At 54.4% G+C, this 115,343-nt stretch carries 92 protein-coding genes, 1 riboswitch and 1 other annotated feature (1 of these 94 cut by a window edge); of the genes, 29 read left to right on the top strand and 63 right to left on the bottom strand.

Annotated features, from left to right (window positions below):
• The 3 genes in view from PAE68_RS18125 to PAE68_RS18135 are tightly spaced (at most 28 nt apart) and all read right to left on the bottom strand, a layout consistent with a single transcriptional unit that may run on beyond the window.
• Positions 1–5,552, bottom strand: partial view of a non-ribosomal peptide synthetase gene (locus PAE68_RS18125; protein ID WP_281889305.1) — the 5' portion only. 2,047 nt of this gene lie to the left of the window's left edge; 5,552 of the gene's 7,599 nt are visible here — the first part of the coding sequence; the start codon lies at positions 5,550–5,552; the stop codon falls past the left edge of the window.
• A gap of 28 nt (positions 5,553–5,580) precedes the next feature.
• A complete protein-coding gene (locus PAE68_RS18130) occupies positions 5,581–15,627 on the bottom strand; it encodes a non-ribosomal peptide synthetase (protein ID WP_281889307.1) in 10,047 nt (3,348 codons plus the stop codon).
• 24 nt (positions 15,628–15,651) lie between these two features.
• Positions 15,652–22,602, bottom strand: a complete 6,951-nt coding sequence (locus PAE68_RS18135) for a non-ribosomal peptide synthetase (RefSeq protein WP_281889309.1) — start codon at positions 22,600–22,602, stop codon at positions 15,652–15,654.
• A gap of 353 nt (positions 22,603–22,955) precedes the next feature.
• Here PAE68_RS18135 and PAE68_RS18140 point away from each other — a divergent pair, with 353 nt between their 5' ends.
• Positions 22,956–24,158, top strand: coding sequence for an MFS transporter (locus PAE68_RS18140; protein WP_281891131.1), 1,203 nt, complete (start codon positions 22,956–22,958; stop codon positions 24,156–24,158).
• Positions 24,159–24,398: 240 nt separating this feature from the next.
• On the opposite strand, the gene PAE68_RS18145 is transcribed toward PAE68_RS18140, so the two are convergent.
• From PAE68_RS18145 to PAE68_RS18165, 5 genes are all read right to left on the bottom strand, one after another.
• Complete coding sequence (locus PAE68_RS18145) at positions 24,399–24,713, bottom strand: hypothetical protein (protein ID WP_281889311.1); 315 nt, start codon at positions 24,711–24,713, stop codon at positions 24,399–24,401.
• A 259-nt stretch (positions 24,714–24,972) separates the two neighbouring features.
• Positions 24,973–26,313, bottom strand: coding sequence for a PI-PLC domain-containing protein (locus PAE68_RS18150; RefSeq protein WP_281889313.1), 1,341 nt, complete (start codon positions 26,311–26,313; stop codon positions 24,973–24,975).
• Between the two features lie 138 nt (positions 26,314–26,451).
• Positions 26,452–27,351 (bottom strand): diguanylate cyclase, encoded by a 900-nt coding sequence (locus PAE68_RS18155; RefSeq protein ID WP_281889315.1) that lies wholly within the window; start codon positions 27,349–27,351, stop codon positions 26,452–26,454.
• A complete protein-coding gene (locus tag PAE68_RS18160; RefSeq protein WP_281889317.1) occupies positions 27,341–27,664 on the bottom strand; it encodes an Hpt domain-containing protein in 324 nt (107 codons plus the stop codon). Before PAE68_RS18160 ends, PAE68_RS18155 begins: the two co-directional genes overlap by 11 nt.
• A 49-nt stretch (positions 27,665–27,713) precedes the next feature.
• Positions 27,714–30,530 (bottom strand): response regulator, encoded by a 2,817-nt coding sequence (locus PAE68_RS18165; RefSeq protein ID WP_281889319.1) that lies wholly within the window; start codon positions 30,528–30,530, stop codon positions 27,714–27,716.
• 465 nt (positions 30,531–30,995) lie between these two features.
• Here PAE68_RS18165 and PAE68_RS18170 point away from each other — a divergent pair, with 465 nt between their 5' ends.
• Positions 30,996–31,976, top strand: a complete 981-nt coding sequence (locus tag PAE68_RS18170; protein WP_281889321.1) for a cation diffusion facilitator family transporter — start codon at positions 30,996–30,998, stop codon at positions 31,974–31,976.
• Positions 31,977–32,081: 105 nt separating this feature from the next.
• Here the strand turns inward: PAE68_RS18170 and PAE68_RS18175 are convergent, their stop codons facing one another.
• From PAE68_RS18175 to PAE68_RS18185, 3 genes are all read right to left on the bottom strand, one after another.
• A complete protein-coding gene (locus PAE68_RS18175) occupies positions 32,082–33,155 on the bottom strand; it encodes a LacI family DNA-binding transcriptional regulator (RefSeq protein WP_281889322.1) in 1,074 nt (357 codons plus the stop codon).
• A 263-nt stretch (positions 33,156–33,418) separates the two neighbouring features.
• Positions 33,419–36,667 (bottom strand): cadherin-like beta sandwich domain-containing protein, encoded by a 3,249-nt coding sequence (locus PAE68_RS18180; protein ID WP_397379034.1) that lies wholly within the window; start codon positions 36,665–36,667, stop codon positions 33,419–33,421.
• Between the two features lie 1,422 nt (positions 36,668–38,089).
• Positions 38,090–38,224 (bottom strand): hypothetical protein, encoded by a 135-nt coding sequence (locus tag PAE68_RS18185; protein ID WP_281889323.1) that lies wholly within the window; start codon positions 38,222–38,224, stop codon positions 38,090–38,092.
• Between the two features lie 188 nt (positions 38,225–38,412).
• On the opposite strand from PAE68_RS18185, the gene PAE68_RS18190 reads away from it, so the two are divergent.
• Complete coding sequence (locus tag PAE68_RS18190) at positions 38,413–38,931, top strand: DUF3231 family protein (RefSeq protein WP_281889324.1); 519 nt, start codon at positions 38,413–38,415, stop codon at positions 38,929–38,931.
• A 137-nt stretch (positions 38,932–39,068) separates the two neighbouring features.
• Here the strand turns inward: PAE68_RS18190 and sdhB are convergent, their stop codons facing one another.
• Genes sdhB through PAE68_RS18205 form a run of 3 tightly spaced genes read right to left on the bottom strand, consistent with a single transcriptional unit; the run spans position 39,069 to position 42,277 of the window.
• The gene (sdhB, locus tag PAE68_RS18195) at positions 39,069–39,839 is read right to left on the bottom strand and encodes a succinate dehydrogenase iron-sulfur subunit (protein WP_281889325.1); all 771 of its coding nucleotides are present in this window, start codon (positions 39,837–39,839) and stop codon (positions 39,069–39,071) included.
• A gap of 2 nt (positions 39,840–39,841) precedes the next feature.
• Positions 39,842–41,602 carry a succinate dehydrogenase flavoprotein subunit gene (sdhA, locus tag PAE68_RS18200; protein ID WP_281889326.1) on the bottom strand — a complete coding sequence of 587 codons (1,761 nt, stop codon included), beginning with the start codon at positions 41,600–41,602 and terminating at the stop codon, positions 39,842–39,844.
• Positions 41,603–41,620: 18 nt separating this feature from the next.
• Positions 41,621–42,277 (bottom strand): succinate dehydrogenase cytochrome b558 subunit, encoded by a 657-nt coding sequence (locus PAE68_RS18205; RefSeq protein ID WP_281889327.1) that lies wholly within the window; start codon positions 42,275–42,277, stop codon positions 41,621–41,623.
• 272 nt (positions 42,278–42,549) lie between these two features.
• Between PAE68_RS18205 and PAE68_RS18210 the strand changes: the two genes are divergently transcribed.
• A complete protein-coding gene (locus PAE68_RS18210) occupies positions 42,550–43,440 on the top strand; it encodes a LysR family transcriptional regulator (RefSeq protein ID WP_281889328.1) in 891 nt (296 codons plus the stop codon).
• 26 nt (positions 43,441–43,466) lie between these two features.
• Here the strand turns inward: PAE68_RS18210 and PAE68_RS18215 are convergent, their stop codons facing one another.
• Both PAE68_RS18215 and PAE68_RS18220 read right to left on the bottom strand, forming a co-directional pair.
• Positions 43,467–44,129: a potassium channel family protein gene (locus PAE68_RS18215; RefSeq protein WP_281889329.1), complete on the bottom strand. Its 663-nt coding sequence runs from the start codon at positions 44,127–44,129 to the stop codon at positions 43,467–43,469.
• Positions 44,130–44,141: 12 nt separating this feature from the next.
• Positions 44,142–45,494: a TrkH family potassium uptake protein gene (locus PAE68_RS18220; protein ID WP_281889330.1), complete on the bottom strand. Its 1,353-nt coding sequence runs from the start codon at positions 45,492–45,494 to the stop codon at positions 44,142–44,144.
• Between the two features lie 73 nt (positions 45,495–45,567).
• A riboswitch (cyclic di-AMP (ydaO/yuaA leader) is annotated at positions 45,568–45,714 on the bottom strand.
• A 256-nt stretch (positions 45,715–45,970) separates the two neighbouring features.
• On the opposite strand from PAE68_RS18220, the gene PAE68_RS18225 reads away from it, so the two are divergent.
• Positions 45,971–47,638, top strand: a complete 1,668-nt coding sequence (locus PAE68_RS18225) for a CPBP family intramembrane glutamic endopeptidase (protein WP_281889331.1) — start codon at positions 45,971–45,973, stop codon at positions 47,636–47,638.
• Here the strand turns inward: PAE68_RS18225 and uvrC are convergent.
• Positions 47,568–49,637, bottom strand: coding sequence for an excinuclease ABC subunit UvrC (gene uvrC, locus PAE68_RS18230; RefSeq protein WP_281889332.1), 2,070 nt, complete (start codon positions 49,635–49,637; stop codon positions 47,568–47,570). The genes PAE68_RS18225 and uvrC overlap by 71 nt on opposite strands.
• 90 nt (positions 49,638–49,727) lie before the next feature.
• Complete coding sequence (trxA, locus tag PAE68_RS18235) at positions 49,728–50,045, bottom strand: thioredoxin (RefSeq protein ID WP_281889333.1); 318 nt, start codon at positions 50,043–50,045, stop codon at positions 49,728–49,730.
• A 234-nt stretch (positions 50,046–50,279) separates the two neighbouring features.
• Between trxA and PAE68_RS18240 the strand changes: the two genes are divergently transcribed.
• Positions 50,280–50,429 carry a YqzM family protein gene (locus PAE68_RS18240; RefSeq protein ID WP_281889334.1) on the top strand — a complete coding sequence of 50 codons (150 nt, stop codon included), beginning with the start codon at positions 50,280–50,282 and terminating at the stop codon, positions 50,427–50,429.
• A 184-nt stretch (positions 50,430–50,613) separates the two neighbouring features.
• Here PAE68_RS18240 and dnaI read toward each other — a convergent pair whose 3' ends face one another.
• The 3 genes from dnaI to PAE68_RS18255 all read right to left on the bottom strand — a co-directional run bounded on the left by dnaI (position 50,614) and on the right by PAE68_RS18255 (position 53,940).
• The gene (gene dnaI / locus PAE68_RS18245; protein ID WP_281891135.1) at positions 50,614–51,570 is read right to left on the bottom strand and encodes a primosomal protein DnaI; all 957 of its coding nucleotides are present in this window, start codon (positions 51,568–51,570) and stop codon (positions 50,614–50,616) included.
• Between the two features lie 189 nt (positions 51,571–51,759).
• Complete coding sequence (locus tag PAE68_RS18250) at positions 51,760–53,469, bottom strand: DnaD domain protein (protein ID WP_281891137.1); 1,710 nt, start codon at positions 53,467–53,469, stop codon at positions 51,760–51,762.
• A gap of 186 nt (positions 53,470–53,655) precedes the next feature.
• Positions 53,656–53,940, bottom strand: coding sequence for a YuiB family protein (locus PAE68_RS18255; RefSeq protein ID WP_281891138.1), 285 nt, complete (start codon positions 53,938–53,940; stop codon positions 53,656–53,658).
• A gap of 230 nt (positions 53,941–54,170) precedes the next feature.
• Here PAE68_RS18255 and hemQ point away from each other — a divergent pair, with 230 nt between their 5' ends.
• The gene (gene hemQ, locus PAE68_RS18260) at positions 54,171–54,917 is read left to right on the top strand and encodes a hydrogen peroxide-dependent heme synthase (RefSeq protein WP_281889335.1); all 747 of its coding nucleotides are present in this window, start codon (positions 54,171–54,173) and stop codon (positions 54,915–54,917) included.
• 195 nt (positions 54,918–55,112) lie between these two features.
• On the opposite strand, the gene PAE68_RS18265 is transcribed toward hemQ, so the two are convergent.
• The 3 genes from PAE68_RS18265 to sda all read right to left on the bottom strand — a co-directional run bounded on the left by PAE68_RS18265 (position 55,113) and on the right by sda (position 56,962).
• Positions 55,113–55,388 carry a hypothetical protein gene (locus PAE68_RS18265; RefSeq protein ID WP_281889336.1) on the bottom strand — a complete coding sequence of 92 codons (276 nt, stop codon included), beginning with the start codon at positions 55,386–55,388 and terminating at the stop codon, positions 55,113–55,115.
• 3 nt (positions 55,389–55,391) lie between these two features.
• Entirely contained in the window at positions 55,392–56,582 is a 1,191-nt protein-coding gene (locus PAE68_RS18270) for an NAD(P)/FAD-dependent oxidoreductase (protein WP_281889338.1), read from the bottom strand.
• A 221-nt stretch (positions 56,583–56,803) separates the two neighbouring features.
• The gene (sda, locus tag PAE68_RS18275) at positions 56,804–56,962 is read right to left on the bottom strand and encodes a sporulation histidine kinase inhibitor Sda (RefSeq protein ID WP_397379040.1); all 159 of its coding nucleotides are present in this window, start codon (positions 56,960–56,962) and stop codon (positions 56,804–56,806) included.
• Between the two features lie 223 nt (positions 56,963–57,185).
• On the opposite strand from sda, the gene PAE68_RS18280 reads away from it, so the two are divergent.
• Both PAE68_RS18280 and PAE68_RS18285 read left to right on the top strand, forming a co-directional pair.
• Entirely contained in the window at positions 57,186–57,359 is a 174-nt protein-coding gene (locus tag PAE68_RS18280) for a DUF1427 family protein (RefSeq protein WP_281889340.1), read from the top strand.
• An 88-nt stretch (positions 57,360–57,447) separates the two neighbouring features.
• Positions 57,448–57,750 (top strand): magnetosome magnetite crystal formation protein family, encoded by a 303-nt coding sequence (locus PAE68_RS18285; protein WP_281889342.1) that lies wholly within the window; start codon positions 57,448–57,450, stop codon positions 57,748–57,750.
• 383 nt (positions 57,751–58,133) lie between these two features.
• On the opposite strand, the gene erpA is transcribed toward PAE68_RS18285, so the two are convergent.
• Both erpA and PAE68_RS18295 read right to left on the bottom strand, forming a co-directional pair.
• Positions 58,134–58,496, bottom strand: a complete 363-nt coding sequence (erpA, locus tag PAE68_RS18290; RefSeq protein WP_281889344.1) for an iron-sulfur cluster insertion protein ErpA — start codon at positions 58,494–58,496, stop codon at positions 58,134–58,136.
• 34 nt (positions 58,497–58,530) lie between these two features.
• The gene (locus tag PAE68_RS18295) at positions 58,531–58,773 is read right to left on the bottom strand and encodes an aspartyl-phosphate phosphatase Spo0E family protein (RefSeq protein ID WP_281889346.1); all 243 of its coding nucleotides are present in this window, start codon (positions 58,771–58,773) and stop codon (positions 58,531–58,533) included.
• A 237-nt stretch (positions 58,774–59,010) separates the two neighbouring features.
• Between PAE68_RS18295 and mqnE the strand changes: the two genes are divergently transcribed.
• Together mqnE and PAE68_RS18305 are read left to right on the top strand one after the other, a co-directional pair.
• Positions 59,011–60,117, top strand: coding sequence for an aminofutalosine synthase MqnE (mqnE, locus tag PAE68_RS18300; RefSeq protein WP_281889348.1), 1,107 nt, complete (start codon positions 59,011–59,013; stop codon positions 60,115–60,117).
• A gap of 28 nt (positions 60,118–60,145) precedes the next feature.
• On the top strand, positions 60,146–61,210 hold the full coding sequence (locus PAE68_RS18305; protein WP_281889350.1) for an NAD(P)/FAD-dependent oxidoreductase: 1,065 nt from the start codon (positions 60,146–60,148) through the stop codon (positions 61,208–61,210).
• A 55-nt stretch (positions 61,211–61,265) separates the two neighbouring features.
• Here the strand turns inward: PAE68_RS18305 and PAE68_RS18310 are convergent, their stop codons facing one another.
• Positions 61,266–61,520, bottom strand: a complete 255-nt coding sequence (locus PAE68_RS18310; protein ID WP_281889352.1) for a YuzB family protein — start codon at positions 61,518–61,520, stop codon at positions 61,266–61,268.
• A gap of 79 nt (positions 61,521–61,599) precedes the next feature.
• On the opposite strand from PAE68_RS18310, the gene PAE68_RS18315 reads away from it, so the two are divergent.
• A complete protein-coding gene (locus PAE68_RS18315; RefSeq protein ID WP_281889353.1) occupies positions 61,600–61,848 on the top strand; it encodes a NifU family protein in 249 nt (82 codons plus the stop codon).
• A 120-nt stretch (positions 61,849–61,968) separates the two neighbouring features.
• Here PAE68_RS18315 and PAE68_RS18320 read toward each other — a convergent pair whose 3' ends face one another.
• The 5 genes from PAE68_RS18320 to PAE68_RS18340 all read right to left on the bottom strand — a co-directional run bounded on the left by PAE68_RS18320 (position 61,969) and on the right by PAE68_RS18340 (position 67,051).
• On the bottom strand, positions 61,969–62,769 hold the full coding sequence (locus PAE68_RS18320) for an SDR family oxidoreductase (RefSeq protein ID WP_281889355.1): 801 nt from the start codon (positions 62,767–62,769) through the stop codon (positions 61,969–61,971).
• A gap of 60 nt (positions 62,770–62,829) precedes the next feature.
• On the bottom strand, positions 62,830–63,579 hold the full coding sequence (locus tag PAE68_RS18325; protein ID WP_281889357.1) for a Cthe_2314 family HEPN domain-containing protein: 750 nt from the start codon (positions 63,577–63,579) through the stop codon (positions 62,830–62,832).
• 155 nt (positions 63,580–63,734) lie between these two features.
• Positions 63,735–65,495 (bottom strand): UbiD family decarboxylase, encoded by a 1,761-nt coding sequence (locus PAE68_RS18330; protein ID WP_281889359.1) that lies wholly within the window; start codon positions 65,493–65,495, stop codon positions 63,735–63,737.
• 72 nt (positions 65,496–65,567) lie between these two features.
• Positions 65,568–66,512: a COX15/CtaA family protein gene (locus PAE68_RS18335; RefSeq protein WP_281889361.1), complete on the bottom strand. Its 945-nt coding sequence runs from the start codon at positions 66,510–66,512 to the stop codon at positions 65,568–65,570.
• Positions 66,513–66,706: 194 nt separating this feature from the next.
• Positions 66,707–67,051, bottom strand: a complete 345-nt coding sequence (locus PAE68_RS18340) for a thioredoxin family protein (RefSeq protein ID WP_281889363.1) — start codon at positions 67,049–67,051, stop codon at positions 66,707–66,709.
• Between the two features lie 203 nt (positions 67,052–67,254).
• Here PAE68_RS18340 and PAE68_RS18345 point away from each other — a divergent pair, with 203 nt between their 5' ends.
• Together PAE68_RS18345 and PAE68_RS18350 are read left to right on the top strand one after the other, a co-directional pair.
• Positions 67,255–68,100, top strand: coding sequence for an SPFH domain-containing protein (locus PAE68_RS18345; RefSeq protein WP_281889365.1), 846 nt, complete (start codon positions 67,255–67,257; stop codon positions 68,098–68,100).
• Positions 68,101–68,112: 12 nt separating this feature from the next.
• On the top strand, positions 68,113–68,358 hold the full coding sequence (locus PAE68_RS18350) for a type II toxin-antitoxin system antitoxin (protein WP_281889367.1): 246 nt from the start codon (positions 68,113–68,115) through the stop codon (positions 68,356–68,358).
• A gap of 139 nt (positions 68,359–68,497) precedes the next feature.
• Here PAE68_RS18350 and PAE68_RS18355 read toward each other — a convergent pair whose 3' ends face one another.
• Positions 68,498–70,093: a copper amine oxidase N-terminal domain-containing protein gene (locus PAE68_RS18355; protein ID WP_281889369.1), complete on the bottom strand. Its 1,596-nt coding sequence runs from the start codon at positions 70,091–70,093 to the stop codon at positions 68,498–68,500.
• Positions 70,094–70,237: 144 nt separating this feature from the next.
• On the opposite strand from PAE68_RS18355, the gene PAE68_RS18360 reads away from it, so the two are divergent.
• On the top strand, positions 70,238–71,578 hold the full coding sequence (locus PAE68_RS18360; RefSeq protein WP_281889371.1) for a DUF2515 domain-containing protein: 1,341 nt from the start codon (positions 70,238–70,240) through the stop codon (positions 71,576–71,578).
• A 41-nt stretch (positions 71,579–71,619) separates the two neighbouring features.
• On the opposite strand, the gene PAE68_RS18365 is transcribed toward PAE68_RS18360, so the two are convergent.
• The 4 genes from PAE68_RS18365 to asnB all read right to left on the bottom strand — a co-directional run bounded on the left by PAE68_RS18365 (position 71,620) and on the right by asnB (position 76,722).
• A complete protein-coding gene (locus tag PAE68_RS18365) occupies positions 71,620–73,404 on the bottom strand; it encodes a putative polysaccharide biosynthesis protein (protein ID WP_281889373.1) in 1,785 nt (594 codons plus the stop codon).
• 66 nt (positions 73,405–73,470) lie between these two features.
• Positions 73,471–73,950, bottom strand: a complete 480-nt coding sequence (locus tag PAE68_RS18370; protein WP_281889375.1) for a DUF456 domain-containing protein — start codon at positions 73,948–73,950, stop codon at positions 73,471–73,473.
• A gap of 82 nt (positions 73,951–74,032) precedes the next feature.
• A complete protein-coding gene (locus tag PAE68_RS18375) occupies positions 74,033–74,776 on the bottom strand; it encodes a Cof-type HAD-IIB family hydrolase (RefSeq protein WP_281889377.1) in 744 nt (247 codons plus the stop codon).
• A 71-nt stretch (positions 74,777–74,847) separates the two neighbouring features.
• Complete coding sequence (gene asnB, locus PAE68_RS18380) at positions 74,848–76,722, bottom strand: asparagine synthase (glutamine-hydrolyzing) (protein WP_281889379.1); 1,875 nt, start codon at positions 76,720–76,722, stop codon at positions 74,848–74,850.
• Positions 76,723–76,990: 268 nt separating this feature from the next.
• On the opposite strand from asnB, the gene PAE68_RS18385 reads away from it, so the two are divergent.
• Complete coding sequence (locus PAE68_RS18385) at positions 76,991–77,425, top strand: hypothetical protein (RefSeq protein WP_281889381.1); 435 nt, start codon at positions 76,991–76,993, stop codon at positions 77,423–77,425.
• A gap of 125 nt (positions 77,426–77,550) precedes the next feature.
• Here the strand turns inward: PAE68_RS18385 and PAE68_RS18390 are convergent, their stop codons facing one another.
• The 11 genes from PAE68_RS18390 to PAE68_RS18440 all read right to left on the bottom strand — a co-directional run bounded on the left by PAE68_RS18390 (position 77,551) and on the right by PAE68_RS18440 (position 89,622).
• Complete coding sequence (locus tag PAE68_RS18390) at positions 77,551–77,793, bottom strand: hypothetical protein (protein ID WP_281889382.1); 243 nt, start codon at positions 77,791–77,793, stop codon at positions 77,551–77,553.
• Between the two features lie 38 nt (positions 77,794–77,831).
• On the bottom strand, positions 77,832–78,467 hold the full coding sequence (locus PAE68_RS18395) for an HNH endonuclease family protein (RefSeq protein WP_281889383.1): 636 nt from the start codon (positions 78,465–78,467) through the stop codon (positions 77,832–77,834).
• 221 nt (positions 78,468–78,688) lie between these two features.
• Positions 78,689–79,573: a metal ABC transporter permease gene (locus PAE68_RS18400; RefSeq protein ID WP_281889385.1), complete on the bottom strand. Its 885-nt coding sequence runs from the start codon at positions 79,571–79,573 to the stop codon at positions 78,689–78,691.
• Entirely contained in the window at positions 79,570–80,538 is a 969-nt protein-coding gene (locus PAE68_RS18405; protein WP_281889387.1) for a metal ABC transporter permease, read from the bottom strand. Before PAE68_RS18405 ends, PAE68_RS18400 begins: the two co-directional genes overlap by 4 nt.
• Positions 80,539–80,543: 5 nt before the next feature.
• Positions 80,544–81,323: a metal ABC transporter ATP-binding protein gene (locus PAE68_RS18410; protein ID WP_281889389.1), complete on the bottom strand. Its 780-nt coding sequence runs from the start codon at positions 81,321–81,323 to the stop codon at positions 80,544–80,546.
• A 373-nt stretch (positions 81,324–81,696) separates the two neighbouring features.
• Positions 81,697–83,073, bottom strand: coding sequence for an aldehyde dehydrogenase (locus PAE68_RS18415; RefSeq protein ID WP_281889391.1), 1,377 nt, complete (start codon positions 83,071–83,073; stop codon positions 81,697–81,699).
• 75 nt (positions 83,074–83,148) lie between these two features.
• Positions 83,149–84,732 carry a histidine kinase N-terminal 7TM domain-containing diguanylate cyclase gene (locus tag PAE68_RS18420; RefSeq protein WP_281889392.1) on the bottom strand — a complete coding sequence of 528 codons (1,584 nt, stop codon included), beginning with the start codon at positions 84,730–84,732 and terminating at the stop codon, positions 83,149–83,151.
• A gap of 197 nt (positions 84,733–84,929) precedes the next feature.
• A complete protein-coding gene (locus PAE68_RS18425; RefSeq protein WP_281889394.1) occupies positions 84,930–87,047 on the bottom strand; it encodes a peptidoglycan D,D-transpeptidase FtsI family protein in 2,118 nt (705 codons plus the stop codon).
• Positions 87,048–87,102: 55 nt separating this feature from the next.
• Complete coding sequence (locus tag PAE68_RS18430; RefSeq protein WP_281889396.1) at positions 87,103–87,828, bottom strand: HAD-IA family hydrolase; 726 nt, start codon at positions 87,826–87,828, stop codon at positions 87,103–87,105.
• A gap of 133 nt (positions 87,829–87,961) precedes the next feature.
• A complete protein-coding gene (locus PAE68_RS18435) occupies positions 87,962–89,140 on the bottom strand; it encodes a transglutaminase domain-containing protein (RefSeq protein ID WP_281889398.1) in 1,179 nt (392 codons plus the stop codon).
• 47 nt (positions 89,141–89,187) lie between these two features.
• Complete coding sequence (locus PAE68_RS18440) at positions 89,188–89,622, bottom strand: hypothetical protein (RefSeq protein WP_281889400.1); 435 nt, start codon at positions 89,620–89,622, stop codon at positions 89,188–89,190.
• A 296-nt stretch (positions 89,623–89,918) separates the two neighbouring features.
• On the opposite strand from PAE68_RS18440, the gene PAE68_RS18445 reads away from it, so the two are divergent.
• The 3 genes from PAE68_RS18445 (at position 89,919) to PAE68_RS18455 (ending at position 93,633) form a co-directional block, all read left to right on the top strand.
• Positions 89,919–91,109, top strand: a complete 1,191-nt coding sequence (locus PAE68_RS18445; RefSeq protein WP_281889403.1) for an MFS transporter — start codon at positions 89,919–89,921, stop codon at positions 91,107–91,109.
• Between the two features lie 382 nt (positions 91,110–91,491).
• Positions 91,492–93,078, top strand: a complete 1,587-nt coding sequence (locus PAE68_RS18450) for an S-layer homology domain-containing protein (RefSeq protein WP_281889405.1) — start codon at positions 91,492–91,494, stop codon at positions 93,076–93,078.
• A 204-nt stretch (positions 93,079–93,282) separates the two neighbouring features.
• Entirely contained in the window at positions 93,283–93,633 is a 351-nt protein-coding gene (locus tag PAE68_RS18455; RefSeq protein ID WP_281889406.1) for a ribonuclease M5, read from the top strand.
• Between the two features lie 6 nt (positions 93,634–93,639).
• Here the strand turns inward: PAE68_RS18455 and PAE68_RS18460 are convergent, their stop codons facing one another.
• The 6 genes from PAE68_RS18460 to PAE68_RS18485 all read right to left on the bottom strand — a co-directional run bounded on the left by PAE68_RS18460 (position 93,640) and on the right by PAE68_RS18485 (position 98,225).
• Positions 93,640–94,566, bottom strand: a complete 927-nt coding sequence (locus PAE68_RS18460) for an AEC family transporter (protein WP_281889408.1) — start codon at positions 94,564–94,566, stop codon at positions 93,640–93,642.
• A gap of 24 nt (positions 94,567–94,590) precedes the next feature.
• Entirely contained in the window at positions 94,591–95,199 is a 609-nt protein-coding gene (locus PAE68_RS18465) for an SCO family protein (RefSeq protein WP_281889410.1), read from the bottom strand.
• 100 nt (positions 95,200–95,299) lie between these two features.
• Positions 95,300–96,238: a heme o synthase gene (cyoE, locus tag PAE68_RS18470; RefSeq protein ID WP_281891141.1), complete on the bottom strand. Its 939-nt coding sequence runs from the start codon at positions 96,236–96,238 to the stop codon at positions 95,300–95,302.
• Between the two features lie 310 nt (positions 96,239–96,548).
• Complete coding sequence (locus PAE68_RS18475) at positions 96,549–96,932, bottom strand: transposase (protein WP_281884708.1); 384 nt, start codon at positions 96,930–96,932, stop codon at positions 96,549–96,551.
• The gene (locus tag PAE68_RS18480) at positions 96,929–97,705 is read right to left on the bottom strand and encodes an IS4 family transposase (protein WP_281886576.1); all 777 of its coding nucleotides are present in this window, start codon (positions 97,703–97,705) and stop codon (positions 96,929–96,931) included. Before PAE68_RS18480 ends, PAE68_RS18475 begins: the two co-directional genes overlap by 4 nt.
• A gap of 262 nt (positions 97,706–97,967) precedes the next feature.
• Positions 97,968–98,225, bottom strand: a complete 258-nt coding sequence (locus PAE68_RS18485; protein ID WP_281889412.1) for a hypothetical protein — start codon at positions 98,223–98,225, stop codon at positions 97,968–97,970.
• Between the two features lie 286 nt (positions 98,226–98,511).
• Between PAE68_RS18485 and PAE68_RS18490 the strand changes: the two genes are divergently transcribed.
• Both PAE68_RS18490 and gerQ read left to right on the top strand, forming a co-directional pair.
• Entirely contained in the window at positions 98,512–98,943 is a 432-nt protein-coding gene (locus PAE68_RS18490; protein WP_281889413.1) for a cell wall hydrolase, read from the top strand.
• 43 nt (positions 98,944–98,986) lie between these two features.
• Positions 98,987–99,451, top strand: a complete 465-nt coding sequence (gerQ, locus tag PAE68_RS18495) for a spore coat protein GerQ (protein ID WP_281889415.1) — start codon at positions 98,987–98,989, stop codon at positions 99,449–99,451.
• A gap of 57 nt (positions 99,452–99,508) precedes the next feature.
• Here the strand turns inward: gerQ and PAE68_RS18500 are convergent, their stop codons facing one another.
• The 3 genes from PAE68_RS18500 to PAE68_RS18510 all read right to left on the bottom strand — a co-directional run bounded on the left by PAE68_RS18500 (position 99,509) and on the right by PAE68_RS18510 (position 103,455).
• Complete coding sequence (locus tag PAE68_RS18500) at positions 99,509–100,798, bottom strand: molybdopterin molybdotransferase MoeA (RefSeq protein WP_281889417.1); 1,290 nt, start codon at positions 100,796–100,798, stop codon at positions 99,509–99,511.
• A gap of 60 nt (positions 100,799–100,858) precedes the next feature.
• Complete coding sequence (locus tag PAE68_RS18505) at positions 100,859–103,003, bottom strand: molybdopterin oxidoreductase family protein (protein ID WP_281889419.1); 2,145 nt, start codon at positions 103,001–103,003, stop codon at positions 100,859–100,861.
• Between the two features lie 146 nt (positions 103,004–103,149).
• Complete coding sequence (locus tag PAE68_RS18510; protein ID WP_281889420.1) at positions 103,150–103,455, bottom strand: hypothetical protein; 306 nt, start codon at positions 103,453–103,455, stop codon at positions 103,150–103,152.
• A gap of 123 nt (positions 103,456–103,578) precedes the next feature.
• On the opposite strand from PAE68_RS18510, the gene PAE68_RS18515 reads away from it, so the two are divergent.
• Positions 103,579–104,562: a metal-dependent hydrolase gene (locus PAE68_RS18515; RefSeq protein ID WP_281889422.1), complete on the top strand. Its 984-nt coding sequence runs from the start codon at positions 103,579–103,581 to the stop codon at positions 104,560–104,562.
• Between the two features lie 141 nt (positions 104,563–104,703).
• Here the strand turns inward: PAE68_RS18515 and PAE68_RS18520 are convergent, their stop codons facing one another.
• Entirely contained in the window at positions 104,704–104,928 is a 225-nt protein-coding gene (locus PAE68_RS18520; protein ID WP_281889424.1) for an alpha/beta-type small acid-soluble spore protein, read from the bottom strand.
• Positions 104,929–105,085: 157 nt separating this feature from the next.
• Between PAE68_RS18520 and PAE68_RS18525 the strand changes: the two genes are divergently transcribed.
• Positions 105,086–105,262 (top strand): hypothetical protein, encoded by a 177-nt coding sequence (locus PAE68_RS18525; protein ID WP_281889426.1) that lies wholly within the window; start codon positions 105,086–105,088, stop codon positions 105,260–105,262.
• A gap of 114 nt (positions 105,263–105,376) precedes the next feature.
• On the opposite strand, the gene trpS is transcribed toward PAE68_RS18525, so the two are convergent.
• Positions 105,377–106,366, bottom strand: coding sequence for a tryptophan--tRNA ligase (trpS, locus tag PAE68_RS18530; RefSeq protein ID WP_281889428.1), 990 nt, complete (start codon positions 106,364–106,366; stop codon positions 105,377–105,379).
• 52 nt (positions 106,367–106,418) lie between these two features.
• Positions 106,419–106,699: a binding site (T-box leader), on the bottom strand.
• Positions 106,700–106,825: 126 nt separating this feature from the next.
• Here trpS and PAE68_RS18535 point away from each other — a divergent pair.
• Both PAE68_RS18535 and PAE68_RS18540 read left to right on the top strand, forming a co-directional pair.
• Complete coding sequence (locus tag PAE68_RS18535; protein WP_281889430.1) at positions 106,826–107,881, top strand: permease; 1,056 nt, start codon at positions 106,826–106,828, stop codon at positions 107,879–107,881.
• A gap of 22 nt (positions 107,882–107,903) precedes the next feature.
• Positions 107,904–108,836, top strand: coding sequence for a TIGR03943 family putative permease subunit (locus PAE68_RS18540; protein ID WP_281889432.1), 933 nt, complete (start codon positions 107,904–107,906; stop codon positions 108,834–108,836).
• Here the strand turns inward: PAE68_RS18540 and PAE68_RS18545 are convergent.
• The gene (locus PAE68_RS18545) at positions 108,833–109,351 is read right to left on the bottom strand and encodes a hypothetical protein (RefSeq protein ID WP_281889434.1); all 519 of its coding nucleotides are present in this window, start codon (positions 109,349–109,351) and stop codon (positions 108,833–108,835) included. The two genes, PAE68_RS18540 and PAE68_RS18545, sit on opposite strands and share 4 nt — an antisense overlap.
• 108 nt (positions 109,352–109,459) lie before the next feature.
• Between PAE68_RS18545 and PAE68_RS18550 the strand changes: the two genes are divergently transcribed.
• On the top strand, positions 109,460–109,687 hold the full coding sequence (locus PAE68_RS18550) for an alpha/beta-type small acid-soluble spore protein (RefSeq protein WP_054796343.1): 228 nt from the start codon (positions 109,460–109,462) through the stop codon (positions 109,685–109,687).
• Between the two features lie 220 nt (positions 109,688–109,907).
• Here PAE68_RS18550 and PAE68_RS18555 read toward each other — a convergent pair whose 3' ends face one another.
• Positions 109,908–110,288 (bottom strand): O-methyltransferase, encoded by a 381-nt coding sequence (locus PAE68_RS18555; protein ID WP_281889437.1) that lies wholly within the window; start codon positions 110,286–110,288, stop codon positions 109,908–109,910.
• A gap of 386 nt (positions 110,289–110,674) precedes the next feature.
• Between PAE68_RS18555 and PAE68_RS18560 the strand changes: the two genes are divergently transcribed.
• Complete coding sequence (locus PAE68_RS18560; RefSeq protein WP_281889439.1) at positions 110,675–111,934, top strand: methyl-accepting chemotaxis protein; 1,260 nt, start codon at positions 110,675–110,677, stop codon at positions 111,932–111,934.
• Positions 111,935–112,064: 130 nt separating this feature from the next.
• Here the strand turns inward: PAE68_RS18560 and PAE68_RS18565 are convergent, their stop codons facing one another.
• Positions 112,065–113,855 carry a M3 family oligoendopeptidase gene (locus tag PAE68_RS18565; RefSeq protein ID WP_281889441.1) on the bottom strand — a complete coding sequence of 597 codons (1,791 nt, stop codon included), beginning with the start codon at positions 113,853–113,855 and terminating at the stop codon, positions 112,065–112,067.
• Between the two features lie 154 nt (positions 113,856–114,009).
• On the opposite strand from PAE68_RS18565, the gene PAE68_RS18570 reads away from it, so the two are divergent.
• Both PAE68_RS18570 and PAE68_RS18575 read left to right on the top strand, forming a co-directional pair.
• Positions 114,010–114,192, top strand: coding sequence for a YycC family protein (locus PAE68_RS18570; protein WP_281889442.1), 183 nt, complete (start codon positions 114,010–114,012; stop codon positions 114,190–114,192).
• 4 nt (positions 114,193–114,196) lie between these two features.
• Positions 114,197–114,442, top strand: a complete 246-nt coding sequence (locus tag PAE68_RS18575; RefSeq protein ID WP_281889444.1) for a hypothetical protein — start codon at positions 114,197–114,199, stop codon at positions 114,440–114,442.
• A 175-nt stretch (positions 114,443–114,617) separates the two neighbouring features.
• On the opposite strand, the gene PAE68_RS18580 is transcribed toward PAE68_RS18575, so the two are convergent.
• Complete coding sequence (locus tag PAE68_RS18580; RefSeq protein ID WP_281889446.1) at positions 114,618–115,328, bottom strand: DUF2225 domain-containing protein; 711 nt, start codon at positions 115,326–115,328, stop codon at positions 114,618–114,620.
• Between the last annotated feature and the right edge of the window lie 15 nt (positions 115,329–115,343).

A 115,343-nucleotide genomic window follows, 5' to 3' on the forward strand; every position in this document is an offset into this window, starting at 1 on the left:
CGGGCGACCCCCTCGCCACCGATGCACAGCTCGCCCGGAACGCCGACAGGCTGCAGCTGACTCGACTCATTCAAGATGTAGACTTCCGTATTCATAATCGGTCTTCCGATCGTAACCTGCTCCGAAGCTGCATGAAGCACCGACCATGTCGCGCAAACTGTCGCTTCGGTTGGCCCGTAGGCGTTGATCAGCTTACGCCCTTCGCCCCACTTGGCCACGAGCTCCAACGTACACGCTTCGCCAGCCGTCACAATGGTCTGTAGCGCCTCAAGCGGCTCGTACTCCATCGTTCGAAGCAAGGAAGGCGGCAAGGTTGCGACTTGAATGCCGTTCATACTCAGCCATTCCGCGATTCCCCGCTCCATCAGAATGTGCTTGTCCTCCATATACAGCGTCGCTCCAGCTATAAGGGTCGGGAATATTTCCCACACCGAAGCATCAAAGCTGCTGGACGCGAACTGGATGACCCGGGTACCCTCTTGGATGCCCAGCTCGCCCGCGACTAGCGTCAAGTTACATAGGCTGCGATGCTCGATCATGACACCCTTGGGCTTACCCGTTGAACCTGAGGTATAGATCACATAAGCGAGGTCCTCGGGCTGCACATCAGAACGCGGATTGCATTCTACCATCTCAGACCAATCAGAGGGCCGATCAATGGGCAGCAACTCTCCGTCGTAATCCTCGTCATCGAGCACCCCTGTCACAGCATACTCAGTAACCACGATCCGCGCCTTGCTGTCCTCCAGAAAATAACGGATGCGTTCAGCCGGATACGATGGATCGATCGGTAAATAGGCGGCTCCAGCCTTCAGCACTCCAAGGACACCGACCAATAAGTCCAGCGATGGCCTCAGCATGACACCGACGATATCACCACTACCAACCCCCTTCCTCTGCAGAAGAAGCGCGACCTGATTCGCCCGCATATTCAGCTCGGAATAGGTCATGCTCCTCCCTCTCCAGACGGCTGCCGGCAGTTCTGGCGACATGTCGACACGGGCTTCGAATAGCTCGATGATAGTCGAATTGCGGAAGGGCGCCTCGTAAGGAGGATTGAACTCACTGCATATGCGCTTCACCTCGTCATCTGTCACCATGCGAATCGTGCCAAGCTTGGACTGCGGCTTACGGACAATTTCAGCCACGACCTGCTTGTAATGACTTGCCAGCCTCTCCATTGTAGCGGGACCGAACAGACGACGGTTATATGTAAGCCGTACCTCGAGCTTGTCCGAAGCCGTAATCTCCCACGTTAGATCGAGCTTCGCCGCCTCTTCACTGAAGGCAGCCTCCGTTATCTCAAGACCCGGCACTGTGAGTTGAACTGGCTCCCATGTCTGCAGCATGAACATCGTGTCGAACAACGGGTTGCGGCTTGAGTCCCGCTGCAGCTGGACGCATCTGATCAGCTCCTCCAGCGGATAATCACCATGCTCATAAGCCGCAAGCAGCTCCTGCTTGACCGCTTGCAAATGGTCTATGAACGTTCGTTCATCCTCCAGCTGAATTCGCAGCGGGATCACATTGGCAAACATCCCTACCGTTTGCTCCAGCTGCGCGGTATGACGGCCAGACAACGGTGTGCCCACCACAAGATCTCGCTGACCTGAATATTTAGCCAGCACGATCATGTATACGGCCATCAGCGTCATGAACAGCGTCACGTGCTCCCGGACCGCCAGCTCCTTCAAGCTCGAGGTCATTTCATGATCCAGCTCAAAAAGCAGCGTGCTCCCTTCAAACGTCTGCACCGGCGGTCTCACCTCATCTGTCGGGAGGCTCAAAATCGGGAGCTCTCCTGAAAAACGACTGACCCAGTATTGCTCCTGGCACTTGAATTCGTCGCTCTTCACCCACCGCTTCTGCCAAGCGGCGTAGTCTGAATACTCGAACGTAAGAAGCGGCAGCGCCTTGCCTTGATACAACTGAAGCAGATCATGAACAACAATATGGACGGACAGCCCATCGCACACAATATGGTGGACGTCCATGAGCAGCACATATCGATCCTCATCATTCACATGCAACAGAGCGGCACGGAACAACGGCGCTCGCTCCAGTTGGAACGGTTGAACGAAGGCCCGCATCTCTAGCTCCAGCTCCATTTGTGCAACATTTCGATACGTCAAGCTCAGCTCGACTTGGTCATGTACCCGGAAGACGAGCTCCTCGTTCTCCATATGAAATGAGGTGCGCAACGCTTCATGACGTACTGTCAACTGCTGCACAGCACGCTCCAGCTGCGCTTCATCCAGCTTGCCTCGAATATCTAGAGCGAACGGTACGTTATAGCCGACCTCGGTATCGTCGAATTGCTGAATGGAATACAATCTCAACTGCTGAGACGTTGCCGAATAGAACGTTGCCTGTTCCGCCTTCTCCAGCGGGACCGTCCCCCGCTCGCTGCGCATGGCAGCCACATAATTTGCCATCTGCCGAATGGAAGGATGGAGGAGGACGGCTGAGATCGGAATATCGATACGAAGCGCCTTCTGCAGCCTGGATACGATCATCGCCGCTTTCAGAGAGTGACCGCCAAGTTGAAGAAAATGCTCGTTCATACCGATGCTCTCGTGGCCGAGCACCTGCTGATAAATACGCAGCAAGGTGAACTCCAGCTCATTGCGCGGCTCTGCGTAATCGGTATGCAGTCTTGCAGCCTTCGGCTCCGGAAGCGCATCCCGCTTGATCTTGCCGTTAGAGGTCACTGGCATCGCCTCCAGCCGAAGGAAGAAGGAAGGCACCATATACTCCGGCAAGCTCGCAGCCATATGCTCTCGCAACCCCTCCAAGTCTCCATCCCCGTCAGCCACGTAATAGGCGCACAGACAATCGGCTCCTGTGTGGTCCGGTCTGGCCAGCACAATACCTTCTCTTATGCCCTCATAGCGGAGCAGCTGGGTGTTGACTTCTCCAAGTTCAATTCGATGACCTCTGATCTTCACCTGATGATCGATACGCCCCACATATTCCAGCTCTCCGTTAGGCAGGGCTCTAACCAGATCTCCTGAGCGGTACATGCGCTCGCCGGGCACGAACGGGTTCTCCATGAATCGATTCCGAGTTAACTCCGGACGGTTCAGGTAGCCTCGCGCCACCCCTTCACCACTCACGTACAGCTCCCCTGGAATGCCAGGCGGCAGGAGCCGCATCCGATCATCCATCACATACGTGCGAAGCGTCGGGATCGGATGGCCAATATTACTGACGTTGCTCTCCATTTCGGCACGGGTGATTCGTTTGTACGTCACATGCACCGTTGTCTCGGTAATTCCATACATATTGATAAGCTCGGTCACCGGGTATTTATGATGCCAAGCTCTCAACTGAATAGGTGCTAACGCTTCACCGCCAAAAACAACTTTGCGAATGTGCAGGTGATCTTCGTGATCGGCCTCCTCCTGTATGAGCATATTGAATGAGGATGGTGTTTGATTCAGGATGGTTACCTTCTGCTCCAGCAGCAGCTCACGGAATTTACGGGCATCCCGCGCCGTAGACGCAGGCACAATGACGAGCCTGCCTCCGTACAGGAGCGCACCGTACATCTCCCAGACGGAGAAATCGAAGCACATGGAATGAAACAACGTCCATACGTCATGCTCATGGAAATCGAACAAGTTACAGCTATTAAACAACAGCCTTACGACATTCCGATGCTCGACAAGTACGCCCTTCGGCTTCCCGGTGGAGCCCGATGTATAGATGATGTAAGCAGCTGAATTCGACGGCACGTCCAGCCCAAGATTCACGCCCTGCTGCGCTTCTTGCAGCTTCTCCCCATACGACTCCGCCAAGGTCACAACGGTTCCTTCATAGGTAATCAGAGCATCCAAGCTGTGATCGGTAACCAGCAACGGCGCCTTGCTGTCCTCCAGCGTATATTGGATGCGCTCAGCCGGATATTCAGGATCGATGGGCAAGTAGGCAGCTCCCGCCTTCATAATTGCCAGTATGCTGATGATCATAGATAAGGAGCGCTGAACCGACAGCGCCACGATCGTCTCCTGCCCCGCCCCGGCATCACGAAGCACACGGGCGAATCGGTTCGAAGCCTCGTTCAATTGCTGGTACGTCATCGTCTTGTCGAGATGAACGACCGCAATATGGTCCGGATAGCGAGCCGCCTGTTCTTCAAAGAGCCCGTGTATCGTTTTATCCACTGGGTAGGTGGCAGAGGCAGTCATCTGCTGCGCAGCATGCATCGCCTGCTTCTCTGCACTCAATAGAAGCTCCAGCTCATTGAGACAGCGATCAGGGTTATCGAGAACGAACATCAAGATCGTATTCATATGAGTTGACATGCGTTGCATAAAATCTGATGTGTAGGCCTGCTCGTTGTAGCCGAAACAGATGTCAAGCTCATCCCCAGGTTGAATGATGACCGTCAAATCATAATTTGTATACTCCAGCGAGCTGCCCTCGGTGAAGGTGAAGCCCAGACGCTCGCTGCATTCCTTAAGCGTGTCCAGCGAGGAAGCATAGTTCTCAAACACGACAAGATGCTGGACAAGCTGACCGCCGCAAGCCGAGACGCTCTGAATGTCCGCGAGCGAGCTGTATTCATAGCTTTTGGACTCCAACACCTCCCCATGAAGTCTACGAACGAGGCTTGTGAACGAATCCTCCTGCTCCGTTCTCACCCGGACAGGAACCGTGTTGATAAGTAATCCGACCATCCGTTCCACGTCTAATAGCTGTGGTGGGCGTCCGGATACGACCGAGCCGAATACGACATCATCTTGCCGACTATATAGCTGAAGCAGAACGCCCCATACGGACAGCATTACATGATTTAACGTCGTCTGGAGCTTCCTCGACAGCTCCGCCAGACGCTGTGTCGTCGCCCTGTCCAGTCGAAGCGATTGTTCACCGTGCTTATAGCCGAGGCCGCTTCCATTCAGCTGTCGCGGAATCGTAACCGACTCCTCGTACCCGTCCAGATACGTCCGCCAGTAGCTTAACGCTTGCTCGGAAGGCTGCAGCCTCAGCCACTTGATATACTGACTGTATGACGGAGCAGCACCTAGCCGAAGATCATGGCCTTCGTTGAGCTGCTCGTATCCGGTCCACAGGTCCTCCAGCACGAGCCCCCAGCACCAGCCGTCCATAATAATATGGTGAAAGTTCCAGATCAGCTCATATTGCATGCTTGAACGCTTCAGCAGATGAAGGCGCAGCAGCATATCCTTCGATAAGCAGAACGTGCGGCTGCGATCCTGCTCCTTATACGCCTTCACGTAATCATCCTGCTCCGTCTCGGACAGGTGAGAGAGATCTATATACGTAAGCTTAGCTTCCCGGTGTCTGTACACGACCTGAATCGGCTTGCTCACCTTCTCATACACGAACACGGTACGAAGTACATCATACTTGTCCACCACTGCCTGATAGCTCTGCTCCAGCATGGACACCTTAACGCTACCTTCCAGTATTGCTGAGCCTTGAACAAAATATTGCGGCTCGCTGGCAGCCTTCATCGCATGAAACAGCATTCCTGTCTGCAGAGGCGTCAGCTCATACATATCGAGAATATTACTCTTATCCAAGATAAGGTCCACCTTTCGAATCGATTCATTATGGCTGTAGCGCCTCCAATATATCGTCCAGCTCCTCCACAGTCAGCTTGGCGGCAGTGAAATCGCTCGGTGTCAGCTTCGATGAGGCCTGCTGCATACAATGCTCGGCTATTCGCTGAAGATTCTCGCCATATCGCAGGCTCAGCCTCTCGACCGTGCGCCGAGTCAAGTGATGCTCGGAATACCCGAGCTTGAACAATAATCCGTCCTTCGTCAGCATACCGGTAAGCTCCAGCTTGTATGGAGCCGTGACGTAGGCACTGCCCAGCGCACCCGTCTCCTGCTGTATCAAGGTGGCACCCCCCTCTGATGCATCTCCGATCTCACCGAGGTAATTGAATAATATGTCCGGCTTCAGGGAGAACGTGCCATGATCCTTCATGTCAGCAGGCGTTAAATACTTCAATATTCCGTAGCCGATGCCTCTTGACGGTATGGCGCTTAGTACCTCCTTCACCTGTCTCCATACATGAGCCGGAGATCGTTCCTGAACCGGGAATACAACCGGATAGAGCGAGGTGAACCAGCCGATTGTTCGCGTCAGGTCGATCCCATCCTCGAGGACCTCCCTGCCGTGTCCCTCCAGATCAATGGCTACCTTGGAGCTGCCTGTCCATTCGGCAATCGTGATGACGAGAGCTGCAAGCAGCAGCTCCTGCATATCCGTACGGTTCATGCTCGCACTTGTCCGAAGCTGCTGTGCTGCCACCCGATCCACAAGCAACGTCACGTCCTCATGAAGCTCCGTATCGCCATAAGGCACCTCCTCTGTCGGCAGTGAATCAATCGTCGACGCTGCTAGGCTATGCCAATAGCGTAGCTCCTGCATAAGCTGATCGCTCACCGCGTACCGCTCAAGGCATGCACACCATTCCATATAAGATGTCGTCTTGTCTTGCAAATGTACGCGCTCCTGTCGCTGCAGCTGTTCGTACGCCGCTTGGAAGTCATCGAGCAGGATACTCCAGGACACTCCGTCGATAACCAGATGATGAATAGACAGAAGCAAGTAGTCGCCTTCTCCCTCGGTCTTGAACAGTGCCCCTGCTGTCAACGGACCCGTTGCTAGCTGCAATGATCGATGCACCTGCTCTCCCTGCCGCTCGATGCAAGTCTGGGCACCCTCTTCCTCCTCAAGCCACACCACTCGCAGTTCCAGCTGCGCTTCAGACTCCGGCCTGAAGTACGGGAGGAAGCTGCCGTCAGGCTGTGGGACGAACACCGTTCGCAGCGCATCATGATGGCGAATGATCGCATTCATCGCCTCGACGACGATTGCTTGCTCCCAGCCCTGCTTCCGGTGCAAGAGCACCGCCTGGTTCCAGTGATGGTGATTCTCCAGCTCCAGCTCGAAGAACCAGCGCTGAATCGGTGACAGTAACCCTTCCCCTATGATCGGTGCTTGACTCACCCTGCGGACGTTCTCTCGCATGCACGGTGCCAGCTCCCGGATGGTAGGTCGCTTGAAGAAATCCGACATGTCCACGCGCAGTCCGCGCTTGTTCAATTGAGCTGCCACATGTATGGCCTTGATCGAGTCGCCGCCCAGCTCGAAGAAGTTATCGGTCACCCCAACCTGCTCGACCTTCAATACATCCTGCCACACCTCTGCCAGCCATTGCTCCCGCTCATCTGCAGGTGCGCTGTACTCGCCTGCTGCTGCTCGCTCAGGCTCAGGCAGTGCCTTGCGGTCCAGCTTGCCATTATGAGTTAGAGGCAACCGGTCCATGTGTACGAAGCAAGACGGTATCATATATTCCGGCAGCTTAGCCGCCAGCTGTCGTCTTAGCTCTGAGGCATCCAGCCCAGCATGGGCTGTATAATACGCACACAGATACAGATCACCTGCTGAGTCACTCCTTGCCACGACTACGGCTTCCCGAGCGATCCCACTGTCCATAAGACAACCAGCGACTTCATCCAGCTCGATTCGGTAGCCTCTGATCTTCACCTGATTATCGATGCGGCCCAAATATTCAATCTGACCGTCAGGCAGCCAGCGTGCCAGATCGCCTGTCCGATAGAGGCGGCCTCCCTGTACCATAGGATGCTGCACGAATCGCTCCTGTGTCAGCTCGTCGCGATTCATATATCCGCGTGCCAAACAATTGCCGGAAATACATAGCTCACCTGGGACCCCGATTGGCTGTAGCTGCATCCGATCGTTCATAATCCACAGCTGTACATTATGTATCGGTCTGCCAATCGGAACGATTCGTGGCTCCTCCTGCTCCGGACAATTGTAATACGATACATCAATGGTCGCCTCTGTCGGGCCATACAGATTGTACAGACGAGCCGGATGCCCGGTCCGCTGGAATCGGGCTACGTGACTTGGCAGCAGCGCTTCACCGCTCGTAAACACGCGGGTCAAGCTTCCCAGCTGCTCGATCGTGCCAGGCAGCTCCATGTAGGTCAAGAACGTGTTCAACATGGAAGGTACAAAATGGATGCTCGTTACCCCGTGCTTGGCGATAGCTTGAATCATCGTCTCCGGCGACTTCTCCGCCTCCGGCTCCAGTACACTCAATGAAGCCCCGACAAAAAACCACATAAACAGCTCCCAGACCGAGACGTCAAATACAATGGGCGTCTTCTGCAGCAGCACATCGCAAGGTGCGATGCCATATTCACGAACCATCCAGCTGAGCCGATTATATACGGTACCATGCTCGATCATCACACCCTTCGGAAGCCCCGTGGAGCCTGACGTATACAGCACATACGCTAGATCATGAGCATCATTCACTGGTAGTGGGTTGGCAGACTCGCCATTATACAGCTCTAGCTCATCTGCATAGATGCACTCCACCTGAAGACCATCGGCTAGAGGTGGAAGCGAATGCTCCGTCAGAAGCAGCCGAGCATGGCTGTTACCTAGCATATAAGCGGCTCGATCCTGCGGAAATTGGGGCGCTATCGGCATATAGGCTCCGCCTGCCTTCAATATCGCCAGGATCGCCATCATCATCTCCAGGGAGCGGTTCATCCGAACCCCGACGACGATGTTCCTTCCAACACCCTTGGCGCGAAGAATGTGCGCAAGGCTGTTGACCCGCCTGTTCAGCTCACCATAGGTAAGCCTCTGATCGGCATAGCGCAAGGCCACAGCGTCCGGAGAACGACTGGACTGCTCCTGGAAGATGAGCGGCAGCGAACGGAACGGCGGATACGTGACGGCCGTCGCATTGAACTGATTCAGAATGATCGCCTTCTCCTCCGCCGTCATTAGCTCTACCTCGTTCAAGGATCGCTCCGGTGCTGCGGTGCAAGCTTCCAGCACATGAATGAAGTGATTCGCCATACGCTGGATCGTCCTCTCCCTGAACAACGCCGTGCTGTACTCCACCACCAGCTGTACACCATCCCCGCACTCCTGCACGTACCAGGTCAAGTCCAGCTTCGCGTTCGTCCATTCGGCATTGTGCATGGTCAAGTGAAGTCCGGGCGGCGCTGCCATACGTGGAGCCTGTGGCTCCATCACCAGCATCGTATCAAACAGCGGATGACGACTCACATCCCGCTGCAGCTTCAGCTTCCCGATGAGTTGCTCAAGCGGATAGTCGGCATGCTCCAGCGCATCAAAAATAGCAGACTGGATCTGCCTCACGTGCTCAGCGAACGTCCGATGCCCCGCCGCATCGCAGCGAATCGGCAGCGTGCTTGCAAACATGCCGACCAGCGGCTCCAGGTCCGGATGAGATCGTCCCGTGCTCGTAGTGCCGACAACGAAGTCCTCCGTTCCTGTATATTTGGCAAGCAGCACACTATAGACGGCGAACAGCAGCACGTACAGAGACACCTGTTGCTCCTTCATATATCTTCTTGCAGCCGCAAGCGTCTGATCGCTGAGCTTGAAGGTAACGGTGCTGCCCTCGAAGGACTGCACAGAAGGTCTCGGATCATCCGCAGGCAGCTCCAGTACAGGAAGCTCGCCGCCGAATCGATCGAGCCAGTACCGCTCCTGACGCTGCATCAGCTCTGTATGTATCGATTGCTGCTGCCACACAGCATAGTCCTTGTATTGGAGCTCAAGCTCAGGTAGTGACTCTCCCTGATACAGTCGTAGTAGCTCCTCTACAACCATATCGCCGGATAGTCCATCGTAAATAATATGATTGGCATCTATTAGCACGTAATGGTGGTCAGCCTCCAGGCGAATTATGGCACAGCGCAGTAATGGGGCCTGATCCAAGGCGAACGGACGCACGAGCGAGCGAAGCATCGATGGCAGCTCCTCTAGCGACGAGAAGAGAAGAGGAATTGATAGCTCAGCCCGTTCATGAACCTTCTGAAGTAATGCACCATTCATATAATGAAAGGAGGTGCGCAGCGATTCGTGTCGATCGACAATCTGGCGCATCGCGTCCATCATGGCATCTGTATCGAGCACACCAGACACTTCGATCAGCGTCGGAACGTTGTAGCTCGTTCCGACTCCTTCGAATTGCTGGACCGCGTACAGACGCTTCTGCACGAAGGACACCGGATAGTACGCCTGCTTGTCCGCTGGCTGAATGGCACAATAAGCTTCTGCCTTTGCACGCACCACATATTCAGCTTGCTCACGAATCGTAAGATGCTCCATCATCGTCTTCAAGGACAGGTTCACTTGGAATTTCTTTTGAATACGGGACAAGAGAAGCATGAGCTTCAATGAATGTCCGCCGACCGTGTAGAAATGCTCGTTGCAGTCGAGCTTATCGTTACCGAGCACCTCCCGCCATATAGAGAGAAGCTGCTGCTCTGTTGCATTGCGAGGAGCCTGCCAGCCCGACGGTTCACTCGGCAGCGGCAGCCGCTTCAGATCAGCGCTCTCATCCCGCGCGGCGTATATTTCCGGGACATCGATGAACATGGAGGGCAGCCATTCGGAGGGCACTCGGGACTGCAGGAACCGGGCCAATTGCTGATGCAATCCCTTCTCTTTGCCCTGCACCTTGCCCTGCTCCACGACGATGAACGCGCAAAGCTCCCGCCTCTCCCCGACACACACGACGACGGCATCCCGCACGAGGGAATGCTCCTGAAGTGCGTGCTCCACCATTCTTCGCTCGAGAGCTCTCTCCTGTAGCGGCGAATATTCCTTCGCTCGACCTAACCGTAGGATCGTCCCGGCCTCCAGCAGCTTGGCGTATTCACCGGTACGATACAGGCGCTCACCCGCCCTGAACGGATTGTCGATGAAGACGTATCGCCCAGACCCAGCCTCAGTCCACGAAGCGTCAGCAATCCATTCGCCTCCGACGTACAGCTCACCAGGAAGGCCCACGGGCTGAAGCTGCAGCTGACCGTTCAGAACATGAACCTGTACGCCCGGCTCCGGCCTAGCCGCATGCGGCTGCAACGCATCCCCACGGTAAACGGTGTGCATACATGCCCAGCCTGTCTCCGCGGAACCGTATACGTGAACCAGGGATCTTCCGGTTCCCCACTCTTGAATAAGACGCCTTGTAATCGCTTCCCCTCGGATCACAATTAGCTTCAGATCTGGACAAGGCTCGCAGGGCAGCGACTTCAGCAAGGAAGGCGCTGTCTGAAGCACATGTATCGATTGTTGCTGCAGTGTGCGCAGTAGACCTGACTGCTGCTCCTCCACCCCGTAGTTCAGGCTCGGGACTTGCACAACCGTAGCTCCGCGCAGCAGCGGCAGCAGCAGCTCCAGCTCCCACACTGGATGCCCGTTGAATACGCTCAGACACCGCGATCCAGGTCCGAGCAGCCTGTAATCGTCATGTCTTGCCAGTCGATGCACCGCACGATGTGTGACAGGCACAATCCGCATCGGCGACTCATCATCGAGTAGCGGATCGCAGGCTTCATCAGCGAGGGCCGGATTAGGCAGCGCCTTGCGGTCCAGCTTTCCATTCGGTGTAATAGGCAGACGCTCCAGCTGCAGGAGGTACGAAGGAATCATATAACTTGGCAGCAGCTGGCTGAGGGAATCCCTCACCTCCAACATATTAAGCTGGCATGAAGCCGTCATGAAGGCACATAGCACCTTCTCGCCGCTCGCGTTGTCCCGTACGACCGCCACGGCTTCCCGAACACCGGGCACCTGAAGCAGACGAGCTTCAACCTCACCCGTCTCAATCCGGTAGCCTCTTATTTTGGCCTGATGATCGATACGTCCAACGAAATCAACGTTCCCGTCCTCCATCCAGCGCGCTAGATCTCCGGTGCGATACAGCCGTTGCTCAGGATGAAAGGGACTGGCTACAAATTTCTCACTGGTCAGCTCTGGACGATTCCAGTAGCCACGAGCTACTCCGATACCGCCGATGCACAGCTCACCCAGCACACCGACGGGCACCGGATTCATCGTTGAATCAACGATGTAGAATGTAGCATTCAGCATTGGCTTGCCGATCGGAACATTCCCTGCTTCTGGCAGCTTGGCAAGCGGCTCATCATAAAAGCCTGAATCAATAGCGGCCTCCGTGACGCCATAGCTGTTCATAATCCGAAGCTTGCTGCCATACCGCTCCTGCATCGTCCGATAATCGTTCACCCTGCAGCTGTCGGAGCTCGTAATAAGTAAGCGCATGGAAGACAGCTCCCAGCCTTGCTCATACACATACTCCAGGAAAGGAACCACGAGCGCTGGGGTTGATTCGAATACCGTAATGTGTTGATCGGTGATCCAGCTGTATAGCCTTCTGGGATCAAGCCGGTCTTCCTGCGGACAGATCACCATCGCACCGCCGTTGTACAGGGCTCTCGCGATGTCTCCAACAAAGACATCGAAGGAGAAGCTGGCCAGCTGCAGAAGACGCACGGGAAACTGCTCCAGTCGATACTCTCGTCGATACGCATCCGCTGTATTCACAAGACTAACATGCTCTATCATCACCCCTTTGGGTCTTCCGGTTGTACCCGAGGTATAGATGACGTAAGCCAGATCATTCGGTGCGTTAACCGGATCAGGATTAGTATCGGCAACATCGTAGGCTTCGTCATCATCCAGACATAATATGGACTCAGGACCGCTCCATTCCTGCAGCCATGCCTCCGCCCCTTGAAGCAAGTGCCTCAGCGTCAGCACTACGGCGGCCGAGCTGTCCTCGAGCATATAGCGAATTCGCTCGGACGGATACTCGGGATCGATTGGCACATAAGCTCCGCCCGCCTTCCACACAGCGAGCACCGCCGTGAGCAAGTGTGTCGAGCGGTCCGCCCATATTCCCACCAGTTGATTCGGCAGAACACCTTGGCTACGCAAAGTATGTGCAAGTCGATTGGCCCGCGTATTCAGCTCCATATACGTCAGCTGTTCTTCCGTATCGATGACCGCAACAGCATGAGGAGTGCGTTCTGTCTGCTGCTCGAATAGCTGATGGAACGTTACCCTCGGAGCTGGCTGGAGTCCAATCGGGTTAAAATCATGCAGCAGCCGTTCACGCTCTTCGCCGGACAGCATGCACAGCTGTCCAAGATGCATCGACGGCTCCGTGAACAGCTGCTTCAGCAGCTCCAAGTAATGAGCAGCCATGCGGTCGACGGTGCCCTTATTGAATAGCCCAGCGGCGAAGTGAAAGGAGAACGTGACGTTCTGTTCGTCCTGATGCGCAACGAGCCGCAGGTCCAGGTGCTTCACGGTGACCGCCTCTTGCTCTGTCAGACAGCTATCCACAGACTCCTGACCGGACTCCCGAAGCTCGAACATCGTATCGAATAACGGGAGCGAGTTGCCGCTGCCGCTCTCTTGCAGCTGACGGACAAGCTGATCCAGCGGGTAGTCTCGATGCTGGAACGCCGCATGAACCAAATCCCGTGTATACTGAAGATGAGCATTGATCGTCGCAGCTTCCGGGCAATGATAGCGAAGCGCTAATAATCGGCATCGTTGATCGTGCTGGAGCTCACTGCTTCCATGCTGGGAGCAGGATAGAACGGCTACATTCATCGTCTCCTGCCCTGTGTACTTATGCAGCCATATCATGTATGAGGTAAGAAGCAGCATATGCAGCGTAACTCCGTTGCGTTCCGCCGTCATATGAAGCGTCCGAGACCATTCAGCTTCAAGCTGAATCGTGCTCACTCCAACAGATCCACGCTGGGTAGTTGTTCTTACGTAATCTGTTGGCAGGCAGAGAGTAGGCCGCTCACCGCAATGCATATGGAGCCAGAATGCGGCGTGCGGATGTTCCGGTGGAAGCGCCTGTTTACTGGCCTCGTTCTTGACAGATGGCGGTAGCATGCAGCTTATGCACAGGAGATCATCCGGCTCATGGACTACAGTACCCGCCTGCACCACTTCTTCAGAAGCGAACAGCTCCGCATGTGTCATGACGATGCCCTCGAACCTCAAGTTATGGCTCTGCCGCCAAGAGGCCGGGACAAGTAGGAATGCGGCGCCGCTTGCATTCAATGCCTGCTCGATGACTGCTTCCGAGCTTGCTGCATCAATGGCTGCATAGACAGCTCCCGCCTTGATCACGGCGACCATCGCCACAGCCGCCTCCATCGTCTGTTCCATGAGAACTACGGCACGATCGTTGCCACCCAGCCCCCGGCTTCTCAGCATACTCGCTGCAGCGCTAGCCCGTTCGTTCAATGCGGCATAGGTCATACTGAGCGCCCCCAGCTCAATCGCGACAGCATCAGGCTGCAATTGAGCTTGCTGCTCAAGCAAGGACGGCACTGTTCGCAGAGCCGTCCTTGCTTCGTCCACTTCCTTGGACGTCCATGCGGCAATCTGCTCCCGCTCCTGTTCCGTGAGCAGTTGTATCTCAGAGACCGGCATATCGGGACGCTCCAGAAGCTGCTCTATGATCCGACTCAAGTGTCCCCCGATCCTGTGAATGAAAGGCTCCGTATACAAGCTCTTGTTATAGGTACATACCAGAGCCATAGACGCTCCGGGGTATACCGTCAGATCGATATTATAGTTTGTCTGTTCGAAGGCTTCGATGGCGGTCACACGCATCGTCTGCCCCAATTGTTCATTCAGCTTATCCAGGTCCAGTGGATAATTCTCGAACGTCACCACATGGTTGATCGACTGGCTATGATGCAGGGTACTCGCCGTCATATCCGACAACGACAAGTAGCTGCAGCGCTCGGCCTCCAGCATATGCTTCTGGACACTCTTCATTAGCTCAGCAATGGTGCCGCGCTCCTCGCTGCTGACCCGAACCGGTATTGTATTGATGAACAAGCCGACGATACGCTCAATATGAGGAACGGGAGCGCTTCTACCAGAGACCACTGTGCCGAAGACAACATCTCGAGTCTGATTATATTTTTGTAACAGAACCCCCCACACCGCCTGGAACGCCGAGCTAAGCGTCACCTGATTGTGCCTTGCAAGCTCTATTAAGCCAGACGTCAGCCGCTCCTCAAGACGAAAGCTATACGTCCCGTGCTGATACGGGTCAGAGGGCGCCATCTGCTGAATCGGTATACCGGTACAGCCGTCATACCCACGTAAATAGGTGTCCCAATATAGCTGTGCGCCTGATGTTGGCTGAGCTTGCAGCCATTTGACATAGCTGCTGAATGGGGGAGCAGCACTGACAGATTCAACTCGTACGCCTTGCAAGCTCGCCTGATACAAGGTGAACAGATCGTTCAGAATAATCTCCAGGCACCAGCCGTCTAGTAATATATGATGGTGGCTCCATACAAGCTTCCAAGAGTCGTCCTTCAGCTTAAACAAGGCGAATCGGATCAACACATCAGCCGACAAGGTGAAGCCCTTGCTGCGATCAAGCACACGGTAAGCATCGACAGCGCTGGCTTGCTCCTCCTCCGAGAACCCGGTCAAATCCTCGACATGTATACAAGTCGTGCGATGCTTCAACACGATCTGGACTGGCTGCTTGAAGGACGTATGATCGAACACGGTACGCAGCACATCATGCTTCTCAATGAGTCCCTGTAACGCTTGCTCCAGCGCCTGTGGATGTACGTCTCCGTCCAGCGACAACGTCATTTGCTCAAAGTAAGCGTGACGGGTCGGGTCCTCTACATAGTGGAATAATACGCCCTTCTGCAATGGAGTCAATTCATAAATATCCTTGATATTGCTTCTTTCAACCATCGTATGCCCCCCGTCCCGAATCCATTATTCTAATGTGTTCAAAAACAGCTCAAGCTCATCCTGATCCAAGCCAGTAGCGCTAAAATCGCTGGAGGTCAACACCTGCTCCCGCTGCTCCAGACAATGTGAACGAATTCGATCCAAGCAGCGATGAAACACGCTGACGAATTCACTCATCTGACCAACCGTGTACTGACTTGGGTCATAGGTAAACACAATATGCAGCTGCTCCTCGACAACTGCCGCCACGATGTCAATACCAGCGAGCATTGGAGTTGCCGGGTCTATGGAATCACCGGTTGACGGGTACGAGGCTCCGATCCCATTCAAGGCTGCGCCGTTATCGAAACGGCCTAAATAATTGAAGGTCAACGCAGGAGTCACAGCTCGCAGCAACGCTTCACCTGACTGCTGCGAAATCATCATGTTGTAGCCCATTCCTTTATTTGGTATCTCTCGCAGCGAGTTTTTGACGTTCACAATCGTCTCCGCAATGCGGTCTGACGGCAATTCGATAATGACCGGATATAACGATGTGAACCAGCCGACGGTTCGTGTCACATTAAGCTCCTGATGCAGCGCTTCACGACCGTGTCCCTCCATATGAATAACGATCGTAGAATGTCCAAGACAGGCTTGAACCGTCAAGGCGAGCGCACTGAGCCATATATCATTCGCCTCTGTACCAAATGCCCGGTGTACCGGACCCAGCAGCTCTGCAGCGGCATGCTCACCTAGAGTCAACGCCGTCCTTCGGCTCTCACGCACAGTACATCGAGCAGTTGGCTGTAGCATGTTCGCTCCTTGCAGCCGTTCCTCGACACGCTGCCAATACCGTCGTTCTGACTCAAAGAACGGGGTCTGCCTATATTCCATGATCGCGTGGCTCCACGTTACATAAGAATCCGTCTTAAGCGGAAGCAACAGCGGTTGTTCTGCTTGTAGCTGACCGACCAGCGTGTGGAAGTCCTCCAGCAATATACGCCAGGACACCGCATCAATAACCAGATGATGAATGGCAAGCAGCAAATAATGACAGCGGTTCGTCTGAAAAATACAGGCCTGCAGCAGCGGTCCCTCTTCCAGGTTCATGCCTCTCTGCAGCTTGTTGGCCTCACGCTCGATGGTCAGCCCTATATCCGTAGCTACATCCAGCGCATACACTCGAAGCGCGAATGCGTCATGCTCCAGTCCTTGGTTATAGGGCTCGATCCGTGTACCTTCCAGCCGAAATGTCATCCTGAGAGCATCGTGATGCTCGGTGAGCTTCCGCAATACCGTTCTAACCTCGACTTCTTCCCAGCCCTGCTCAGAAGGGAGAATCATCGATTGATTCCAATGGCTCTTGTTCGGGATGTCGAGGCCGAAGAACCACCTCTGGATTGGCGTCAGCTCGACAGCGCCGATGACAGGCTCCTGGCTGATGCTGTGAGTCAGCAGCTTTACATGTGGGGCAAGCTCGGCTATCGTCGAATATTGGAAGAGCTGCTGAATGTCAAGCTTATAGCCCAGATGGTTAAGTCTTGCTGCCATCTGAATACCTTTAATCGAATCACCGCCCAGCTCTAAATAGTGATCATCGATCCCGACCCTTGGTATGTTCAGCACCTCCTCCCATATTGCAGCAAGCATGGACTCAAGCTCATTCTGCGGGACACGATAACGTGTTTCCTGCTGAGCGTAGAGCCTTGGCTCCGGGAGCAATGTGCGGTCCACCTTCAGGTTCGGCGTGAGTGGGAGATACGGCAGAACGATGAAGGACGCCGGAATCATGTACGCCGGCAGCGCTTGACGCAAGTACGCCCGGATCTCCCTCTCCTCCAACCGATCGTACACGGTGATGTACGCTGCCAGCTCGACCTGATTCCCCCGCTTCCAATCGATGACGATCGCATCGGATATGCCAGGATGCCTCAACAATGCCTCAACAATCTCGTCCAGCTCGATCCGATACCCGTTAATCTTCACTTGATGGTCGATGCGTCCTAGAAATTCCAGCGTCCCGTCCGGCAGCCATCGCACCATATCTCCGGTGCGGTAGATGCGGCCTTCTCCGAACGGATTAGTTATGAATCGCTCTGCTGTTAATTCCGGCTTGTTCCAATAGCCTCTAGCAATCCCTGCTCCGCCGATCCATAGCTCACCTGGCACCCCAATCGGCTGAAGTTGGTAGTCCGCATTGACAACGTACAGCTTCTTATTCGGTATCGGCTTGCCGATCACCGCCGTCCGCATCCCGCTGACCAGTACGCCATACGTAGAGCCGATGGTCGCTTCCGTCGGTCCGTACGCGTTAATAAACGTGCGACCTTCCCCCCATCGTTCGACAAGCTCCATACTGCAAGCTTCCCCGGCTGTGACGATCGTCTTCAGCTCCGGCAATGCCCGGACGTCCACTGCCTTCAGCAAGCTTGGCGGCAAAGTAACCGAGGTCACCTGTCGCTCCTGAAGGAACGAAACGAGATTGGACAAGAACACCTCCTTCTTCTCAACGATCAGTGTCGCTCCCGACAGCAGCGTATGAATCAGCTCTGCAGCAGAAGCATCAAAGCTGAATGGCGCAAACTGGAGCACACGCCCCTTGCTCTGGATTCCGTATGCTTCGGACAAGAGCGCAAAGTTGCATAACCCTTGATGCTCGATCATGACTCCCTTGGGTTGTCCAGTCGAGCCTGATGTATAAATCATATAGGCAAGGTCAGAAGCAGCATTCACCGACTCAAGATTGGAGCAATCCTCCTCTAGCCACCCTTCCATTCGCTTCACCTCGAGCACGCTGCCGGCATAGCTGGAAGGAGGCCTCCCACCTTCGTCCACGAGCAGCAGCTCTGCCCCGCTGTCCGTCAGCATGTATTGAATGCGCTCCTCGGGATATGTCGGATCAATCGGAATATAGGCCGCCCCAGCCTTCAGCACCGCTAGCACCGCTGCCACCATCTCCACCGATTTGTCCAGCAGCATGCCGACGAACTGGTCACGCTTCACCCCATGCTTCTCGCGCAGCCTGCGGGCCAAGGTGTTGGCCAGCTGGTTCAACTGACGATACGTCACCGTCCTCCCTTCAGACAAGACCGCCGTCTCATCCGGTGTTCGAGCTGCCTGCTGCTCGAACAGCTGGTGCACAGTCGTCTGGCTCGGATAAGCTTGATCCGTGTCGTTGAACTGAACAAGCAGCTGCTCCCGCTGGGTATCATTGACGAGCTCTAGCTCACCAAGCTTCATATCCGGACACTCGATTACTTGATCGATCACATGCAGAAGGTGCTCTGACATTCGTGTAATCGTTGACTCCTCGAACAGCACCGTGCTGTATTCGATATATAGCTCTAGCTCCACGCCCTCGTAGAACTCCCAGGTCAAGTCGAATCGGGTCTCATTCCCGCTTACGAAGATCCGCTCAACGCGCGTATCCGCCAGCTCGAGAGCGACGCTATCCATATTTTGCAATACAAGCATGGCATCGAACACCGGGTGACGGCTCGGATCTCGCCTACAGCCCAGCTTCTCCTGCACCTTGTCGAATGGATAATCCGCATGCTCGAACGCTTGCAGCACAATATCCTTCACATTACTGACGATCTCCATGAACGTCTGATTCCGTCGAACGGACAGCCTCAGTGCAATCGTGTTGACAAACATACCGATTAGCGAATCGATGGCAGAATGGAGTCGACCTGCAACCGGCGTTCCGATAACGACCTCCGACTGGTCTCCATATTTAGATAGAATTACCTGATACAACGACAGCAAGGTCATGAACAACGTGGACTGGCATTGTCTAGACAATTGCCTAAGTCCCTCGGTCCTGCGAGCTCCCAGCTTGACACGGTATCGGCTGCCTGCGGACTGCCTGACAGTAGGACGCGGTCGATCAGTCGGCATATTCAATAGCGGCAGCTCGCCGCCCAGATGCCCCTGCCAGAACACTTGCTTGGCCTCATACATAGGCGTCATCAGCAGCTTCTGCTGCCACACCGCATAATCCTTAACCTGGATATCCAGCTCTGGCAATGCAAGTCCCTTGTACAGCTCCGACAATTCCCGATGCACTATATTCAGGGAAATGCCGTCACATATAATGTGGTGAAAATCGAGCACAACGATATATTCATCCGACGAGCCTAGCTGAATGCAGCCTGCACGGAATAAGGGAGTCTTCGACAAATCGAACGGACGTATAAATTGCTGAACAAGAGCTGCTGCCTCCTCCTCGTGTCCAGCCTCATAACGCTCAAGCTGAAAGGAGAGCTCATCATGAATGATCTGCACAGGCTCACCTTGCATGTACTGGAATGACGTACGCAAGCTCTCATGGCGCCGGGCGAGCGCTTGCAAGACGCGCTCCAGCTGATCTGGATGAAAACGGCCGATGATCCGATACGCGGACGTAATGTTGTAGCTACAGCTTGCAGGAGCAAGCTGTTGGAGGGCGAACATCGCCTTTTGTGCGGATGTAGCGGGATAGAAGGATCGGTATTCTGCCCGATCAAGAGGCATAAGAACTGTTCCGTCAGAGATCGTTTCGATGGTAGCGGCCAGCTCCAAAAGCACAGGCTTGTCAAATATCTCAGCTACGGGAAGTGTTACTTGAAATTGCTCTCGAACCTGGGCCAGCAGCATCATCGCCTTCAACGATTGTCCGCCCAGCTCAAAGAAGTGGGCGTATCGGCTCACTTGCCCAACAGCCAGCACAGACTGCCACAGCTCAGCTAGTGCGGCTTCTGTCTCTGTCGCTGGAGCCTCATAGGGACGTATATCTATTCGTACGGGTGCCGGAAGAGCACGCTTGTTTATTTTACCATTCGGGGTTAGCGGGAATTTCTCCATCGCCATGAAGCAGTCCGGTACCATGTAAGCCGGAAGGACCGCGCTCAGACGACTCTTGAGCTCTGACACACTGATATTCGCATTCGGAATATAGTACGCACATAAATAAGCGTGACCGCTGTCGTCTTTACCTGCAGTAACGATCGCTTCTTTGACAAGCTCAAGCCGCTGCAGCTGCTTCTCTACTTCCCCCATCTCGATACGGTAACCCCGAATTTTCACCTGTTGGTCCATCCGCTCGATAAATTCGAGCTGGCCCTCGTTGGTCCAACGAACCCGGTCGCCAGTCTTATAGAGGCGTTCTCCAGTTATGAATGGACTGTCTACAAATTTGGAGCTGGTCAGATCATCCCTGTTCACATATCCAATCGCTGTCCCATCGCCTCCAATCCATAGCTCACCGGGCACACCTACAGGCTGGAGCTGGCCCAGCTTGTTCACCACGTATACCGTAGTATTATGAATCGGCCTGCCAATTGGCACATAGTCCATATCGTAAATACGATGATCGACCGGGTAGAACGTGGCAAACACCGTAGTCTCCGTAGGACCATAAACATGGATAAGCCGGTGGTCCCCCATATAATCGAGACACCTCCGCACATGCTTGACTGAAGCCGTCTCGCCGCCAAATAACAGCTTGCGAAGCGGCTCGAAGCAGGCTACATCCATATCAGTCAACACATTGAACAACGCTGTCGTCATGAAGGCCACTGTAATCCGCTCCGTGCGAATCAGCTCAGCCAGCAACGAAGCGTCCAATAGGACAGACTTAGGTGTAAGTACAAGCTGTGCCCCATTCAACAGAGCACCAAATATATCGAAGGTCGAGCCATCGAACGCATAATTGGACAGCTGCAGCAGCTTATCCTGAGCATGCAGCTCGATATAGCCGCAATTCCGCACCGTCCTCACAATGTTGCAATGCGTGGTCAGTATACCCTTCGGCTGACCAGTAGAGCCCGACGTGTACATCATATAAGCTGGTGCGGCCGGACTGACGAACGGCTTATCCAGCTCTTCTTCGTTGGTATACTGCAACATATGCTCGATCTGCAGCACTTCCCGGCCAAGCTGCTGAGCCGCAACACTACAAACCTCATCAGCCACAATATAGGCGCAGCTGCTATCGTTCAGCATGAATTCAATTCGTTCTCCTGGATACTGCGGATCGATCGGGACATATGTCATGCCTGCCTTCAACATACCGATGATCGCAACGAGCATAGAGGGTGTCCTTTCCGCGATCAAGCCTACGCGCATCCCTTGTACAAGTCCTCTGCTTAGCAGATAAGCGGCGATCCGATCCGAGCTTTCGTCCAACTGCTGATACGACAGCAGCTGCTCTCCATATACGACAGCAGTCTGCAGGGGTGATTGCTGCACCTGCGCTCTGAACAGATCGCCAATCGATTGCAGCGGATAGTCCATCGCAGTGTCGTTGACACGCAGCAGCATTTCTCCCTCCTCCCAACTTAATAGCTCGAAGGACTGAATGCTTCGCTCAGGATGCTGCAGAGCCTGTAGCCCGAGCTTCTCATAATGGCACGCGATTCCCCGAACGTACGCTTCAGTGTACAGTCGTGCATCATAGCGCATATGCAGACACAGGCCGATTCCTGCTTCCGTACAGACGATGAGCTCACCATAATGGTCGTAGCACTCCAGCGTCGCTGTAGACTGTGATGACTCGCACACAAATAGTAACGGCTGCATTGCACCCACTTGCTCTGGGTATGCTTGCCCAACACGCTCCAGCCCTAGTGTCACCTGCTCCTCTTGAGTGATCCAAGATAGTATCTGGATGAAGGAGGTGTCGGGATGAAGATCAGGTACTCGCAGTGGAACACAGCAAGGTGCGCTTGCCGCATCATTACCAGTCCCCCCCAATGTATAGAGCAGCACTTCCTCGGCATCCGTGTAACGATGCAGCAGTCCCCCCCACAACGCAAGCAAGACCGACGACGACGTCACGCCACATCGCTCACTAATCTCCTGCACTGCCGAAGCAAGTTCAGTGGCAAGCTCCATTCGAAGCGACCCCATCTGCTTACTCATCACGACCTGATTACTGCGTGCCAGCGGAATGGATACGAGGGACTCATCATCACGTAAGCGGGGAGGGCCATGAGACTGTCTTTCAATCATACCTTGCCTCTCTCCTTGTTCTCCAAATTATCGATTCCTATGTCATCAGGTAAAATGCACACCAATGCTGTACATAAAATTGAACTCAGCTTTACTCTATCAAGCTCCCAATTATAGTGAAATCAAACGGAGAGTAAATTCTTATTCCAACCTAAACCAAATGCTATATTTTGTCAAATATTAATAAAATTTAAATTTAGTGCAATATACTAGCATTAACTGGGTTTATTTGATATATTTTATCGGAAGATTCCTAATATTTGATAGAGGATAAAAAGCTAGGAGGGAAAATCATGCAGACGCAATCGGCTATTTCTCCCGATCAAGAGTCGTTGAGGCAATCGCTGCCTTTAATGCAAAGCAAAGCTTTTCTATTGGCCATGCTTTCTCTCGTCTTTAACAGCGTTGGTTCGTCTGTATTTCAATTAGCTGAGGCTTGGTATATTGTTAATTATTTGGGACTCGGTCAATCGCTAGGAATCGTTCTTATGATGACAGCGATACCTCGACTTGTACTCATGCCTTTAGGCGGAGTGCTCGCCGATCGGATCCCGAAACCGCAGCTGATGTTTATGTCAGATATCCTTCGCGCACTTCTGCTGCTTGTTATGCTCATCTGCTTGATCTCTGATGTGCTCAGCTTTTCGTGGATGCTCGTATTTGCACTGCTGTTCGGTACGCTGGATGCCTTCTACTGGCCTGCTGCTTCATCACTCATTCCTGCCATCGTACCGGAGCATCAGCTGGCTCAAGCGAACTCTTATTTCCAGATCATTCAACAAGGCTTCTATTTGATCGGCCCGTTAATCGGCGGTCTGATGCTGACGTGGGGCTCCTATTCCTCGTTATTCAGCACCATCTCCATCATCCTCATCATCGGCGCATTCCTCTCATTACTCGTCGGAAAGTTCATGCCCCGCATATCCGAGGATGAAGCTGGCAGCAGAGAATCTCTGTTGAAGGAATGGCAGGGAGGCTTTACCTACATTCGAACAGAGCCTTACATTAAAGTATTGATGCTAACCTTGATGATGGCCGGCTTCTTCCTCTCAGGCCCCCTCGCAGTCGCAATCCCGTTACTCGTAGACTCTGTACTGAAGGGCAATGCGCTGACGCTCAGCTATCTGGAAATTTCGATATCAGTCGGCATGATCGCAGGCGGCGCTATCATTGCATTCACTCGAATACGACAAAGGCGGATGCTCATCTCCTTATCCTGTCTAGCCGCTTGCGGTCTGTGCGTGCTAGGCCTGGGCATCACGAGTCAGTTCTTCTCAATCCTGTCGTTGCTGCTCATTTGCGGACTTGTACTGTCCTTCAGCAACACGTACTTCATTACTCTGCTTCAGGAACGTACACCACCGGATAAGCTGGGACGGGTGATGAGCTTGGTCACGACGGCTACAACAGGCCTGCTCCCGCTATCCCACGCTACCATTTCCTTATTAATGAATGGAGGAGCCTCTATAGCTACGATTCTGGTTGTATTCGGCGGTATGATCGCGATATTTTGTACCGTGCTGATTGCGGCATCCAGAGCGGTCCGCACGCTGTAGGAATCAGGCTGGAACGGACAGCAAGCAGCCCTCGCGCACCGTACAGGACATGTACGGTGACGAGGGCTGCTTGCTCCTGTCTCTAACGATTTCATTGACTGTGTTGCTAGCTCCGATGAATACGAAGTACGAATTGAATGTATTGTACCGCTCTCCGGTCAACACCACATTCAGCTTCGCGAGGTGCAGCTATAATCCCCGCTTCCTCGGCCACGAGAACAGTCATGAACACCGATTCCTTCACCCCTCCGCCACATCCGCAACGAGCTCGCTCGCGACCTCTAGCATCATCGGTACGACAGCCTCATTCGCACCGGACACATAGATATCGCCTTCATAATGGCGGAATGGAATCCTAACTTCGCCGTAGCTCCATAAGAAGAAGTCACCCTCGATCGCCATCGTCGTACCGTCCGCGCCCCTGACCTTGTACACAGCTGTGTACTCGAAGTCAGGCTTCGCCGCGAAATATTGCTTGCACTCCTCCAAGCTGATGACCGATTGCGGGCCTTCACTATGCTGGAATGCTCTTGTAATCCGATACCTTCTGCTCATATTCGGTCGTCCTCCATCCTGTGTCATCTCGATAAGCTTCCCAAGCCTGCTCCGACGGATGCTCTTGCTTCGACAAGCCCATTCTCCCATTATACGCATGTATACCCGCTTCGCCTAACGTCCTCTGCCTTATATATGCGTGAATGAAATGGACTTCTTCACCGCTAAGTTACCGCCCATGCCAAGCGCACAACAAATCGGCTGTAAGAGTTCTCTCTCACAGCCGATTCATTGAACGATCACCCTATGATGCAATCGATTAATGCTTCGCCTTCCAATTGACCGCCATAGCGAACGATGCGATCGTAGAAATAGTGACGTTGTCGATATATAGAATATTCGGATAGCACTTATTGGTATATTGAGTTAGCGTCGTGTATAGCTGAGGATTCGCCTCATTGGCCAAATCCAGAATACTTTTGATACCCGGCAAGTAGCATGACGTTGCCTGAGATACGCCCTGCGTCAGTGTCCATGACAGTAAGAAGTAGCATGCGTCTGGTGTCGGCTTCTGCACACGCAGCTTTTCCAGCTGATCCGACATCATATCGTTTAAAATGTTCGTTTCGGAGTAGGAGTCAAATACTTTAAAACAGTTTTTAAGATACAACCCACGTTGACTATAGTTACCCAAGTGTGTCGATGGAACACCAGGGTCCACAATCACGGCTACGGCTGCACGCTCACCGCCGATGTAGTCATTCAACTTAAGCATCGTTAAGTCTGGCTCAGGGCTTGCTGCCGTATACAGATTATTCAATGCCATCAGCTCTTCGAACAGTCCGTCCCATTCCTCTTGGGTGAAATGTCTGTAGCTCATATTGCCGACATCCGTGTTATAGTCATGGGATAAGTACAGAATGACAAGCTCTTTATTCGTAGCTGTAAAGCGATTCACGTCTTCAATGATCGATGCAATGGACTGCCCATTCCCACCTTGCCAAGACATGTCTACAATTAAGCTATAGTGACCTGTATAATATTGTCCTGCGCTAATGACTGGCCGAATGTCGAAGTATCGGGCACCCGCCACAAGCTGATCATACACACTCTTCGTCTGCGTAAGCGTATTGCATTCGTAGCTGAACGCAGTTCCTGACGTATACGTGCTCATACCAGCATCGTGAGAGCCTGGGATGCACAGCTCACGCAAGGTTTTATCGCCTAGTACATTCACATTCGATTGCATCCAGGCTGTCGGCATGTTGTTCGAGATGAAATTCCCTTCTTCGCCAGCCAGTATGAAGTCGACGTAGCCGTCATGCTTCCACCCGAGCGGGATGACCGAGCCTTGCGCATGCCCCATCGTCGAGATGGAGGTCAGCTCAACCTGAAGATTGAATCCATGCTGTGCTCTAGCTTGAATCTGAAAGCTGTGACCCGTTCCGCTAAGACTATACGTGGCCTCTCCCGCATCATCGCTTGTCGTGTGAATCCAACTATCATTCCATTCCACATACACGGTCACACTCGTTCCCGCAGCTACGGTGCTCGGGAATTCCCATCGATCCATCTGATAAGAATGCTCCTTGGTCAGTACCCAGTTGCAATTGGTACCATTCACTAATGTGATATAGCCGCCCTGTCCCATCTCATTCATACCTCCTAATATTGAATAGTATAGTAACATAAACCATTTTATATTATCGAAATGAGATTGTATGTAAGAAAAAGTGCCGAATCATGCGAGATTCCCTCCGCAAAATTCGACACTGTGTATCTGATCGCCATATGCATGTTAGCACGACTCGCTTTCTATCCGATTCCGTCCGTTCTGCTTCGCCTTATACAATAGCTGATCGGTATAGTTCAGCCATTCCCGTCCTTCGCGTCCGCTCCGCCAGCCGGACACGCCTGCCGAGAACGTAATCCGGATTCGTTCCCCTTGCGCGGTCGCCATCACCCGCTCCTGGACAGACAGCCGCATCGATTCGAGGATCGCCATGGCCTGCTCCACCTCCGTATTGACGAACAGGATGACGAATTCCTCGCCGCCGAAGCGGGCGAGAAGGTCTGTCTTCCTGAGACGTTCCCGGAGCGCATCGCTCATCTGCATGAGCACCTGATCACCGATCGGATGACCGTATCGATCATTGATCATCTTGAACCGATCAATGTCAATCAACGCCAACGCCAGCGGCTGCTCGTACCGCTCCATCCGATTCAACTCCATCGTATATTGCATCTCGAAGTAACGACGATTGAATATACCGGTCAAGCTGTCGCGGAAGGCCAGACTCTCATAATCTCGCGTCCGGTGAATCAGTCGATTCACGCGCGCCTTCAGCTCGCGCAGCTCGAACGGCTTCGTCACGTAATCGTCGGCTCCTAGCTCCAGACAGCGTACCTTATCGTCCAGGTCGTCCTTGCCCGACAGCACGATCAGAGGCACCCACATGAACTTCGGCTCCTGCTTGAGAAACTCGAACATTACATATCCCGACTCTGGCGCCATCATCAGATCGAGAATGATGAGGTCGTAGTCGGCTTCATACAGCTTCTGCTTAGCTGTCTTCACATCGCCCGCTTCATGCAGCTCCAGATGGTCATGACGCAAGCGGTGGGCAAGTAGCGCTCTTAGCTCAGGATCATCGTCCACGAGCAGAATGAGCGGCCTCGCATGCTCGTCATGCTTCATAGCGGACCACGACCTTTGCCAAATAGTCTTGCAGTCTATGGAGCGTCGCTGCAATCCCATTGTAGTCCGCGGCTATAGCATGCTGCTCGAGCAAGCTGCCGATCTCCGTCAGCTCGTCGAACCCGTAGCCGCCGCCGCTCCCCTTCATGCTATGACTAATGGCGCGAATGTGGTCATAGTCGGCCTGCTTCAGTGCGCTCGTCATATTCCTATAATCTGCCGCCCGATTGGTCAAGTAACCAGGCACCAGCTCCTCCAGATCCGCATCTATCGTAACCATATATCGATTGACGTTCTCCAAGCTCTCGTTCATCCTGAATTCCCCGCTCTCTTGTTGACTCGTCTTGTGGAACATATTTAGGTTACGCCAGCTTCCTATACTTCTCTATCATATCCAAAAGCTGTCGCTTCTTCATCGGCTTCGTCAATACTTCCTCACAGCCAGCCTGTATACATTTGTCCAGCTCCTGCTGAACCGCATGAGCCGTTAGCGCGACGATCGGAACTGTACGGCTGCCAGACGCAGCCTCCCAAGCCCGAATGTGCCGTGTCGCCTCATAGCCGTCCATCACCGGCATCTGAATATCCATGAACACGAGATCGTACTGGCCGTTCATTCTCAGCTCCAGCGCCGTCTTCCCGTTCGAAGCATGACTGATGCGAACCGGTGTGCTCTTCACGAAGGAACGGAACAAGAGCTCATTATCTTCATTGTCCTCCGCGAGTAAAATGTGCAGCTCACGCTCAGAGGACGTCTGCTCCTCAATCGTCACGCTTGCCACTTGGAGAGCCGCGCTGCGCTTCGTGAACAGCTCCATGATCATATCATTCAGCTTCTGCCGCTTAATCGGCTTCATCACGTAGGAATCGATCCCCAGCTCCCTGCAGCGCTGCTGTCCGCCCGGCTGGTCATCCGAGCTCAGCATCATGACCGCCGCCTGCCCGAGCAACGATTGCCCGTTCAGCGCATGAATCGTATCGAAGCCGCTCTGTCCCGGCATCTTACTGTCCATCAGGACGAGCGCGTAAGAGGAGCCTGTCTCGGCTGCTCTGCGCATCGTTGCGATCGCTTCTTCGCCGCTGGCCGCCTCGTCGATGACCATGCCGCTCTGCTCCAGCATCATGCGCAGCACGACTCGGTGCATCGCATTGTCGTCGACAATCAGTACAGACAATCCGGGCAGCTTAGGTGACACTGTCCGCTTCCAGCCCTTGCCCCCTCTTCCCTTCTGAAGAGGCACTGTGAAGAAGAACGTGCTGCCTAGCCCCTCCATGCTATCGACACAGATGGTGCCTCCCATTTGCTCGATGATTTTCTGGGAGATCGCAAGACCAAGACCTGTTCCTCCATACCTACGGGTCGTCGACGTATTCGCTTGCGCGAAGCGGCCGAAGATCGCCTCCAGCTTATCCGCCGCAATACCGATACCGGTATCACGAACAGCGAACAGCAGCATATCGGGCGCCGACTGCTTGCAGGAGATGACGACCTCCCCATGATCGGTGAACTTAATCGCATTGCCGACGAGATTGAACAGCACCTGCTGCAGCCGTCCAGGGTCTCCGATTAATGAGGTGAGCTCAGCATCGATCGGCTCGAAGATGAGATCAAGACCCTTGGCATGCGCGCGTACCGCCAGCACATCGGTCGTCTTCTCCAGCAGCTCCTCCAGGTCGAATTCGATCTGCTCCAGATGCATATAACCCGCTTCAATTTTCGAAAAGTCGAGAATATCGTTAATGACGGTCAGCAGCGTATCACCGGCGCGGCGGAACGTGTCTACATACATGCGCTGCTCCTCGTTAAGCGGTGTCTCACTGAGCAGCTCCGACATCCCGATAATGGCATTCATCGGCGTTCGAATCTCATGACTCATGCTGGCGAGAAACTCGCTCTTCGACTGACTGGCCTCCTCGGCCTTCCGCTTCGCCTCCAGCAGCTCCTCCGACGCCTGCTTCAATGCTGTAATGTCTCGCGCCAATCCGAATATACCGGTCACTTGTCCAGCGATGATAATTGGAATACTTCTAAGATCAAGCATGATACGTGCCCCGCTCTTATGGTAGATAACCAGCTCGTAATGGTCAGGCTTACCGTGCAGCGAGGTCATGAACGATTGCTGTGCCTTCGGCAGATCGTCTATACATACAAGTAATGAGAACGGCTTGCCGAGCAGCTCGTTCTCCGCATAGCCGGAGATCTGCTCCCCCTTCGGGCTGACGCTCGTGAAGCAGCCCGCAAGGTTCAGCGAGAACACGCCGTCATAGTTATGGGTGAACAACGACTTATAGCGCTGCTCGTGCTCGATTGATTTCTCATACAGCGTCGCATTCCGGTTGAACATCCGCGTGAACTCATAGATGAGTGCGCCGAGCACGATGTTGGAGCAGATGAAGCTGTTCCACTTCGCCGCATACCAGCCAAGTGAGTAGCGCGACGCAGACGCCAGCGTCACAATGACGTCGAGCAGCCCCGCCAGCAGCGCCACCGCGAGCCACAGCTGGATCGTCTTGTCCTTCATCCCGCTGCGCCAGAAGGCAATCAGCCCTAGCGCATGAATGGCAATCAGCACGGGCTCAGCCAAGTCCATTAGGAACGGTGTGAATTGACCATTGATCAGTAGCGGTGGCAGCGAATCGTGGTAGCGCGTCACCATCAGCGTGAACAGACTAGCGAGAGCGACAGTACCGAGCAGACCTGTCCACCCCCACCTGACCGTCGCTGCCTTCGACAGCACGAGCTCCGGCCGATTCATATGGAAGATGAAGTAGCCGAGCAGTCCTAACGGGAACATCCCGTGCGATACGACCCACAGCCACACCGACGACTGCCCGCCTGGATGCAGCAGCCCGGAGTCGGACACTACATTCGGGAAGCCCGCCAGGAACGGGATGTTGATGATTCCCGCGAACAAGTAAGTCAGCGTCAGCACCAGCAGCGCCGGCTTGCGTACGAGCGTATAGTGTCTATGAAAAATAAACGCCGTCAACAAATCGAAGCAAATGACCGGCGCGATGACGAGCGGCATAAAGCCGTTCACCTGCGGCAACGGCACATCGGCAAATACAAAGGCCACTGCCGAGATCAGGGTCAGCAGCAAGGAGACGATGACGACGACCCTCCGCTGCCCGGACGTGCTGCTCAAGTCGAGCAGATCATATTTTATATATTTTTCCATTGGGATCACGCTACTTTCTGCCGTTGCACACACGTTCCTTAGTAAAGCAATCGTATCAAGACGATTTTAGGAAAGTGTTAGCTCTACTCTATATTTCGACAGAAATCTACAAGTATTTTAGTGGTTTTTAATGTGGGGCACAAAAAAGAGACCCGCCAACGGGGCGGGTCTTAAGGTGTATATATTAAAAAGGGGGTCTTGCTAATTAATATACACCGGAAACATGTTAGAACCGTAACAGAAATATTTCAATTGTGTAACAAATAAGAAAGCGTTGTCGCAGTAATGATTATCACTTTCACTTAGAATGGGCGATAACCCAAGCTACAGCGAGTATTTCATCGCAATAATACTGATAATCATCATCAAATAGGTGAAAATCGGTATCAATTAAAGTATTTGCCAATATTTAAGGTTTGACATATACTTTCCGTAAGAGACCTCTCTTGGAAAGGGTGTATCGAGATGTACGATTATCATCATCTGCGACATCAGAAGCAGCAGACTCGCTCGAAGAAGACGTTATGGGTAACGCTGGCCCTTACTTTGTTTTTCACCATTGTCGAGGTGATCGGGGGATTGCTCTCGAATTCACTTGCCCTGCTCTCCGACTCCGCGCACATGATCTCCGACGTCTTCGCCCTCGGACTGAGCATGCTTGCGATCTACCTCGCGTCGCGGCCGCCGAATGCCCGCTTCACGTTCGGCTACTTGCGCTTCGAGATCATCGCCTCGCTGCTGAACGGACTCGCGCTCGCCATCATCGCCATCGGCATCTGCATCGAGGGCATTCGCCGCTTCCTGCAGCCGGAGCCGATCGACCTGCAGCTCATGCTCGTCATCGCCTCCATCGGCCTCGTCGTTAACATCGTGCTGACACTTGTGCTCAGCCGCAGCATGAAGGAAGAGGATAACTTGAATGTGAAGAGTGCGCTGTGGCATTTTATCGGAGATCTGCTCAGCTCGATCGGTGTTATTGTGTCTGCCATCATCATCTATTATTCTGGTCTGCAGTGGTTCGATCCGTTCATCAGCATCGTCATCGGGGCGATCATCTTCACCGGCGGAGCCAAAATCATCAAGGAAGCGTACCTCATCCTGATGGAATCGGTGCCGGAATGCTTCGACCTGGATGAGATTCGCCGAACCATCGGCATGGTCGAGGGCGTCGAGGACGTGCATGACATGCACCTGTGGGCAGTATCGACCGATCACTATTCGTTAACGGCGCACGTCTTCATGAATGAGAACGCCGATGCGCTGCGCATCATCTACGACATTAACGAGACGCTGAAGGCACGCTTCGGCATCGTCCATGCGGCCGTTCAGCTCGAGCATGCACGCATTCATCCGCATGGAGAGTACGGCGAGCAGTTTCTGGACCGGGTAGAGACTGACGGCAGCTCTCAGCACGCGCACACGCAAGCACACACCTTCCACAGCTGACCTAAGCGCAACTAGTACACGGCCCCCTAATATCATACCCGTCGATAAATAACGAAAAGAGCCTTCCTCCTTCAGCTGTCAGCAGCTATGGAGATAGGCTCTTCGTTATGTGCCAGTTGAAGCACGGGCAATCAGCTTCAGCGGTATTTGCACCTCATAGCCATCCCGTGCCAGCTTCGCCTCATACTCGGCTGGGAACCGGTTCAGGTGTGTCGTATCACCCAGCGCCTTCAACATAAGCAGCATCGTCAGCTCTGCCTGCAGCGTGTACGGAATGTCAAGCGTTGACAGCGTCGGATGACCGAGGAGTGAGACTGGATCATTGTTAATGCCGATCACGCAGTAATCGCCAGGCACCTTCCGTCCTCGCCGCAGCAGCGCCGACATGAAGGACATCGTGATGAAGTCATCGAAGCCGAGCACCCCTACAGGGCCGCCTACGTGGCTCTCACTGACAAGCGCCTCCACATCATCGACCGTCTGCTCCATCGAAGGGTACAAGTGCGTATCGAAGATTCCGGTCAAGAGCGGCTCCTCTAGCTTGCTTAAGCCATTGTTGAAGCCGATTCTTCGCTGCTGATCGGTAGCATACAAGGCAGAATTCCCTAAATACATGATCCTCCGACAGCCGCGCTCATACAAGCACCGCACCGCCTCCTCGCAACCGACGACGAAGTCCAGATTGACCGCACCTTCGGCAAAATCTGTCGGCCATCCCCATGCGTTAAACAGCACAAGCGGCGTCCCCTCGCCAACGAGATGACGAGTCGCCTCCTGCGACATCGCAAGACCGTGACTGATCAAGCCGTCCACCCGTCGCTGCAGCAGCACATCCAGATGCCGCTTCTCGATCTCAGGATCAAAGCCAGCCGCTGAGAACACAGACAGATGGTAGCCGTAAGTGTGAGCCGTGCGCTGCATCTCCTCAGCGAATCGCCCGTGATAGCCGCCGAAGCTTGGCACGAGCATGCCGAGCTCGTACGACTTCTGCCTGCTCAAGTTGGCCGCCATCACATTGCGGCGATAGCCTAGCTCCTCCGCCGCCTGCTCGACCTTGCGGATCGTCTCCTGTGACATCGGCACGTTACGACGATTTAACACATTAGATACTGTTGCTATAGAAACGCCGGCCGCCGCGGCGAGATCAACGATCGTAACTTGCCGTTTTTTTCGCATCATCATTGTGACTTCCTCTCCAATACCCACTATGCTAAATTACGTCTAATCGATTTATTCTAACCGTATACGTTTATCACCGTCAATGCTTAGCACAAGCGAGCGCTGCTATCGCGTGATGACATTCTTCAGATGGAACACTGACCTCTTTGCGGAGCCCGCATTCTGAGACAATCATAGCGCCAAAAAACGGCAGTTTCGCAACAGAGATAATTCTGTTCCGAACTGCCGCTTATCTGTCATCCAACCGGACTTACTGGCTCATACTAAATGAGCCCGGACCGTACCAACAGCTTCTGGATAATTGTCGCCATCTCTGCTCGAGTCATATAAGCTCCTGGAGCAAGCATTTGGTCACTGCGCCCATTAATAAGTGCTGCAAGAAGATTCTGTTCTACACTGCGCTTGGCCCAGTCTGAAACCTCTGCCGAATCCACATAAGATTGCAATAAGTCGTTCGTCGGCGGTTTCGCCGACAACCGGGTAAGCTTCATCGCTTCTGCTACGATAACCATCGCTTGTTCCCTCGTTATTTTGTCATTAGGGCGGAACGTTCCATCTTCATATCCGCTAATTAACGAGTACTCAGCTGCCGTGCTAACAGTGTTGTAGTACCAATCTGTTATGTTGACATCTTTATATGAGATATTTCCCTTAGTCACTCTTAGACCCAAGCCACGAACAACGATGGAAATAAATTCAGCTCTGGTAATTTCCCGATCAGGAGTGAACAAGCTATCCCCTGTCCCTTCAACCACCATACGCGAGGCCATATTGTTAATCGCCTTCTCAGCCCAATGATTCGAGGCATCTTTGAATTGCAGTGGCTTCCATATGACGGAGTAAGTACTGTTAGTCAAGCTGTTGATTTGAGCGTACCATTTACCGTCCACCTGAACAATTTTGGTTGGCACATGGCGAACAGTTCCATCCGGTTCAACGACAACGCCTGTTGTGATCTTATCCGCTCCTACTCCTTCTGGAATAGCAATCGTCCTTTCAACGTAGGCATTGAATGTAGATACCTCCACTGTCGTCCCCTCGCTGACAGCTTTCACCTTGAAACTGATCGGAGGCGCAACCAAAGTAAAGGATTCCTTGGCGGCCGCGTTCTCGACCAATCTCTGCACAGCCGGGGTTGGTGCTGCTACTTCAATCTGCACTCTAATGTTCTGAAGAGCTATCAATCTGCCAAGCTGTCTGGAGATCGAGTCGATATTAACTTGCTCAGCTGGTAAGGTGTAGGTAGCTCTGTCCGTCTTGATTTCAAGAACCGCTTCTTTAGATTCCATGATTTTAACCATTTGACCGGAAAGTTCACCTACAACAACGTCTGCCTTTCCACTCACTGGAATCGTTACGACTGTCCGCTGGCCTTCAGCTGCGAGCTTACTTTCCAGCTTGCCCTGATCAACCCGTATGGTAGTAACGACCTGGTCGTTCACAACACTCGTCGTTAATGTTCCCGCCTCTTCGAGCTTGCCATTAACTATCACTTGGACTGCTGTCTCCCTATTCTCAGGAGCCGCAGGCGAACTGTCGCTCTCCGGAGCCATTGGAATCACAGCATTGGATTCAGCGGAAGGGGCACTCTTCCCTGCTTGGTTAACCGCTCTAACAGTAAACGTATATCTAGTTCCGTAAGCTAAGTCTTTAATCTTGATCGGGCTTGACGTGTCCGTTACTGCAACACCGCCTTCCGAAGAGGTCACTTCGTACGACGTAATCGAGCTTCCTCCATCATTCACAGGTGCTGTGAATGTTATCGTCGCCACTCTGTCCGAGAGAGCTGCGGATATATTCGTCGGCTGCCCTGGTACGGTTATGGGCATTGCACTCACTTCATTAGATACGGCACTGTCTCCTCCAGCATTGACCGCTCTAATTACGAAGTAATACGTTACTCCATTTTGCAGTCCAGATGACTCATAGCTGTAGACGGATTCGTTAACGGTGGACAGCTCTGATCCGTACGTACCGGACGTTTCACTCCTGAATATTTTGTAGCCCGTCGAGCTTGCTACTGGCTCCCAGCTCAACGTCACTTTACCGTCCCCAACTGACTCCAGCTTAGCAAGTGGGGCTCCAGGGTTCGGAATTTGATCCCGGGTCACCGTCACGGTATACGTCTTCGTCGCTCCGTTCTCCGCGGTCACTACCGTGCTGATGGTATTGCTGCCCACGCTCAGCGCGACAGCTCCGCTCGCTTGGCCGCTCGTCACAGTCGTACCGTTCACCGTCACCGTCGCTGTGCTATCGCTCACTGTCGGCGTTACCGTGAGGCTGTATACATTGTTTGACACATTGGCTGTATAACTCGTGGTGCCGCTCACGAACGTCGGGCTCAATGTTCCGGCGGACAGCGTCATGCCGCTCAAGTCTGCGTTGCTTGCTGCTTCTCTCGTCACCGTCACGGTATACGTCTTCGTCGCTCCGCTCTGCGCGGTCACTACCGTGCTGATGGTATTGCTGCCCACGCTCAGCGCGACAGCTCCGCTCGCTTGGCCGCTCGTCACAGTCGTACCGTTCACCGTCACCGTCGCTGTGCTATCGCTCACTGTCGGCGTTACCGTGAGGCTGTATACATTGTTTGACACATTGGCTGTGTAACTCGTGGTGCCGCTCGCGAACGTCGGGCTCAGTGCTCCGGCGGACAGCGTCATGCCGCTCAAGTCTGCGTTGCTTGCTGCTTCTCTCGTCACCGTCACGGTATACGTCTTCGTCGCTCCGCTCTGCGCGGTCACTACCGTGCTGATCGTGTTGCTGCCTACGCTCAGCGCGATAGCTCCGCTCGCTTGGCCGCTCGTCACAGTCGCACCGTTCACCTTCACCGTTGCTATGCTGTCGCTCGCCGTCGGCGTTACCGTGAGGCTCGTTACGTTATTCGCCACGCTAGCTGTGTAACTCGTGGTGCCGCTCGCGAACGTCGGGCTCAGTGCTCCGGCGGACAGCGTCATGCCGCTCAAGTCTGCGTTGCTTGCTGCTTCTCTCGTCACCTGCACGGTATACGTCTTCGTCGCTCCGCTCTGCGCGGTCACTACCGTGCTGATCGTGTTGCTGCCTACGCTCAGCGCGATAGCTCCGCTCGCTTGGCCGCTCGTCACAGTCGCACCGTTCACCGCCACCGTTGCTGTGCTGTCGCTCGCCGTCGGCGTTACCGTGAGGCTCGTTACGTTATTCGCCACGCTAGCTGTGTAACTCGTGGTGCCGCTCGCGAACGTCGGGCTCAGTGCTCCGGCGGACAGCGTCATGCCGCTCAAGTCTGCGTTGCTTGCTGCTTCTCTCGTCACCTGCACGGTATAAGTCTTCGTCGCTCCGTTCTCCGCAGTCACTACTGTACTGATCGTGTTGCTGCCTACGCTCAGCTCGATAGCTCCGCTCGCTTGGCCGCTCGTCACAGTCGTACCGTTCACCTTCACCGTGGACTTGCAATCACTCGCCGTAGGAATAATCGAGATGCTATTAGTACTGTTAGGCACATTGGCCGTGTAATCAGTCGTACTGCTCGCAAACACCGAGTTTAATACACCACTCGACAATGCCAATATGCTTAAATTATTATTGGAGGAAACAGAACTAGCGCCTAACTTCATGAGTTGGTTGCTATTCGACGGAACCATCCAAATATTAGCCCCGTCATAGACGCCTCCTATGAAAGCTGCTGTACCTTTAGAGAAATTAGATGGCCAATCCATGTAGGATGTCATCTCGAACGTATCTTTGTTTACTCTAACAGCTCGATCGGCATTTGAAGGAATCAACCATATGTATTGCCCATCATATACCCCGCCGAAGAAAGCACTTCCATTTTTGATAAATCCTGTAGGCCAGTTGTTATGCCCTGTCATCGCCCCGGTATTTTTATTCACTCTAATGAGACGGTCGGCAGTACTCGGAATAAGCCATATATGATCTCCCTCCAGCACTCCGCCGATAAAAGCACTACTTGGTTTAGTAAAACCCGTAGGCCAACTATTATATCCGGTCATTACACCCGTAGTCGTATTGAACTTGATTACACGGTCGGCGTTGTATGGAATTAACCAAATATTTTCCCCATCATAAACGCCGCCTGCGAAAGCGCCAGAACCTTTTGTAAAGCCTGCTGGCCAACTATTATATCCGGTCATTACGCCCGTGTCTTTGTCTATTTTAATGACACGATCAGCGGTTTGTGGAATCAGCCATATATTTTGCCCATCAAAAACCGTGCCTACAAAAGCAGAGTTTCCTTTAGTAAATCCGGAGGGCCACTCGTTATATCCTGTCATCTCCCCTGTGTTCTTGTTTACTTTAATCACGCGGTCCGCGTTGAAGGGAATCAACCACACATGCGTTCCATCAAACAAACTACTATAAAAGGCGGTAGTTGACTTGGTGAAGCCTGCAGGCCAATTGTTATAACCGGTCATCTCCCCTGTGTCTTTATTGACCTTCATGACCCGATCCGCATTGAGCGGCGCTAACCAAATACTCTCACCATCGAATACTCCGCTAGAAAAAGCGGTTAAACCTTTCGTAAAGCCTTGGGGCCAACAGTAATACCCCGTATACGAAGCATTATTAGGTACAGGAGAGCCGGTAATGTTAGGGCTGAAGGATAATCCAGATTGATTAGGGAACGTACTGCTGGCTGTGACCTGCACTGCCATAGAACTAATGCCGATCTGACATATTAAACAAGCAATAAGTACTTTTGACATATAGCTTGCTGCCATGCTCTTGATACTTCCAGTAAAATATGACCATTGCTTCATCTGCTAATCCCCTTATCTTATGTAGAAATACCTGTAATCGATTGTCTCATAATTCCTCTATTAATTCTAGACCTGAAAGCATATAATTGTCACCGGCGAGAAGATTTAGGCTTAGCTAGGCACACCGCAGAACACAAAAAGCCAAGCCACACGAAGCAGCTTGGCATCCTATGAGTTCCCTTACACCGATGGACGATTCGGCTCGTGACGATCCTTGTGATACGTCGGCATCAGGTTCGCCTTGCTGTCCGTTGCTTGACTGGAGTTATCGGCCATGGACTGATTTTTTTGCTTCATGCCTTTGTTTTTACCCATTGCTATCCACTCCTCGCATCGAATGTCGGACTTCCTTCGCGAAGCCGCCCTATAGTTGTATCTCCACCGCAAGCTCTGTATTCAGCATTCCAATCGCCAATAATTCCTTCAGCCCATAAGCTATAGTTCGCAATGCCAAGTGCCATAATAGCGGAGTACTCATCCACATCACAAAGGAGCGTGCAGCAATGGGAATTCTCGACGGTAACTCCAAGAACGAACCGATGCATTACGGTGAAATTCATTCCATCTGGTCGTACAGCGCGAAGGCGAAGCTGGCCGTCACCTGCTACCAAACGATGATCAACCATGCAGGTGACCAGGATCTGAAGGAAGTGATCCGAGACATTATTGAGATGGGCCGCAAGGAAATTGAGGAATGCGACGCGATTCTCGTCAAAAACGGTATCGTGCCGCCGCCAACATTCCCGGAGAAGCCGCGTGCCAGCTACGAGGAAATTCCAGTCGGAGCCCGCTTCACCGATATGGAGATTGCGGCAACGCTGATGCAGGATGTAGCCGAAGGTCTTGCCACGTGCAGCCAAGCGATGGGCCAATGTACACGAGAGGATCTCGGTACGATGTTCATGAAATACCACGGCACAAAGGCGGTGCTAAGCGCACGCGTACTACGCATGAACAAGGCGAAGGGCTGGCTCGTGCCGCCGCCACTCCAGCTGCAAGTGCCTGAGCTCGTCCATAGCTGATACAGGATGTGCGAGCAAGAGCAGTAGCTACGAACACAACCTTAACAACGCACAGCATCGCAGCTGCTAGTAACGCACAAGAAGGCTCCCAACTGGCATCAAGCCAATCGGGAGCCTTCTTGTTCATTTGTCGTATTCTACGACTCAATACCGAGCCAGTTCTTGAACAGCTGCTTCGTCGTATCGAGGTTCATTGCTGCGATCGACGTCGTCAGCGGAATACCTTTCGGGCACGAACGCACGCAGTTCTGCGAGTTACCGCAGCCCTCGATGCCGCCGTCCGTCATCAGCGCCTCGAGACGCTCATGCTTGTTCATCTCACCTGTCGGGTGAGCGTTGAACAGACGAACCTGCGAGATCGCTGCAGGACCGATGAAGTCTGTCTTGTCGTTAACATTCGGACAGGATTCCAGACATACGCCGCACGTCATACACTTGGACAGCTCATACGCCCATTGACGCTTCGACTCGGCCATCCGTGGTCCAGGACCGAGGTCGTAAGTTCCGTCGATCGGAATCCACGCCTTGACCTTCTTCAGAGCGGCGAACATACGCTCGCGGTCAATGACAAGGTCACGCACGACAGGGAACGTATTCATTGGCGCGATGCGAATCGGCTGCTCCAGCTTATCGACGAGCGCGCTGCACGCCTGACGAGGCTTGCCGTTGATAACCATCGAGCAAGCGCCGCACACTTCCTCCAAGCAGTTCGACTCCCAGCATACAGGTGTCGTCTTCCCGCCATCAGCCTTAACCGGATTACGTTGAACCTCCATCAGCGCGCTGATAACGTTCATGTTCGGGCGGTACGGAATTTCGAACTCCTCCGTATACGGCTTGCTCTCCGGTGCATCTTGACGAGTGACGATGAATTTAACCTTCTTGCTCGCTGCTGTTGCCTCGGCCATGATTAGTTGCCTCCCTTCTTCTTGTCAGTTGTATAGTCACGCTTACGCGGCTGGATCAAGGAGACGTCGATCTCTTCCCAGCTGATCTTCGGTCCATCCGGCGTCCAAGTCGCCTTCGTCGTCTTCATGAACTCGTCATCGTTACGCTCCGGGAACTCCGGCTTGTAGTGCGCGCCGCGGCTCTCGTTACGGAGCAATCCGCCCAGCGTCATCGCATGCGCAAGCTCAAGCATGTTCCACAGCTGACGCGTGTACGCAACGCCAGGGTTGTTGTAGCGTGCAGAGTCATTTATGTTGATCTTCTTGTAGCGCTGCTTCAGCTCGTTGATCTTATCAATCGTCTGCTCCAGGTTCTTGTTGTAGCGAACGACGGTCATGTTGTTCGTCATCCACTCGCCAAGCTCCTTACCGAGCACATACGCGTTCTCGTTGCCGTCCAGCTTCAAGATGCTCTCGTACTTGTTCGCATGCTCCTTCGTCGCACGATCGAACACTGTCGAAGAGATGTCTGCGCTGTGCTTATCCAGACCCTTAATATATTCGATCGCCTTCGGTCCAGCTACCATACCGCCGTAGATCGCAGACAGCAGCGAGTTCGCACCGAGACGGTTCGCGCCGTGGTACTGGTACTCACACTCGCCTGCCGCGAACAGACCCGGAATGTTCGTCATCTGGTTGTAGTCTACCCACATGCCGCCCATCGAGTAGTGAACCGCAGGGAATATTTTCATCGGAATCTTACGCGGGTCGTCGCCCATGAACTTCTCGTAGATCTCGATAATACCGCCGAGCTTCACGTCCAGCTCCTTCGGGTCCTTATGGGACAGGTCGAGATAAACCATGTTCTCGCCGTTAACGCCGAGCTTCATATCAACGCACACCGCGAAGATCTCACGTGTCGCGATGTCACGCGGAACAAGGTTACCGTACGCTGGATATTTCTCCTCGAGGAAGTACCAAGGCTTACCGTCCTTGTACGTCCATACGCGTCCGCCCTCGCCGCGAGCGGATTCGCTCATGAGGCGCAGCTTGTCGTCGCCCGGAATGGCCGTCGGGTGAATCTGAATGAACTCACCGTTCGCATAATGCACGCCCTGCTGGTACACCGCACTTGCAGCCGTACCTGTGTTGATAACCGAGTTCGTCGTTTTACCGAAAATAATACCAGGACCGCCAGTCGCCAAAATAACCGCATCGGCAGGGAACGTCTTCACTTCCATGCTGCGCAGATCTTGTGCGGCTACACCGCGGCATACGCCGTCATCGTCGAGCACCGCGCCAAGGAACTCCCAGTGCTCGTACTTCTGTACAAGACCTGCAGTCTCCCAGCGGCGCACCTGCTCATCGAGTGCGTACAGCAGCTGCTGACCAGTCGTCGCACCTGCGAACGCTGTACGGTGGTGCTTCGTACCGCCGAAGCGGCGGAAGTCCAGCAAGCCCTCTGGCGTACGGTTGAACATAACGCCCATCCGGTCCATCAGGTGAATAATGCCCGGCGCTGCATCACACATCGCCTTAACCGGCGGCTGGTTAGCTAAGAAGTCGCCGCCATATACCGTATCGTCAAAGTGCTCCCAGGGAGAATCGCCTTCGCCTTTCGTATTAACGGCGCCGTTGATGCCCCCTTGCGCACAGACGGAGTGGGAACGTTTTACCGGAACTAGTGAGAACAAGTCTACATGTGTACCAGCTTCTGCTGCTTTAATAGTGGCCATCAAGCCTGCAAGGCCGCCACCGACTACGATAACTTTCGTTTTAGCCATGATCTGTGTACTCCCCCCTTAACCTTTGGTCGCTGTCGGCACGCTCTGGAAATCAGGACCCGCGAATGCCGTCAAGGACATGATGAACATAACCGTCATGACAACGAACACGCCCATCCATACGTATGTCGAAATACGCTGAGCCTTCGCTCCCACGGTAATGCCCCAGCTAACGAGGAACGACCACATTCCGTTGCTGAAATGGAATACGGAAGCGACGATACCGATGACATACAGCACGAAGAAGAACTGATTCGACGCGATATGGTGCATCTCCGTACCAATCGCATGCTGGTCTACAGCACCGATGGCAATCTGCAAGCGAGTCTGGAAGAAGTGCCACGCGACGAACAAGAACGTAATGACGCCAGTTACGCGCTGCAGGAAAAACATCTGGTTGCGGAAATAGCCGTAATTGTTGACGTTGTTACGCGCAGTGTACACCACATACAGACCATAGATCGCATGGTACGCCAGCGGAATCCAGATCATGAAGATTTCGAGCGCCAGCACGAGCGGCAAGCTGTGCAGGAAGTCGATGGCGTCGAGAAAGCCCTGATGACCACCCTTGACCGCCGTGTAGTTCGTCAGCAGGTGCTCAATCAGGAAAAACCCGACTGGAATGACACCGAGCAAGGAATGGAGCTTTCGTGAAAAATACGAGTTCTTAAACATTACCCTTCGTTCCCCCCTAAAATTAAGCATGCAACGGCATTCTTATAAAAACCATCTACCATTGTACCCCCGTCGATAGGGAGCGTCAACAACATTCGCTACGCCTATTTTCCATGAATCGACAACGTTTTATACTGCGGGCATGGTTTTGTGAATAAAACGTTACAACTATCATACTACTCCTGTTTCGCTTATAATGGAAGTGCCGATTTTTTATAATCGATTATGCACCATGCGCATAAGCATATCTATCAAGGGAGCACACGCCAACTATGAACCATTGGGAAATCTTAATTACAGTCGTCCAGCAGCAGAGCTTGAATAAAGCTTCCTCCATACTCAACCTGTCCCAGCCCGCGCTGTCGCGCAAAATGATGAAGCTCGAGGAGGAGCTCGGTGTCGAGCTGTTCCGGCGCAAGGGCAAGCGGCTCGAGCTGACGCGCGCCGGGGAGCTGTGCTACGAGCACGCCCTCGAGCAGCAGCGGCTGCAGCGCAAGCTCGACGATACGCTTCGCCTGTACCGCACCGAGACGAAGCCCGCGAGCATCATCATCGGCGCCAGCCTGACGACGCTGCAGTCGACGCTGCCTGACCTTGTGACCATCTATATTCGGGAGCACCCGCTCACAGATATTAAAGCGATTACAGGCAAGACGCACGAGGTCGTGCCGCTCGTCAAGGAGAAGAAGGTCGACATCGGCCTCGTCGCCTCGCGCATCGACGATCCGCAGCTGAGCTCCGTACCGCTGTTCGACGACTCGCTGTGCCTCGTGCTGCCGTCCGGTCATCCGTATGCGGACCGCGAGGAGCTGACGATCGGCGACCTGCATGAGCTGCCGATGATTCTGTTCTCACGCGGGACATGGTACAGAGTGCTCATGGATGAGATGTTCATGCGCTACAGCGTACACCCCGACGTGAAGATGGAGATCGACTCCTTCGAGGCGATCGTACGTCTTGTCTCAACGTGCCAGACCGCTACACTGCTGCCCGAGTCATACGTGCGGCACCCGCTCGTCGACAACAACGAGCTGACCGTACGCTTCATCCCCGAGCTCGAGCAGACGAAGAGAACGACCTCCCTCTTATTCAAGAAGGAGGCCGCGATGGAGCCTGCGATTCAGCTATTTATCGATCTGGCAGTCAAGTATTACCGAGCTTAATGTCACCTATATGAATCGAATGAATGTTAACGAATAACCTCGTTCTCGAACAGCTCGATCTCATCGTTCGTGCCGATAATGACCATAATATCGCCTTCCTCGACCATGTCAGTAGCGGTCGGGGCGATGATGACGCCCTTCTTCTTGTTAATCGCCACGACGCTGCAGCCGTAGAGCGCTCGCGTATCGAGATCCTTAAGCGAGCGTCCATCAAGACAGCTCGGCACCGTCAGCTCGGCGATCGTATAATCCTTCGACAGCTCGATATAGTCGAGCAGGTTCGGGGAGACGAGCTGGTGAGCGACGCGGATGCCCATATCCCGCTCCGGGAAGATGACGCGGTCGGCGCCGATCTTCTGCAGCACCTTGCCGTGCAGCTCGGAGAGCGCCTTGCCGACGACATTTTTCACCCCGACATCCTTCAATAATATAGTAGTTAGAATGCTGGCCTGTATATCGTCGCCGATCGCCACGACCACACTGTCGAAGTTACGCAGGCCTAGCGATCGAATCACATCCTCATCTGTGGAATCAGCCGCGACGACGTGAGTGAGCACACTGCTCATCTCCTCGACGGCCTCCTCGTCCTTATCGATGCCGAGCACCTGGTAGCCTAGCTTGATGAGCTCCTTGGCAAGACTGGAGCCGAAGCGCCCCAGTCCGATGACGGCGTATTGACTGCGTTTCATCGCTGATATCCCCTATCCGATCGTTATTTTCCCTTCCGGGTATCGATACAATTCCTTCTCCGCCTTCGGTCCGAGCGCATAGGCGAGCGTCAAGGGACCAAGACGGCCGATGAACATCGTGAGTGCGATCATCACCTTGCCGACATCGCTCAGCATAGGCGTCAGCCCCATCGATAAGCCGACTGTGCCGAATGCGGACGTCACCTCGAACAGGATCATCAGGAAGTGACGATCCTCAGTCGTCGACAGCACCATCGTCACGAAGATGACGACGAACAAGGCAATCATCGTGATCGTAATCGCCTTCAGCAATCGATCCTTGCCGAGACGGTTATGGAAGAAGACGATGTCCTCCTTGCCTCGCACCATCGCAATAATCGCCCCGACCAACGTTGTGAACGTCGTCGTCTTAATGCCACCACCCGTCGAGCCGGGTGAAGCTCCGATGAACATGAGGAATATGATGAAAAATTGGGTCGCCTGACGCATCGCCGCAATGTCTAATGTATTGGCGCCTGCGGTGCGGGGGGTAACGGATTGGAAGATCGACGCTAATAGCTTACCATCCCAATCGAGCGCACCGAGCGTCCTCGCATTCGTGAACTCGAAGATGAAGATGACGACAGCTCCCACCGCGATCAGCACGCCGCTTGCCGTTAGCACGACCTTGGAATGCAGCGACAATCTGCGCAGCCGTCGGTAATCGAGCAGATCGGATAAGACGACGAAGCCGAGTCCGCCAAGTATGATGAGACAGATGGAGACGATATTGATCACATAATCGTCCGCGTAAGCGGTAATGCTGGCGAATGGACCTGTCACAAGTCCAAATAGATCGAAGCCCGCATTGTTGAAGAACGAGATCGCGTGAAATAGTCCGAAGCCGAGCGCCTGCAGCGGCTCCATGTCCATTGACCATCTCAAGGTGAAGACGACCGCCGCCGTGAGCTCAATCGTTAAGGAATAGATAATAACCTTGCGTATAAGCCGAACGATGCCTTCCATGCTGCCCTGATTCATCGCCTCTTGCAGAATGAGCCGTTCTTTGAGCGAGATGCGCTTCCTCAGCACGAAGGCGAACAGCGTCGACATCGTCATGAAGCCGAGTCCGCCGACTTGAATGAGCAGCACGATCACGATTTTACCGAACAGCGACCAATGCTGACCTGTGTCGACGACGACGAGGCCAGTTACGCACGTTGCCGACGTTGCGGTGAAGAACGCATCCAGGAACGGCGTGCCGTCCCCTGAGCTTGCGGCGATCGGCAGCGTAAGCAGCGTCGCACCGAGCAGAATGATCGCCGCGAACCCCAGCACCAAGATTTGCGGAGGGGTGAGCTCTATTTTTTTGGCTTGAAGCTTCATCCGGCACCTCTTCGGATTCATAATGGAACAGCAAAAAAGACACAGGGAACGAAACCCGGTGCCGTGCGTACAAGGTTCCTGTAACAAAAGCCTACGAGGTTAGCTGTCGGATTCGGATGTACAGGCACCCTATCTGTGCGCAGCTGCGTGGCTGGCACAAAATTCACCCCATCATTAGTGGTTCCCCCGTTTTCCATTGGAAATTCGGCTCAATATTTAATTAGGCAGCTGCTGCAAATTCATATGAGATGAATTATACGGCGGTTTCGAACGAAGTACAAAGCCATTTTAGAACGAAAAGAGAGGTAATTCGCAATAATACGACAGATGTAAGCGCTCCTATCTGGTCGGCGCGTCACTTTGCTTGTTTTTACCTGCGCTTGCTCATGTTATCATGACTCTATAGGGGAAGCATGGAAAAAGTTATAGCCGAATACAATAGGTCGATGAACAAAATAAGGACAAGGAGTGCGACTATGCCTGCCAAATTACAAGCCCGTCCCCCGCTGCTGCTCGCCGTGCTCGGAATCATCTTATATATCGGGCTTGCCTACCTGTCTCCGCTGCTGGAGCCGGAGGACCGTGCTCCCGAGAATGCTGTGCAGACACCGGCCATCTCGAAGCAGGAGGCGGCTGTGCTTGCCTCAGACTTCATTCGTCAGCGCTTCGAGCTGTCTGACACGGCCAAGGTGGAGACGCTGTTCCAGTCGCACACTGTACGCAGCGGCTACCTGCAGCATGCTGGCCTCGAGGAGGAATATGAGAAGAAGTACGGCGAGCAGTTCCCGATCGATTACTTCGAGGTTGAAATAACGGACGACGCACTGTCGCGCAATTATTATGTTGGGGTCAATTACACGACGAAGCACATATTCAGCTATAGCGCGTGGAAGGACGCTGCTGCGAAGTCAGGCGCACTGCCTGCCGCCTCAGAGGCTTCACCTGCGGCTGCAGGCGAGAAGGCGCTGCGAGATATGGGCTATGACCCAGCCGCCTTCACGCTACAGGACAGCGGCCGACCATCTGAGGACTACGGGCTCGTCTACGTCAGCCGTTCGATTGTCGTCGGCGAGGCTCCGCTTGAGCTGCACCTCGGCTACGAGAACGGCCGCATCACCTCGTTCCGCCCGGCGTTCCCGCCTCCTGATAGCTTCCTGACGTGGCAGGAGGCGCAGGACGAGCGCTCCGGACGAATGACACAGATCAGCCTGCTCGGGTCGCTGTTGCTGTCCTTGACTGCTCTCATCCTCGTTATTCGGCACAGACGGCACATCACGTTCTCACGCGGCTTGATGCTCACCCTAGTCTTCCTCGGCATCTATGTGATGAACAACTTCAACATGCTGCCTTCGTTCCGCACGATGCACAATACGGGGCCATCCGAGCCGAACGCGTTGCTGTACCTGTGGATCATGAACATCTATGTAACGCTGATGGCGCTATCGACCTACTTCGCGCTGCTTGCCGGACGGAAGCTGTGTCTGGATACCGAAGTGGAGCCGCTGCCGGCATGGAGAGACGAACAGTTCGGCGGCCAAGTGTACCTCGCGATGAAGGATGGTTATATCATCGGCCTGTTCATCCTTGGCGTGCAGCAGGCGCTCTTCTTCGCAGGCTCGTACAGCTTCGATATATGGGCAGTTTCTGACCCTGGCAGCTCCGTCTACAATATGCGCATTCCCGAGCTGTTCCCGCTGCTCGCCTGGTCAGCTGCGATCTCTGAGGAGGCCGTATACCGACTGCTGGGCGTGACGCTCCTGCTCAAGCTGACGCGCAGCCCGTTCGTTGCGGTGCTGCTGCCGAGCATCCTATGGGCAATGAGCCATACGCAGTATCCGATCTACCCGGTCTATACGCGGCTGATCGAGGTGTCGGTCATCGGCGTCATCTTCGGCTATGTATTCCTGCGCTACGGCTTCCTGACGGCCGTCTTCGCGCATGCGACGATGGACAGCATCCTGATGGGGCTGTCGCTCGTCTACAGCGGCGACGAACGCGAAGCGGCTGCAGGGATCGTCTACTTCTTCGTCCCTGCAGCCGCCGGCTGGATCATCTATAAGATTCATTCGAGGCTCAAGCGTCGGCCTCCAGGGGAGCAGCCTCCACGTGCGATGGAGCCTCCTCTAGAGCCTCGTCTTCCGTAGCATCCGACTCGCCCTCACCGTTCAGCGACGCCAGAATGTGACGGGCGAGCTTCTCACCGATTCCAAGAGGCTTGAAGTCTTCGACTGAAGCCTCTTTAATTTTGCGCAGCGAGCCGAAGTGCTTCAGCAACGCCTTGCGCCGCTTCTCGCCGACGCCCTCGATCGCATCGAGCGCCGACACCGTCATCGACTTCGCCCGCGTCTCGCGGTGGAACGTAATGGCGAACCGGTGCACCTCGTCCTGAATACGCTGCAGCAGGTAGAACTCTTGGCTGTCGCGCGGCAGCGGCACGACCTCCGCAGGATCGCCGAGCAGCAGCTGTGCCGTCTTATGCTTGGCATCCTTCACGAGTCCGCACACCGGAACGGCGTACAGCCCGAGCTCGTTGTGCAGCACGTCGATCGCCGCCGACAGGTGCCCACGCCCGCCGTCAATGACGATTAGGTCAGGCAGCTTGAGCCCTTCCTTCAATACGCGCTCATAACGGCGGCGCACGACCTCCCGCATCGTCTCGTAGTCATCCGGTCCCTGCACCGTCTTGACCTTATACTTGCGGTACTCCTTGCGGTCCGGCTTGCCGTCAGTGAAGACGACCATCGCCGACACCGGATCGGAGCCTTGAATGTTCGAGTTGTCGAACGCCTCGATGCGATGAATCGTGCCAGTGCCGATGTAAGCCCCAAGATTCTCGACGGCGTGGATCGTCCGCTCGGCGTCGCGCTCGATCAGCTTGAACTTCTCCTCCAGCGCCACCTTGGCGTTGTCACACGCCATCTCGACCATGTTCTTCTTCAGCCCGCGTCGCGGGCTGTGCACCTTCACCTTCAGCCAGCTCTCGAGCGCCTCCTTGACGTCGGACTTCGGCTCAGCAGGCTCTTCTGTGGCATGCTCAGCAGCTGCGTCACGCGACTCAGTAGCCTTCACACCTACTTCACGCTCCAACTGACCGTCAGTCAGCCCCTCCGCAGTACCCGGACCCGCTGCTCTCGCCTCGACCGCCTCCTGCACACCTGCAGCCACCTCAGCGGCCGGCAGGAAGATCTCCTTCGGCAGCGCCGGGTTGTCGCTATAATATTGCGTCACGAACGTGACGAAGTCCTCGTACGCGTCCCCGTAATACGGGAACATCGACGCGTGGCGCTCGATCATTTTGCCTTGGCGCATATATAGAATCTGTACACACATCCAGCCCTTATCGACAGCGAAGCCGAATACGTCACGGTCCATCTTATCGGTCGTCGTAATCTTCTGCTTCTCCATCAGCGCGTCGATGTGCATAATCTGATCGCGCAGCTCCTTCGCCCGCTCGAAGTTCAGCTCCTCGGCCGCCTCGTGCATCTTCTGCCTCAGCTGCGTCTTAATCTCATCATGACCGCCGTTCAAGAATCGGGAGATCTCTCCGACCATCTGGTCGTACGTCTCCTTCTCCACCTCGAACTCACATGGCGCGATGCACTGCCCCATATGATAGTACAGGCATACCTTATCCGGTATAGTGCTGCACTTGCGCAGCGGATACAGCCGATCGAGCAGCTTCTTCGTCTCCTGCGCCGCGTACCCATTCGGATAAGGGCCGAAGTATTTCGCCTTGTCCTTCAGCACGCGCCGTGTCACCTCAAGCTTCGGATGACGCTCGTACGTAATTTTGATATATGGAAAAGACTTATCGTCCTTCAGCAATACGTTGTACCGCGGCATATGCTTCTTGATCAGGTTGCACTCCAGAATGAGTGCCTCCATGTTGCTCGCCGTCACGATATATTCGAAGTCGGTAATTTCGCTCACCAGCACCTGCGTCTTCGCCGTATGGCTGCCGGTAAAGTAAGACCGAAGCCGGTTGCGCAGCACCTTCGCCTTGCCGACGTAGATGATCGTCCCCTCGCGGTTCTTCATCAAGTAGCAGCCCGGCTGCTCCGGCACGAGCGACAGCTTCGTCTTGATCGCCTCCAGCGTCTTCCTCCGCTGCTCCGTTCCCCAGTCATCCTCATCGATGTTCATGCTTTCTACCTCCCCCGCATCACGCAAAAAAGCTCTTTTTCAGCATAGCAGAAAAAGAGCTTTTTCTCACGTTGTACGCAGGCTGCCAAATTATTGATGACGGCTGAGCACGTTCTTCAGTGCGTCCTTGGACTGGAAGCCGACAACCTTGTCAACCGGCTGGCCGTCCTTGAACACGATCAGCGTCGGGATGCTCATCACGCCGAAGCGGGATGCGGACTCCGGATTGTCGTCCACGTTCACCTTCGCGATCTTGACGCTCTCGCCTACTTCCTTATCGAGCTCCTCAAGCACTGGAGCGATCATTTTGCAAGGACCGCACCAAGGCGCCCAGAAATCTACAAGAACCGTGCCGGAGCCTTCAACCTCATTCGTGAAGGAGTTATCCGATACATTTACGATAGCCATGAGAGTAAATCTCCTTTCAATCCACTATAATGATGTCAACATGTAAAGTATACCACAACCGACCTACTTTTCAACCGCGCCAAAGTTTGCACAATTGTCACTTTCCGTTCTTTACAAGTCTCGAAGAAGTTGGGTATACTAACGCTATATGTACAAAAGCAAGCTTCAAGCGGTGAACGAAGCCTATGCCGCCAAGCTCACGTATTCGCACCTTGCAACAAGGAGGAACCAATTATGAGTAACGATCCGAAACATCCTGAGCTTCACGTATACGAGGAGCAGCGCGATGATCTGATGGATGTCGCGATGGGATTTGGAGTGTTCTTCGGCGTTCTGTTTTTGATTGCCATCGTCGCCACCGTAATTTCCGTGATGATCCGTTAATACGCGCCCGCATACGCAAGCAGGCCTCATCCTTCGCTCAAGAAGGACGAGGCCTTTTTTCTGTTACGGTCGTGGCTTAGCGCTATGCCCACCACGCTGCTTCCATACCAACGTACAACCCGTAAAGCTGCCGAGAGCTGCGGCGGACTTATCCAGCCCAGCCGCCCCGTCCCTATCCGACTCTCTACACCGTGCCTCGCTTGTTGCGGCCGTTCACATGCACGACGTCGACGAACGGCCGTATGCGGTCCATGATACGTCGTCCCTTGTACTCCTCGTCCCCGTCCTTGCTCGTGAAGCTGAAGTGCCGCTCCAGTGCGCTCAGATCGTGGTTCGAGGTGAAGAACGTCGGCTTCCGGTTCATCCGGTAGTTCAAGATCGCCCCCATCACATGATCGCGCAGCCACGGATTGAGATTCTCCGCCCCGATATCGTCGAACACGAGCAGATCCGTCTCCTTCAGCACGTCGATCGTCTCCTTCAGCTTGAGCGGATCCTGGAACATCGACTTCAGATCCTCGGCAAAATCCGGCATATACACGATCGCGCCCGTATACCCGTCCTTGGCAAGCTCATACAGCATGTAGCACATGAGGAACGTCTTGCCTGTCCCGAACGAGCCAGCCAGATACATCCCTTGCGGCTTCAGCCCTTCCTTACGTACATGGAGCACGTAATCAATCACTTGCCCGACCGCATCCTCCCGCTCCGGATCCGTGTCGAGTATTTCCAGTGACGAGTAACCCTGCGACAGCGCGCGCTCATCGACGTAGAAGCTGCGAATACGGCTGCGAATCGAGTCCTGCGTCGATTTGGCAATATATTTCTTGCACGCGACCTTCTGATCGTACACACGGGTCCGATCCGTCCCCGACTCGACGTGAAGCAGCGTATAGTGCCCCTCCATGTCGTTCGGGCATTGATCCAGCCCCGGACAGTTCGTGCACTGGTTATATTCCTTCACGTACTGGTGCAGCTTGTTCAGGTTGAGCTTGACCGCCTCCAGATCGAGCTCCGGATGCTTGTGCCGCAGCTTGACGATTAGCGGGTCGTTCATGACCTGCCTCAGCTTCTCCTCCGCCTGCTGCAGCAGCCTGCGGCCTGACATACTCCCCTTCAGCAGCTCCCCGATCGATTCCATCGTCACGATAGCCGTCCCTCCCCCGTTAAGCTTCTAAGCACCTTACTTGCCTTACCCTGCCCTACCCCGAATCCCCGCCCTGTGAAAAAGACGGACGAACACGAGGCGCTACAGCCGCACTCGCGTTCGTCACTGTAGGCCACCTGAGCCTCTACGCTACGACTGGCTACGACGGGCTTGGCCAGCAGCCTACACCTTGCCGTCGAGCTGCTTCGCCTTCAGCCGCAGCGCCTCCCGCTCCGCATCGGAGCGCGGCTTCGTCGAAGGCACCGACTCGACGATCGGCAGCAGCGGCTTCTGCCTGCCGCCTCCGTAGCCGCGGCCCTTGGACGGGCTGTACGAGCGTCCTTGCCCGCCAGCGGCTGAGCCGCCGCCTGCTGCGCCTGCACCCGCGCCGCCCGCCTTGCCGCCGCCAGCGGCTCCTGCGCCGCTTGTCCCGGCCGCGCTACCGCCTGCGTCGCCTTCTGCTGGGCGAGGCGGCCCCGACCGGCTGCGGTCAATATAAGCAAGCTGCTCGCGCACATACAGCACCGCCTGCTCGAACGTCAAGATTTGCTTGCCCAGCATATCGGTCGCGATCGCTTCGAGATACTTCTTCGCCCATGAACGCTTGGACACGTATATATAATGGATTAGCACGTTGATGACCTCCTCGGTCATCCCGTAGTTCAGCTCCATGCGCGTCAGCGTATCGAGCAGAATGTCCGGTACGGTACCTCGCGAGAATATTTTCTCCAACAAGTACGTATACGGCTCGTTACGCAAAATGTAATTGTACTGGTGCGGACTGCACTCGCCTTGGAACAGATCCGGCACGTCGAGATAATACGTCATCTCCACCGCGCGATCCTTCGCGCCTGCACCGCCTGCATCCGGGTCAGCAGCTGAGCCTGCTGTCACAGCTGATTGCGCAGCTCCGCTCTGCTGCTTGGCGCCTGACGCGTCCGCCTCGCTCCCCTCGGCTGTCGACGCATCCGGTGACGGCAGCTTCGCCATCCAGCGGGTGCGGTCCTCGGAACGCTTTTTCGCCTGGCGGAACACCTGATTCGCCTTCATCTGCAGCAGCTCGAGCGACAGCTCGCCCCCCTCGTCGAAGACGCCCTCCTCATCGAGCAGCTTGCACATATCGCCAAGGTACAGCCCGTACTTCTTCGCCACGTAATTAATCGCAGCGAGCTGCTCCGGCTCATACTTCAGCCGCTCGACATACTCCCGATTCACCGAATCGTACGGGAAGCGCATCATAATCTCCGTGTACGAGAAGCCCTTGACCGTTGTCTCAGTTCGCTCTGCATCGGTCTTCTTAGCCCCATCCTGCGCCTCAAACAGCTCCTGCTCCAGCTCCGGGTCCACCGTCGTGTTCAGCTTGAACAGATCGTAGAACGGCACGGACAAGTTCTCCGAGTTCGATCTCCGCAGCTCGTCCGGCTCCGGTGCAATCAGCTCGTCCCGCAGCCCAAGCACCGCATACTTCCCGATCTTATCTCGCAGCAGAAGCGTTAGATGGTGGTTCTTGAAAAACTCCGCAGGCGGCAGCGGCGCGAACAGCTCGTATTCATAGATGTAATCGTCCGAGGATGCCGCGAACCGCCGCGACGTGCGCAGGAGGCCGACCGCCTCCAGCTTCGACGTCTGCTCGACGAACCATTTACGCCCGCGTTCACCGGCCTCCAGCTCCAGCTCGCGGAACAGCTTGCGCTGCTGCTCGATGGCCGAGTATCCCATACGGTCGCCGGAGAGCTGGTGGTACAACGTCTGGTAGACGCTGATCGCATAGGCGCCGACCATCGGCTGGTACATCGCGGCAACCGCCTTATACTGCAGACTGCTCATTGCAAAATCGCGAACGACGACAAACCGGTGATATTCAGAAAAGTGCAGCATATTCGTGATTCGCATCGTCTTCACACACATCCGTCTCATAAGTCTTAAGCTTCATTGTACCACAGCCGCAACACCCGGTGTAGATGAAAAAGAAGGCTTCACCTTCCGATACGGTTACGGAAAGCAAGCCCTCTTGGCTAGGTCAAGCCCTATATGGTCAGGCAGTAGCGTGGCCTCCATCGCATCGCAGCGCGTACGAGACTAGAACATCTTGAACCCCTTCTGACGCAGCGTCTTGATCGCCGTACCGCTCAGCACCGCCCCGATCAGTCCGCCAATGGCCGGAATATAGTCACCTAACGTGTACTCGGCAACGTTCTCGGCAAGTGAGCCCGTTCCCCAGCCCCAATAAATAACGAGTCCGATTACCAAAGCGATATATCCGTAGATCGGGAACCAGGTCGTCTTCATCAGCATGTTCAGTATGAAGCCAATCCCGAAAAATAATACGAACAGCAGCACCGTCACGATCATCAATTGAATGATTTCCAGCAAGCCAGACAGCTCCTTTTCTATTACGCGTAACGCTATAGTTACCTTCTATTATAATCAAAAGCGGGCACCGGTAAAGGCTGATGCCGCCATTCGGTTGCCGATTCCAGTCAGATTGTCACCGTTTCGTCATAACGATTGCCAGCATTTGCCCTTGTCCGTTCGTTTCGATACAATAAATAAAATGCGATAGCATACAAGCTTGACAAAGGAGCGAGACTGAAATGAGTGAAGCATTACACACGCTTGAAGGCTGGTACAGCCTGCATGACTTCCGCGCGATCGACTGGAACGCCTGGAAGGCGCTGACCGACAAGGAGCGCGCGCGCGCCGAGGACGAGCTGTTCTCGCTGCTGAAGAAGTACCAAGCGACCGAGGATCAGAAGCTAGGCAGCACGGCCTTCTACTCGATCGTCGGCCAGAAGGCCGACTTCGTCTTCATGCATCTGCGCGAGTCGCTGGAGGAGCTGAACGAGCTCGAGACGGAGTTCAACAAATCGATGTTCGCACAGGTGACGATTCCGACGTACTCGTACGTGTCGATCGTCGAGCTGGGCGGCTACATGGCGAAGCCGGGCACCGATCCGATGCAGGACCCGGACATTCTCGCCCGCCTGAAGCCGATCTTGCCGAAGTCGAAGCACCTCTGCTTCTACCCGATGAACAAGAAGCGCGAGGGCAACGACAACTGGTACATGCTCAGCACCGACGAGCGCCGCACCTTCATGCGCGGACACGGCATGATCGGCCGCAACTACGCGGGCAAGATCAAGCAAATTATCAGCGGCTCCATCGGCCTTGACGATTGGGAATGGGGCGTCACGCTGTTCGCCGACGATGCGCTGCAGTTCAAGAAGATCGTACACGAGATGCGCTTCGACGAGACGAGCGCCCGCTTCGGCGAATTCGGCGACTTCTACGTCGGCAACCTGCTCGATCAAGAGAAGATGGCAGCGATGATCAAGCTGTAAGCAACCGCAGCCGTAAGACGATACGCGCCTTACGCGCGAATGAACAAAAACCTTGCCTACTCAGCTGATAAGCCGAGCGGGCAAGGTTTTTTTAGCTGCAGCAATCATTCACCATACGAATCGTCAGCTCTGTTCATCATTCATGTCGTAAATATTCCGCTCCGTTAACCATTATCGGCATTAAAGGATAAAACCTTAATCGTCATCGTCCTCTGCGGCAAGACGGGCCAGCTCCTCATCCATCGCCTTGCGCCGCAAATATTCCTCCGTGTCCCGGTCGCGCTGACGAGACTTCTCCTTCAGCCGTTCAATAGCAGGCAGAATGAGAATGTCGATCTCCTTCTGGACGACGGCGACGAGATCGTATCGGCTCTGCTGCTCCAGGTAATGACCGACCTCGATCAGGGCATTGTACCTGTCGAGCTCATCGCGGGTCAGAAGACCCCGCACCTGCACGCTGCAATGACGCATCGATTAGAAGCGTCCTTTCTTCAGAACGAGCGGAATGCCACCGATGATGTACAGGTAGCGCACGTCGATGATTTTCTTCATCGCCGCTGCGAAGCCGCCTTTAATTTTGCGGGAGCCGACGATACCGATTGCCTCACCGCGTCCGAGCGACGCCACCGTGCCCTTCGGCTTGTACTCGAACTTGCGCAGCTCCGAGCCGCGAATTTGCGCCACGAGGTTGTGCGCGCACACCTCTGCCTGCTGGATCGAGATCTGGGCTGTCGGCGGGTACGGTCTGCCCTCCGGATTCATGACGATGGAGCAATCGCCGAGCACATAGACGTTCTCATGACCTGGTATGCGCAGCTCCTCGTCGACCTTCACTCTGCCGCGCATCGTCTCGAAGCCTGCCTCCTCCAGCATCCGGTTGCCGCGCACACCACCGGTCCAGATAACTGTGGACGACTTAATTTCTTCGCCAGTTGCAAGAACGACGCCCTCAGGTGTACACTCCTTAATCGCTGTCGCAATTTTGAACGTAACTCGTTTATTTTTCAGCACGTTCATCGCGTATTCCACAAGCTCAGCATCGAAGCCCGGAAGCGCGGTCGGTGCCGCCTCTATGTTCACGATCTGTACGTGCGACGGATCGACGTCGAACTCCTTACACAGCTCTGGGATCCGGTCTGCCAGCTCGCCCACGAATTCAATGCCTGTGAAGCCCGCTCCGCCGACGACGAACGTCAAGTAATCTTTACGGTTCGGCTCACGCTTGAACTTGGCGAACTGATATTCAATATGCTCGCGAATGAAGCGAACGCTGTTGATCGAGCGGATGTTCAATGCATATTCCTTCAGGCCCGGGATACCGAACGTCTCCGGCTCGCCGCCTAGTCCGATCACAAGGTAATCGTAAGAGAGCGTGCCCTCCTCAAGAATAACCTTCTTCTCCTGCGGTCTGATCTGTACGACTGTCGACTTGACGAAGTCAATCTTGAATTCGTCGATCAGCTTGAGGATGTTCACGCGTGCATTCTCCGGATTGTCCGTGCCGGCAGCCGGCATATGCAGGTGCGTCGTAATGTAATGGTAGTCGTGCTTGTTCACGAGCGTAACGTCAGCCTCGTTGTAGTTCAGTTCCTTCTGCAGACGGATCGCTGTCACGATACCGCCGTATCCTGCGCCCAGTATTACGATTCTTGGAATTCGGCTCATGGTTCTATCCCTTCCATCCTTAGGTTTTATCTATCTCTATATGTTGTAGCTTTTCCCAAATTCGATTGTGAAAAATTACACAAACCATGTCAAATGTCAGTTTTTACACCAATTCAAAAGAAATAATATAATTTTACGCCCTAAATAGCAAGTATTATTTTGTTAAAAATAAGGGTGTACATCAAAATTTAGTCGGTCCGACTGCAGAAAAAAAAGCGCGGTCAGCTGACCTGCGCATCATGATTTGTGTAATAATCCAAGTTGAGCTTACGTCTCTTAATTTCCTGTAGCAGCAGCTCGACGAAGGCTTCCTCCAGCTTCATTTCGATCGCTTTGAAATAAGATTCAATTAAAATCTCGTTGCTGATTAATCTCACCATATTCACCTTCTATCTGCCGAAAGTAAACACATCTTAACACGGTAACGAAATAAGAACAAGCGTTCCGTTATCCACACCCAGGTGTGTACAAGCTGTGCACGGAGTGTTGATAACTGTCCAAAAATGGGTAATACTGCATAGGGATATGTGGACAATGTTATACACACCCCATTTGACCTGTTGCCTCATAAAAAAATTTAATCAGAAAGCGGAGGAATATTTCATGAACTCCTCAGTTGTATGGCAAACCTTGCTCTCATTAGGCACCGGCTTAATCGTCGGACTACTCTTCGCGTTCCTGCGGCTGCCAGTACCTGCGCCACCTGCAATTCCAGCCGTATTCGGCATATTCGGCATCACACTCGGATATTTATTGTATCAGAAGCTGTTTGGGTGAGTGCCCCATCTTTGCTGAAGCTTGAAACCGGGACAGCTCTGCTTTCGTAAACATTCCACAAGTCTTCCATTTAGAAAGGGGAATTGCCGTGGAAACACGCAGATTGCTGTCCGCCGCTAGCTACTTCAGCATTTTTGTCGCAGGCTTCATCATTCCGATCGTCATCTACTTCATCACTAACGATTCAATCGTTCGATATCACGCGAAGAAGGCCTTTATTTCTCACATTTTGCCTTTCTTCTCGCTCCTGTTCCTGTTCATCTCCTTCTTCACACTGCCCGATATGAGCATCTTCATTATATCGAGTGTGCTGTGCGGCGTACTGTACTTGGCCGTCATGATTTATAACATCATACAAGGAATTCGAATAATCGCAGGCCATAGCGAATAGACCACGTCGCTCACGCGAGCACTCGCCTTGATGCAGTAGCGTCGCATACGCTCGTCGCTGCTCATCAAGGCCATTTTTATTTGCCGCCGTCCGTCTCCTTGTGGTAAGATCTATAATCTGTGCAGCGAGTGGCACCTTGTCCACAGCATGTGCGTAACCACCTGTGCATACAGTGGATAACGACGTGGATAGCTTGTCAGTCGGCATTTCACTCTTGTGGATATGTGCGATTGAGATGACTAGTTATCCACAGCCTTTTTTTTCATCTTGCTTCATATAGATAAAAAAATCCCCCTATGTCATCCTGCCAGCAGCAGCATAACATAGAGAGATCTCATAGCTTCGCGATTCGTTCGTCCGATCAACAGCTTAGATGGAGCTCATTAGTCCTCGCAAGGCTGCGCCAATGACGCATCCTCTTCCTTCGTACGGAAGCTTGCTCCGCAGCCGCACGTCGCAACCGCATTCGGATTCTGAATGGTAAATCCTCCGCCGATGCCTGTATCCTGGAAGTCAATTTCAACCCCGAATAAATATTTGGCGCTCTCCTCATCAACGACGACCTTCAAGCCTTGAATATCCAGCACTTGATCATCCTCGTTCTGCTTGTCGTCAAAGCCCATTCCATAGGAGAAGCCGCTACAGCCTCCGGACTTGACACCTACACGCAGGAACAGATTCGGAATTTCTTGCTGCGCCAGCATTTCCTTCATTTTATCGACAGCCGTATCGCTGATTTTAATCATAACTCGAACAGCCTCCCTTACCTTAAAGTCGGATCTATACTAAAGTATACTCCTTCACGGCCGACTCCTCAAGGGCTACCGCTGCTCGTGCAAGCTTATCGGTTCTGGAGAGCTCATAATACCGCAGTAGCAGCTCATCTAGTTGCTGACTCGTAAGCTGCACCGCAGGATGCATCAAGCCGAGCTCGAGTCCCATCTGCACCATCTTCTCGCGCAGCAATTCAATATCCCTCAGCAGTGCGACGCCGCCCGCCTCAGGTGTAAGTATGTTATCCACACGGCACCGCCTGTCCATCGGAATCTAACAGGTTTAAGAATCGAGGAATTACTCGACTCTGAGTAACAATCATGAAGTATACTAGAATCTTACAAAAAAATAAATAGTTTGTCATAAATACCCGGTTACAAAAGTCATTGCTCGATTAAAACGTTTAACCGGATGGCATGTATTGCCCCGCCATACACAGAGGTTTATAATAGGTTGTATTGTTTTCGGATAACGGAGGTGGCACTGTTGAACATTGTAATTAGTGGAGATGACCAGCGGCTAGCTGAGATCGCGGAGAAGGTGCAGCATGGCGAGCGTCTGACGCTTGCGGACGGCAAGTTTTTGTATGAGTCTGAGGATCTGCTGAAGATCGGACAAATGGCCAACGAGGTTAATTTACGCAAGAACGGCAAGAAGGTTTATTTCGTCGACAACATGAGTCTGTATTTCACAAACGTGTGCGAGGAGCATTGTGCGTTTTGCCATTTTCGGCGGGATGAGGGACAGCCTGGGGCGTACACGCTCACACCGGAGGAAATGTTCGAGTACATCGATAAGCACTATCACCCGGGCTTGCGCGAGTTCCACATTACCGGTGGGCATAACCCGAATGTTCCATTCGAATACTACGTAAACAGCATCAAGCAGCTGAAGCTGCGATATCCGAACGTCACGATTAAGGCGCATACGGCGGCTGAGATCGAGTTCTTCTCAAGACTAAGCGGACAAACGTTTGAACAAGTACTGAAGACGCTCATGGAGGCGGGTCTTGGCACGATGCCTGGCGGCGGTGCGGAGATCTTATCGGAGCGGTACCGGAAGAAGATGCATCTGGTCGACAAGGCATCGACCGATCAATGGCTGGACGTGCACCGCACCGCTCACAAGCTCGGCATGAAGACGCATGCGACGATGCTGTTCGGATCGATCGAGACGTACGAGGAGCGCATTCGCCATCTGATGTACTTGCGCGAGCTGCAGGATGAGACCGGAGGCTTCATGGTGTTCATTCCGAATGCAGTCCAGCCAGCCAGCGTGGACGCTGGACTGAAGCGCCGCGTGTCGGCCTATGACAACCTGAAGACGATTGCGATCAGCCGTCTTATGCTCGATAACATCCAGCACGTGAAGGCGTACTTCATCAATCTTGGCACGCAGCTGACACAGCTTGCATTTACATTCGGCGCATCTGACGCTCATGGCACCATTATTCAGGAGCGGATCAGCCATTCCGCAGGCGCAACGTCGCCAGAAGGCTTAACCCGGGAAGAGCTTGTGTTCCTCATTCGCGGAGCAGGACGCATTCCTGTCGAGCGAGACACGTTCTACAACGAAATTAAGGTATACGAATAAAGCACACCGCAGAAAGGACCCCGCACCTATGAAAAAAATCGTTATATTAGGCGGCGGGTACGGAGGGCTCGCTGTCGTCCAGCAATTGCTGGAGGGCAGCATCCCAGCCGATACCGCTATTGTGCTTGTCGACCGGATGCCGTTCCAAGGCCTCAAGACCGAGTATTATGCGCTGGCTGCCGGAACGGTGTCGGACAAAGAAATTCGCGTACAGTTCCCGGTCGACCCGCGTCTTGTCATGAAGTACGGCGATGTGCAGAGCGTCGATCTCGAGGCTAAGGTGATCCACTTCGACCAAGATGAGCCGCTCGCCTACGATCAGCTGGTTATTGCTCTTGGCTGTGTGGATAAATATCACGGCATTCCAGGCGCCGAGCAATTCTCCTGTAGCATTCAGTCGCTGTCTGCGACGCGCAAGACGTACCAGCGCACGAACGACATCTCGCCCTATGGACAGGTGACGATCGTCGGCGGCGGCTTGAGCGGCGTCGAGATGGCGGCTGAGCTCCGAGAGAGCAGGCCTGATCTGAACATACGCATCCTCGACCGCGGCGCGAGTATCTTATCCCCGTTCCCGGAGAAGCTGCAGCGCTTCGTCCGTGAATGGATGCTTGAGCATGAGATCGAGCTTCGCTCCCACGTCTCGCTGTCCCGTCTTGAGAACGGAGTTCTGTACAACGGCGAGGAGACAATTCGTACCGATATTACAATCTGGACAGCCGGCATTCAGCCGAGTCCAATCGTGCAGCAGATGAACCTAGAGAAGGACGCGATGGGCAGACTGATCATTAACCAGTACCATCAGCTTCCGAGCTATCCTGAAGTGTACATCGTCGGGGACTGCGCCTCGCTTCCGTTCTCGCCGAGCGGGCAAGCGGCAGGCGCACAAGGGAAGCAAGTAGGCGATATTATCAAGGCGCTGTGGAAGAACGAAACTCCCCGGCTTGATCGAATCAAGCTCAAGGGAGTTCTGGGGTCTCTCGGTAAAAAGTCCGGCTTCGGCGTGATGGGCAAGCGAACGGTGATGACCGGCATGGTTCCTCGCGCGCTGAAGAGCGGCGTGCTCTGGATGGCGAAGCAGCATCTGGGCTAATGGGCCGCACCTGGCCTGGGGCTGAACCGTTGTTCCGCCTGCTGATCAGGTGCTGCTATTCCTTGAAGAGATCGAGCATGTCCTCGATCTCTTTTATTTTACCTTGAACCGCTTCCTTCAACTCGTCGGCGGACGGCGCGGACACGATCTCACCGTTCACCAGCGCAAATGGAGACAGGTAACATTCTCCGCAATTGCCAAGACAGCCATATTCGATCACATCATAGTCCGGATTCGCCTCAAGCTCCTTCATCAGCCGATCCGTACCGTTGTGCATGTTGTTCGTACAAAATTCAATAATCGGTCTCACGAAAAGCAGGCCTCCTTGGCACCCATTTTAATTTCAAGGGGTTTGTAATATAATAAAGGGAAGAAGGGAGATGATGCAAATGAGCGAAAACACGCAGCAAAGCACAAAGTATGACGAGGTGCTCGAGGTTCTAGATAAGCTTCGCCCATTCCTGCAGCGCGACGGCGGTGACGTCGAGCTTGTTGATGTGGAGGACGGCATCGTGAAGCTTCGTCTCGTAGGCGCTTGCGGCAGCTGCCCAAGCTCCACGATTACGCTGAAGGCCGGTATTGAGCGCGCGCTTGTTGAAGAAGTGGAAGGCGTGCATGAGGTCGTGCAAGTATTCTAATACTGGAGCATTTGCATAGCAACGCCTGGAAACAGGCCAAAAAAGGTCGACCGCGTCGTTAGCGCGTGTCGGCCTTTTTGAGCTATACAGTAAATCAGAGCAACGACGCACCGCTTCCGCTTACTCGACTGTCCCCTTGACCGCGCTAGCCGCGCCCACGATTGCCCGGATCGGATCGAGCCCGCCCGAGACGTCCATAATGTTGCCGGTGATGAAATCCGAGCGTTCCTCGCACAGGAACGAGATGACACGGGCCACGTCTTCGCCGGTGCCGGGACGGCCCCGAGGTGACTCCTCATCGTGGACGTGCCGTACCTCCTCGATATACCGCTCCTTGTTCGCACCGCGAATATCGCCGGGACATATCATATTGACCGTAATGCCGCTCGCCGCTTCCTCCACGGCCAACGTCTTCGTGAACGAGACGAGCCCGACCTTCGCCGCGGCATAGACGGCACGATGCGGCCAGCCCCGCGCCTCTGCTGCATGACCGAAGCCGAAGTGAATGATGCGTCCCCATCCGCTTGCGCGCATCATCGGAATGACCAGATGATCGAGATGCATGACGCCTAGCAGGTTCCCCTGCATGAGCGACTCGATCTCCGAGGCATCATACTCGCGGAACAACCGCCTCTCCCGAATGAACGGTCCTGCGTTGTTCACCAGAATGTCTAGCTTGCCGTAATGCTTGATGGCCTCCTCAACGAGCCGCTCCCGGTCCGCAGGCTTCGATACGTCGCCTTGGACGACGTGACAGCGTACATCAAGCGCACGGACGCGCTCGCACAGCTCCTCGGCCTCTTGCTGGCTATGTACATAATTGACGATCAGATCGATCCCTTGCTCGGCGAGCCGGAGCGCAGTCATCTTGCCAAGACCTTTCGCGCTGCCGGTTATGAGCGCAGCTTTGCGCGGATTCATCAACCGTTCCCCTCCGGCTTCCAGATTATATCTCAAGTATAGTAGATGACCGATTCGAGTTCAATGACACTCGCGTTCCTCAGACCCGCTCGAATCTACCTTAGGCATCTCCGGATGTGCCAGCACGTATTGGAAGATCGTCACGACCACCTTCAACGTCATCGTCGTGCCTACACGCAGGTCCGCCAGATGCTCCTCCATATCGTCTGTCTCCAGCCTTACGGGATTGTGCTGCCTGCTCTCTGCCGCCCGCATCAGATCATCGAACAGATCCGCGTTAATATAATGAATCTCCATGTTGCGCTGGTTACGCAGACGGTCGACCGGCTCCCTGAATTGCTGCTTCAGCTCGTATAGCTTCTGCTCGAGATCAGCGTGAAGCTTGTTCTGATGCATATTCCTTAGCACAGTGAAGTACGAGAAGCGAGACTTCATCCGCTCGGTCTGTAGGCCGTAGCGCTCGTCCAAGAAGTGTCCGAGCTTATCCAGGATGGCGAATAAACGGATGATTGCATTTTTGTAATAATATAAATACCGATTATAGCTCACCTTCTCGCCAGGCGGCAGCTGGTCCACATATTCGGCGTGAACGAGCCGGCTGTACCGCTCCGCCGCATATTGGCTCTGCTCCAGCTCGTCAAGCGCCCGCAAGAAGCTCTCGCCGTAGATCATCAGCCTTCTCCCTGAGGGCGCTCGCTTGACTTCGGATAAGTCCGACAGGCTCGCCATGAACGCGCGTATCGCCTGAATTGCCTCCAGCATTAGTCCCGTGTCTTGACGCGTGGGCTCGTCGAACAAGGCTCGCAGCATACGTATGATCTCCTTTAGTTGTGTCAGAAAAATGGTACCTATTAGTATATCCGAAGACGGGCAAAAAACCAATGTGCCGCTCCAACGTCAAAAAACCGGCTGAGCTGAAAGCTCGAAGCCGGTTCGTTCAGATCAAGTGGTGAGTGCGTCAAAGCTTACTCGAAATATTGCTTCCACTTCGAGTCGACAAGCTGGACAATATCCTCGCGCGGGAACAGCTCGTCGGGATAGCCCGGCTTCATTCGCGCATCGATGACAATCGGCAATCGGTAGCCGATATGATGACGCGCCGTCTGCGCGTCCGCATACATGTCGGCAGCCGGGTTGAACCGCGTGAACACGGTCCACAGGAACGCGGTCTGCCCCGCCGCGATCGACGTATCGTCCGCAAGGATGACGAACGGCCATTCTGCCAGCTGCTCGCCTGCGTCTCGCACGAGACGAGGAGCAAGCTCTGGATCTTCGGCATAGGAAGCGCCTGAGACGACGAGACAGCCGCGGCAATAAGGAACCGCGCTATGGATGCCCGGTATGTTGCCGCCCTCGTATATAGCCGGTAGCGAACGCTTCGGCTCGCCGACACCGAGCAGGAGCGCCTTGCTGCCGTGATTGAGTCGGTCGCCCGTATAATCAAGCGTATCGTGAGACGTATTGTTGAAGATGAACAGATCGGTCTGCGGATCGAAGCGCTCCAGCACCGTCTCGAGCAGCTGCGGGAAGTTGCTCAGGTCGAGCGCCTGATTCGTTACAATCAGGAACTTCGTCAGCGTCAGCTGCCCTTCGCCGAAGATGCGGAAGGCTGTCGACAGCGCCTCACGGCTGTAGCTCTCGCGGACTATAGCCGCTGCGAGAGGGTGAACACCTGTCTCGGCGTACGCCCACAACTCCTTGACGCCAGGCATCGCCATCGGGAACGCCGGGGACAGCAGCCGCTGCAAATATTCGCCGAGGTAGTAATCCTCCTGACGCGGCTTGCCGACGATCGTAGCCGGGTAGATCGCATCCTTACGGTGCCACACGTGATCGACGTTGAATACCGGGAAGTCGTGAACGAGCGAGTAATAGCCGAAGTGGTCACCGAACGGTCCTTCCGGACGGCGCACGTGCGGTGGCACCTTACCGCTGATGGCGAACTCTGCCTCTGCGATCAGTCGATGTCCGCCGCGCGGATTGTCGACAACAGGCAGCTTCTGCCCGATAATGAGCGAGGCGAGCATCAGCTCAGGCAAGTTCTCAGGAACCGGCGCAATCGCCGAGGCGATGAGCGCTGGCGGGCCGCCTAGGAAGACGGTAACAGGCAGCGGCTCGTTGGCGAGCTCGGCCTCGTGATAATGGAAGCCGCCGCCCTTATGAATCTGCCAGTGCATACCCGTCGTGCTCGCGTCATATACCTGCATCCGATACATCCCGAGATTGTGGTGCTTCGTCTTCGGGTGCTCCGTATAGACGAGCGGCAGCGTAACGAACGGGCCGCCGTCCTCCTGCCAAGAGGTCAGCACCGGAATGCCTTCAAGCGGTGCGTCAGCTCTGAGCGTCTGCAGAATAGGCGCAGAATCACGGGAGACGTTCTTGAGACCGACCTTCATCATGTCGAAGATCAGATCCTTCTGCTCCCAGATCGCCTTCGGCGTCGGCGGGAGCAGCGTATTCATCGCCCCGACGATTTGGCGCATCAGCTGCTCGGGCCTTGGACCGAAGGCGAGATCAACTCGGCGGCTCGTCCCGAACAGGTTAGTGACGATCGGGAAGGATGACCCCTTGACGTTTGTGAACAGCAGCGCAGGCCCTTCATTTTCGATGACGCGACGATGAATTTCAGCTAGCTCCAGATTCGGATCAACCGGTGCCGATATAATTTGAAGCTCTTTCTCTTGACGTAGCGCCTCGATGAAAGCGCGAAGATTATGGAATCTCATCCGAAGGTATGCTCCCCTTTCGCTTCAATGCGATATTCAGTCATATGTAGAAGAAGGCTTACAGCAGCCTCCCTAAGGAAGTCGGGGAGCTGCGTAAGCCTGGGCGTGCGATTCCTCGGTGTGCCACGCGACAATACCCGCGTAGCACAGTATGCCGAACAAGCATGAAATAAGCAGCGCATGCGTCATGCTTGCGAGCAAGTAAATGTCATGGCCGATTGCCAGCGTGACGAAGCCGCCGCTCAAGATTTGCAGGCCGACGACGATCATCGACAGCTTCACAGCCTTGTAGATGGCACTGTCCGGGCTTGTCTGCGCGCGTACGAGCAAGAACACGAGCACAATCGCAATACCGAGCAGTGCGGCCCCGACGCGGTGCATGAAGACGATTCCCGTTGCACCGGTCAGCTCCGGTATTACTTCCCCGTTGCAGAGCGGCCAGCCGACGCAGCCGCCGACCGATTCCGTATGGCGGACGAATGCGCCCATGTAGACGACGACGTAGCTATAGATGAGAAGCCCCCATATCGACCAGCGAACACCTCGTGACAGGCTTGCTCCGTCGCTAATCCTCATCGCTTCCCCGAACTTGGTGAATACGAGGTATAACAAGAGCGTGAAGGCGAACGACATGAGCGAGAAGCCGAAGTGCAGCGCCAGCACCGCGGAGGACTGCGGCCACATGACCGCCATCGCGCCAAGTATCGCCTGCAGGAACGTGAAGAACATCGCTCCAGCTACATACCACTTCGCATCCCTGCGCTTGCTGTACAGAAAGACGAGGATTGTCGTAGCCAGCAATATTAACCCCACCACTCCGACAACAAACCGGTGACTGTACTCAATGAACGACTCGATCGTATACGCCGGGACGAACTTGCCGTTACAGAGCGGCCAATCGTCACCGCACCCGCGGCCGGACTCCGTCTTCGTGACCAGTGCTCCCATCAATATAATGATAAACATGCCTAGCATGCTTGCTAAAGATAATGGCTTCATATAACGTGCCAGCTTCATCGTAAGATCACCCGCTCTTCGCTCGTTATGAACGTACATCGACATGAATAGACACGATGACGTTCCTGATAACATTATAACGACTAATAGAGCTCAATACTATGCGGAAATGTTACAAGTCGATGAAAGAAGCTTCGACCAGCCGGCACGCCAACTAGCAGCATATCCGTTCAAGTGTGTATGATAGACGCAGCTTATCGCGGCAGCTGCTCCGATACAGCAAGCGCCCGATCGAGGAACTGCTCGATCTCCTCTCTCGTCTTGCGCAGCTTGCTGACGAAGCGGACGAGCTCCTGGCCTTCACGGAACACAATGAAGCTCGGAATACCGAGAATGTTCAGCTCGGAGCACAGCTCCGGCAGGTCGTCACGATCAATCTCCATAAACGTCAGCCGATCTGCATACGCCTTCTCCAGCTCAGGCATGAACGGCTCGATATAATGACAGTCCTTGCACCAGGTCGTCTTGAATACGACCACCGTTGGCTTCACCTGACCGATGGCCTCTCTGTAGCGCTGTTCGTTCGTTACTTTCTCCATGACACACCTCCGCTATATAGTTGAAGCGCTTCTGCGCCCCTTTCATTACCCTCACTTATAGCACTCGTACGTCTTACTGTCAAACTCGCTCAATACGTACACCGGTATCGAGAGACCAACAGTTGTCAATTTACATTAACTTGTAATAGTGATATCATATAAGTATCAAAATAATATTCTCAATCCTAGAAGGAGTGATCACGATGAACGAAAAAAAAGCTTGGGCCTTGAATGGCTTTCTCGGATTAGTGCTTGTGCTCGGACTGCTGGCCGCAGGTGCTGCGCTGCTCGTCCTTGATGTATCGCCGATAGCAGGAATATTGCTGGCAGGTGGCGCGATCACTCTCCTCACCGGCTTGACGATCGTACAGCCGAACCAAGCGATGGTCGTCACGTTCTTCGGCAGCTATTCGGGCACGCTGCGCAGCAGCGGCATGTGGCTGACGATCCCGTTCTCCACACGTAAGAACGTATCGCTGCGGGTGCGCAACTTCAACAGCGCCAAGCTGAAGGTCAATGACATCGAGGGCAACCCGATTGAGATCGCTGCCGTTATCGTATTCCGAGTTATCGACTCGGCGAAGGCGACATTCGACGTCGACAGCTACGAGCAGTTCGTCGAGATTCAGAGCGAGACCGCGCTGCGTCATGTTGCCAATAAGTATCCGTACGACACATTCGAGGCGGAGGGCTACTCGCTGCGCGGCAATTCGGACGAGGTGGCGACGGAGCTGGCGCGGGAGCTGCAGGACCGACTGTCGGTTGCAGGCGTTGAAGTGATGGAGGCGCGTCTCACCCACCTGGCCTACTCCACCGAGATCGCGAGCGCCATGCTCCAGCGACAGCAGGCTGCCGCCATCATTGCCGCTCGCTCCAAGATCGTGGAGGGCGCCGTCGGCATGGTGCAGCTGGCGATCGCACAGCTTCAACGCGACGGTATCATTGAGCTGGACGAGGAGCGCAAGGCTGCTATGATCAACAACCTGCTCGTCGCCATCGTATCCGACCGGGCTGCCTCGCCGGTTATCAATACAGGAAGCTTGTACTAGCAGACCGCCGTCATGCCTCCGAAAAAAAACTTCCCGCTCCGTCTCGACCCGAAGCTGTACGAGGTGCTAGAGCGTTGGGCGCAGGACGAATTTCGCAGCGTCAACAGCCACATCGAATATTTGCTTCGCGATGCGGCGCTGCGGGCAGGCCGGCTCCCTTCTGCGAGGCCGGCTCCTCCTTCCGACCCAGCCGGCGAGCAGGCGTTAGCACCGCCTAAGAAGGGTGCTAACGCCGGAGCGGAGCAGCCAGAGGAATAACAAGAAGCCCCTGAGTGATCGTCTGAGGCAGACGATCACTCGGGGGCTGTTCGCTTAGCTAACGTTCATGAACCGTTGAAGATCTGGGAATACTAGCCTTGCAAGGAAGCTCGGCTGTCGTATACAGAGACGTGTGCGGCTACTCCCTGTTAATCGTAACCGATTGCATCTCTTGACTCCACTCGACCTTAGCGTTCATACTCTCCGCGATGAAGCGAATCGGAACATACGTGCTGCCCTGCACCAGCACTGCGGCCTTCTCCAGCATGAACGGCTGACCGTTGACCGTCGCCTCCTTGCTGTCCAGCGTCAGTACCGCAACTGAGCCGCTGAGCGGTTCGGTAATGGTCACTTGACGTGCCGCAGCGTTCCACTCTAGCTCCGCATCCAGCTGCTCAGTGACGAAGCGCACAGGCACCATCACGGTACCGTTGTCGTTGTAAGGACCGTGGAAGAAATACTGGGACGATGAGGCCGGAGGTACCGGCAGCGTAATCTGCTTTCTCGTAATCTGCAATTGGTCCTTCAGCAGCGTGTACAGCTCGGATTGCGGGTCCAGCGATGTGACGAGCTTGCTCGAGCTGAGACGCCCGGACTTGTTCATCCATTCGATGACGCCGTTCTCCGTAGAGATCGTATCCATCGTCACTGGCTTGTTCACATCCCACAGCTTCGACTCGGAGGTGACCTTCAGCGCCTTCATGCCATTCGGCGCAGTCTTCGGCAGCGTGAGCAGCAGCTCCATCGCCGACATGCGTGTCTGATGCTCCGCATCGACGTACAGATCAAGCTTCAGTGACTGGTTATCGTCCAGCCACTGCTTATACGTCGCGCCCGATTGACCGATCGGCATCATGGCGAGCGTCTGGTCCAGATTCGCGACGAACGGTTCGATATTTTGCTTCGCATACATATACATGAATTCTACAGCCATCTTCTTATTGTTCAGAATGGTAAGGAAGGCATCGTTCTGGCCCTGAGACTGCGGGCTTGAGCCTCCAAGAGATTTCATCGTTTCCTTCAAGAGAGGCGCATAGAGGTCGTACAGGACGGCTAACAGCTCCTTCGTCCCTTGCTCATCCGCGATGGCGCTCAGTAAGAATTGCTTCACGAGCTTGACGAGCTCGCTGCCGTTCAGCTCCAGATGAACCTTGTTCAGCTGCAACGACTCGTTGTTGATCTGTACATTCGCTGGCTCTACCTTCAGAACGGAAGGGTTCGGGAAATGTCCGGTGATGAAGCTGCTGATCGTCGGTGTCGCTTCAACCGCTCGCTGGCTCAGCTGCTCCAGCTGCTCCTGCATCGCCTCGGTAAGCTGCGGAGCGTTCCCGCCCATGCCGGCAGCGTACGAACGAAGGACGATCGGCTTATCCGCGCCTTCAATCTCAAGGATGTAGCTCATATCCTGGATGACGAGCTTGAACGGAATGTTCGCTTTACCGTATGTAATCGAGCCCTTCATCGATGCGGACGTCTTCGATTGCATCTTCGCTTCTTCAATGTTCACCTTCATCGAGCTGAGCAGCGCGAGCAGCTCCTTCTGCTTCGGATCGGCTGCCTCATCCGCGATCAGCTCGATCGATACAGCGGAGGAGCCGACGTAAGAGTTGATCTGATGAGAGCTAGACATTACCTTTGCGATATCGACGCCGCCTACAGGCTGGCAGCCTGCGGCCAGCAGCGAAATAGAGGCAAGCGTAAGACCAAGCTTCGACTTCCATTGCTTCTTCAACATGAACATCCTCCTCAATCGTATTCGGTTGTGCATCTACCTATACGCTGATTCGAGCGAAATGTTTCAATATACTTCCATATGATTCAAATTCAAGTGTAGAGATCCCTATTTCTCGCGATGTGCAGAACGGAGACGACCCGATCGATGGTGAAAAACAAGGAGTCCGTGAGCGGCACCCCGGCATGGGGACGATGGCGTCGTCTTCTTCGTGTTCCGCGGCGCATGTGGGCAACCATTGGCGTCATGTGCCGCGCATCGCTGCAAGTGCTCACCTCCGCCGTTCAGTCGGTGCAGCAGCCTGAAGCTGAGCAGCCTACTGCTCGTGCAGCTATGCTCGAGCTGAAGCAAGCGTCTGTACAGACGCTTCGCGCACGCTGCAGCTGGAGGCTTGGACTATCGACGGAGGCAGTATCGACAGTTCACACCGCCCCTGTGGCGCTTACGGGCGAGGAGCGGCAATGGGTGGAGCGGATCCGGCTCGAGCGAGACCGCTGCAACCGCAACAATGTGACGCGAACGGCAGCCTACCTGCGCCTATACCAGAAGCGACCTGAGCTGCATTGGGCGTTCCTTGCCCATATGGTGTCGCGCAACGGCGGCTGGTCGATGACCGACCTGCGCGGCGAGCTCGTGCCGTTCCTGCTCGATGAGGATCAGCGCAGGTGGGTGTTCAGCTTTCTGGAGCGTGCGAATGCGCTTATTTTCCGAGATGCGTATCCCCAGCTGCTGCTGTACGACGCGAGCAAGGTGTGCGGACGGCCGCTCTTCCACCTGCTCCCGCTGTTCGGCGTGTCCCGCTTCATGCTGCCGGTGTGGGAGCTGTTCTGGCTCGAGCAGCAATCCGCGCTGTTGACCGTCGGTCTAATTACGAACGAGCAGCACTATATCGAGGAGCGCGTCGTTCGCAATCCCGCGTATTTGCACAACGTTATCGATACGCTGTTCTTCCAGGCACAGTCGCTGCTGCAGCTGAATCAGGTGCTGTTTCCGTATGCAGACCAGGACGGCGGATTGAAGCTGGCAGGGGTCACCGTCGATCACTTCAGCAGCGTCCATGCTCGCATCGAGGTGGGTAAAAAGCTGTACGCCATCCTGTTCGGCCTGCCTGAGGTGTACGAGGGTGCACGACGCTTCGCCTTCGCCCATCGACATACCGGCTCGAGAGCCGACATGCTGCCTCAGCTGTTCAGCGCTGTTCGTCAGGACGCCCCTCCCACGAGAGGTCAGCTAGAGGAGAAGCTGGACAGCATGGATGAGCTGCGGCTGAAGCCTGGCAAGGGGCGACTGTACAGTCCGTCGCTTGCCGACGTTTGGGCCGATCGCCCTGTGGCGACGCCGGAGGGCAGCGATTGGTTCCGCGACCTGAGCGTGCTCGATCGGATGTGCAGTATCGAGGTGCCGACCTCCTTCGAGATGACGACCGAATATGGCCGCAGTCTCAAAAAAATCGAGCTGGCTGTCCTGGCGAACGGCCTGCTCGATTAATTGGAGTTTCATTCAGTTGGGAGTGCGACTGCAGCAGTCCTCTAGCCTTCGCCTCGGTGCGCCTTGCGCTGCAGTCGAGCAAGCAATGGCTTCACCAGCTTGCGCAGCGGCCCGGGCAGCTGCTCCAGATCTTGGACGGCGATCGTCTTCGTAACGAGCAGCAGCAATGAAAAGAGAATGCCGACGACCGAGCATAGCACGATCGCCTGCAGTGCTGCATTCAGCCACATGCCTGCGAACGGAGTCACGTACGCGTTAAGCGCGAGCTCGAGAGCGACGCCTGCTGCGGTCGTTACGATCGTTGCAATGGACAGGCCTAGCCACTGTCTGAGGCTGAGCACGGTGAACGTCACCTCGCGTCGCAGCACGGTCAAGTTCATCACGGTCATGACGATGAAGCAGAGCGCCGTCGCGGCAACGATGCCATAGATGCCGGCAACGTCCGCCAGCCACCAGCTTGCGACCAGCTTCACGGCGATGCCTGCGACAACGCCGAGCACGAGCGGCTTCATCCGCCCCATCCCCATGAGCACAGCCCCAGACGTCTGCATCACAGTTTGGAAAATGGCCGTCACGGTCAAGCATGCAATGACCGGACCGGCATACGTGTCCACGATTGGCGAGCCGTCCGAATTGCCGAATATGAAGGCGTTCAGCGGCCGTGCTGCCAGCGCAATGACGAGCACGAGCGGCAGACCCGACAGCAGCGACAGACGCAGCACCTTCGACGTCTGCTGGGCCACCTGCTTCGCATCGCCCTGCGAGTGCGCCGCGGAGATGATCGGCACGATCGACTGACTCAGCGCAATCGCGAGAATAATCGGGATACCAGCAAGCGATTGCGCCCTTCCGGTCAAAATGCCGAGCAGCTCCTTAGCCCCGTTCTCGCCGAGGCTATCCATCAGAAGCAATGTTACGATCGAGGAATCGATCGTGTAAATGAGCGTGACCGTCATCGAGAAGATGACGATCGGCACGGACAGCTTGAACAGCTGTCCGTAGATGGCGCGCAGCGTCAGCCCGCCCGCCGGCTCCGTGCGGGCGGCCTGCGCCGCCGAGCCCTGGGGCGCCCCCGCTATTGGGGGCGCCGTTGGCGAGGCTTCCGCGAGCGGCTGGGCGGCCGCCGCGTTAGCTGCTGCGGGCGGTGCGGCCATCGCCGCCCGCTCACGCTTGTCGCTGCGGCGAAGGCGCAGCGCGTAGTACAGCATCACGGCCAATGCCGCGATGCTGCCGGTTACGCCGCCGAACGAGGCCCCGGCCACGGCGGCGTCCAAGCTGTAATCGAGCAGCAAGTACGCGAGCGCCACGGACGTGGCGACTCTGGCGATTTGCTCGATAATTTGCGAGATGCCGTTGGGCATCATCATCCGACGGCCCTGGAAATATCCGCGCATAATAGCGATGAGCGGGAACAGCAACAGCGCTGGCGCTATAGCCCGAATGGGCATCGTCGCCTGCGGATTCAGAATCATGTCGGCATAATAAGGCGCGCCGACGTACAGGATCGCGGTCATGCCCACGCCCGCCACGACCGCAAACCATACAGCCGCCGTATAGATGCGGTCGGCTTCCTCATGTCGGCCGAGCGAGACGCGCTCGGCGATCATTTTGCTCAGCGCGCTCGGAATGCCTGCCGTCGCTACGACGAGCAGCACAGAGTACAGATTGAATGCAATTCCGAAAGCAGCCATCCCGATGTCCCCGAGCAAATAAACGAGCGGAATACGCTGCACGACACCAAGCGCACGGGCGACTAACGCAGCCAGCGTCAATATCAATGTACCCTTGACCAGCGAATCCTTGGTGGCTGTAGCTTCTTTAGCCAATGTGAACTCCTCCCCCTGAAATAACAGCTCCGATGTTATATCGGAGCTGTTATGGCAAGCCTCAGACTAAACAATCCAAATGATGAACAAGACGATCATGAGCAGCTGCAGCACAACCTTGACGATCAATCCGGAGAAGAAGCCGACAAGCGCCCCTATGCCCGCCCGCATCGACTGACGCATGTCTGCTCCAGTCATCAGCTCCCCGACGACAGCGCCAAGGAACGGACCGGCGATGAGGCCGACCACGGGAATGACGAACGGTCCGACGAGCAGACCGATGGTGCTCCCGATGACCGATGCTCGGGTGCCGCCGAATTTGCGGACGCCGAGCGCACTGACGAGATAGTCGGCAATCATCAGCACCGCGACGATCGTCGTCTGAATGAGCCAGAACCAGACGCCGAACGGCTCGAAGCCGATCATAAACCCGTATACAAAGAACGCCCCGTAGATGGCGAGCGCTCCAGGCAGGACAGGGTACACCGCCCCTGCCATACCAATGGTGAACAATATAATGATGATGGACCAAGCGGCTATAACCACCTGACACCCTCCTTAGCTGATTACGAATTCCAATTGCATGAGTATTTCAATTTCGACTGACTGTGCAGGCGTATTACTCTTCCTACGACAACGCATACTTCCGAATGATGTGAGCGACGCCGTCTTCCTCATTCGTCAGCGTCACGACGTCGGCGAACGACTTCACCTCATCCTGCGCATTGCCCATCGCGACGCCTAGGCCGGCCTCACGAATCATCGTTTCGTCATTCAGACTGTCGCCCATCGCGATTACCTGAGACATGTCGATGCCGAGCAACTCGCATACACGATGAAGACCGCTCGCCTTGCTGACACCCTTCGGATTCATCTCAATGTTGCACGGATGCGAGTTCGTAATCGCATAGCGGCCTGTCGCCTCCAGCTGCTCCCGAAGGGAGGCGAGCTTCTTCGCATCCTCCGTATAATAGCCGAGCTTCATCCAGACGAGCGCCTCCTCGTCCTTAATCTCGTGCCAGTTGTCGCGGTTAAATACCCCTTCGGTGCTGTAAGCCCAGTACCACGGCTCATCGTCCAGCACCAGCTGCCGCATCGAGCGAATGTCCTCTACGTCCATCCGATGGCGCTCCAGCAGCTCGCCCGGAGCCTTCCACACCTCGCTGCCGTTCACCGTCACGAGCGGTGACGTCAGTCCGAGCTCCTCCGCGTAAGGAAGTGCGCTATGAATGCCGCGACCTGTCGCGAACATTACGGTAATGCCAGCGGCAACTGCGTCTTGAATGGCGGCTCTGTTCGCATCCGAGACGGTCTTCTCCTCTGTTAGCAGTGTACCATCCATATCCAGTGCGATTAAGCGATACGGCTTCATCGTCCCACTCCCCTTCCTTTTTCGGACCCGGTCTGATTCTAGTAAAACGTAATGTACGCTACGCCTTAAGCTTACCGTGCAAAGGCAAGCGACGGCTTCACTTCTTCCTTCATATAAGTCGCATGCCATAGCGCGAACATATAGACAGTCCACAGATGACGGGCATAATCGCCCTTGCCGCTTCGATGCGCCTCAAGCAGACGATGTACCGTATCCATGCGGATGTAAGCATCAATACCGCTGCCCTCGATCTGCTCGACGATGGAGGTTCCTCTTGCGCCCTTCATCCAGTCACGCATCGGAACCGGGAAGCCGAGCTTCGGACGGTTCAGAATGAAGTCCGGAATAATGCCTTCCATCGCCTTGCGGAACACGTACTTCGTCGTTCCCTCTGCGATCCGGTGCTGAACTGGAATGCGTCGCGCCACCTCATACAGCTCGACGTCGAGGAACGGTACGCGCAGCTCCAGCGAATGGGCCATCGTCATTTTGTCCGCCTTCATGAGAATATCGCCCGGCAGCCACAGATTCATGTCGATGTACTGCATGCGCGATACCGGATCGAGGTGCTTGCTCCGGTCGTAGAACGTCTTCGCGACCTCAAGCGGGTTGCGGTACGACCTCAACAGCTCACGGTCTGCATGAACGAGCTCAGCCTTCAGATCCTCGCTGAAAATTCTCGCATTGCCTAAGAACCGCTCCTCGAGCGGCGTCGTGCCGCGCAACACATAATTGCGCCCCTTGAAGCCGGACGGCAGCACGCGAGCCAGCGCCCGCAGCAGCTGCTTGACGCCGTGTGGCAGCCGCTCAATCGGAGCGAGCGACTGCGGCTCGCGGTAGATGCGATAGCCGCCGAACAGCTCGTCGGCACCCTCGCCCGACAGCACGACCGTTACGTGCTCACGTGCAAGCTGCGCAACATGGTACAAGGCGATCGCCGACGGGTCAGCGACCGGCTCATCCTGGTGCCAGGCCGCCTTTTGTAACGTAGCGAAATAATCGTCCTCGGTAATGACCTTGTCATAATGCTCAGATCCGATCGCCTGCGCCGTCTGACGGGCAATAATCGTCTCGTTGTTCGCGCCCTCGAAGCCGACAGAGAACGTCCGAATCGGCTCGATCTGACGCATCATGGAAGCTATCGCTGTTGAGTCAATACCGCTAGATAGGAAGCAGCCCCGCTCTACATCGCTTTGCATATGATGAATAACGGAGTCCTTCAGCGTCGAGCGAATTTGCTCGATGCAGTCTTCAAGCTTCTGCTCCTTCGGCTCGAGCATCGGGTCCCAATATTTGCGGATCGACATCTCCCCGTCGTATGTAATCGTCACGCTATGGCCCGGCGGCAGCTTGCGGATGCCGCGCAGCATCGTATCCGGCTCCGGCACGTACTGGAACGTTAAGTAATTGAGCAAGCTTTCCTGATGCAGCGAACGCTCGACGCCAGCGGCGAGAATGCTCTTCATCTCCGAGCCGAACAGGAACTTGGACCCGTCATTATAATAGTAGAAAGGCTTAATGCCGAAGTGATCGCGGGCGCCGAACAGCTTCTTGCGCTTACGGTCCCAGATGACGAAGCCGAACATGCCGCGCAGCTGCTCGACACATGCCTCGCCGTACTCCTCATACAGATGAACGATAACTTCCGTATCGGTATGCGTCTTGAACACGTGTCCCTTGCTCTGCAGTGAATTACGTAAGTATTTATAATTATAAATCTCGCCGTTGAATGCGATCCAAACGGAATCGTCCTCGTTGGCGAGAGGCTGATGCCCTTCCTTCAGGTCGATGATGGACAAGCGGCGGAAGCCAAGCCCAATTCGATTGTCCGTCCAAAATCCGAAGTCGTCCGGTCCCCGATGCTCGATGCAATCGGTCATGCTCTTCAGCAGCTCTCCAGACGGCTCGCGATCGTTAAAATACATGACACCGGTTATTCCGCACATAGCCGTATATCCCCCTTATGCCGCATATTCTTCGTGCACGCGACTAGTAGTCCGATACAACAGTATAGCATAAGGATAACGTTTACAGGAAATGACGGTTGTAGAAGTGTTCCATGTCGATTTCATCTCGTATCTGGCTCAATCTTGTGCTTGAGCAAGCTCCTCTACAGTGATAGACTTGAAAGTAACTATAACCGACATCTGAGAGATTACGATGACGCTCGCGCGGCGTCGAAGCCTGATAGATCAGATAGGAGTGTGTAACTCGATGAATGAAGATTGGATTACCCAATTGCGCGATGTGCTAAGGGACGACTTCCGACACATTGTTCGTGAGGAGCTTGCCCCGATTACGCAGGAGGTCGCTGCACTCAAGCAGCAGGTCGACGGCATGCGTACCGAGCTTACCTCTGTCAAGCAGCAGGTCGACGGGATGCGTACCGAGCTTACTTCCGTCAAGCAGCAGGTCGACGGGATTCAGCTAGACCTAGCTTCCTTCAAGGAGCAGGTCGGCGCTGAATTCGCTGCGGTCAGACAGCAGCTCGACCGCATTGAGCTCCATCAGAACGATGATGTGCTTGGCATGCTCTCACATGTCCAGACGAAGCTGGAGCTGTGCGCAACGAAGGAAGAAGTCAGCGCACTGGCGCGCATTCAGGGTGAGCAGCAGCTGAGAATCGAATTGCTAAGGAAAGCACAGTAAAGCAGTCGATTTTCAGTGGCTTAACGGTACAAATGAGAAGAGCGAAAAAGCGACAGTCCAGGACACGTCATTGTTCCTGTCTGTCGCTTTTTTCAATAAACAGCTATGCCCGTACGGCTTCTACATTATGAGCGTTCCAGCACATGAACAAGCATACGGTGAACGACCTCGTGATCACGTGGATCGTGCAGGCGGTAATCTTCGCCTGGTAACGTGTACCATTCCTCAGCTCCGACATATGTAATCTTTAAGCTAAGGCTTCCGTCACACTCGCATGTCGTGCGAAGCTCGAGCTGCCCGCTGATTACGCCGACCTCAACGGTCATTACACCATGAGTTGCGGTGAAGATGGACGACTTCTGTTCCATTAAAGTAACTTCCTTCCCTATCGACGATTAATACAAGCCTAGTAGGAGCAACTGTTCAGCATGCTCTGCAGTGCAGTCTTCTCGGACGACTGCAGGGACAGTCCCCAGCGGTACTTGGTATTGATCCACCACTTCGCATATGCACACTTCGCGCCAGCGCGCGGCGGCTGCCATGTGGAAGGATCTTGGTCACCCTTGGAGCGGTTCACGCTGGCTGTTACGGCGATCAGCTGCGGGCCGCTAAGGTCGTTCGCGAACTGCTGGCGCTTCGTCGTCGTCCAGCTGCTGGCGCCTGAACGCCAAGCCTCGGCTAGCGGGACAACGTGATCGATGTCAATATCAGATGGCGAGTACACGGTTACACCGTCGTAATAGCTGTACCACTTGCCAGACGTGACCGGGCAGCTGCCGCTGTAGTAGTCGGCATCCCGCTTCAGCACGACCTGGCGCGTGTCACAGCCGCCGCTCTGACTGCTCCAGTGCGGGAACTTCTCACGCGAGTAGCCGGACATGGAGCCCTCAGCCTTCACTGTCAGCGAGTTCAGCTGGGATTGAGCGGCGGACTTGGACGGTGTCCCCGGAGGAAATGCCGATACCGTCGGCACGCCATACTGCAGCGCAGCAGACACGGTCAAAACCAGCGCGAATACGAACAACATCGATTTTTTCAACACAGAAATGCCTCCTAAAAATAAAGAATGAATAAAAAATGGAACAGTCCTCTAGTTGAAATGATAGTACACGGATGAATTTCTCTACAAGTTAATAATAGGTAAAGGAAAGCTTCGAGCCGATAACATAGGCAAAAAAAGCACCCCTTGCGGCAGGATGCAAAATCCTGCATGCACGGAATGCTTCAGAAAAGCTTGCTCATAATTAAACTTAAAAACGGATGCTACGCCGTCATTTCCTTCGCCTGCTTGCGATGCTTCAGCTTGCGCCACACGATGCCGTGTGAAGGCGAGAACAGGAAAGCCAGTATGAACAGTACGCCTGCAACGGTAATCATGCAGCCCGCAATCGATGCGTCCAGCAGAACGGATACGCCGTAGCCGATGATCGCGCTGGCAACACCGACGAGCATGCTGTATACGATCATCAGACTGAGCTTCTCGGTGAGCAGGTAAGCGGTCGCTGCCGGTACAACGAGCATGCCGACAACGAGAATGGCGCCTACGCTCTCGAACGACGCAACCGTCGTTACCGACACCAGACCCATCAGCAAGTAGTGGAACAGCGCCACCGGGATGCCGACCGCAGCGGCCATCGCCGGGTCGAAGGCGCATAGCTTGAACTGCTTGTAGAACAGTCCAATCAAGAGCAGACTCACTCCGAACGCAAGGCCCAGCGCCCAGACAGCCTTCGGCCCTATATCTATGCCGAACGCCTCAATCGTCTCCCACGGCACGGCGATAATTTCTCCATACAGCACACAATCGAGGTCAAGATCAATCTGCCTTGTGTACAAGCTGACCAGCAATACACCTAAGGCGAACAGCGCAGTGAACACGACTCCGATTGAGGCATCGGACTGCACCCCGTTCTGATGGAACCACTGAATAAGAAAGACGGTAATAAGTCCAAGCACAGACGCCCCAAGCATCATGAACAGCGAATCGCGCGAGCCGCTGAGCAGGAAGGCGATGACGATGCCGGGAAGGACGGAGTGGCTGATTGCGTCACCGATCATGGCCATTCTGCGCAAAACTAGAAAACAGCCGAGCAAGCTACAGGAGCACGCAACGAGAGACGCTGTAAGCAGTATCCAAAAATCGTTCATAGTCCGCCTCCCTCCCTCGATTGCTGCGCATTCGCTCTGACGCCGGACCGCTGCGGCTGCTGCTCCAGCTCCCGAATGACGGTACGCTTCACGGACAGCTGCTCCAGCAGCTTCGCTGCCAAGCCGCGGCGAGGTGCGAACAGCACCGAGAGGATGAACAACGCGGTTGCAGCCAATACGCTAAGCGGTCCGGTCGGCAAATTGCTGCCCATCCCGCTGACGAACGTCCCGATAAATCCACTCAGTGCGCCGAACAGGCCGGACAGCACCACCATCACGCCGAGTCGGTCGGTCCAATAGCGGGCCGATACGGCAGGCGTAATGAGCAGCGCCGACATCAACACGACGCCGACGGCCTGAATACCGACGACAACCGCTACGACGATGAGAAACATCATGAGCTGATCCAGCACGCCGACTGGCAGACCGATGCCCTTGGCAAAGCCGGGGTCGAAGCTGAGCAGCTTGAACTCCTTGAACAGCAGGCTGCAGGTGACAACGAGCAGCACAGCGACGATCGCCATCGTCACAACGTCTGCATACACCATGGACGCGGCTTGACCGAACAGAAACTTATCGAGACCGCTCTGGTTGCCTGCACCGCTATGCTGAATTTTCGTTAACAATACGATGCCTAAGCCGAAGAACACAGACAGCACAATACCGAGCGCCGTATCCTGCTTAATGCGCGAGTTACGCGTCACGTAGCCGATGCCGAACGTGGCGATCAGCCCCGCTACCGCTGCACCTAGCAGGAACAGGAGAATGGACTTCGAGCCGGTCAGCATGAAGGCGATGCATACACCAGGCAGCGCGGCATGCGCCAGCGCGTCGCCCATCAAGCTCTGCTTACGCAAATAAGCGAAGCTGCCGAGCACTCCGCTGCTAAGACCGAGCAGCATACTGCCGAGCAATATCCATCGGGCATTCGGGTCCTGAAGCACATACAGCAAATAGTTCAACATCCCGATCACCTCGATTGTATGATGACGGAATCATCGTTCTTCTCGAGCATCGCCAGTCTGCCGCCATAGGTGCGCTGCAGATGGTCAGGCGTGAACCATTCCTCTGTCGGTCCGATGCCCATCAGCTCAACGTTGAGCAGCATGATCCAGTCGAAATATTCCTTAACCGTAGCGAGGTCGTGATGCACGACCAGCACCGTCTTCCCTTGCTTCTTCAGCTCGTTCAGCAGCGTAATGATCGCCTTCTCGGTCGCCGCATCGACACCGACGAAGGGCTCATCCATGAAATACAGCTGCGCATCCTGCGCAAGCGCTCTGGCGAGAAATACGCGTTGCTGCTGTCCTCCGGACAGCTGGCTAATTTGCCGCCCTGCATAGTCGGCCATGCCGACCTTGGACAGACAATCCATTGCGATGTCCCGTTCCTTCGCCCCCGGACGCTTGAACCAGCCAAGATGTCCGTAACGGCCCATCATGACGACGTCTAGCGCATTCGTCGGGAAGTCCCAGTCTACCGATTCGCGCTGCGGCACGTAGCCGATCAGCTTGCGCTGCTGATGGCATGGCTTGCCGTAGACCGACACTTCACCAGTTACTTTAGGGATCAGCCCGAGAGCCGCTTTAATGAGTGTAGATTTACCTGCACCATTCGGCCCGACAATACCGATGAGCTTGCCCTCGGGGACGGACAGCGTAATGTCCCGCAGCACCGGCTTCTTTTGGTAAGCAACAGTCAAGCCCTCAATGACGAGCGGAGAGTTGCTTTCTGCTTTCTTTGGCAGCATGACGTCTCACTCCTTTGTGACGGTTCCGATCGATGTCTAGATATGAATGTATATGTTTCTTGTGGGCAGCTGGGCTGTTGGCCGATGCCCATTATCGTTCTATCGTATTACAAAACCATGTTTATGGTGCGTGAAAGTTGTCTCAGACCTGCTTTTTTGTTCCAGACAACATTTCTTGCGCGTCCGACTATGTTTTTATAATACACAATAATGTTTCCTTAATGCAACAATTATTTTCTAGCGTTCTAATGACTAGTAGTATGGGCGCCAGCCGCATGAAGAAGAGCCTCTGCACCACACACACGCGTGGACTTCAGAGGCTTCAGACCATATAGCCTGTTTGCAGGAGACGAGGTCAGAGAGAACGCTTCGATTATTTGAAAAATCGCTTCATCCAACGCATCGAATGCTTCATCGTACCGTATCGGAACGGAAGGTCGAAGGCGGTCGTTTGCTTCAGCACGCTCTTCGTATGGGAGAATGCCTTGAAGCTGTAACAGCCATGGTAGGCGCCAACCCCGCTTGCCCCTACTCCGCCGAAAGGCAGGTACGGCGAGCTGAGATGCATAATCGTATCATTGATGCAGCCGCCGCCGAACGAGATCGAGTCAAGCAGACGCTGCTGCACCTCGCGACTTTCGGAGAACACATACATCGCAAGCGGCTTAGGTCGAGCCACGATCGGCGCAATCACTTCGTTCAGCGACTCATAGGACATCAACGGCAAGATCGGACCGAATATTTCGTCCTCCATAATCTTGCTATCCCACTGAATATCCGCGAGCACTGTCGGCTCTATAAGCCGTCGCTCCTCGTCCACTCGACCGCCTATAAGCGGAGTCGCTCCTTCAAGCAGCCGGGTCAATCGGTTGAAGTGTCTTTCATTGACGATCGAGGTATAGCGGGCGCGATCCTGCAGAACGTCACCGTACAGCTCCTCGATGCTTGCGCGCATCGCTTGAACGAACGCCTCCCTCACGCTGTCGTGAACGAGCACGTAATCCGGCGCGACGCAGGTTTGACCCGCGTTCATAAACTTACCCCACACGATCCGCTTGGCAGCAAGCTCGATCTGGGCATCTGCATGCACGATGGTCGGACTCTTGCCTCCCAGCTCGAGCACAACTGGCGTGAGCTGCCTCGCCGCTGCTGCCGCGACGATCTTGCCGACCGCCGTGCTGCCGGTAAAGAAGATGAAGTCGAAGGGCTGCTCCAGCAGCTCCGTGCTCACTTCTACTCCACCTTCGACGACAGCTACTTCATCCTCGGCGAACGTATCCTTGCATAGCCTCGCAAGCAGCGCTGACGTATGCGGGGTTAACTCTGATGGCTTAAGCACTGCGCAATTACCGGCAGCCAAAGCGCCAACAAGCGGAGACAAGGCTAGCTGCAGGGGATAGTTCCACGGAGCTATAATGAGCGTTACGCCATACGGCTCATACATCATGGAGCTGCTGGAGCCCAGCAGCAGAGGTGTCGTCGGCACTCGTTCCGGCTTCGCCCAGCGAGGCAGATGCTTGATCGCGTGCCTGATTTCGGTCAGAAGCACGCCAATCTCGGTCATGTACGTGTCATGGGCTGGCTTGTAGAAGTCGCGGCTGATTGCCTCCATAATATCGGGCTCCGCCTGCTGCAGACAGCTGTACAGCTTGCGAAGCTGCTCCTGACGATACGCGATACTGCGGGTTCGACCGGAGTTGAAGGCGGCCCGCTGTTTTTCGATTATGGAGACGACACGATCGGACTGCATGTAGGAGAAGCTCCTCTCATTGAGTGTGCACTCATCTTCTAGCATCATAGTCGATTCCCGGCCAGCTCTACGCTGCTACCACTTACCAGCTCCAACTGAATCGGCGTATTCCGATAATACCTGTACGCAATTTCTCCCCTTCCTCTTGGCGGCGTAGAGCGCTTGGTCCGCCTTCCGGATGAGCTGCTCCATCGTCATCCAACGAGCCCCGTCAGTGAGATCTGCATGGGCCACGCCGAAGCTGGATGTGAATCGCACCTCTTGATCGTGGTACGTAAGCGGTCTCCCCGCTATTGCATTGCGTATACGTTCAGCGAGCTCATAAGCATCTTCTTCAGACGTATCGGGTAAAAAAACGATAAACTCGTCGCCGCCATATCGTCCGGCAAGATGCTCCGGCCTGATGACAGCCCTGACCGTGTCAGCGGCATGAATGAGCGCAAGGTCACCCGCTCCATGTCCGTATGTATCGTTCACCTTCTTGAAGTGATCGATGTCGAACATAATGACGCATACTTGCCGCAAGCTGCGCGCATCGTCTGCCAATTGTTCATCCGACCTCTGAAGCAAGGTCGTCTTATTCAGCAGCTCGGTTAGCCGGTCTGTGCTCGCGAGCTGAAGCAGCTTATGCTCCATGCGAACACGTTCCGTAATATTGACGAACGTCATAATTTTGCCAACCTGCAGCCCGTTCCGATTGCGTACTGGAGAGAACTGCAGCCGATAATAAACGACCGTGCCCGCTGCCGTCCATTCGAAGTCACAGTCCCGTGCCTGCTTCACCAGCTCAAACAGCCTCTCGTCATCCTTAAGCAGCTCGTAGATCGGCTTGCCGATCGATCTAGAGCATAATTTCGGGATAACCTTCAGCATTGCGTTATTATAATCAATGATCAGATCGTTCTCATTGGTCACGATAACTCCTTCGTTCATACTCTCGAATACGATGTCACGGGCAATGGGAGCGACGTTGAACATCTGGTATCTGAATAGAGCAATACAGTGGAACACGAAGCCAACGCTTAAATATACCGGAAACAAATCGATGCCGAACGGGCTCTTGCCGCCTACATAGATAAGGCTCGCGATGACCGGAACGATCATACCGATTACCATTGTCATAATTTGCAGTCGAAACCGCAGCTTAACCTTCCTGGCATGCCACAGCAATATCGCAACACCAGCCACAAGACAGCCGTAGGAGAATAGACTGTACGCCGCAAATAAGGGGCCGTGCTCCAGCTGTAGCACCGGGAACGGTACGTCCGGTCGCAGCTGCATCGACTTGTAGTACAGGTGATGATACGGATTGGTCGCCTGCAGCGCAATCGTAACGATCGGTGACAAGTAGAGGAGCCTGTATACCCAGCGCTTCAGCTTAAACTGCACATAATCACAGCACATGAGTAATGTAAAAACGGAGATGAACGGTAGCGGAATATATTCCACCTGCAGCCAGAACGTCATCTGCTCCAAGGTCGAGCTGCTCAGCTCACCTAAGTACGCCATGCTGAATAGAGCCGCGGCCAACGTCGCCAGACGATAATATTTGCCGCCGGGCACATCCTTCAATCGGAAGAACGCATAGATACATAAGCCTAGACTTAGCGAGCTGCCGATTATAAGCATGACGATATACATCCATAACTGCTGAGGCATTATCACCAGCTCCAATAGCACATTCGAATTATTTTCTTCATATTACCACATTTTTCACCATTTATGATTGCTTAACAATTTCTAAACATTTGCCCGAATTCAGTCCCCACACCCGTGTCATAACAAAAAGACGGACGAGCTTCTTCATAGATGAAGCGCGTCCGCCCTGCGGAGGCTGTATTCCGTTATGACTGAGCTTATTGTGTCGTCGAAGCAGGCGGAACAGGCGGCGTCTGTGTCCTTGCTTGCGCGGCATTGTCCGCTGCCGGTGCAGCTGGTTGCTTTTTCGGCACGCCGTCGAGCCCATAGTAGTAGTCATACGCGTCAAAAATTTTGCGCGCGATCGGCGCCGCGCCGTACGCCCCGAAGCCGCCCTCAGGCACGACGACGGCGACCGCGAGCTTCGGCTTATCCATCGGCGCGAAGGCGATGAATACGGCGTTGTCGATCTCCTTGCCGCCGGCGACGCGCTGGGTCGACGTGCCGGTTTTGCGTGCGAGCGTGTAAGGGAAATTATCGAAGCCTTGAATGCCGACATGCTCCATCCCCTTGTATACCGAATCCCAATATTCCTTCGGAAACTCGGTCTTGTCGAGCACGACCTTCTCGTTGAACGATTGGACTGGCTCGCCGTCATACGTCTCAATCTTATCGACGAGCAGCGGCTTCAGACGTTCCCCCCGAGAAGCGAGCGTCGCTGTATACTGAGCCAGCTGCAGCGTCGTATACTTCTCGTTCTGCCCCCACGAAGCGAACACCATGCGCTGTTGAATCGACTCCTTCGTGTTCGTCTTGTACTCGCTCAGGCCCTCATATTCCTTCGGCAGTCCGCTCTGGGTCGAGACCCCAAGACCGAACTTCGCCATGTACGAATCCCAGATGTCGACCGCCTTCTCGCCCTTGCGGCGGTGCAGCTCATGTCCGATCATCGCCGACATGAAGGTGTTCGACGAATATTGAATCGCCTTCGATGCATTGATCGGTCCCCAGGCACGGCCGTCAGAGTTCGATAGCTTCGCATTGTTATCTTTGCCATAAGTGAATGAGCCTGTGTCGTTGTACAGCGTATTGACGCCGAACAACCCTTCCTGCAGCCCAATCAGCACGGACAGTGGCTTGATAACGGAACCCATATAGACGATGGACGTAGGGTGATACTTCATTTCGTCAGACGGATAGTTCGGATAGGCGGTCGTGATCGTACCGTTATTAATGAACGGCTGAATTTTTTGGAATTCTGCTGACGTCTTGAAGCCGGTCGCCCAGACGCTCGGATTGTAGTCCGGCATACTGGCCATTGCAACAACCTTCCCCGTTTCCACCTCGATGGCAACGGCATAGCCAGCTACAGCATTCTGGCCTTTACCTAAATACCGATCATTACGAACGGCCGGACTTTTGAGGTAAGCCAGGTGGTCCGTAATCGCCGTCTCGGTAATGCTTTGCACATTTTTATCAATCGTCAAGTACAGGTTGTGCCCCTTCACGGGCGGTGTAATCTCCACCTGACCGATAATCTTGTGAGCTGCATTAACCGGATACGACTTCGAGCCGTTCTTCCCCCGCAGCTCATCCTGGTACATCAGCTCGATACCGTCATAGCCGACGTACTCCTTATCAAGATATTCCTCTTCCTTGTCCTTCTCCCGGTACTTGGCGATGCCGCTCTTCGGATCGCGCGCCTGCGAGAACGGACGCATATAGCCGACCAGTTGCACGGCAACTGGCTTCTGCGGATCGTACGTACGGATGCTCTCCTCCGTAATCTCCAGCCATCTGAGCTCGTCGCGATGCTCGACCAGGTAAGCCATCTCTTCCTTCGTCAAGTCCGCCTTGATGCGCCGAGGTACCGAGTAGTAGCTTGGCCCGTGCTCGCTTTTGCTCGTATCCAGATTGTAGCCCACGTCCATCAGCTTCAATATCTCGGCGGGCTGCAGCGGTGTATCGTCCTTGCGTCCATGCTCGGCAAAGATGACAGACAGACGGTTCGCAAGCGCGATCACCTCCTCCATCGGCTGATTCTGCTCGATGCGGAAGTACAGCGATTGCGTTGAGGTCGTATAAGCGATCGGCGCGCTCTGCCGGTCGAAGATGTTGCCCCGGATCGGCGGAATCGGTGTGTTCGCCTTGTTGATCTTATCCTTCTCCGCCTGCAGCTCCTTCCCTTCCACGAATTGCAGCATCGCAAGCCGGACGATCAGGACGGAGAATAGAAAAAACGTAAAGAAAAAAAATAAATTAATGCGCACCGTAAAATTACGGCGCTTGGAGGCTTCCCGCTTCGCCGGATCCTCCATCCCCATCGGCTGCTTCATTGCTTCCGGCCTCTCCTTTCCATTAGCTCATCACGATTCGCCCAGCCACTAGCCTCTAAGGCTCGAGTAGCTCTCGCAGCGAGCGCATGCCCTCGCCTGTCTGGTAATCGTAGCGCATGATGCGGATCGCATCGATGCCTACCTGTCCCGGCGCCCATAGATCGTTGCGCTCATGATCGCCTACATACAGCACGTCCTCCGCCGACAGACCGCTCTGGTCAAGCGCTAGACGGAATATTGCCGGGTCCGGCTTCTCAAGTCCGACGACCGTCGATACTATAATGGGATCGAAATAGGACGCAATTCCCTTGTCCTCCAGGATCGACACCAGCGTCGGGGCAAAGTTGGATACGATCGCCAGTCGAAACCCTCGCGCAGCAAGCTCCGCCAGCACCGGCTTCACATCCTCGAACAGTGCATAGTGAGCAGGCGACGTGAACACATCGTACAGCTCGTGACAGACGGCGTGAATGCGCTCCTCTGTCCAATTGTCCTGCCCCGTCACGTCCAGCTTGTTCAGCATGTAGCGGTAGATGTCCATCCAGAAGACGCGGTCCGACTCGGGAGAGCAGGCCGGGAACGACTCATCCAGCTGCTTGTTGTAATAGAACAGCTGGAACGCTTCCTGGAACAGCTCTCCGAGCGTCTCCTCGTTGCGATGCAGCGAGCGCTCAGCCAAAAACTTGTGCAAAATCATTCTAGCTTCCGGTATCGTGAGCAGCGTATCGCCCACATCAAAGAAAACGGCCTTATACGCCGTCAGCGGCTTCTTCAGCTTCATAGCTTCTCCTTTGTACTTCAGCTCACCATCATTACGTTATGCAGAGTCTGTCTTCTTATCACTCTCTAGTGTAACATAATTGCCCCGCACAAGAAAAAAGTCGAAAACCGTATGCTACGGCGTTTCGACTGCCTCAATCTGGAATATGCGTCTCGTTGAAATTCGGCGGGTCAAACCAGTCTCCCCCACTCGACACCCAGGTCGAATCGAGAGGCGCCCAGCGCTGCTGCTCGGTGAGATACACCTCGTTCCAGGCGTGTGGGCCATACCCACCCTTGCCGTCGTAGCCGAGCCCAGTGACAACCTTCACATCAAGTCCGATCGCGCGGGCCATGACCGCATACAGCCGCGAGTAATCGATACATACGCCAAGCCTCGACTTGAACGTATCCTCCGGCGTCTGCTCCTTCCAGATTCGCTTCTCCTCGTACAGCTTGACCTTATCCCAGTCATACTGGACTCGTGTTCCGACCCAGGCGTACAAGAGCCGAGCCTTCTCCTCGTCATTGTTGCCCTTAGCTGTCACCTGCTTAGCCGCTTCCGCAATGTCCGGCGATATACGGGCGTCTAGCACCTCATACTTGCGCTGCAGTATATTCGTGAATTCCTGCTCCACCGCACGGGTGAACACCGGCAGCTTCTTCTCCAGAAAGTCGCCTGTAACCGGCTGAATCACCTTCTCGGCACCCTTCTGGTATAAGCTCGACTGCTGAATGTAGGCCGCCACCTGTGATTGCGGCAGCAGCGCCGTGACGATGAACAGCACCGCGATGACGAGCAGTGCCCGACCGAGACCCGTTGCGACGCCGATGACGCCACCGGCCAAGCTGCTGAGCAGTGACGAGAAGAGACCTCGACCGCTTCGCGCTCCGGTCCGGTCAGGCAGCCGGTCATACGCCCAGCCATCCAGCAGCGGAGACAGCACCTGATAGACGAGTTGCTTCACGATCGTATAGGTCAGCATGAACAGCACACTGTATCGCAGCAGGGAGAAATCTCGGAAGCTCGTCACGGCAGTCAGGTAGAGCTGCTTCCACCTGCCAGGGTCCTCCGTGGCATCAGACGGTATAGATAGATCCAGCGAGCCGAGCGCCTCCTGCACGAGCGGAGACAGCCAGCCCGTAAGCTGCCAGGCGGCGAACAGGCTGATTAAGGTCACCGCTCCTTCTACCACCATAAGAGCCAGCCGCTTAGCTGACGAGGAGGCTCCGCGTAGCAAGCCTTGCAAGATCGAAGCCGCGAAGACCAGTATGATTAATATCGTTATGGCGTTCATGGCAAGCGCTGCGTCCAGCAGCTCCGTGCCGCTCATAAGCGAACCTCCTTACGGTGAGATGGAGCATCGATACGGGGCGCTCGTTAAGCGCCTCCGTTCTTCTGTGCCTGAGCGATCAGCGCCTGCAGCACATCATCCATTTTGACCGTAAAGGTCTGGTTCATAAACATCACCTTCACATCTGGGTCTCCGGGCTTGCCCTCCAGCTTCACGTTCTTCGTCATCACAACGTAAGACCCGTCCGGGCGCTTCTCATATTTGGCTTCCTTGATCTCATTCTGCAGCTGCGCTGCCATCCTCGTCTTCACCTCAGCCGCTGCCTCGGCGCCGACAGTCGTGCCGAGCTCGATCAACTGATCCTTGTAGCTCGCTCCGTAGTACAACAGTCCGGCGAGCAGCGCCAGTACGATAACCCACTTCACAACGGTCTTCACGACCTTCACAACGATCCAGAGCGCCACCAGCACACCTGCGATCACATACCATCGATCCGCAGCGAAGCTCATCAGTGTATCCATGCTATCTTGTCCCTCCTGCCTTCAGGCATCGTTGTTAATGCATCATACGCATCCGTGTAGTGAAAAAGACTGCCTGTCTATCATACAACACACCTTGACGTTTGATCATTACTTTTTTTTACATTCGCACGAGCTGCGACAGTTGTTCACATCGCAAGTAATTGACCCTATGAACAATTAACACCCTTCATCGTTGTACTAACTTCGGCCTGTCCGGCGTATGCGTATAAGGAACGGTCGTGCGGACAACCCGCCTGCTGCAGCGGCAATTATCAATTAAGCAAAGGGGTGACCCAATGAAAACGGCAGTATGGCTATACTTGTTCATGTTCGTCGCCATCTTCGATCTGCACGCGCAATATCCGATTCTGTCTCCGTTCGCGATATCACTCGGAGCCGCACCCTCGTTCATCGGGCTTATTCTTGGCGTCTATTCCATCACGCATCTGCCGGGCAATGTGCTTGCCGGCTACGGTGTCGACCGATATGGCAGCAAAATATTTATACTGTTCAGCCTCATTACGGCCGGCGTGTTGCTGCTGCTGCAATCTCACGTCGACAGCCCTTGGCAGCTGCTCGCCATTCGCTCGGTCAGCGGCTTCGTACTCGCCTTCCTGTCGCCTGCCTGCCTGTCGATGCTGGCCAAGCTTGCACGAGACCGCGTGCAGCAGGGCAAGCTGATGAGCGGCAACGGCATGGTGCACACGCTCGCCTCTGTGCTGAGCCCAGCAGCTGGCGCCTATATGGTAGCGCAGTACGGCTTCGAGCTATCGTTCATTGTGCTCGGCTGGGGCTTGATTGCGACCGGACTGCTCGCGTGGATCTTCGTTAAGGAAGTGCCTGCAGCTCCTCCTGTTCCGGTCACCAGCGTGCCGCATGAAGGTATGACTGCTACGGACAAGAGCGGGCGGCTGAATGCCGCAGGCAAGCCAAGTATAGCGCAAGAGGAGCCGATGTCCTGGCTGTTCTTCGCCATACCGCTGGCGCTCTCCTGCTCGCAGGGTATTCTGTTCTTCGAGCTGCCGCTCATGAAGGAGACGCAGCGCTCGATCATGACGTCCGGCATCTTCTTCTCGCTCGTCAGCCTTGGCTCGCTTGTTACGCTCAGCATGCTGTTCCTGAACAAGGTGAATCCACTCTTACGCGTATCGTTCGGCACCTTGTGCCTGGCGCTAGTCTTCTTCGGCATGTCGATACGTTGGTCGTTACCGATGTCAGCCTCCTTGATCTTGATTGGAATGGCCAAGGGCATCATCTTCCCTGCGATCGCTTCGTTCCTTGCCGTTGTGACGAGCTCAAGCCGTTACGGACGCATCTTCTCCGTGCTGGCGATCTCTTATTCGCTCGGCGCCTTCATCGGCCCGATCGTCGCAGGACAGGTGCGAGAGCAGCTGTCCCCATACTTCATAGCGTTCCTGCTCCTCATGCTGGCGCTCGCCGTTATTCCGCTGAAGCGGGCCTTTACGCCTATACAAGCTGCTGCGTAGCTTAGACGAGACAGCCTGTTCTTTCATCTAGTACAGAGCACTGAGACCCAAGCGCACGCCTTCGTTATCGAGGGCTGCGCTTGCTTGGCGTTTCAGGAGGATGGTCCTGTTTTCGTAGGACATAAGTCCAAATATGGTATTTAATAGAAACTTTTGTGAGCTACCTTGCGTTAAAGGATACGGCATTACCTTCGGGCTGCAATTGTAGTCACTGTATTTTTTCCATGGATGATGATGGAAGTACGGTCGTATTCTGGCTTCACAGTCCGAAGCATGTAAGGGACAATCGTACAGAAAGGAGGTATATGCCGTGTGACACGTGCGAAAGAAGCGAGTCTCACGTTGATCGTCCAGTTCATACAAAGATAGGAGTGAGCTATTCTTGAAACGCCCTGCTGTAAGTAAGATCGCACAATTGACCGCTATTATTCTCGTGATGTCGATGGTCGTACCTGTCATGGCGCTCGCCGCCGGCTTCAAGGATCTCGTATACAAAAACGGGACGGTCACCGGTACGGTGTATTCGAGTGTCTACAGCCCAGCTGTCACCCCGTCCGTCTATGTGTACGATGCAAGCGGCAAGCAGCTCGGTGTCACGACGGCTACATACAGCGTATACAGCAATGTGTACGAATATTTGTTCAGCCTGAACGGACTTGGCAGCCATTCATACATTCGAGTGCTCGGACCTACGGGTGAAGGCTTCAATGTCGCCGACTCCGTGTACAGCACAGTGTATCAATCGTACGATTCAGATGACAGCTCCGACAGCGGCTGCTGCTGGGGAGGCGGCGGAACGCCATCGAGCTCCGACACGATCAGCGTCGGCTCTGGAGGCAGCGTGAGCGCTGACCAGCTGAAGAGCTCATTTGAGAAGTACGACATCGTCACTCTTGATATTAGCGACGATACGGTGCTCATCCCGGCGAGTGCGCTTGAGAGCTTCGTCACTAGCTCCTCCAAGGTGCTGCGCATTATGAATGACAACGGCACATACAACATTCCACTGAAGTCGCTGAAGCTGAAGGAGCTTGGCGAGCAGCTCGACACCTCGATCAGCGAGCTGAAGCTGAAGGCTACGATTCGCCAAGCGACAGAGATGGAGGCAGAAGGCGTTGCGGACGCAGCCAAGCAGCTAGGAGCAGAGGTGCTCGTGAAGCCGGTTGACTTCGAGCTGGCAGCAGTTGGCAAGGAGGACAAGACAACGTCCGTAGACTTCGGCAACCATTACGTAAGCCGTGTCTTACCTCTTGCCGAGGAAGCAAACAAGGCTCAGACGACAGGCGTCCTGTACGACCCGTCGACGAAGAAGCTCAGCTTCGTGCCTACGCTGTTCTCCGGTAAGGAAGCGCTGCTGAAGCGTAACGGCAACAGCATGTATGCAATCATCAAGCTGAACAAGAGCTTCTCTGACATCGGCGGACACTGGTCCGAGGCGACCATTAAGCTGCTCGCGAATAAGCTTGTCGTCGATGGCGTAACTGCTACAACGTTCGAGCCAGAGCGCAGCATTACGCGCGCAGAATTCGCCGCTCTCGTCGTACGCGCGCTTGGTCTTACGACATCATCCGGAAGCTCCAGCAGCTTCAAGGACGTAGCCGCTAGCGATTGGCATGCCGGCGTCGTCGCTGCTGCGGTGAAGGCGAAGCTCGTTGAAGGCTACGAGGACGGCACGTTCCGTCCGAATGCAACGATCAAGCGCGAGGAGCTCGCAGCTATGGTCGTCCGTGCACTCGACTATGCCGGTGCCAAGCCGGACGTTACAGCTTCCCGCCAGGCAGCGTTACTTGCCAAGTACAAGGATGCAAGCTCCATCGTCTGGGCGAAGCAAGAGCTTGCCACAGCGATTGAAGCGGGCGTTGTAGACGGTATGACAGACAGCACACTGGGTGCACGCATGGATGCGACTCGTGCACAATCCGCTACAATGCTGCAGCGCTTGCTCGTGAAGGCATCGTTCATCAACTAGGACTCATTCATAAGCAGTCAGCTTGAACCGAATCCTCGCCTTATCCCGTCTTGCGGGAGTTAGGCGGGGATTTTTTTGTCATCCAACAACGCTGACTTCGACAATTTCCTGGGAAATACGTGAAGACTCGGATTGGAACAGACACCATAACGGGTTATACTACATATAAAGCTCAACATATTGAACGGAATGCGGGGGATTGTGATGTCGATTGCCATCGTTGTCGAAGGAAAGAACGATAAGAGCCGGCTTAAGCGGCTACTCAAGGAGGACATCCTCATCGTGTGCACGTTCGGCACGTTGAATACGGACAAGCTGGAGCAGCTGAAGAAAACGATCGGCGATCGCGACGTCTACTTGTTCACTGATAATGATTCGTCAGGTAAAAAAATTCGCGGCGTGCTGCGGGATACGTTCCCAGACGCTGAACAGATCTATACGCGGCGGGGCTATGCGGGCGTGGAGGGTACGCCGGATGAATATCTGATCCAGCAGCTCGAAAAAGCCGGTCTCGAGGAGTTCATCTTGTACCCTCCTGCTGAGCCGGCTTTCTAATAACGATTAACCTATGAATTGCATCAAATAAATGACAAGCGATACGGTGAATATACTAAAAACAGTGGATGAGAACACAACCTGTGACGTGAACTCCGGCTCATTGTCATACTCGACGGCGAGCAGCACCGAGCTGAGCGAGGTCGGCACCGCACAGGACAACACCAGCGCCTTCGCCATCAAGCCTTCGATCCCAAGCAGCAGCACAATACCGAAGCCGATTAGCGGTGCTACGCACAGCCTCAGCACGTTCGACAGCAGCACGTCGGAGAAATTGAGCTTCCACTTCATGCTGCCCAGCTGCACCCCAAGCGTAATGAGTGCAGTCGCGATGAAGGCATTCGATATATAATTGATCGGCGTGTAGATTGGCGCAGGAATCGGAATCTCGAAGCCGCGCATCAAGAAGGCAATCGGGATGACATAGATGACCGGCATCGATAAGATGGTGCGGACCGACTTCCTCCAATCGTTCGTCTTGGCCGAGTTGACCGCATAGATGCCGTATGTATTCGGAATCAAGCTCTGCATCATCATAATAATAATCTGAATCGACAGCGTGAACGGATCACCGACGAACACAAGCTGGTTCAGCGGAATCGCATAGTTAGCGCTGTTATAGAAAAGCACCGTATTACGCGCAGCTGGCACCATGCCGCCCTTGTAGCCGCGCACACGTATCACAATCTCCATCATGATGTACAACGCGGCAAAAAAGATAAAAAAGAACAGCAGCGTCTGCCCGATCAGCGACATCGACAGCTCAGATTCATACAGCATCTTGAACACGATAGCCGGTGCGAATAAATAAAAGTTCAGCTTCGACAGCGTCTTAATATCCAATTGAAACGCTCGGTACAAAAGAGCACCGAGCGCAATCATAATGGTCAGCGGAATGACGTTGTTTAACAGAATATGAGTAAATATGCCCAAGGTATAAGCACCTCGATTCGCCGATTATTTTTCTTTGCTAATCCGAATTAAGTCGTTCGCAACCTTCTCGACGTCGAGATCCTCGTCATGCGCGCTGTAGTACGTACGCAGGTCTCCCTTGCCATCGACTAGCAGGAACAGGTTGCTGTGCGTCCAGCTGTCGCCCTGCGGGTCCTTCGCAACAAGTACGCCGAACTTCTCGGCAAGCTCGATCGTCGCCTTCTCCTCTCCCCGGAGGAAGTACCAGGCGCTATAGTCTGGATTATAGCGATCCGCGAATTCCTTCAGCCGCTCCGGCGTATCCTTCGTCGGGTCGAATGTGATGGACATGAGAGCCGTCTTCGAGCCGAACGCCCCTTTGTCCTTCAGAACGTTCTGAATCTTCGACAGTGTGTACGTCGAAGGCGGACACACATCCGGACATGTCGAGAAGAAGAAGTATACGAGCTTCGCCTTCCCCGCTGTATCTGCGAGCGATACCTCCTTACCATCCAGATTGGTTAGAGTGAAGTCAGGCGCCTTCTTCAGCACCCCGATCTTCTCCTCTGGTCCCTTCATGAGCATGTAAGCGAATACCGCGATTAAGCCAACAAGCAATACGATGACAACTGTTTGGAACAGCCTGCTCGGCATCTGTTACTCCTCCTTCGTTCAGTTCATGGTATCGTGCAAAAAGTGTAAAATAAAATCCCAAGCCACAGCTGCGGCATGGGATTAAACAAACGGTCCATAATCAGCTGGCCTGTACAGGCGTTGTGCTGATCACCATAATAATGAAGAGCAGCGTCAAATAATTAATGGACACAATGAACATCTTCTTCGCCCATTGATTCTCGTCCTCCGCATTGAAGCCCTTCAAGCTAAGGAACGTCCAATACAGACCGAGAATGACAGCTCCATAGAAATACAACTCGCCGACGTAGTCAAATACGTACAGCAATAGCGATACCGGCACAAGCAGTACGATATATCGAATCATCGCCATCTTGGTCGGATAAGTGCCTCTGACTACCGGCAGCAGCGGGAAGCCCGCAGCGCGGTACTCCTCCATACGGCGAATGCCGAGCGCCCAGAAGTGCGGCGGCTGCCAGAGGAACAAGATCAAGTACAGAATGAGCGCACCCATATCGAAGGTCTGCGTGACCGCACAGTAGCCGATCACCGGAGGCACTGCTCCGGAGAAGCTGCCTACGAATGTACTCCATATTGATGTACGCTTGAACCAAGCGGTATAAATCCATACGTATAAGAAGAGACCGATCAGACCAAGCAGCGCTGCGAGCGGACTGTTCACAAGAAACCAGAGAACAGCAAGTCCGGCAATCCCGAGCACGATGCCATAGCCAAGCACAATAGACGGCGACAGCTTACCGGTTACGAGTACGCGCTTCTTCTTGCTCTCCATCTTCGCATCCATGTCACGGTCCAAATAGTTATTTAATACCGTACCCGAGGCCATCACGAGGGCCGTACCGAGCAAGGTGAGCACGAGCTTCAGCCAATCTACCTGCCATGCGGAAGCTACCCAGAAGCCGCCGAACGCCGTAATGGAGTTAGAAAATATAATGCCTGGCTTAATAAGCTGAACGAAGTCCTTCCAGCTGACCGATGTGCTCTCTGTCGACTCGACAGCCGCTGCCGCCTCTACGCCTACAGATGCATTCGATCCCATATCCAAGCCTGCATGTGCATGCTCCTTCAATTTGTAAACCTCCTTTTGCCGCTCAACTTGACTCTTATCATATCAACACGCAGGCCATTTGACAATAACATCGACCGCTGTTCAAAATATTGTCGAATCCCTTCCATAATCAGTAGCGTTGCATAAATCATGACATCTAAAATGGTGGAATATTCAGAAATTAGTTTTCAAATTCCAAGGGCCAAAAACTTACGGGGTACCCCTGAAACAGGCAGTTGCTGTCCATTTGTAATATTCATCCTTTTCAAGTTGATGATTGGTTTTTTTCGACTTAGGCGACTTACTGGTCTTTCTGTTTCTTCTGTCGCCCTCTCGAAGTTCGACTTGGTTTTCGCTCTACTGCTGCGACCATCCTCAGCCACGGTTGCCACATGAGTTCTTTCAAAGCCTCAATGAGTTCCGTTAACGTTCGACTCGTTCCCAGTTCTAGCTTCATAAGCAGCAGCAAGCAGTATGCAATTAAACAGATCCAAATCTGATTCATCACTGCGTTCTCGCTGTCACCGTAAAAACAGGTTAGCTTCAGGTTCTGCTTGACCCACCGGAAGAACATCTCGATCTGCCAGCGGCTACGATACAGGTCACCAAGCTCTTCTGCCGTCAGGTCGAACCGATTCGTAATGATACGGACCTCATTACCGCGACCGTCTGTGGTGACGATCATACGAAGGGGTGCTGCATGCGCTTGTGAGCTTTGCCTAGCACGACTTTGACATCGCGGATGATGTCTGAATCTGTGTTCACCGAAAGTTCTTCCACTTCTTCGACAACAGCATTGTCCTTTAATCGTGATACGAATCGAATGCCACGCTCGCAGTAACTGTCGTATTTGCCGTAGTCCAGATACCCGCGGTCCATCAGATACGTGACGTCCGACTCATCGATCAGGACGTCCATTTGGCTGCGGTCTGCGGGCCTTGCAGGCGTAACCACTGCCTTATCCGGATAAACATGGTCGGGGTCAGCAAATGCCACTCGCAGGTGCAGTTTCACGCCTGCTTTCGTTTTTCGGAAAGTCGCCCATTTATACCGCTGTAGGCAAACGCTGATCGTAGAAGAGTCTATAATCTTGACCGTTCCGATGCGCCCTGATATCGGCCTAGCATCTCGATGCAACTGTGTAATGAGATTACAAAGGATGGCTTGAAGTACTTCTGGGTCCAGTTGATTATTTTTACGGGACAACTGGGATGCACTGATCGAAGCAATGCCGAGTTGCTTTTGAAATTCCTCGTCGTGCTCCAGCTTTCGCATGATGGAACGAAGACCCTTTCGCTTCTCTAACTGTGCTTCGATGAAGATGTACAGAAAGACTAAGGTGTCGAGCTTTTTCACATAACGGTCGAGCGTAGTCGTGCTTTGCCAATTCGGGATGATGTTTGGATTTATTGGTGCAACCCATTTACCAAATGCAGAAAATAGTGTATCCTTGTCCATGCGTATCTCCTAAGTTAGGGATTTGGACAGGGCTACCTGTTACCCTAATTTTAGGAGTTTTTTGTTACAGAGTACGACCTATTTATTACAATAATAGCACAATTTGTCCAATCTGTTCGCGTGTTAGTTTTTATGCAACGCTACTGTTCCATAATATAAGAAAGCATTGGAGCATGCGAAACGAGCCCGAAGCGCCTGCCTTGTCAGGCAAGCACTTACGGGCCCATCGGATTGCGTATCGTTAGGCAGCAGCTCTAACACGCTACATACCTTCCTCCCACTCCGCCAGCTGAATCCAGATCGGTGATGCAAGACGACCACGGCGAACCGTACCGCCCGCTAAGGCTGCGACTCCGAACGTCAGACGGGCGGCAGCTCGATTCATCGAGCGCTGTTGAGCAGCCTTCGGGTCTTGCTCTGCCTCAGCGGCTCTCCGACTCCTCTTATGGGCCTCGTCCTCATAGTGACGCGCAGACCGTATAAGGTCTCCATCTTGCCTTGGAAGCATATTCGGTATCATGTTCTTCCATCCCCCTCTATTCAGCTATCAGCATTCAGAATGGAACATCACCTTCAACAGAACGTTATTAACTTCATAATAACATAACATGGAACCTGTGTATATACCTTATGTTAGATTATATGACACAAACCACTTCACCTAACCTAATTTCGGACAAGCTTCTGCATTACTTCCAGAAAATCGCTAAATTTGGTGTCAAGAATACAAAGGTAGCCTCATAGGCTGTAATATGTGCGGCAGCCCGAAAGCTGTTGAGCAAAAGCAAAGGAAGTGAATGACTACTATGGCAGTCATCAAAGCAAACTCCAATGACGTCAAGATGCTTGCTCGCCTGATGCGTGCAGAGGCAGAAGGTGAGGGCGAGCTCGGCATGCTGATGGTCGGCAATGTCGGGGTCAATCGCGTCCGGTCAGGATGTCTCGACTTCAAGTCAATCAAGACGATTCCGCAAATGGTGTTCCAAAGCCCCGGTGGCTTCGAGGCCACACAGAAGGGCTACTTCTACCAGAAGGCGCGGGATAAGGATGTGCGCCTGGCCAAAAAGATCATTGCAGGCGAACGTTACCATCCCGCCAGCAACTCCTTGTGGTTTTTCCGTCCTGCCGGCGCTTGTCCGGCGCAATGGTATAACCAGCCGAATACCGGCAGGTACAAGAAGCATTGCTTCTTCTCGCCAACAGGAGCCAACTGTCCAGGTGTATACAACACGTACTAATCAAGTCGTGTTAGTTATAATTTAGAGGAGGTTTTCACGAACCATGTATAACCCTTACAAAGCGAACCCGTACGGCGGCCAGCAACCAGGCTACATAGGTGCACAGCCAGTCGTTCAGCAGACTGCTCCTGCAGGTGCTCAAGGCTATGTCCCTCCTGTTCCAAGCGGAACTCCAATTACACCGCAAGGGGTGCCGATCGTTCCTCAAGCACCGGCTATGCCGGGAACGCCAGGGCTGCTTCCAATGGAGCAGTCGTATATTGAGAATATTTTGCGTCTGAACCTCGGCAAATTGGCGACGATCTATATGACTTACGAGAACAACTCCGAATGGAACGCGAAGGTGTACAAAGGACGCATCGAGGCGGCAGGCCGCGACCACATCATCATCAGCGATCCGCAAACCGGCATGCGCTACCTGCTGCTAATGGTCAACCTCGACTATATTACGTTCGACGAAGAGCTGCAGTACACGTACCCTTACGCCACTGCTCCGACAGCCCGTTAATATATAGTGTACATGAAGCAAAGAGGAGCAAGACCGTAAGGTCGCGCTCCTCTTTGTTCAACACTTCATATGAATCGAACGATAGACCATGATCGGCACCGTATCGCCAACCCGCAATGCAGCCCCACCATTAAGCCGAATGAGGCAGTTAGCGCCAATGAAGCTACCGATCATCCCGGACGACTGCCCCCTTGCCATCGCAACCTTCAGCTCACTACCCTCCATATAAGCCTCAGCTCGAAGGAAACGAACCGGCTTAATGGGGACAAGGTCCATCTTCGTGACCAGCCTCGCTTGAATGAACGGAAGCGTCGCCCCGTTGAATCCAGACATAGCACGAAGCGCTGGCAGCACGAACAGCTGCGCGTTGACGAAGCACGCTGCCACATTGCCGGACAGACCGAAGAAGGGAATATCCCCCTTCATCGCAAAGCGCAGCGGGCTGCCAGGACGCATCAGCACCTTCCAGAACACTGTGCTCGCATGCAGCCTCTCATAGACAGCATGCATGACGTCCGTATCGCCAACCGATACGCCGCCTGTTGTGACGACCATATCTACACCTTCAAGTACGTCGCCAATCGCCATGGAGATCGAGTCTACGTCATCCGCGACAGGCAACACCTGCCTAGGGACCCCTCCTGCCTCACGAATGAGCGCGGCGAGCATGTAGCTGTTGGAGTCATAGATCTGTCCCGGCTTCAGCGGACCCGCGACATCGATAAGCTCCGTTCCGCTTGCAACGATACCGACAACAGGCCTGCGGAACACATCCACCTCCGATATGCCGAATGTCGCGAGCACTGCGATCTCCGCCGCGCCGATGAGGCTCCCTTCCGCGAGAACAACACTCCCCATTGCAATATCCTCGCCCCGGAACGAAATGTTGTCCCCCCGCTTCAGCGGCGCCAGCACTTCGATCTCCTCGACATCAGGGCGAAAGCGCCCCTTCGTCGCTTCGAAGCGACACACTGCATTCGCTCCAGCCGGAATCATCGCCCCCGTCATAATACGTATCGCTTCACCCTCGGCAAGCGGGCGTCCTGGCACCTCGCCAGCCTTCACCGAACCGACAACCTTGAGCCTCGCTGGGGACTCCGACCTCGCCCCAAGCACATCCTCTACCCGCACAGCGAAGCCATCCATCATCGATCGATCGAATCGAGGCACAGACTGCGCCGCGGTCACGTTGGAAGCGAGTACTCGCCCGAGACTTTCACCGAGCGGCACTCGTTCCTTCCTCGACAGCTTCTTCCGATCGATATGCTCCAGCATAAGCCTTACTGCCTCATCAACCTGCACAGGAGGTGCCGCCCCCTCAATCCGCCAATTACTCTCTCGCTCCATCAGACACCTCCGCCCGTCCTAACCGGTGCGCCGCCCGCCAAGCTATAGCCTGTTACACGGCTAATCTACCCGTTCAGCCCGAACAGCGCAAATCTTGAATTCAGGCATGCGACTGATCGGATGCAGCGCATCGTTCGTCAGCCGATTAATCGACAGCTCTCCGCCCCAGTGGAACGGCACGAATATCGTCCTCGGATGTATACCCTCCGTCACTTTCACATCGAACACAAGAGCTCCTCGCTTGCTCGTCAATCTCAGCTTGCTGCCGACCCTCATCCCGAGCCTCTGGGCGAGTGCAGGGTGAATCTCCGCGACCGGCACCGGAGCCTTCTTCATCAACGACTCGGAGCGCCTCGTCTGGGTACCACTTAAATAGTGATTCGGCAGCCTGCCCGTGGTGAGTACATAAGGATATTCCCGCTCCACCGGCTCCGCAGGCATCTGTGGCGTAATCGGATGCAGCTTCGCCTTCCCGTCGGGCAGGTTGAACTTATCGCGGAACATATGCGGCGTACCCGGATGATCCTGTGACGGGCATGGCCAGAATAGCCCCTTCTCCCGCTTCAGACGATCATAGGTAATGCCGCTGTAATCCGCCTTACCGCCAGCGGATGCACGAGCCAGCTCGTTGAAGATGTCCTCTGACGATTCATAGCGAAAATACGCTCCGCGCCCCAGCCGCTCAGCCAGCTCGCACACGAGCTGCACATCAGACATGCAGCCTTCCGGAGGCTGCAGCGGCTGACCGCGATGAAAGACACGCCCCTCGAGATTCGTCATCGTACCTTCCACCTCTAGGAACGACGTCGAAGGCAGCAGCCAATGCGCATACTCGGCGGTCTCCGTCTCGAACATATCGACGACGATCAGCAGCTCTAGCTTGCTCAGCGCACGCTCGACCAACGAGCTGTTCGGACTCGACACGACCGGATTCGAGCCGATCACGATCATCGCCTTAATCTCTCCAGCATCCGCCTTCTGCAGCATCTCGTACGCCGATACACCCTTACGAGGAAGCTCCTCCTCCCGAATGCCCCACACCTCGCTTACGTAGCGGCGAGCCTCCGGGTCCTCAATCGACTTGTAGCCGGGCAGCTGGTCTGCCTTCAGCCCGTGCTCTCTGCCGCCCTGTCCATTCGCTTGACCCGTAACAGAGCCGAAGCCGCAGCCCTCCTTGCCGATCTTCCCTGTAAGCAAGCTCAGATTCATATAATTGAGCGCATGCTCCACGCCGTTCACCTGCTGCTCCAGCCCGCGAGCCGTAAGCACGATGCCAGTCTTCGCCTTGGCGAAGCCGCGGGCAACGGTGCGGATCACACCCTCCAGCACTCCGGTAATTTGTTGCACCCGATCAGGCGTATACACCTCTACGGCGCGGGCAAGCTCAGCGAAGCCGTTCGTCCGATCATTCACGAATCGTTCGTCATACAGCTTCTCCTGAATAATAACGTTCAGCAGCCCGTTGACGAATACCGAGTCGAAGCCAGGCTGCAGACGGACATGAATGTCCGCCACCTTGCTCGTCATCGTATTGCGAGGATCGATCGTTACGATAATGGCTTTATTTTTTTTGGCTTCCATAATATAAGGCATCATCGTAGGCTGGCATTCGGCGATATTCGTACCGGCCAATATAATGTATTGCGCCTTCGGAATTTCAGACAGCGGCATACTCATTCCCCGGTCAATACCGAAGGCTAGGTGGGATGCTGCTGCTGCAGACGACATGCAGTAGCGCCCATTGTAGTCAATATACTTGGTACCTAGCCCGACCCGCGCGAACTTGCCAAGCAAGTAGCACACTTCATTCGTCAAGGAGCCGCCGCCATAGATGGACACGGCATCCTTCCCATATTGCTGCTGAATCGATTCAATACTTGCGGCAATCTCATCAAGCGCATGGCCCCAGCTAACCGGACTCCATGCATCACCGACATACTTGCGACTCCTAGGAGCGCTCAAGCGGCCCGCATGTAAGACGTGCTGATGAGCATTCAGCCCCTTCTGACACAGCCTTCCTGTCGCCACCGGAAAATCAGGACTCGGCTTAATCGTAAGTCCAGCTCCGCCCTCTGCGGCATGCACCTCAAGTCCACATTGCATACTGCAGTAGCAGCAATGGGAAGAGCGTGTTTCCCCCAGCTTGAAAGTCGTCCCCGCCACCATACCTCTCCACTCCCCCATACCGTTACGAGACGCTATCAACGCCTGACGGCTCTCTTGTAAATGTTATAATAAGTGACATTAGTTTGACTCGATACAACCGGCACACGACTTTCTCTTCCTAAATTGTATGCATCATCGTTTTTAATGTCAACAATTATTACATGAACTTTGAGGGATTCCCTTCTTTATTTGGATACGAAACGCCAGATGTGAATTTTTGCCCGACCCCCAACGACCCACCTCTCCAGCTCACGCCATAGCTGCGTGTCTTCGGACGTCGGTTCAAGCTCCTCCGTGCCGGTCCTCATTTGCTTCATTCGGACGTAAGCCTCCTCCGCGAGGTCGCTCCACAGCTCAACGAACAACCCCGGCTGATCCGTGCCCTCGAACAATTGCAGCCGCGGCTCCCGTAGCTTCATATGCTCCGCCCAAGCGGCATATAACTCCAGAGCTTGAGGCTCGATTCGATACTCGACAAACACAATGTACATCTTTTTCACTCCGATCAGCTTTATTTTGGCCAATAAAATGATACACTACAAGAAACGACTGCGCACCTCTGCTCATGCGTACGCTAAAGGTGCGCGGTCAATACGGCTCACAGGAGGTCATCCATGGATACCGGTACCCACCTCGTCATCGGTCTTGGCTTGGCTGGACTCGCCTACATCGATCCTGTAGTGGCTGCCGATCCGGTAACCGCGACTGCAGTCTTGATCGGCACAGTCGCCGGCTCCCAGGCGCCCGATGCAGATACGCTGCTTCGCCTTAAGAGCAACGCTTTATATGTGAAGAACCATCGGGGCTTGTCCCATTCCATCCCCGCACTGTTCGTATGGACCGCCTTGATCTCGGGCACGCTTGGTCTTCTGTTCGAGGAGCTGCCGCTCGCGCATGTGACGATGTGGGTGTTTATCGCCGTCGCCTTTCACGTCTTCACCGATTTGTTCAATACGTATGGCACACAGGCGCTGCGCCCCTTCTCTCGAAGGTGGGTGTCCTGGAACATCATTCACATTTTTGACCCGTTCATCTTCTCCACCCATGTGCTGGCGATCTTCCTCTGGTCGTTCCGTCTCGTCGAGCCTCACGTCGTATTCCCGGCGCTGTACAGCCTCATTGCCGCCTACTACGTCTGGCGGACGGTTGACCATTACAGACTCGAGCGGGGACTCAAGCGCCACGATCCGGATTACAAGCCAGGTGACACGTATACGTTAATTCCTACCGTTCACTTGTACCACTGGCAGGTCGTGAAGCACAACAGCGACGGCTCGTTCAGTCTAGGAGAATACCGCAGCAAGCTGATCAAGTGGGCAGACCACGTGAGCTGCGACAGCCATCCGGCCGTCGACGCCTCGAAGAAGCATAAGAACATTGCATCGTTCTTGTACTTCACCTCGTTCGCCTGCGCCGAATGCAAGGAATATGACTGGGGCTACGAGGTGCGCTGGGCGGACGTCAGATACAGGCATCGCAAGCAGTACCCGTTCGTCGCGGTCGTTCGTATGGATAAGAACTACGACGTGCTGGACTCTTATGTCGGATGGGTAAGTGAATCCAAGCTGGAGAAAAAGCTTCGCGTAGACGTCTATTAATGATAAAATGCGGATGAGCAAGTTTTCACTTGGCTCATCCGCTTTTGTCTGACTGCGAGCTGCAGCGCAACGTGGAAAAGCCCAAGGAGAGAAGCTCCCCCTGGGCTATATCAAACTGATTGCTGCGTACAAGGTTAGCGATTAGCGGCCTTGACCCGCGATCGCTTGCTCGGCGATTTGCACCAAGCGGCGAGTGATGTGACCACCGATTGCACCTGTGTCACGTGTTGCCATGTAACCATAGTAGCCGTCTTGCGGAATTTGGATACCTAACTCTTGCGCTACCTCATACTTCAACTGATCCAATGCTTGAGAAGCTTGTGGTACTACCAAAGCGTTGCTGCTGCGGGATTGTCCTGCACCCATGTTCAGCACTCCTTTCAATTGGATGATGTCTTTGATGTATTTGCAAGCTTGCAAGCTTATTATGTGCCGCATGCCGAATCTTATACGCAGCTTTTGAAAAAATAATTAGAGTTTCAATAACCATTACCATTCGTTAAGAAAGGCGGTCTCCCTCTATATGAACAAACCATTAGCGCTTCTTTTTGCTTTTATCGGCACCGGGCTGCTCGCCGCGGTCAGCTATTTCATGGCAGCAGGACGTCCTTGGCTCGCGGTCGTGGCAGGCGTCGTGTCCTTCTTCTTCATCGGCTTCGGCTTTATCGTGAAGGCGAAGCAGCGTAAGCGCAACTCCTAAGACGCACATTCGCTCATGAGTTCGCTGTATGCCAAAAAGAACCGGATTCGCGTTACACACCTTTGCTAGGTGCATTCGCGCTTCCGGTTCTTCTGTACCAAGCTTCAACTCAATCTACAGCACAACGAAGCCCATCTTGGACTTCACGTCTCTTAACGTACGTTCTGCCAGCTCGCTCGCCTTCTGCTGGCCTTCCTTCAGTATACGGTGCAGCTCGCCAGACTCGCGAATATCGCGATAAGACTGCTGCAGAGGCTCAATCAGTGCGACGACCGCCTCAGCCAGCTCCTTCTTGAACGGACCGTAGCCCTGCCCGTCGTACATCGCTTCAATGTCGGCAACCGACTTATCGGTCACAGCCGAATAGATGCTGATCAGGTTACTGACCTCAGGCTTATTCGCCGGGTCGTACTTAACCTCGCGTCCCGAATCGGTCACAGCACGGCTAATTTTTTTGCGAATCACATCGGGAGGGTCGAGGAGTGCAATGTAGCTGCCTGCGTTCGGATTGCTCTTGCTCATCTTCTTCGAGGCGTCGTCCAGCGACATGATGCGCGCGCCGACCTCGGGAATATAGCCCTTCGGGATCGTGAACGTATCGCCGTACCGTCCGTTGAACCGTTGCGCGAGATCGCGAGTCAGCTCCAGATGCTGCTTCTGATCGTCACCGACTGGTACGAGATCGGCGTTGTACAGCATAATGTCAGCTGCCATCAGAGACGGATAGGTGAACAAGCCAGCGCCCACCGACTCCTTGCCAGCCGACTTGTCCTTGAACTGCGTCATCCGCTCCAGCTCGCCCATATACGTCAAGGTCGTCATCAGCCAGCCGAGCTCGGCGTGCGCTGGTACCGTTGACTGCAGGAACACAGTTGCCGCCTTCGGATCGATGCCCGCAGCCAAGTATAACGCCGCGACCGACTCGGACTGCTCCTTCAATGCAGCTGGCTCCTGCGGAACAGTCACCGCGTGCATATCGACCACCATAAAGTAGCATTCATGCGTATGCTGCAGCTTCACATAATTGCGCAGCGCGCCGATGTAGTTACCGAGGGTCAATTGACCGCTTGGCTGCATGCCAGAAAGAACCTTAAGCTTAGTCATCGTCGTGGTCTCCTTTACCTATCATAATAGAATGCAAAAAAGGCCCTCCGCCGCAAGGGACGAAGGACCGTGGTGCCACCCTAATTCGCTCATGGCGCCACACGATGACGTGTAAGCATGTGACCATAAGCCTTAATCAGCTCGATAACGGGAGCATACCGGAACAGCATACTGAGCGCCAGCCGCTTGCTGAAGCCGTTGCGGGCTTGCGGGCACCTTTCAACTGTCAGCTCAGGGACCCATTCGCACATCAGCCGCTAACCGGTTCACACCACCCACCGGCTCTCTGTGTAGCTTGGCTTAACGACTACTTGCTCCCGTCCACGCTGTTGTTTCCAGTCATTGTATCGAACGCGGACGAAGGTGTCAACTGAATTTCCAATTACTCGTCCTATATTCATCCACTCCTGCATACGTTATAATAATTATTACGAAAAAGGATAAAAGGAGATCAGAGCCTTGTCCATGACCATTCAACGAATCTTGACGAACGTGACCGCACTGGTATGCTTGGTGATGCTTGTCCTCATCTTCACCCAAAAGCAGCCCCCTGACTTAACATGGCTAAGTGTCGACAGTGTTCAAAACTTCAAAACATTGTTCATCAGCATCGTGCTGGAGGCGATGCCGTTCGTCCTCCTTGGCGTGCTCGTGTCGGCGCTGCTGCAGACGTTCGTCTCCGAGCAGACTGTACGCCGCTGGGCTCCGAAAAATCCGGTGCTCGGTGTAATGTTCGCCTGCGTGCTCGGCATCATATTCCCGCTGTGCGAATGCGGCATGATCCCCGTCATCCGGCGCCTCATCCGCAAGGGACTGCCCGTCTACACTGCCGTCGTGTTCATTCTGGCCGGTCCGATTATCAATCCAGTCGTATACGCCTCGACCTTCATGGCGTTCCGCACGCGGCCAGAAATTGCATATTCACGCATGGCGCTCGCCTTCGTCGTCGCCGCGACGGTCGGACTTCTCGTATACCGGCTCGTGCGCACCAATCCGCTGCGCGCTGCTCATGCTCACACGCACGAGAACACCCATACGGCGGCGGCTCATTCACATGCACACGAGCACGACCACTCACACGATCATTCGCACGAGAAGCCGGGCCGATTACACCGCATTTCCAGCGTGTTCGGACACGCGTCGGACGAGTTTTTCGATATGGGCAAATATTTAATCTTCGGCGCCTTGCTGACCGCACTTATTCAAACGTTCATGTCCAGAGAAAGTCTCGTGTCCATCGGTGAAGGACCACTCAGCTCGCACCTGTTCATGATGGGCTTCGCTTACGTGCTGTCGCTGTGCTCGACGTCGGACGCCTTCGTCGCCTCCTCGTTCGCCACGACGTTCTCAACCGGTTCACTGGTGACGTTCCTCGTCTTCGGACCGATGATCGATCTGAAGGGGACACTGATGATGCTGTCTGCGTTCCGCGTCAAGTTCGTGCTGTTAATTATTACGCTCGTCACTATTGTGACATTGGCCGGTTCTCTTGTGCTCGAACGTATCGTATTCTGATCTGAAGAGGTGAGCTTAACCTATGAATCCGCGTATCATCAGCTTCCACCATGCGCTTAAGGCAATCATTCTGCTCGGCTTCGCCGGCTATATCGCCCACTTGGTGCAGACCGACCTTATACTGCTATATATCGCGCCCAAGATGGTAGATTATGTGAAATGGTCAGCCGTGGCGCTGTACGCTGTCTCGGTGCATCAAGGGTATCGCGCATACAAGGCTTGGCGAACACCGCCTTCCGATTGCGGCTGCGGTCATGATCATACGCCATCCCGATCGTTGCTTAAGAATACGGTCGTATACGGCCTGTTCATTTTACCGCTCTTGATGGGCTTCCTGTTGCCCGACACGTCGCTCAGCAGCAGCCTCGCGGCGAAGAAGGGGATGAACCTGAGCAGCGCCAGCTCCGTGAAGAAGGAGTCGAGCGCAGCGACGAGCAGCTCTCAGACGACACCTGCGGCACCTGTGCCCGAGCAGGGAACGACTGAAGGCAACGCGCAGACGTCCGCAGCAGACGAGCTGTTCCCGTCTGACAAGTTTACGAAGCAATATGCCGATCACGCGAAGAAGCTGTACCGCGAGGATGTCATCCGGGTACCTGAGGAGTTTTACATCGAGACGTTAACGTCCGTGGATCTGTATCTAGACCGCTTCGTTGGCAAAAAGCTGGAGCTGACCGGCTTCGTATATCGTCAAGAGGACATGAAGGACAATCAGTTCGTCGTCGGCCGCTTCTCGATTCAATGCTGCTCGGCAGATGCCGCCCCTTACGGCATACTTGCCGAGTATGACCGTGCCAAGACGCTGGCTGACGACAGCTGGGTGACAGTGACGGGCACCATCGAGAAGACGACGTTCAACGAAGTGGAGATTATGGTGCTGAAGATTGAGAAAATCGCAAAGGCGGAGCCAGCCGCAACTCCGTATGTATATCCGAACATGAATTTCGGTGCCTAGTCAGCTGATGGCTCCTCAGCGCCTAGAGTTGCCTCATCCATTCGCTCGAGCAGTCGCTGTACGGTCTTCACCGTATCGGCGTACAGCGGCCGATAATCGAGTCCCTCTACAAATTGCAGGAACGTTGCACCAATTACTCTTACTTGTGCGGTATACGCTTGCTTGTCCACCTCGTACACTGCGACCGGTCTTGGCTCCTGATCTTGGCGCTCCTCGACCTCGACCAGCTCAAGCTTGGCCTGCGAGATTGGCTTGACGATGAATGAGAATGCACGGCATTCCGGGTCACCGCAGCCGCAGCAGAAGAACGGAACGCGCTCCCAAGCCTCGATTCCAGCCCATCGATTCGGCGCAACCTCCTCCAGCGTGCTCAGCAGCAGTGCCGGCAAGCCAACGTCTACACACAACGGCTCGTCAACGACGACTTCCCCGTCAATGACGAGCAAGGCATCCGCATGAACAATCTGAAGGTCTGCATCGAACGACCAATTGCGATAAGTAAGCTCTAATGACATTTTCCCTGCCTCCTCTCCCTCTATGCGATGTGGACATAATTACCAACCCTAATCTGCGTAATCATTTGAACGATGGTACATACTACCTACAGAACGGAGGTGATTAAGATGGGCGCAGGACAATCCCGCAGCAGCAACGCTTTAGTCGTTCCACAGGCCTCCCAGGCTCTGGACCAGTTGAAGTATGAGGTTGCTCAAGAGCTGGGCATCCAAATTCCTCAGGACGGTTACTATGGCTTCATGGCAACTCGTGACACTGGGGCAATTGGTGGCCACATCACACGTCGTCTGGTTCAAATCGCCGAGCAGCAGCTTGCAGGCAAGTTCACAAGATAATGAAGCCTCACGAATACTTTGTGAGCGGTCCTTCGCAGGGCCGCTTTTTCCTGTACTGCCGTACTGCTCTGTACAGACGGCTTGAACCACTAGGCTATATCCTATCATTATATACGATATCAACTCCGCGCAAAACCGTTTGCTCGCGAAGAACAGGCCCCCGGAGAAGCCGGAGACCTGTTACGAATGGTATAATATTAAATAATGCCCTGCCTTGCCACTACTCAAATCTCGATGCTTTCGACTTGTCGACTATGCTTGCCATGTTGTAGTTAGACTCGAACGTCACACTCGTGCATAGCTGGTTTTGCCTCATGGCGAACTCGAACTGAATTTCTCCATGCGACCACTTCTTCAGCTTCAACGATTCAAGCGCCATGCGAGTCATCGAAAGCTGATGGCTTTCGGTTAAGCCGCTCTCCGTCCGTCTGAGCTCCGTCCCGCGGCCCTCAATCGGAAAATGACGAATACCGAACTTGCCAATCACATTGTTGCGAATCTGAATAAACACCGTACCTGAAGTCAAATGCGCCAGCTCTTCCTTAAGCTCACGAAACGCAAGCTCCAACTGTCTTGCCAATGGCAATTGCTCCAAGATCAAAACCGATACCACCTTTCACTTTGAAGATATGTTATTATATGTATCAACAAGATGCAATCCGATTATATGACAAAATGTGTAAATGATCAACAAAAAATTCACTAATTTATAGTAAATTTATCTTATTATCGCCTCATATCCCCCTCTGTAAGGTAGACCAAAACTTACATCAGGTGGTATAATTACCTAAACCATGAACCATGACCAAGGTCTAACCGCCTATTACTGAACCAACAGTTCCTGCTCTTAATCGGGACCTGTTAGGGAAGCTCCACAAGCTCGCATAGTCGAATGTAGAGCCTTGCTTCGCCCGTTCGTCTAGCCGCGAAGGTGCCGTACTAGCGGAATGGTTGGTTTCTAATTTTTTAGTTGAAGGAGTTGTTTGGATGAACTTTTGGTCCGGTCTATCGTTCAAGGCGAAGCTTCAGCTGGGCTGCTATACGATCGTAGCCTTGTACAGTATTGCAGCCTTAATTGTGCTGCTGCAATCCTCGATTAACGCAGCTGCAGGCATTACCGTGCTCGTGCTGCTCGCAGGTCTTAGCTATCCTTTCGTACGATTTCTTGAGAGAGCGCTTACAGAGCCGATTAGCGATATATCTCGAGCGGCGATGAACATCGCCAAGGGCGATTTTACGACGAGAATTGAGCTGCAATCTGATGATGCTCTGGGCGAGCTTGCCACCTCCTTCAATCGGATGACCGACAAGCTGCGCGACATTCTACAGGAAACAGGTAAGGCAACACGTCACGTCTCTGATTCGAGTCGCGACATCTTCTCGCGCAACGAGAGGATGAAGACAGTACTGGAGGAGGCTGCTGTTGCGGCGAACGAGCTTGCAGCGGGCGCTCAGCAAATATCGGAAGAAATCTGCACCGCCTCGAGCGCGACGAAGGATATCGAGCTGAAGGTATCGAGCTATACTGCCTCGTCCCGTGAGATGAACGATCGATCCGATCAGATGCTCCAGCTCATTCACAAGGGCATACATACAGTCGAGACGCAGAGCGACGGTGTACGCAAAAATGTAGAAGCAACCGCCAACGTATCGAGTACGATCCACTCGCTCGCCGAGCTGACCAAGGGGATCTCCAACATGACGCACTCCATCTCGGAAATTGCCGAGCAGACAAACCTGCTGTCTCTGAACGCCTCCATCGAGGCCGCTCGCGCAGGTGAGCACGGTAAAGGCTTCGCCGTCGTCGCCCAAGAGGTGCGCAAGCTTGCCGAGCAATCGACAACGTCGACCAAGGAAGTATTCGCTCTTGTCCGCAGCATCGAGCAAGGCATCAAGGAAGCACTCGCCTCCATGAGCGAGAACGAGCGTGTCGTTCAGGAGCAGACGCAGCTCATCTCCGAGACCGAAGCCGTATTCGCCGATATTGTGAACAGCGTTACCTTCATCACAGAGCAGATCGCAACGTTCGCCAAGGAAAGCGAGCAGATGCTCGGCAGCGCAGAGCACATCTCCGCCACAATGGAAAATATATCGGCCATCACGCAGCAATCTGCGGCAGGAACCGAGCAAGTATCCGCCTCCATGCAGGAGCAGATCGCGGCGGTGCAGGCGATCGTCGCTCAATCCGAGCAGATGACGAAGCTGGTCACCCAGCTGCAGCATACGATCAACGTATTCAAGGTATAGGCCCAACGCGCTAGACTGAGGCTGAACAACAAAAAAAGGCTGTCTGCACCTTCGCGCCTCAAGGCACGTAAGTGACGGACAGCCTTATTCATTTATATGCTATGCTTCATAACAGCTCTCGTCCGTCCTATTACTCCGTCAGCTGCAAAAACTGCTCCACATCCTCAATCGACAGGTCCAGCGCCTGCTGCCAAAACTGCGGCTGACGAAGATCGACGCCCAGATGCTTCAGCGCAAGCTCCTCCACCGTCATCCGCCCCGTATCACGCAATAGCGCCACATACTGCTCCTCGAACGCCTCGCCGCGGCGCAGCGCCTCGGCATATAGCCCTGTCGAGAACATGTATCCGAACGTGTATGGGAAATTATAGAACGGTACCTCGGTAATATAGAAATGCAGCTTCGACGCCCAAAAATGAGGATGGTACTCATCCAGACTGCCGCAGAACGCCTCGCGCTGCGCCTCGGTCATCAGCTCGTTCAGACGCTCAACGGACACAAGACCGTTCCGCCGCTCCTCGTAAAACCGCGTCTCGAACAAAAACCGGGCGTGGATGTTCATATAGAACGCGACAGAGCGCTGAATCTTATCCTCTAGCAGCGTCAATCGTTCCTGCTCGCTCGCAGCTGCCTTCACGGCTGCATCCGCGACGATCATCTCCGCGAACGTAGAAGCCGTCTCCGCCACATTCATCGCGTACTCTTGCGCCAATGCAGGCAAGTCGTTCATCACGTGCTGATGGTAGCCGTGTCCAAGCTCATGGGCGAGCGTCGCTACGTTGGAGGCGGTGCCCGCATACGTCATGAAGATGCGTGTCTCCTCGGCAACCGGGAACGACGTGCAGAAGCCGCCCGGACGCTTGCCCGCCCGATCCTCGGCTTCAATCCAGCCGTTCTCGAATGCCTCCTCGGCGAATTGAGCCATCCGCGGACTGAACCGCCGGAATTGCTCGACGATGAGCTTCGCCCCTTCGTCATAGGTGAACGTCTGGACGCCTTCCCCTACCGGCGCCTCCACGTCGTACCAGCTCAGCTGCTCCAGACCCAACAGACGCGCCTTCCGCTCCATATACCGAAGGAAGACGTCCTTCCCGCCCTCGATGACGCGCCACATCGTATCCAGCGTCTCTCTAGACATCCGGTTGATCGACAGCGGCTCCTTCAATATGTCGTCCCAGCCCCGACGCTCGTACAGCTTCAGCCGGAAGCCGCCCAGATGATTCAGCGCATCTGCACAATAATCGGCATGCTCCGACCACTCCTTCTCCCACTGGTGAAAAATACGCTGCCTCACCGTCCGGTCGGAGCTGTGCATCCGGTTCGCCGCCTGACCAGCCGATAGCTGTACCGTCTCCCCATTCTCCTCGATCGCCACTCGGAACTTGCTGACCGTCGTATTGTACAGCTCTCCCCAGCCGTGATACCCGTCTACGGCCAGCTCATTGATCAGCGCCTCCTGCTCCGGAGGCAGCTTATCCGCTGCGAGCAGTCTCCGCTCCTCCAGCGGGTACGTAACGTCAGCAAGCTCCGGCAGTGCCAGCAGCGCCTGCCACGCTTCATCGCTCAGCTTCGTCAATCTATCATCGAAGGTCGTCAGCACGGTCGCGTAGGCGGCTCCAATCGATTTCACCTTGCCCGATAATACAATCGCCGCCTTGTCGCTCTGATTCTCCGCAGCAAGACAAGCGGTGAACGAATCGGCCTCTCTCAAGGCGAGCGCGCATTGCTGGAGCAGCTCGATGATCGGCAGCAGGCTTACGGACTCCGCGGCAGTCGTAGGCGGCTGCAGACTCGCAAGCTGCCCCTCCAGCATGGCTAATTTTCCTTCCAGCTCCCGCAAATACTGGGCGAACGACGCGGAGCCGCTCCCCCCTTCAAAGAAACGATCCACATTCCACGTTTGAGGCAAAGGGTGCTTCATCTTCGCTTCACCATACCTTTCTTCGTCAGCTATGTACATTCGTAGTCTCATTAAACCATAATTGGGCACCATTCCCCAACTTTACGGTTGCTCTCCTTCCTATCCATATGCTTTAATGAAGAGCATAATCGCAACCGAATCGGAGGGATTACAGGTGAGACCATTACAAATATCGCCGGAAACAGCCCAGAAGCTGGCCAAGCAGCTCAACGTACCACTGGAGCATCTGCTTCACATGCCGCAGCACATCTTACTCCAGAAGCTGGCAGAGCTCGCCAAGACCGAAGCAGCCACTGAAGCCGACAAGGCAGACACCGCGGCACCGAGCAAGGAGTAAGTCAATGATTCCATTCGAGAATACGATGACGTATGACCGCGTCGGCAGCGACATATTCGCTTCCAGCTGTCCGTTCTGCGACAAGTCGCACGTGCTGCTGCCGCTGAAGCCGAAGGAGCTCGAAGCGCTTGGCGAGGGCGTGAAGAAGCTGCTCGTCTTCCCTTGCTGCCACAATAGGGTGACACTCGTCGATGCAGACCGCGATTATTTGCTAGCCAACAAGCCGCTGAGAAGAAGTCACAAGTCGTAAGCTGCTCCGATGGGCTGAACAGCACAAATAACGCATGAAGCAGCGATCAAGCCGCTTCATGCGTTACATTCGATCATGGCTGCGCTACGCCCGATCGGCCTATGCACCTATAGGCTAGCGGGGTGACACAGGACGACGGGCAGTGTGTCGTGTCTTCGTTCTGTTCCCTACGCCACTACGTCTGTCCCGGCGTCTCTTCCTCGGTCACGAGCTCCAGCTTCTTCTCCGCCATCTCCTCACGCAGATGCTGCCATTGCTCCCGGCATGCCCGAATCATACCCGCATCCATAATTCGCTTATCGTTAATGACGCGCGTGAACCACTTGACGGCTTCCTTGTACTGCTCCAGCCGACGGTGAAGCTCTCCCATCATATACATCAGCCGCGCATTGCTCGTCTCTGAAGCCTCCCGCTCGAACGAACGCAAATATTCATCCAGCGCATATTGCAAAAACCGCTTCTCCTGCACCGTATCGCCCTTATACCGGTACAGCCAAGCGATGTGATGCAGCAGCCCGGCCAGCACGCGCGGATCGTCATCGACCGTCTGAGCGCACACGAGCGCAAGCTTGAATACATGCAGCGCATCGTCCCATGTCCGTTCGACGCCGTAATCCTTCGTGTACACGAAGCGGTCGCCGAGCTTCCGGCGATACGTCTGCTTGTTCGCTTCGGTCAGCCTGCTCTTCGAATTCTCCGTGCTGGCGAAGCCGCAGGCCGGACATAGACGAACGACGTAGTAATTCGGATTAATATCTTTATAATGCATGCAGAAGTCCGTGTCCGACTTGATCGTCTTCTTGAAGCTTGGTCGCACCCGCGATGATACGAACTCATATTCACACTGTGGACACTCTACCTTCGCCTGAAACAGCGGTTCCACCATAGCTGTACACATCCT

It is taken from the genome of Paenibacillus sp. YYML68, assembly GCF_027923405.1.
In the GTDB taxonomy this organism is placed as follows: Bacteria; Bacillota; Bacilli; order Paenibacillales; family NBRC-103111; genus Paenibacillus_G.

What these genes read in the sequence shown, in the direction of transcription:
- PAE68_RS18130 (WP_281889307.1), bottom strand. Translation starts at nt 15,627, where the DNA reads ATGGTTGAAAGAAGCAATATCAAGGATATTTATGAATTGACTCCATTG.
- PAE68_RS18135 (WP_281889309.1), bottom strand. Translation starts at nt 22,602, where the DNA reads ATGATTGAAAGACAGTCTCATGGCCCTCCCCGCTTACGTGATGATGAG.
- PAE68_RS18140 (WP_281891131.1), top strand. Translation starts at nt 22,956, where the DNA reads ATGCAAAGCAAAGCTTTTCTATTGGCCATGCTTTCTCTCGTCTTTAAC.
- PAE68_RS18145 (WP_281889311.1), bottom strand. Translation starts at nt 24,713, where the DNA reads ATGAGCAGAAGGTATCGGATTACAAGAGCATTCCAGCATAGTGAAGGC.
- PAE68_RS18150 (WP_281889313.1), bottom strand. Translation starts at nt 26,313, where the DNA reads ATGAATGAGATGGGACAGGGCGGCTATATCACATTAGTGAATGGTACC.
- PAE68_RS18155 (WP_281889315.1), bottom strand. Translation starts at nt 27,351, where the DNA reads ATGAAGCATGACGAGCATGCGAGGCCGCTCATTCTGCTCGTGGACGAT.
- PAE68_RS18160 (WP_281889317.1), bottom strand. Translation starts at nt 27,664, where the DNA reads ATGAACGAGAGCTTGGAGAACGTCAATCGATATATGGTTACGATAGAT.
- PAE68_RS18165 (WP_281889319.1), bottom strand. Translation starts at nt 30,530, where the DNA reads ATGGAAAAATATATAAAATATGATCTGCTCGACTTGAGCAGCACGTCC.
- PAE68_RS18170 (WP_281889321.1), top strand. Translation starts at nt 30,996, where the DNA reads ATGTACGATTATCATCATCTGCGACATCAGAAGCAGCAGACTCGCTCG.
- PAE68_RS18175 (WP_281889322.1), bottom strand. Translation starts at nt 33,155, where the DNA reads ATGATGCGAAAAAAACGGCAAGTTACGATCGTTGATCTCGCCGCGGCG.
- PAE68_RS18185 (WP_281889323.1), bottom strand. Translation starts at nt 38,224, where the DNA reads ATGGGTAAAAACAAAGGCATGAAGCAAAAAAATCAGTCCATGGCCGAT.
- PAE68_RS18190 (WP_281889324.1), top strand. Translation starts at nt 38,413, where the DNA reads ATGGGAATTCTCGACGGTAACTCCAAGAACGAACCGATGCATTACGGT.
- sdhB (WP_281889325.1), bottom strand. Translation starts at nt 39,839, where the DNA reads ATGGCCGAGGCAACAGCAGCGAGCAAGAAGGTTAAATTCATCGTCACT.
- sdhA (WP_281889326.1), bottom strand. Translation starts at nt 41,602, where the DNA reads ATGGCTAAAACGAAAGTTATCGTAGTCGGTGGCGGCCTTGCAGGCTTG.
- PAE68_RS18205 (WP_281889327.1), bottom strand. Translation starts at nt 42,277, where the DNA reads ATGTTTAAGAACTCGTATTTTTCACGAAAGCTCCATTCCTTGCTCGGT.
- PAE68_RS18210 (WP_281889328.1), top strand. Translation starts at nt 42,550, where the DNA reads ATGAACCATTGGGAAATCTTAATTACAGTCGTCCAGCAGCAGAGCTTG.
- PAE68_RS18215 (WP_281889329.1), bottom strand. Translation starts at nt 44,129, where the DNA reads ATGAAACGCAGTCAATACGCCGTCATCGGACTGGGGCGCTTCGGCTCC.
- PAE68_RS18220 (WP_281889330.1), bottom strand. Translation starts at nt 45,494, where the DNA reads ATGAAGCTTCAAGCCAAAAAAATAGAGCTCACCCCTCCGCAAATCTTG.
- PAE68_RS18225 (WP_281889331.1), top strand. Translation starts at nt 45,971, where the DNA reads ATGCCTGCCAAATTACAAGCCCGTCCCCCGCTGCTGCTCGCCGTGCTC.
- uvrC (WP_281889332.1), bottom strand. Translation starts at nt 49,637, where the DNA reads ATGAACATCGATGAGGATGACTGGGGAACGGAGCAGCGGAGGAAGACG.
- trxA (WP_281889333.1), bottom strand. Translation starts at nt 50,045, where the DNA reads ATGGCTATCGTAAATGTATCGGATAACTCCTTCACGAATGAGGTTGAA.
- PAE68_RS18240 (WP_281889334.1), top strand. Translation starts at nt 50,280, where the DNA reads ATGAGTAACGATCCGAAACATCCTGAGCTTCACGTATACGAGGAGCAG.
- dnaI (WP_281891135.1), bottom strand. Translation starts at nt 51,570, where the DNA reads ATGGAATCGATCGGGGAGCTGCTGAAGGGGAGTATGTCAGGCCGCAGG.
- PAE68_RS18250 (WP_281891137.1), bottom strand. Translation starts at nt 53,469, where the DNA reads ATGCGAATCACGAATATGCTGCACTTTTCTGAATATCACCGGTTTGTC.
- hemQ (WP_281889335.1), top strand. Translation starts at nt 54,171, where the DNA reads ATGAGTGAAGCATTACACACGCTTGAAGGCTGGTACAGCCTGCATGAC.
- PAE68_RS18265 (WP_281889336.1), bottom strand. Translation starts at nt 55,388, where the DNA reads ATGCGTCATTGCAGCGTGCAGGTGCGGGGTCTTCTGACCCGCGATGAG.
- PAE68_RS18270 (WP_281889338.1), bottom strand. Translation starts at nt 56,582, where the DNA reads ATGAGCCGAATTCCAAGAATCGTAATACTGGGCGCAGGATACGGCGGT.
- sda (WP_397379040.1), bottom strand. Translation starts at nt 56,962, where the DNA reads ATGGTGAGATTAATCAGCAACGAGATTTTAATTGAATCTTATTTCAAA.
- PAE68_RS18280 (WP_281889340.1), top strand. Translation starts at nt 57,186, where the DNA reads ATGAACTCCTCAGTTGTATGGCAAACCTTGCTCTCATTAGGCACCGGC.
- erpA (WP_281889344.1), bottom strand. Translation starts at nt 58,496, where the DNA reads ATGATTAAAATCAGCGATACGGCTGTCGATAAAATGAAGGAAATGCTG.
- PAE68_RS18305 (WP_281889350.1), top strand. Translation starts at nt 60,146, where the DNA reads ATGAAAAAAATCGTTATATTAGGCGGCGGGTACGGAGGGCTCGCTGTC.
- PAE68_RS18315 (WP_281889353.1), top strand. Translation starts at nt 61,600, where the DNA reads ATGAGCGAAAACACGCAGCAAAGCACAAAGTATGACGAGGTGCTCGAG.
- PAE68_RS18320 (WP_281889355.1), bottom strand. Translation starts at nt 62,769, where the DNA reads ATGAATCCGCGCAAAGCTGCGCTCATAACCGGCAGCGCGAAAGGTCTT.
- PAE68_RS18325 (WP_281889357.1), bottom strand. Translation starts at nt 63,579, where the DNA reads ATGCTGCGAGCCTTGTTCGACGAGCCCACGCGTCAAGACACGGGACTA.
- PAE68_RS18330 (WP_281889359.1), bottom strand. Translation starts at nt 65,495, where the DNA reads ATGAGATTCCATAATCTTCGCGCTTTCATCGAGGCGCTACGTCAAGAG.
- PAE68_RS18335 (WP_281889361.1), bottom strand. Translation starts at nt 66,512, where the DNA reads ATGAAGCTGGCACGTTATATGAAGCCATTATCTTTAGCAAGCATGCTA.
- PAE68_RS18340 (WP_281889363.1), bottom strand. Translation starts at nt 67,051, where the DNA reads ATGGAGAAAGTAACGAACGAACAGCGCTACAGAGAGGCCATCGGTCAG.
- PAE68_RS18345 (WP_281889365.1), top strand. Translation starts at nt 67,255, where the DNA reads ATGAACGAAAAAAAAGCTTGGGCCTTGAATGGCTTTCTCGGATTAGTG.
- PAE68_RS18350 (WP_281889367.1), top strand. Translation starts at nt 68,113, where the DNA reads ATGCCTCCGAAAAAAAACTTCCCGCTCCGTCTCGACCCGAAGCTGTAC.
- PAE68_RS18355 (WP_281889369.1), bottom strand. Translation starts at nt 70,093, where the DNA reads ATGTTGAAGAAGCAATGGAAGTCGAAGCTTGGTCTTACGCTTGCCTCT.
- PAE68_RS18360 (WP_281889371.1), top strand. Translation starts at nt 70,238, where the DNA reads ATGGTGAAAAACAAGGAGTCCGTGAGCGGCACCCCGGCATGGGGACGA.
- PAE68_RS18375 (WP_281889377.1), bottom strand. Translation starts at nt 74,776, where the DNA reads ATGAAGCCGTATCGCTTAATCGCACTGGATATGGATGGTACACTGCTA.
- asnB (WP_281889379.1), bottom strand. Translation starts at nt 76,722, where the DNA reads ATGTGCGGAATAACCGGTGTCATGTATTTTAACGATCGCGAGCCGTCT.
- PAE68_RS18385 (WP_281889381.1), top strand. Translation starts at nt 76,991, where the DNA reads ATGAATGAAGATTGGATTACCCAATTGCGCGATGTGCTAAGGGACGAC.
- PAE68_RS18390 (WP_281889382.1), bottom strand. Translation starts at nt 77,793, where the DNA reads ATGGAACAGAAGTCGTCCATCTTCACCGCAACTCATGGTGTAATGACC.
- PAE68_RS18400 (WP_281889385.1), bottom strand. Translation starts at nt 79,573, where the DNA reads ATGAACGATTTTTGGATACTGCTTACAGCGTCTCTCGTTGCGTGCTCC.
- PAE68_RS18405 (WP_281889387.1), bottom strand. Translation starts at nt 80,538, where the DNA reads ATGTTGAACTATTTGCTGTATGTGCTTCAGGACCCGAATGCCCGATGG.
- PAE68_RS18410 (WP_281889389.1), bottom strand. Translation starts at nt 81,323, where the DNA reads ATGCTGCCAAAGAAAGCAGAAAGCAACTCTCCGCTCGTCATTGAGGGC.
- PAE68_RS18415 (WP_281889391.1), bottom strand. Translation starts at nt 83,073, where the DNA reads ATGCAGTCCGATCGTGTCGTCTCCATAATCGAAAAACAGCGGGCCGCC.
- PAE68_RS18420 (WP_281889392.1), bottom strand. Translation starts at nt 84,732, where the DNA reads ATGCCTCAGCAGTTATGGATGTATATCGTCATGCTTATAATCGGCAGC.
- PAE68_RS18425 (WP_281889394.1), bottom strand. Translation starts at nt 87,047, where the DNA reads ATGAAGCAGCCGATGGGGATGGAGGATCCGGCGAAGCGGGAAGCCTCC.
- PAE68_RS18430 (WP_281889396.1), bottom strand. Translation starts at nt 87,828, where the DNA reads ATGAAGCTGAAGAAGCCGCTGACGGCGTATAAGGCCGTTTTCTTTGAT.
- PAE68_RS18435 (WP_281889398.1), bottom strand. Translation starts at nt 89,140, where the DNA reads ATGAGCGGCACGGAGCTGCTGGACGCAGCGCTTGCCATGAACGCCATA.
- PAE68_RS18440 (WP_281889400.1), bottom strand. Translation starts at nt 89,622, where the DNA reads ATGGATACACTGATGAGCTTCGCTGCGGATCGATGGTATGTGATCGCA.
- PAE68_RS18445 (WP_281889403.1), top strand. Translation starts at nt 89,919, where the DNA reads ATGAAAACGGCAGTATGGCTATACTTGTTCATGTTCGTCGCCATCTTC.
- PAE68_RS18455 (WP_281889406.1), top strand. Translation starts at nt 93,283, where the DNA reads ATGTCGATTGCCATCGTTGTCGAAGGAAAGAACGATAAGAGCCGGCTT.
- PAE68_RS18465 (WP_281889410.1), bottom strand. Translation starts at nt 95,199, where the DNA reads ATGCCGAGCAGGCTGTTCCAAACAGTTGTCATCGTATTGCTTGTTGGC.
- cyoE (WP_281891141.1), bottom strand. Translation starts at nt 96,238, where the DNA reads ATGGGATCGAATGCATCTGTAGGCGTAGAGGCGGCAGCGGCTGTCGAG.
- PAE68_RS18475 (WP_281884708.1), bottom strand. Translation starts at nt 96,932, where the DNA reads ATGATCGTCACCACAGACGGTCGCGGTAATGAGGTCCGTATCATTACG.
- PAE68_RS18480 (WP_281886576.1), bottom strand. Translation starts at nt 97,705, where the DNA reads ATGGACAAGGATACACTATTTTCTGCATTTGGTAAATGGGTTGCACCA.
- PAE68_RS18485 (WP_281889412.1), bottom strand. Translation starts at nt 98,225, where the DNA reads ATGATACCGAATATGCTTCCAAGGCAAGATGGAGACCTTATACGGTCT.
- PAE68_RS18490 (WP_281889413.1), top strand. Translation starts at nt 98,512, where the DNA reads ATGGCAGTCATCAAAGCAAACTCCAATGACGTCAAGATGCTTGCTCGC.
- gerQ (WP_281889415.1), top strand. Translation starts at nt 98,987, where the DNA reads ATGTATAACCCTTACAAAGCGAACCCGTACGGCGGCCAGCAACCAGGC.
- PAE68_RS18500 (WP_281889417.1), bottom strand. Translation starts at nt 100,798, where the DNA reads ATGGAGCGAGAGAGTAATTGGCGGATTGAGGGGGCGGCACCTCCTGTG.
- PAE68_RS18510 (WP_281889420.1), bottom strand. Translation starts at nt 103,455, where the DNA reads ATGTACATTGTGTTTGTCGAGTATCGAATCGAGCCTCAAGCTCTGGAG.
- PAE68_RS18515 (WP_281889422.1), top strand. Translation starts at nt 103,579, where the DNA reads ATGGATACCGGTACCCACCTCGTCATCGGTCTTGGCTTGGCTGGACTC.
- PAE68_RS18520 (WP_281889424.1), bottom strand. Translation starts at nt 104,928, where the DNA reads ATGGGTGCAGGACAATCCCGCAGCAGCAACGCTTTGGTAGTACCACAA.
- PAE68_RS18525 (WP_281889426.1), top strand. Translation starts at nt 105,086, where the DNA reads ATGAACAAACCATTAGCGCTTCTTTTTGCTTTTATCGGCACCGGGCTG.
- trpS (WP_281889428.1), bottom strand. Translation starts at nt 106,366, where the DNA reads ATGACTAAGCTTAAGGTTCTTTCTGGCATGCAGCCAAGCGGTCAATTG.
- PAE68_RS18540 (WP_281889432.1), top strand. Translation starts at nt 107,904, where the DNA reads ATGAATCCGCGTATCATCAGCTTCCACCATGCGCTTAAGGCAATCATT.
- PAE68_RS18545 (WP_281889434.1), bottom strand. Translation starts at nt 109,351, where the DNA reads ATGTCATTAGAGCTTACTTATCGCAATTGGTCGTTCGATGCAGACCTT.
- PAE68_RS18550 (WP_054796343.1), top strand. Translation starts at nt 109,460, where the DNA reads ATGGGCGCAGGACAATCCCGCAGCAGCAACGCTTTAGTCGTTCCACAG.
- PAE68_RS18560 (WP_281889439.1), top strand. Translation starts at nt 110,675, where the DNA reads ATGAACTTTTGGTCCGGTCTATCGTTCAAGGCGAAGCTTCAGCTGGGC.
- PAE68_RS18565 (WP_281889441.1), bottom strand. Translation starts at nt 113,855, where the DNA reads ATGAAGCACCCTTTGCCTCAAACGTGGAATGTGGATCGTTTCTTTGAA.
- PAE68_RS18575 (WP_281889444.1), top strand. Translation starts at nt 114,197, where the DNA reads ATGATTCCATTCGAGAATACGATGACGTATGACCGCGTCGGCAGCGAC.
- PAE68_RS18580 (WP_281889446.1), bottom strand. Translation starts at nt 115,328, where the DNA reads ATGGTGGAACCGCTGTTTCAGGCGAAGGTAGAGTGTCCACAGTGTGAA.